Genomic DNA, 109768 nt, shown 5'->3' on the forward strand with positions numbered 1-109768 from the left:
CGTCGGCCTGGGAATCGCTCGCGGTCACCGGCAAGGCGCGGGCGGCGATCCGGCGCGCGACCCGTACCGCGGTGCGGGATCAATATGCAGGCCTCGGCCGCCGCATCGTCGACCGCCTGTTTGCCCGCGCCAAGATCGAGTATGCCGACGACAAGCTGAAGGGGGCCTTGCCCCGGCTGGCGCGCACCTCGATCGAGGACGTGATGGCGTCCGTCGGCCGCGGCGAACTGAAGGCCTCCGACGTCGCCCGCGCCATGTATCCCGACTACAAGGAAGAACGGCTGGTGCGCTACGGCGCCAAGAAGAGCCTCGCGAGCAAGCTGAAGCTGCAATCCGCGCCGCATCCGGCGCGCAGCGCCTCTGTCATCCCGGTGCGCGGCCTGAATTCCGATCTGCCGGTCAAGTTCGCGCCGAACGGCGGCGCGGTGCCGGGCGACCGCATCGTCGGCATCGTTTCGCCGGGTGAGGGGATCACGATCTACCCGATTCAGGCGCCGGCGCTGAAGGATTTCGAGGAAGAGCCGGAGCGCTGGCTCGACGTGCGCTGGGACATCGACGAAACCATGCCGCAGCGTTTTCCGGCGCGAATTCTGGTGCACAACGTCAACGAGCCCGGCAGCCTCGCCCAGGTCGCCACCGTGATCGCCGAGCACGACGGCAACATCGACAATATCAGCATGTCGCGCCGTTCGCCCGACTTCACCGAACTGACCATCGACCTCGAGGTCTATGACCTGAAGCATCTCAGCGCTATCATCGCCCAGTTGCGCGCCAAGGCCGTCGTCGCACGGGTCGAGCGCGTCAATGGTTGAATTCTCCCGCCAGGTTTCGTGAGTCCGTCATGCCGAAAGCTCCTCCGCTGCGCCTTGGAGTCAATGTCGACCACGTCGCTACCCTGCGCAATGCGCGGGGCGGCGAGCGTCCGGATCCGGTGCGCGCAGCCCTTGCCGCGATTGCGGCCGGCGCCGACGGCATCACCGCGCATCTGCGCGAGGACCGCCGCCACATCCGCGACAGCGACATGGCCCGCCTCAAGGCCGAAATTTCCAAGCCGCTGAATTTCGAAATGGCGGCGACCGACGACATGCTGCGGATATCGCTGGCGACCAAACCGCATGCGGTGTGCCTGGTGCCCGAGCGCCGCGAGGAACTCACCACCGAAGGCGGGCTCGACGTGGTCGGCCAGCACAATGCGCTGGCGCCCTTCATCGCGCGGCTCAACGATGCCGGCATCCGGGTATCGCTGTTCATCTCCGCCGATCCAGCCCAGATCGAAATGGCGGCGAAGTTGCGCGCGCCCGTGATCGAGATCCACACCGGCGGCTGGTGCGACGCCGTGGTCGACGGCCACGCCGCGAAGGCCGAAGCGGAATGGCAGCGCATCGTCAGGGGTGCCACGCTGGCGCGCGCCGAGGGGCTTGAGGTTCATGCCGGCCACGGCCTCGACTACGAGACCGCCGAGACGATTTCCGCGCTGCCCGAGATCGCCGAACTCAACATAGGCTACTTCATGATGGGGGAGGCCTTGTTCGTCGGCCTCGGCGAAACCGTCCGGGCGATGCGGGCCGCGATGAACCGCGGACGCGCCAAGATCGCGAGCGGGCGATGATCCTCGGCATCGGCTCCGACCTGATCGACATCACCCGCGTCGCCAAGGTGATCGAGCGCCACGGCGACCGCTTTCTCGATCGCATTTTCACCGATGCCGAACGGGCCCGGGCGACGCGGCGGGCCAAGAGCGAGAAAATGGTGGTGGCGACCTACGCCAAGCGGTTCGCCGCCAAGGAGGCCTGTTCCAAGGCGCTCGGCACCGGCATCCGGCAGGGCGTCTGGTGGAAGGACATGGGGGTGGTCAACCTGCCCGGGGGCCGGCCGACCATGAAACTGACAGGCGGGGCGCTGACCCGGCTGCAGGCGATGACCCCTGACGGGTTCGAGGCGCGGATCGATCTGTCCATTACCGACGACTGGCCGCTGGCGCAGGCCTTCGTCATAATTTCGGCGGTCGTTCCCGGCAAACCGTGAACGCTGCAGGCGTTCGCGCCGGGAGATCGCGTCAAAACTAAAAAGTCGTTGATTTATCAATGGATTGGCAAGTTTTTATCGGGCGCTTGATTGCGCCACCGCGAACAACCGTCTAAAACGCCGCTAGCTTCAATATCGAGCCAGGGCCGATTCAGGTTTTCGCCGGAAATGGCCTTCAACATCAGTATCGAGACCATTTTCTTGACGCGAACGGACCTGCGATTCGCGTGAGGAAAACGTTCTGCCACCGTGCGGGCAAAGGCCTGCGGGAATTGGGAAAGCGATGAGCGTGACATCCGGCACAAAAACTGAAAGCGGCTTGGGTGAAACCATCCGCGTCATCATCCATGCTCTCCTGATCGCGCTCGTGATCCGCACCTTCCTGTTCCAGCCGTTCAACATCCCCTCAGGCTCGATGAAGGCGACGCTCCTGGTCGGCGACTATCTGTTCGTGTCGAAATATTCCTACGGCTATAGCCACTATTCGATACCGCTGTCGCCGCCGCTGTTCTCGGGCCGCATCTTCGGCTCGGAGCCGAACCGCGGCGATATCGTCGTGTTCCGCCTGCCCAAGGACGACTCCACCGACTATATCAAGCGCGTGATCGGCCTGCCGGGCGACCGCATCCAGATGCGCGAGGGGCTGCTCCACATCAACGACGTCCCGGTCAAGCGCGAGCGCCTGTCGGACTTCATCGGCGAGGATCCCTGCGGCTCAGACGCCACCGCCCGGGTCAAGCGCTGGAAGGAAACGCTGCCGAACGGCGTGACCTATGAATCGCTCGATTGCGTCGACAATGGTTTCTACGACAACACCAATGTCTACACCGTGCCGGCCGGCCATTTCTTCATGATGGGAGACAACCGGGACAACTCGACCGACAGCCGGGTGCTGTCGGCGGTGGGCTACGTGCCGTTCGAGAACATCGTCGGCCGTGCCCAGATGATCTTCTTCTCGATTGCCGAGGGCGAACATGCCTGGATGTTCTGGCGCTGGCCGACCGCGGTGCGCTGGAATCGTATATTCTCAATCGTGCGATGAACGACGAAACATCAGTCATCCACGATTCCGGGAACGCAGGCGAGCCGAGCCCAAAGCCCGAAGCCGGCGGCGAAGCCGTGCTCAAGAAGAAGCGCGGCAAGGCCGGCGCCAAGGCGGCGGCCGCGGCGATCGAGGCGCGGATCGGCTACAAGTTCGCCGATAGCGCGCTGCTGACGACCGCCTTCACGCATGTTTCCGCGCTGAAGCCCGCGACCCGGCACCGTGCCGACAGCTATCAGCGCCTCGAATTCCTCGGCGACCACGTGCTCGGGCTGATCATCTCCGACATGCTGTATCGCGCCTATCCGCGGGCCGACGAGGGCGAATTGTCCAAACGCCTCGCCGATCTCGTGCGCAAGGAGAGCTGCGCCGACGTCGCCAAATCGCTGGGGCTGCTCGACGACATCAAGCTCGGCGCGGTCGGCGCCGGCGCCGGCGCGCGCTTAAGAAAATCCGTGCTCGGCGACATCTGCGAAGCCGTGATCGGCGCGATCTATCTCGACGGCGGTTATGCCGCGGCGGCGCAATTCGTCGAGCGCAACTGGCTGGAGCGGATGCGCAAGCCGCGCCGGCCGCTGCGCGATCCGAAGACGGTGCTGCAGGAGTGGGCCCAGAGCAAGGGACTGCCGACGCCGGTCTATCGCGAGATCGAGCGCACCGGGCCGCATCACGATCCGCAATTCCGCGTTGCCGTCGATCTGCCGGGCCTCGAGCCCGCCGAAGGTCTCGGCGGCTCCAAGCGCGCGGCCGAAAAGGTCGCGGCTTCCGTAATGATCGAACGCGAAGGCGTTAGTGGCGCAAGCAATGACAATTGAATCTTCAACCGATAGTGCGCCCGCCGCCGCCCGCTGCGGCTTTGTCGCGCTGATCGGTGCGCCGAATGTCGGCAAATCCACGCTGGTCAACGCGCTGGTCGGCTCCAAGGTCACGATCGTCTCGCGCAAGGTGCAGACCACGCGGGCGCTGATCCGCGGCATCGTGATCGAGGATAACGCCCAGATCATCCTGGTCGACACGCCCGGCATCTTCTCGCCCAAACGACGCCTCGACCGCGCCATGGTGTCGACGGCCTGGAGCGGGGCTCATGACGCCGACCTGGTCTGTGTGCTGCTCGATGCCAAGGCCGGCATCGACGAGGAGGCCGAGGCGATCCTGAGCAAGCTCGCCACGGTCCAGCATCCGAAGATCCTGGTCCTGAACAAGATCGATCTGATCCCGCGCGAGAAATTGCTGGCGCTGGCGCAGGCCGCCAACGATCGCATGAAATTCGAAAGCACCTTCATGATCTCGGCGCTGTCCGGCGACGGCGTCGACGATTTGCGCAAGACACTGGCGAAGATGGTGCCGCCGGGACCGTTTCACTATCCCGAAGACCAGATGTCGGACGCGCCGCTGCGGCATCTGGCGGCGGAAATCACCCGCGAAAAGATCTATCGCCACCTGCATCAGGAACTGCCGTATCAATCCACCGTCGAGACCGACAGCTGGACCGAACGCAAGGACAAGTCGGTCCGCATCGAGCAGACGATCTTTGTCGAGCGCGAGAGCCAGCGCAAGATCGTGCTCGGCAAGGGCGGTGCCACCATCAAGTCGATCGGCGCGGAGTCGCGGAAAGAGATCGCGGAGATAGTCGGCTTCCCCGTGCACCTGTTCCTGTTCGTCAAGGTACGCGAGAACTGGGGCGACGACCCCGACCGCTACAGGGAAATGGGCCTGGATTTCCCAAGGGAATGATTCGGGAATCATCTGGAAAAGAAAGAACAACCGGCGCCCCGATGAACGTACCGAGGAACGTGCTGTGGTTTGAGGTTCTGCTGTATCTGTCGCTGACGCTGGATGCGGTGTCGGTAGCGTTCCAGGACCGTACGCCGACATCAGCAATGACCGAACAGATGATCCATGTGGCGACCGTGATGGCGGCCGGCTTGATCCTGCTCTTGGTCTATTTCGTCCGACTCGCCGCGCAGCACCGCAGAAACTGGCCGCGCTGGGCGCTCGCCGCGGCATTGGTCCTGTCGGTGATCTCGCTGATCCAGGTGATCGGCGAGGCCGGCGTGCAACTCGACAGCGCCATCGAGGTCGTCTCCTGCGCACTGACGGCGGCAGGGCTGTATTTTTCGTTCACCGGCGATGCCAAGGGCTGGTTCAACGCGTGAAATTATCGTCGTCATTCCGGGGCGATGCGAAGCATCGAACTAGGATGTGCGGTTGCACATCCGAGAATCTCGAACTTCCGGGTCTGGTCCTTCGAACCATCCCGGAATGACAACTCAGCTATAGCTGCGCCCACCGCCGGAATCCTGTAAGCTTCCGCCCATGGAATGGACCGACGAAGGCATCGTGCTCGGGGTGCGCAGGCATGGCGAATCCTCCGCCATTGTCGAGCTTTTGACGCGCAGCCACGGCCGGCACCTTGGCCTCGTGCGCGGCGGTGCGGGCAAGCGGATGCGGCCGTTGCTGCAACCCGGCAACAGCGTCACCACGGTGTGGCGGGCGCGGCTCGACGAGCATCTCGGCTATTACGTCGTCGAAGGCACGCGCTTGCGCGCGGCGACGCTGCTGGCGTCGGCGCACGCGACCTATGGCATCACCCATCTGGCCTCGCTGGTGCGGTTGTTGCCGGAGCGCGATCCCCACGAGGACATCTACGAGATGCTCGAGCGGACGCTGGACGATTTCGACGACGTCGGCGAGGCCGCGGTGCATCTGGTCCGGTTTGAGCTCGCGATGCTCGCCGAGCTCGGCTTCGGACTCGATCTGGAAAATTGCGCCGCCACCGGCGCCACCGTTGACCTGGTCTATGTCTCGCCGAAATCCGGCGGCGCGGTGTCGCGGGGCGCCGGCGAGCCGTACCGTGAGCGTCTGCTGCGGCTGCCGCCATTCCTGCGCGAGGGGGAGGCCGGCTCGAACGGCTGGTCGGACCAGGACCTGCAGGATGGTTTCCGGCTGACCGGTATGTTTCTGCTCCGCCACGTGCTGGAACCGCGCGGGCAGGGCCACTCGGATGCCAGGGACGGGTTCATCAATGCGGTGACCCGGCACAGGTTGCGAATCAGTTCGGCGGGTTGACCCGGCTCTCCAAACTCGTGGTCTCAGCGCACGCAGGGATGCATACGCCGAGGCCCGTCAATGGGAGTCCTCGCGCCAGCCGTTTTTCGCCACAAACACCTGTGGTTATGGGGTTCCGCGAACGCAGGGACGGCGGATGCCCCGATTCGCGTCTTGCCCGATTCACCGCAAAAGTTTAACGCCTGCCCATGGGAAAACGACAGCTACCGCCGGAAGAGCCGGCGGAAATCCACGAGGTCATGTTGCGCGATGCGCTGGAAGAGCGCTATCTCGCTTATGCGCTCTCGACCATCATGCACCGCGCGCTGCCGGACGCCCGCGACGGGCTGAAGCCGGTTCACCGGCGCATCCTCTATGGCATGCGCCTGCTGCGGCTCGACCCCGGCACGCCGTTCAAGAAATCCGCAAAAATCGTCGGCGACGTGATGGGCTCGTTCCACCCGCATGGCGACCAGGCGATCTACGACGCCATGGTGCGGCTGGCACAGGATTTCGCCTCGCGTTATCCGCTGGTCGACGGCCAGGGCAATTTCGGCAATATCGACGGCGATAATCCCGCCGCCTACCGCTACACCGAAGCGCGCATGACCGAGGTCGCGCGGCTCCTGATCGACGGCATCGACGAGGACGGCGTCGAGTTCCGTCCCAATTACGACGGCCAGAGCAAAGAACCGGTCGTGATGCCCGGCGGTTTCCCGAACCTGCTCGCCAACGGCGCGCAGGGCATCGCGGTCGGCATGGCGACCTCGATCCCGCCGCATAACGTGGCGGAGCTGTGCGACGCCGCGCTGCATCTGATCGACAAGCCCGAGGCGAAGTCGAAGGCGCTGCTGAAATGGGTCAAGGGCCCGGATTTCCCGACCGGCGGCATCATCGTCGATTCCAAGGAAAGCATCGCCGAAGCCTATGTCACCGGGCGCGGCTCGTTCCGCACCCGCGCCAAATGGAACCAGGAAGAGGGCGCGCGCGGCACCTGGGTCGTGGTCATCACCGAGATTCCGTGGCTGGTACAGAAGTCGCGGCTGGTCGAGAAGATCGCCGAGCTGCTCAACGAGAAGAAATTGCCGCTGGTCGGCGACGTCCGTGACGAGTCCGCCGAAGACGTCCGCCTCGTGATCGAGCCGAAGTCTCGTGCCGTCGATCCTGCGCTGATGATGGAATCGCTGTTCCGGCTCACCGAGCTCGAGAGCAAGATTTCGCTGAACCTCAACGTGCTGGTGAAGGGCCGCATCCCGAAGGTGATCGGGCTGGCCGAGTGCCTGCGCGAATGGCTCGACCATCTGCGCGACGTGCTGCTGCGCCGCTCGAACTTCCGCAAGGCCCAGATCGAGAACCGGCTCGAAGTGCTCGGCGGCTATCTGATCGCCTATCTGAACATCGACAAGGTGATCAAGATCATCCGCACCGAGGATGAGCCGAAGCCGGCGCTGATCAAGGCGTTCAAGCTGACGGAAATCCAGGCCGACGCCATCCTCAACATGCGGCTGCGTAGCTTGCGCAAGCTCGAGGAATTCGAGATCCGCACCGAGGACAAGGACCTCCGCAACGAGTTGAAGGGCATCAAGTCGCTGCTCGGCTCCGAGGCCGAGCAATGGTCCAGGGTCGGCGACCAGGTCCGCAAGGTCCGCGACATTTTTGGGCCGAAGACGCCGCTCGGCAAGCGCCGCACGCAATTCGCCGACGCGCCCGAGCACGATCTGGCCGCGATCGAGGAGGCCTTTGTCGAACGCGAGCCGTGCACGGTGGTGATTTCCGAGAAGGGCTGGGTCCGCACCCTGAAGGGCCATGTCGCCGACCTGTCGTCGCTCGTCTTCAAGACCGACGACAAGCTCGACCATGCCTTCTTCGCCGAGACCACCTCGAAGCTTCTGGTGTTCGCCACCAACGGGCGGTTCTATTCGCTCGATGTGGCAAAACTGCCGGGCGGCCGCGGCCATGGCGAGCCGATCCGCATGTTCATCGACATGGAGCAGGACGCCGCGATCGTGTCGCTGTTCGTCAACACCGGCGGCCGCAAGTTCCTGATCGCAAGCCTCGAAGGGCAGGGCTTTGTGGTCAGCGAGGACGATTGCGTCGGCAACACCCGCAAGGGCAAGCAGGTGCTCAATGTCGAGATGCCGAACGAGGCCTGCGCGATTGCGACTGTCTCGGGCGACACGGTGGCTGTGATCGGCACCAACCACAAGATGGTGCTGTTCCCGCTCGACCAGGTGCCGGAAATGGCGCGCGGCCGCGGCGTGCGCTTGCAGAAATATTCCAGTGCAAAACTGTCCGACGTCGCGGTGTTCGAATCCAAAGCGGGATTGAGCTGGAAGGATTCCGCCGGGCGCGACCAGAACATGAGCTGGAAGGACCTGGCCGACTGGCGCGGCAACCGCGCCGACGCCGGCCGTCTCGCCCACGGCCTGCCGAAGTCGAACAAGTTCCTGCGCGGCGTAGAGTAGGGCGCCGGTCAAGCGCCCTTCGGCAGCGCGCCGGCGGCGGCGACCAGGCCGAGCGCGCCGCCCGGATTCATGCTGTCGACCATGCTGGTCGGGATCAGGATCGTGGCGCCGCGCTCCTTGGTGGTCTCATAGATGATGTTCATGGCGCGGAGCTGCAGCGCGGCCGGGCTGCGGGCATAGAGATCAGCGGCTTCCACGAATTTCTGCGCGATCTCCTGTTCGGCTTGGCCGAGCAGCACGCGGGCCAGTTTTTCGCGCTCTGCCTGCGCCTGCCGGCTCATGGCGTCCTGCAGAGCCGGCGGCACCCCGATGTCGCGGATCTCGACCGAGAGCACGGAGACGCCCCATTCGGCGGTCTTGCGGCCGATCTCCTCGCGCAATTGCTGGTCGCCGCTCTTGCGTTCCGATAGCAGCGTCGACAGCAAAGAGGAGCCAACGATCTCGCGCAGCGAGGTCTGGGCGACCTGGGTAATCGCCTGGCGGTAGTTGGTGATTTCGAGCGCAGCGCGTTCGGGATCGTGGATCTGCCAGAACACGACAGCATCAATGTTCACCGGCACCGTGTCCTTGCTCAACGCCTTCTCGGCATTGATTTCGGTGGTCTGGATGCGCTGGTCGAGCCAGGAGGCGACACTGTCGATGAATGGCAGAATCGCGAACACGCCCGGGCCGCGAATGGCCGTGAGCTTGCCAAGCCGCAGCACCACGGCGCGTTCCCATTGATCCGCGACCATGAGGGATTGCGGGATCAGCGCCGCGATGACGGCGAGGCCGCCGGCCATCCAGTAGTAGCTGCGCGTGCCCGTGCTTTCGCCGAACCACGCGCAGAGCGCCGCGGCGGCTGCGAACAAGGCAGCCAACACGATTGCAGGCTTGTTAGCTCCGTTAGCCATAAAATAGTTGTTCATGACGACTATTCCTTCTGCTTCGCGAGGGCCTTTATTCGGTCGGCCAGCGCAACGGGGTCGATCCCCATCGTGGCCGCTGTAGCGAGAACCTGCTTTGCCAGACCATCGGTTTGGGCCTGCTGGGCGCGCGCGCCCAGGGCTGGCGGGGGCTTGGCGACGAAGCTGCCGCGCCCGCGAACCAGCGTGATGGCGCCGATCCGCTCCAGTTCGTCGTAGGTGTGCCGCACCGTATTGAGGTCGATTTTCAGTGCGACCGCCACCTCGCGCATGGTCGGCATCTGGTCGCCGGCCGCCAGCACGCCGGCGCCAAGCTGCCGCAAAATCTGCTCCCTGAGCTGGACGTAGATCGGGACGCCCGAGCTTTCGAGCCGGAGGGTGTTCAGCAAGTCTGTATGCATTAACTAGTACACTAGACAATGCCAGCGTTATGGTCAATACTCTCGTGTAGGGTAGGCTGGAAGCAGGGAGGACAACATGATCCCTCGCACGCTGACGATCGGCCTTGCGGCTGTCTTGCTGGGCGCTTCTTGCGCATCCCACGCGCAAACCATCCCCGGCGCGCTTCCCGAATCTGTGAAGGCGCTCACGCAGGGCGAATGGCCGGCCTATACCGGAAGCTATGCGGCTTCGCGCTATTCGCCGCTGACACAGATCGATGCGAGCAACGCCAAGAACCTTCATGTCGCCTGGCGCTGGAAATCGGCTGACATGGCGGTCAGGCAGGCCGATCCGTCGATCGGACCAAGTTTCGCCAATGAATCGACGCCGCTGATGGTGGGCGGGGTGCTCTACACCCCGACCTCGCTGTCGCAGGTCGCCGCAATCGACGCGGCGACCGGCGAAACCAAATGGGTCTACGATCCCAAGATCTACCAAAACGGCCTCGGCTTGCCCGCCAACCTCGGCTGGCTGCACCGCGGCGTCGCCTATTGGCGCAATGGCGATGACGAGCGCATCGTCATGCTGACCGCATTCGCGCAGATGATCGTGCTCGACGCCAAAACCGGCAAGCCGGTGTCGTCATTCGGCAAGGACGGGCGGATCGATCTGACAGAGGGCCTGCGCCGTCCGGTCGACCGCAACTACTACACCATGACCTCGCCGCCGGTGATCGTGCGCGGCGTCATCGTGGTCGGCTCCTCAGTATTCGACTGGTGGGCGAAGCGGCCGTCGCCGCCCGGCGACGTCAGGGGCTTTGACGCCAACACCGGGCGCCTGCTCTGGACCTTCCATACGGTGGCGCAGGGCGAGGAGGCAGGTACCGAAACCTGGGAGAACGATTCCTGGAAGGAGATGGGCAACGCCAATGTCTGGGCGCCGATGAGCGCCGACGAAGAGCTCGGCTACGTCTATCTGCCGGTCAGCACGCCGACCAACGACTACTATGGCGGTCAGCGTCCTGGCGATGGACTGTTCGGCGAGAGCCTGGTGTGCCTTGACGTGACCACAGGCAAGAAGGTCTGGCACTACCAGCTTGTCCATCACGGCCTGTGGGATTACGACCCACCGGCGGCGCCGAACCTGGTCGACATCACGGTCGACGGCAAGCGCATCAAGGCGGTCGCACAGGTTACCAAGCAGGCCTACGTCTATGCCTTCGATCGTGTCACCGGCAAGCCGGTGTGGCCGATCGAGGAGCAGCCGGTACCGGCCTCCAGCGTTCCCGGCGAACGCGCATCGAAGACGCAGCCGGTCCCGACCAAGCCCGCGCCGTTTGACCTGCAGGGCGCGCGCGACGAGGATCTGATCGCGCTGACGCCGCAGATCCACCAGGAGGCGGTCGAGATCGCCTCGGCCTATGATCGCGGCGGGCTGTTCACGCCGCCATCGCAGCGCGGCACTATCCAGGTGCCCGGCAATGCCGGCGGCGCCAGCTGGTCCGGTGCTGCGATCGATCCGGAAACCGGTACGCTCTATGTCGGCACCTATCGCATCCCGACGCTCGTGAAGATCCAGAAGCCGGAGTCATGGCAGGGATCCTACGATTTCATCGGGCTGCCGAGTTATCCGGCCGGGCCGCGCGGGTTGCCGCTGCTCAAGCCGCCGTTCGGCAGCATCGTGGCCATCGACATGAATACCGGCGAGCACCGCTGGCGGATTCCGGTGGGGCGCAGCATGGCAATACCCCCGATCCTGGCGCTGGGTATTCGCGAACAACTGGGACTGCCGTTCCGGAATTGGGCGCTGGTGACCAAGACGGTCATGATTGTCGTGCAAATGGGCTACGTGAGCGCGCCGCGCTTCGTGCCGGGCCTCAATTTGCCGGTCAGGGATCTGCACAATCTCGATCCGCATCTATGGGTTTACGACAAGACCACCGGCGCGATGCTGGCCGAGATGGAACTGCCGGCGAACGCGACCGGCGCGCCGATGACCTACATGGCCGGCGGCAAGCAGTTCATCGTGTTTTCGGTCGGCGGCGGTCCGCTGGTGGAGGAGCTGATCGCGGTTTCGCTGTAATAGTATTCGAAATTCCGCGCGCTATAACGTCGCCGTCGAAAACATAGCGTTTTCGAGTGAAGTGGACACCGCTTCACGCAAAGAAAACGCGTCAAACAAAAAGCTAGAGCCTGGTTCTGGCTCAATCAGAACCGGGCTCAGGACGAGGCGGAATGGCGCACGATCACCACGCACATGGTCACTCCCACGGCCACGTCGAACACAGCCACGTGCCGGACAATTTTGGCGCCGCCTTTGCCATCGGCGCCGTGCTCAATACCGCGTTCGTCATCGCCGAGCTGATCTTTGGCTATGCCGCCAACTCGCTCGCTTTGATCTCGGACGCCGTTCACAATCTTTCCGACGTGGTGGCGCTGCTGCTGGCATGGGGTGCGGTGTGGCTGGCGCAAAGGAAGCCGACCGAGCGCCACACCTACGGTTATCGGCGGGCCTCGATCCTGGCGGCGCTGTTCAATGCCGGATTGTTGCTGGTCGCGGTCGGCGGCATCGTCGTCGAGGCGGTCAACCGCCTCTACGCGCCCGCGGCCGTGGCCGGCTGGACGGTTGTGGCCGTCGCAGCGCTTGGCGTCGCCATCAATGGCGGCACCGCCTTGCTGTTCATGCGCGGCCGCCACGGCGACCTCAATATTCGCGGCGCCTATCTGCACATGGCGGCCGATGCCGGCGTCTCGCTCGGGGTGGTGGTCGCAGCGCTTGTGATCATGTGGACGGGTTGGCTGTGGCTTGATCCCGCGACCAGCCTCGTCATCGCGGCCGTGGTGTTCTGGAGCGGATGGGCGCTGGCGCGCGACAGCGTCAACCTCGCGCTCGACGGCGTACCGCGCGGCATCGAGCTGGCGGAGGTCAGGATCTATCTCGGCGGGCTCGAAGGCGTCACGGAAGTGCACGATCTGCACGTCTGGGCCATGAGCACCAACGAGACCGCCTTGACCGCGCACCTGGTGCGGCCCGGCGGCCACGATGATTCATTCCTGCATCGCGTCTGCGAGGAACTCGCGCACCGCTTCAACATCCACCACGCCACGCTGCAGGTGGAGATCAGCGCCGAGGTCTGCCGGCTGGCGCCGGAACATGTGGTGTAACCCACCCTGCGATTCCCTTGGGATCATACGATTCCCAGCAACCGCAACGCCACGCCGGCCGCGCACGACCCCGCCAGCACCCAGAGCATGCCGATGTTGAGCCGGAAGATCGCGGTCGCCGCGGCCGCCGCCAGCACGAACGCCGCGATATCGAGGCTCGACCAGTCGGGCATGTCGAACGACAGCCCGAACGACCGAAACGGCGTCGTCTTCCGGAACAGCGTGTGCAGCGCGAACCAGATCGACAGATTGAGGATCACGCCGACCACGGCCGCGGTGATCGCGGTCAGTGCCCCCGCCAGCCCCTTGTTGCCGCGCAGCGTCTCGATGTAGGGCGCGCCGAGGAAGATCCAGAGGAAGCAGGGGATGAAGGTGACCCAGGTCGCCAGCAATCCGCCGAGCGTGGCGGCGAGCATCGGCGGCAGCGTGCCGGGATCGCGGAAGGCGGCCATGAAGCCCACGAACTGCAGCACCATGATCAGCGGGCCCGGCGTGGTCTCGGCCATGCCGAGGCCATCCAGCATCTCGCGCGGCCCGAGCCAGTGATAGTGCTCGACTGCCTGCTGGGCGACATAGGCCAGCACCGCATAGGCGCCGCCGAACGTCACCAGCGCCATCTTGCTGAAGAACAGCGCGATCTGGCTGAACACATGAGCCTGGCCCAGCCCGATCAAAAGGGCTGCCACCGGAACCACCCATAGCAGCAGCCAGATCGAACTGACCCTGAGCGCGCGCCCGACACTCGGGCGGACATGGTCGGGCAGTTCCTCGCCGAGCAGGCTGTCGACCACGGCCGTCTTTTTGCCGCCGCCGCCATGCTCGACCGCGGCGAATTCCGGCCGTCCGCTGCGCGCGCCGAAATAGCCGATCACGCCGGCCGCGACGATGATGATGGGGAAGGGGACGTCGAAGAAGAAGATCCCGACAAACGCGACCGCGGCGAGCGCGATCATCACCCGGTTGCGCAGCGCGCGCTTGCCGACGCGCACGACCGCCTGGACGACGATCGCTAGCACCGCGGCCTTCAGGCCGAAGAACAGCGCCTCGATGAAGCCGACATTGCCATAGGCCGCATAGATATAGCTCAGGCCCATGATGGCGATGATGCCGGGCAGGATGAACAGGCCGCCGGCCATGATGCCGCCGGCGGTGCGGTGCAGCAGCCAGCCGATATAGGTCGCGAGCTGCTGCGCCTCCGGCCCCGGCAGCAGCATGCAGTAGTTCAGCGCATGCAGGAACCGGCTCTCCGAGATCCAGTTCTTTTCCTCGACCAGGATGCGATGCATCACCGCGATCTGGCCAGCCGGGCCGCCGAAGCTCAATACGGCGACCCGCAGCCAGACCCCGAACGCTTCGCCGAAGCTGATGCCGTGACCGGCGTCAGCTTCGGCAGTGGTGTTCGTGGTCGCATTCATTACGATTTTGCCTTGTTGGTCGGCCAGTTATGCGTTTCGCCGGTGGCGTCGCGGCACCAACGGTAGAACGCATCGTACAGCATCATGCCGGCTTCGAGCTGCTCGAGATCGTCGTCGAACATCCTGGACAGGCCGAGCGATGCGGCCAGCAACCCCGGCGCTTCCGGCGACAGATCGAGCCGCCCGGTATCGGCAGCGCGAACCATCGTCGCCAGACGCAGCAGTGGCGGCGTCGCCAGACCGAATTCCTCGATCATGACGTCGAAGGTGCAGAGTTCGCCGCGGTGGCTCCAGAACACGTTCTCGATATCGAAGGGAACGGCGTTGAAGCGCTCGCCCACCGCCACCACTTCGGACGGCGCCACGAACAGGAACACCGCGTTGGGGTCGATGAACCTGCGGATCAGCCAGGGGCAGGCGATGCGGTCGATTTTTGGCCGCGCGCGCGTCACCCAGATCGTGCGCCCCTTGGCGTCGCGGGGCGGCAGCTTGGCGGCATCCACCAGTGGTAGTTTCGCCTCTTTCCAGCCTTCAAAGCCGCCTTCCAGCGTTTCGGCCGTGACGTCGGCGTTGCGCAGCCAGGCCGCGGTGCCCTGCGCCAGTTTCGCACCGCGCAGGCAGACCACGATGGCAGGATGACCGGAAAATTCCTCGCTCCAGTCGGCGGCGTCCTGATGGCTGCGCCGGACGGCGCCGGGAATAAGCCTGGGGTCTGCGGCGAAATCCTCTTCGGTGCGGACATCGATCAGAACAGGGGTCTTCGCCGTCCCGATCAGGCGGGAAAGCTTATCCAGGGATATAGAGGTATGGGATGACATAATTGCGCCCTCGTAAGAGATAACGGGACGCGATGCTTGGGCTTGTCGCCTCGTGGGGAGATCGCAAAGTCCCCATCCCCCGGAATTAGCCGATTGGCGTTCCGTCTGTCAACCGGTCGAAGTACATCGGCTCGCCGGCGAACACCGGACGTCGCGTGGAACCCTTGCGCGACGCGGTGTTCGGACTTAGCTTCCGATTATTCGGGGACAAAGCAGGCTCCCCGTCAGACGGCCCACCGTCCAAGCTCTGCGCACCACTCGACGTGTCGAGGATTGCGCATGGACAAAAAGCGGCCGGTGTTTTCCAGCTCTATCAGGCCACATCTCCGCGCCGCTCTCGTCGCGTGCACCCTCGCGTTCGCACCATCCGCGTCCGCGCAGACAGGAGCCGCCATGATTGCCATTGACCGCATGACGCCCGGGTCACCTCCGGCAGGATTTTCCTTTGCACGGACCGGCCGGGGCAAGGAGGGCGAATGGATCGTCACCGCCGACCGCACGGCCGGCGGTGGACAAGCGATCGAGCAGACCAGCACCGACCGCGCGGATTACCGGTTTCCGCTCGCGATCCACGACAGCCTGTCGGCTGCCAATGTCGACGTCGAAATCCGCTTCAAGGCCGTGGCCGGCAAGACCGATCAGGCCGCAGGCGTTGCGGTACGACTGATGGATGCCGACAATTATTACGTCGCCCGCGCCAATGCGCTGGAGGATAACGTCCGCTTCTATCGCGTCGTCGATGGGCGCCGGGAACAACTCGACGGCGTCAATCTCAAGGTCATCGCAAATGAGTGGCATCGGCTCGGCCTGCGCGCGGAAGGAAAACGCTTCACCGTCTCCTATGACGGCAAGCCATTGTTCACGACCGCGGATGCTACCTTCGCTGGTGCCGGCGGCGTGGCGCTGTGGACCAAGTCCGACAGCGTGACGCGCTTCGATCAGTTGACGATCACCGTTCTGCCTTAGGGGAATGCCTGGGATGACCGATCGCGTGACTGAATCCAGGACATCTTCGGCAAGCCCGCTGATCTCGCTGCTCTATGTCGCGCGGGGGCTGCGCGGATTTGGCGACGGCTTCGCCATCATCATCCTGCCGGCCTACATGACGGCGCTGGGGTACGATGCCGTGGCTGTCGGCATTGTCGCGACCGCATCGCTGCTCGGAACCGCGTTGTTGACGCTGATCGTGGGCTGGATCGCGCCACGCCATGATTTGCGCCCACTGCTGATGTTCGGCGCAGGCCTGATGGCGGCGACCGGGGTCGCCTTTCCCGGCGTCGAGCACTTCCTGTTGATCGCGCTGGTCGCGTTTGTCGGTACCATCAACCCCTCCGGCGGCGATCTCGGCGTTCTGGTGCCGCTGGAGCACGCGGTGCTGGCGCACAGCACCACGGATGCGCGGCGCACCCAGGTGTTTGCGCGCTACAGTCTGATTGGCGCGCTCTGTACCGCCGCCGGCTCGCTGGCGGCGGCATTGCCGGACGTGCTGACGGCAAACGGAAGCACCAAGCTCGGCGCATTCCGCCTGATGTTTTTTGCCTATGCGGCGCTCGGTGTCGTCTGCGCGGCGCTTTATCGTCATGTCCCGCACGAACGCGGCGAGCAAAAAGCCCCGCAGGCGCCGCTCGGGCCGTCGCGGGGCACCGTCTACAGACTGGCGGCGCTGTTCAGCATCGATGCCTTCGCCGGCGGCTTCGTCGCCCAGTCCCTGCTGGTGCTCTGGCTGTTCGAACGCTTTGACCTCTCGCTGTCCGCGGCCGGATTGTTTTTCTTCTGGTCGAGCACGCTGAGCGCGTTTTCCTATCCGGTCGCGGCGTGGATCGCCAAGCGCGTCGGCCTCGTCAACACCATGGTGTTCACGCATATTCCCTCCAGCCTGTTCCTGATCGCCGCCGCGTTTTCGCCCAACCTCTATCTGGCGCTCGGACTATTGCTGTTGCGCTCGGCGCTGTCGCAAATGGACGTGCCGACGCGCACCTCGTATGTCATGGCCGTCGTCACCCCGGCCGAACGTCCCGCCGCCGCCAGCATGACCGCCGTGCCGCGAAGCCTGGCCTCCGCGATCAGCCCGGCGATCTCGGGCGTGCTGTTGGTGACGGCGTTTTCCGGCCTGCCGCTGGTGGTCTGCGGCACGCTCAAGATCGCCTACGACGTCGCCCTGCTGTTCTCGTTCCGCCACATCAGGCCGCCCGAAGAGCAGGGCTGAACGCTTACGGGCGAGGTCGGAATTTTCGCCCTCGGGACCTATATTTGGGGTATGGAACGGCACGCAGTGTTCGGAGACTTGCCATGCATTCAGATTCGATCGACCGGTGGACCCACGATCACGTGTTCCTGGGTAGCCAGCATGACCGTAACGAGCGGCGTACCCGGTTCGTGGTCGTGTTGACGGCGGTGATGATGGTCGGGGAAATCACGGCGGGATGGGCATTCGGCTCGATGGCGCTGCTCGCCGACGGCTGGCACATGGGAACCCACGCGGCGGCGCTCGGGATCGCGGCGCTGGCCTATCTGTTCGCGCGGCGGCAGGCGGCCAATGCCAGCTTCACCTTCGGCACCGGCAAGTTCGGCGATCTCGCCGCCTTTTCCAGCGCGATCATCCTGGCGCTGATCGCCGCGCAGATCGCTTACGAAAGTGTGATCCGGCTGTTTCACCCGGTGCCGATCATCTATGGCGAGGCGATCGTGGTTGCGATGCTCGGCCTTTGCGTCAACCTGGTCAGCGCGTGGTTGCTGCGCGACGACCATGACCACCACCATGGCCATCATCACGATCACGCGCACGACCATTCGCACGGGCATCACCACGACAACAATCTTCGCGCGGCCTATGTGCATGTGCTCGCGGATGCCGCGACCTCGCTGCTGGCGATCGCGGCGCTGGTGCTCGCGATGGTCTCGAACTGGGTCTGGGCCGATCCGGCGGTTGGAATCGTCGGCAGTCTGGTGATCGCCAGTTGGGCCTATGGGCTGATCCGCTCCTCCGGCGCGGTGCTGCTCGACGTCAATGCCGACCGCGACCTCGAGGGGACCATACGCAGCCGGATCGAGACCAGGGGCGATCGTGTGACCGATCTGCATCTGTGGCAGGTCGGCCCCGGCCATCGTGCCGCGGTGATCTCCGTCGTGTCCGACCATCCGCTGCCGCCGACGACCTACAAGCGCCGCCTCGGCGGCCTGCGCGGCCTCAGCCACGTCACGGTCGAGGTGGAGACCTGTCCCGATCCGCATCCGCACTAGGTCATCAGCACGGCGCCCGAGATCAGCAGCAGCGCCAGGACGACTTTGCGGAAACCGGCCTCGTTGAGCCGGCCGAACAATTTCAGCCCGAGCCAGGTGCCGGCCAGCAGCGCCGGCAGCCCGACCAGGAACAGCTTGATCGTATCCGGGGCGATCGCGCCCTTCGCGCCGATCCACAGCGCGCTCATCAGGAAGATCGCGACCGCGACCGGCTGAAACACCGTGCGCTGCAGGTCCTTGGGCCAGCCGCGCAGCCCGCACCAGATCGTTACCAGGATTCCGGCCAGCCCGGTGATGCCGCCGAGCACGCCGTTGAGGAAGCCGACACCGGCATCGGCCACAGCGCCGCCGGCCTCTTGCGGCGCGATCGTGGGGCGCAGCAGCGCGTAGAGCGAGTAGAGAACCAGGAAGGCACCGACGCCACCGCGCAGATAAGCGAGGTTGGCCCAGCTCAAGATACTGACGCCGACAGGCACGCCCAACGCCGCGCCGAGCAGGAAAGGCCAGAGCTTGCGCCAGTCGAGCGCGCGGCGAAGCTTCCAGACCGCGTAGCCCTGCACGATCAGCCCGAACGCGATGATCAGCGTAGCGGTCTGCAGTGGCGTCAGAATATAGAGCCAGATCGAGGAGGCGACGAGGCCGAACGCGAAGCCGGAGAGCCCGGCGATCAGCGCGCCGGCAAAGGTCGCGAGGAGAAACAGCGAAAGTTCGAGTGCAGATCCATCCATGTGCCCGCTCCAAGGAAAAGCGAGCAGCGCTTGAATGGGATCGCCATTTCATGGGGAGGCTGCGATTTCCCCGCTGGCAGGCTAGGCCCGCGCGGGCGGGGGACGCAAGATGCAACATGAGCCATGCCCGATCATGCGCGCGATGGCCTAGACTGGCGCAAAGGCCAAAGGGGGTGTCATGCACAGTTTCGCAGCCGCGGGGGCCGGCTTTCTTCTCGCCGTGTTGTGGTTCGACCTGATGTTCGACGTACAGACGCGCAAGCACGCAGGCGATGTGCTGCCGCCGGAAATATTGACGTCGATCTCGAACTATTACCGGCGCGTTACCACGGACGCCTATCCGATGAACCGGCTGATCGCTCTGGTCATGCTGCTGACACTTGCCGCCATCTGCGCGGAGATCGTGCAAGGCGAATACGCATGGTGGGTCGGCTGGGGCTCGCTGCTGTTGGCGGGCTCCGGATTCGTGCCTACCATGACCCGCACGGTCCCGAACGCCCGCCGGTTGGGAAGCGCTCGGGACCCGGCCGAAGAGCAATCGCGGCTCGCGCGCGCGATCTGCCGTGATCACATGTTCAGCTTCGCGCGGATGAGCTGCGTTCTGGTACTGCAACTGATCGCGTGGTAGCTGCGCGGCGCGACGGGGGAGGCTACCTTGGGCGAGTGGGTTGGCGTCGCGATCGCCCTGGTCTCAAGTTGTCTCGGCGGCACGGCGGCGGCGATCACGCGTTATCTCGTCGGCAATGCCGATCCGATCACGCTGGCTATCCTGCGCTGGGGCATCGGCTTCATCTGCCTGTTGCCGGTGGCGTTGCTGCTGAAGATACGCTGGCCGCAGCTGACCGACTGGCCGGCGGTCGCGGCACTCGGTTTCTGCTTCTTCGGCATATTTTTCGTCTTCTACAATATCGCGATGACATTCACGACGGCGGCGCGGGCCAGTCTCGCGCTGGCGACATTGCCGCTGCACACCATGGTGGTCGGCGCCTTGCTCGGCATCGAGCCGTTGACGCCGAGGAAATCGATCGGCGTCGGCATCGCCGTGCTCGGCGTGTTCGCCGCGCTGGCATCGGGACTTTCCGCGGCGCCGCCGGGGGCGTGGCGGGGCGAACTGATCATGACCGGCGCCGTGCTCTGCATGGCGTTCTACAATGTCTGGTCCCGTCCGTTGATCCAGCGTTCCAGCGCGCTCGGATTCCTCACCGTCGGCATGGGAACCGGCGCCGCGGCGCTGATCCTCGTCGGATCATTCACCGGCAGCATCGCCGCGCTGAGCCAGTTCGGCACCGCGCAATGGATCGCCGGCCTTTATCTCGGCATTGCCGGCGGCGCTCTGGCGTTCATCCTGTGGGTCATGGCGCTGGCGCGCGCGTCACCGACGCGCGTAGCCAATACCATGACCGTAAACCCGCTCGCAGCGGGACTGCTCGCGACGCAGTTGGTCGGCGAACCGATCACGGCCAATCTCGTGTTGGGGTTGATCGCGGTATTTGCAGGCATCTGGATCGCGACATCGGAGATCAAAAAAGCGTAACCGGTGTTGGTTTCGGACGGCCATGGGGTAGGATTTCACGCGCCGGACCAAAGAGCCGGGCTTATCCATGCTGGAGGAAGCAACGTGAAGCGAAAAATCGGTCTTGCCGCAATCCTGTTGTCCGCCGCACTGTCCGTCGATGTCAGCCACGCGCAAACGGGCAAACCCGGCGTCGAGAGGCTGTACATCCTCAACTGCGGTGAAGGCGTCGCAGGCGATATCTCGCGCTGGTCCCCCGGTGTGAACGAAGGCAAGTCGATGAAGTTCGTCGACAGCTGCTATTTGATCAAGCACTCACAGGGCTGGTTCCTGTGGGACACGGGGATCACGGATGCGGTCGCCGCGATGCCGGATGGCCTTGCGCCTGCCGATCCCAAAGCGGTGTTCTGGCGCCGGCCAAAAACGCTGGTAGCTCAGCTTGACCAGCTCGGCGTGAAACCTGCCGACCTCAAGGGGATGGCGGTATCCCATACCCATCCCGATCACGTAGGCAATGTCGAGTTGTTTCCCGCCACCATGCTGTTCGTGCAGAAGGCCGAATATGACTGGCCCGGTCCCAACAATCAGCCCCGGTTCAAGCCCGAGCATCCCGTGACCAAGGTCGAAGGCGACCATGACGTCTTCGGCGACGGTAGCGTCACCATCCTGTCGACGCCCGGGCATACACCCGGTCATCAATCCCTATTGGTGAAGTTGCCGAAGACCGGCGCGGTCGTTCTTTCCGGCGATGCGGTTCACTTCAAGGGAAATTGGGACAATCGCGCCGTCCCCACCATAAATTTCAACAAGGACCAGACGCTGGCTTCGATGCAGAAAATTTCGGAGACGCTGACAAAGGAAAAAGCCCAGTTGTGGATCAATCACGACAAGGCCCAACGCGACGGTCTGAAGATGTCGCCTGAGTTCTACGACTGAGGAAGACTTTTTATTCCAATTGCGCGACGCCGACGCGCGTGGCCAATGCCATGACGTCTCTCCGGTGGCGGCGGGACTGCTCGCGACCTCGGAGGCCCGGAAGCCTTAACCTCGCGCCGCCGCGATCGCCTCGATCTCGATCATGAAGTCCGGGCCGTAGAGCTTCGACACCTCGACCAGCGTGACTGCGGGCGCCGCCGGCGGCGTTACCGAGTTAAAGAAGCGGTTTCGCGCCTCGCGATAGCGGGCGAGATTTTCGATATCGGTGAGAAATACCGTAAGCTTCACCAGATTGGCGGCCGTGCATCCGCTGGCGCGCAGGGCGATGGTGAGATTTTCAAACACCTGGCCGGCTTGCGCGGCGAAGTCGTTCTTGCCGATCAGATGGCCGTCGGCATCGAGTGCGGTCTGGCCGGCGATGAAGATCATGCGGCGGGCCGTCACCTCGACGATCTGCGAATAGCCGGGCGGCGTACCGAGTTCGGGCGGGTTGAGGCGGGTGATCGATGGCATCGTTTCGCCGGTCATGCTGCTCGCGCCCGGTTCACTTGTGCGGCACGGCAGCCGCCGGCGGCGTCAGGCCGACGGCGTTCTTCGGCTTCATGGTGCCGATATAGAAGGACGACACGAAGATCAGGATCAGGGCGCCAAGGTAGAGCGCATAGGATTGCGGCGGCGTGATCGCCCATTGCAGGAAGCTCTTGGCGTCGGCTGGTTTTTTGCTGTCGTTTTCCATGTCGTGGTTTTGCGCGAAACCTGCCGCGAAGGGAAGCGTAAAACGGGCACGCCCGCGTCACGTCCCGGAGCGGGGCGGGCTGGCGGGCACCAGGAACAGCGCCAGCAGCGCCAACAGGCTGAGCGTGGATGACACGATCAGAACGCGGCTCCCCATCGTGTCGATCAGGAGGCCGAACACCAGGGGAGCGGCCGCCTGCGCCATCCGTGCCGGCGCACCGATGATGCCGAGGCGATAGCCGTAATCCTTTGGCCCGAAGATCGCGAGGGGCAGCGTGCCGCGCGCGATGGTCAGGATGCCGTTGCCGGTGCCGTGAAAGATCGCAAACAGGCTGGCGGCGCCACCGCCGGCCAGCGCCAGGATGGCGGCGCCGATCGGATGCGTGATGCAGGCAAGCCGGGTCGAGACCAGCGGATGAAAACGGCTGAGAAAGCTCGCCTCGAAAATCCGCGCCGCGACTTGCGCCGGGCCGATCAGGGCGCCGGCGAACACCGCCTGGCCCGGGGTCGCGCCCGCGGCCTCCAGAATGCGCGGCAGATGCGCCGCCATGGCGCCGGTGACAGCCCAGGCCGCCGCAAACACGAACGCCAGCACGATCATGGTGCGATCGATCGCGATGTGCGGCTTGACGGCAGCGGCGACCGCCGCCTTGGCGCCGGTCACCGCCGGCAGCGTCAGCCAGTTAAGCGGCAGGCCGATCAGGATATGCGCGGCGGCCCAGGCAAAGCAGGTGTTGCGCCAGCCGATGGTTTCCAGCCCCCAGGCGGACAACGGCCATCCGATCGTCGAGGCAAAGCCCGCGATCAGGGTGATGCCGGTGATCGAGCGGCGCGCCACGTCGCCATAGATGCGCCCCAGCGCGGCAAACGCCGCGTCGTACAGGCCGGCGCCCATGCCGACGCCGAGCACCAGCCAGGCCGCGACGAGCATGGGGATCGACGTCGCGAATCCGAGCAGCACCAGTCCTGCCGCCAGCACCAGATTGGATATCGACAGCACCGACCGGCCGCCGACCAGATCGATCTGGCGTCCGATCCGCGGGCCGAGCAGGGCCGACAGCACCAGCGACGCCGAGAAGGCGGCGAATACCCAGTTCGAGGACACCCCGAGATCGCGCGCCATCGGATCGGCCAGGATCGCCGGCAGGTACATGCTCGAGGCCCAGGCCAGCGTCTGCGTGGTGCCGAGCGCCAGGATGATGGGAAGAGGGCGCGGGCTCATGGCCGGGATACCTGACTTCTGGACCAATAGAGCGCCAGCGGCCCAAGCAGGATGCCGGCCGCCAACACCGCGAAGGCCGCCGTCCAGGCCGATGCATTGAGCGGACCGCCGGTCGCATCCAGCGCCACGCCGATTGCCCAGGCGCCGAGCGCCGACAGGCTGAAGCCGACGGTCGAATGCATGGCCATGGTCGCGCCGCGGAAACTCGGATCCGCCGCCATCGACATGCCCGACGTCAACGCGCCGGAATCGGCAGGCACCGTGATGGCATAGGCCAGAATCAAGGGCAGCAGCAGCCAGGGCGATTGGTCGGCGAAGACGCCGATCATGAGCGCCACGGCGGCGGAACTCAGCATGACCGCGGTGATCGCGCGATGGCGGCCGAAGCGCAGTGCGAATTCATTGCCGAGAATACTGGCGGGCATGGCCAGCAGCGAGAACACCACGCTGACCACGATCGGCGTCAGCAGCGGGACGTTGGAATGGCGCATCGAGACGAAGGTCCAGAACGCGACGATCCAGGTCCGGATGCCGTAAAGCTCGAAGCAATGCGCGCCGTAGCCGAGTATAAATCCCATCGCCTTCCGGTTCTGGAACACCGGTGCAAAATCGAGCAGGCGGCCCGTCGCTGGCTTCGGCGCGACCGGCCGCAACAGCCAGCACGTCGTCAGCATCACCAGCGGGCCGGCGGCGGTGACAAAAAAGGCGGCGCGCCATCCCCAGCCTTCGGCGACCAGCTGCGATACCAGGAAGGAGAGGCCGACGCCGAAAGAGAAGCTCGACGTGTACAGCGTGATGGCGCGGGATGAATCCCCCGGCGCCAGCCGATCCGTCAGCGCTTTGAGGCCGGGCATATAGGCGCCCGCAAAGCCGATACCGGCAATCGCGTTGAAGAAGGCGCCGGACCAGAGGCCGCTCGCAAACAGACCAAACAACAGCGTGCCAAGGCTGCTTACCGCCGATCCCGCGATCAGGATTTTACGGGCATCGATGCGATCGGTCAGCGTTGCCAACACCGGTACCGTCAACATGTAGCCGGCGGCGCCCGAACCGGCGAGGAGGCCAGCTTGCGCGCCGGTCAGGTGCCATTCCGGAATCAGGAAACCAGCAAGAATCGACGGCACGACGACGTGGGGAAGCAGGCTGCCCAGCTGTCCCACGCACATCGCGATGATAACCGAACGACCCTCTAAGGTAATCTCGCTGTCCCCCCGCGCCTGGCGACGCGCTAACCGCAGCCGCATCCGCTCTCGCCTTGTTGTTTGGCATTTGCATCCGCGACGCAACAGGCGTCAACCGCCGACGGCGCCGGTCCACCGCAGCACTGACTTGCGCTGGGCGCAGCCGAACGACTGCAGACACCGGTTTCGGGCAACACCAGTTCGACGCGCGCGGCGGCCTCGCGGTCTCCGGCGATGTCGGCGGCGATGGAACGGACCTGCTCATAGCCCGTCAGCATCAGGAATGTCGGCGCGCGGCCGTATGATTTCATGCCGGCGAAGTAGAAACCCGGTTCGGGTTGCACCAGTTCGCGCGCGCCATGCGGCCGGACGGTGCCGCAGCTATGCTCGTTCGGATCGATCAGCGGCGCCAGCGCTACCGGGCACTCGATCGCAGGATCAATCTGGATGCGCAGTTCGCGGACGAAATCGAGATTGGGCCGGAAACCGGTCGCTACGACGAGTTCGTCGACCGCAACCTCACGACGGCTGCCGTTCGAGCCGGACCCGAGCAGCAAGCGCGGTCCGTCGGCAACGATATCGGAAACACGAAATTCGGCTTCGAGCCTGATACGGCCTTCAGCGACGAGGGCTGCGAAGGCGGAGCCGAGTTCACCGCGCGCGACAAGCTTGTCGTTGGCGCCACCACCGAAGGCCTTGGCGGGATCTTTGCCGCGCAGCAGCCAGATCGGCCTTGTCTCGGACGATTGTTCGGCAAGCCAAGCGAGGTCGATCAGGGTGCCGATCGCCGAATGTCCGGCGCCGAGCACCGCAACCCTCTTGCCGGCATAGCGCGAACGTTCCTTCCCGAACACGTCAGGCATGCCATATGCGATCCGCGCGGCGGCTTGCGGTTCACCGATCGCAGGCAGGCCATTGGCGCCTGCCGGATTCGGCGAATGCCAGGTACCGGATGCGTCGATGATGGCGTCGGCGCTGATAATTTTCGGCCCTTGTCCGTTCTGGTAGCGGATCTCGAACGGCGCCGTCTCGCGGCCTTTGCTCTTCAACTTGTCGAAGCTGGCGCGGCTGATACCGGTGACGCGACTGCGCGTTTGAATGTGGTGGGCGAGGGCCGTCTTGCTGGCCAGCGGCTCGAGGTAGCGCTCCACCAGTTCGGCGCCGGTCGGATACTGATGCGGATCAGGAGAATTCCAGCCGGTCGGCGACAGCAGTCGCTCGGCCGCGCGATCGATGTTGTATTCCCAGGGCGAGAACAGCTGAACGTGGCCCCACTCACGAACGGCGTGACCGACATTTTCGCCGGCCTCAAGCACGATCGGCCGCAGGCCTCGCTCCAGCACGTGCGCGGCGGCAGCAAGACCGACCGGGCCGGCGCCGATAATCGCAACCGTCTTTGCCTCACGCATGCTGTTGTCCTGTTAAACTAGAAATATCGAAATTATCGGCAACGCAACATCACGCCGCGGACTTCTCATCCTTGCTTTTGGAAACGCCGGCGCAGCATTCGGCGACCAGAAAGCCAACCAGATCCCGCATCACCTCGTAATTGGCGTGGCAGACCAGCGTGGTTGCCTCACGCACCTGGTTCACCAGGCCCACGATCACCAGCGCCTTGATGTGATGGGAGAGGGTGGAGGGTGCGATTTTCAGCTTGTCCTGCAAGCGCCCGACAGCCATCCCGGCGTCGCCGGCGCGGATCAGCATGCGGTAGATCTTGAGCCGAGTCGGGTTCCCCAGCGCTTCGAGATGGGCGGCGGCGTCATCGAGTTTCATGGCGATATCCAACCATGGGAATTTCGAGTCGTCAACCGTATTGCCAGTATTATCGAAATAATGAATTGGGCACGCCACGATGCCGTCGGCCAGCGCCCCGGCCATGGCTTGTTATGCACAGCAGGAGGCGGCGCCGGGTTCGCCCGAGCGCGCCGCCTGTATCGGCGGGCACGGCACCGAGCCGTAGGAGCAGAACACGCAGCAATCGCCCGCCTTCGGCTTCAGCTTTGTTCCGCAGCCGGTGCATATGTAAAAGAACTGGCAGGCATCGGTCGGCATCGTCTCGGATTTGGCGGTGGCGCAGATCGGACAGGTGATGGTCGATTGAAGAATCATCGGATCAGCTCTTGGGAGCGGAAGGATAACCGGCATTGGTCGTCGCCGAAGTCAGTCGGTTCACCTCGGTTTTGGTATCGTCATAAATGACCGTTGCCGTCTTGTCCTTGTAGGACACCCCAACTTTGGTAACACCCGGGACCGCCTCGAGGCTTCCTTTGACGATCGAAGGGCAGGCCGCGCAGTCCATATTCTTCACAGCCAGAGTGACGGTCTTTTCCGCAGCAATTGCAGCCGACGAAACGACGATGCCAACCGTGAATACGGCGCAGGCGAGAAGTCTGTTCATTTGGATTTTCCGATCATGGATTGAGGAGCAGGGGGGCGATGAAATCGAAGCCCAGAGCGATGAAGACGAGGATCGTTGCCAGGATGAGTCCGGTCTTGACGATCCGGTTTGACAGCGGTCGCGCGCAGGATTGGCCCTCGACACAGGCAACCCGCGTGGATCGATAGACCAGCCAGTAACCGTAGCCCAGCAACGCCATTGTCGCCGCGATGAACCACGGCTGATACGGTGCAAGCCGCGTGAAGTTGCCGATCCACGCGCCGCTGACGCCCAGGCTAAAGAGGATGAGCGGCAAGATGCAGCACGACGAGGCCGCGAGCGCGCCAAGCAGGCCGCCCGCCGCCGCGAGCCCCGGTCGATGCCGCATGTCGCCAATGTGATGGTCTTGATCGCGTGCCATGGGGTATAGGATGCATCCTGTAGCGACTACAGGATCAAGGACTGTTTCATGCGCGCCATCACGTCTTCGCGAGCCGAGAGTCTGCCGATCGGGGAACTGTCGAAGCGCTGTGGCGTGAAGATCGAGACCATCCGCTACTACGAGCGGGTGGCGATGCTTCCGGCGCCAACCCGAACGGCGAACGGCCGCCGGGTATATGGCGCAACAGACCTCCGAATCCTGACTTTCATCCGGCGTTCGCGCGAACTCGGGTTTTCACTCGAGGATATCCGCGCGTTGCTGCGGCTTGGCGGGCCTGAAAAAGCCTCGTGCCGCGACGTACGCGAGATCGCCGCGCATCATCTTGCGGACATCCGCGCCAAACTCGATGACTTGACCAGGATGGAACGACTACTGTCCCGGACCGTGGCGCTCTGTTCCGGCAGGACGGCACCGGATTGTCCGGTGCTGGACATTCTCGATATTCGGCGGCCTCAATCGAAACGAAGCTTGGAGCCGTAGCTGCGGCGCAGCTTGACGGGCGCTCCATATATCCATAAGTCTCGATATATGGAATCGGAAGCCGCCATTCTCGCGCTCGCCGCGCTCGCCCAATCCACCCGTCTGGATGTCTTCAGGCTGTTGGTGAAGCACGAGCCGGAGGGGCTGGCGGCCGGCGACATCGCCAAGGCGCTTGCCGTGCCGCAGAACACGATGTCGTCGCATCTTGCGGTGCTGTCGCGTGCGGGACTGGTGACGGCGCAACGCTTCAGCCGCTCGATCGTCTACCGCGCCGATCTCGCATGCTTTCAGCAAGTCATGCTGTTCATGCTCAGGGATTGTTGCGACGGGCGCCCGGAAGTTTGCGCGCCGGTCATCGAAAGCCTCACGCTGTGCTGTCCGCCTGCCAGGAAGAAACGCGCGCATGTCTGAATTCGATCTATCACGCCGCCTTGCGGCCGAAGCGCTCGGGACGGCGCTATTGGTGGCGACCGTGGTCGGCTCCGGCATCATGGCCGAAAGCCTGACCAAGGACGTGGCGCTGGCGCTGCTCGGCAATACGTTGCCGACCGGTGCGATCCTGGTGGTGCTCATCACCATTCTCGGTCCGATTTCGGGGGCGCATTTCAATCCGGTCGTGTCGCTGGTATTTGCGCTGAAGCGCGAATTGACGCCGCGCGACGCGCTGCTCTACGTCGCCGCGCAAGTCGCCGGCGGCATCGCGGGAACCATGATGGCGCACGCGATGTTCGCGCTGCCGCTGGTCGATGCTTCCCTAAAAATGCGAACCGGTGGGGGGCAATGGTTTGCGGAAGCCGTCGCCGCGTTCGGTCTGGTCGCGACCATCCTGGCCGGCATCCGGTTCAACCGGTCAGCCGTGCCGTGGCTGGTGGGCCTCTACATCACGGCGGCCTATTGGTTCACCGCGTCGACCTCGTTTGCCAATCCGGCCGTTGCCATCGCGCGATCGATGACCAATACGTTTTCCGGCATTCGGCCGGCGGATCTGCCCGGCTTCATCGCGGCCGAGACCTGCGGCGCCGTCGTCGCCCTGGTCTTCATGGGCTGGCTGCTGCATGGCGGTGGCGAGGCCATCACAAAGGAGGCTCACTCATGAGCGTCACGATCTATCACAACCCCGCCTGCGGCACCTCGCGCAATACGCTGGCGATGATCCGGCAGAGCGGCGAGGAGCCCGAGGTCATCGAATACCTGAAGAGCCCGCCGAGCCGCGCCCGGCTGGTCGAATTGATCAAGGCGATGGGCATCGCCGCCCGCGAGCTGTTGCGCGAGAAGGGCACGCCCTATGCGGAGCTCGGGCTTGCCGATCCGAAATGGAGCGACGACGAACTGATCGATTTCATGCTCGCGCATCCGATCCTGATCAACCGGCCCGTGGTCGTGACCGCGAAGGGCGTGCGGCTGTGCCGGCCGTCGGAACGGGTGCTCGATCTGCTCGACCGGCCCGTCGCCAGCTTCGTCAAGGAGGATGGCGAGGCCGTCACGCGCGCGAAGTCCTGAGTTTCGGCACAGCCTTTTACTCGTCGCGATTGCGCGGCATAATGGCGTATGGAACTCACTCCCCGCCTGCAATTGATGAACTGGCTGGTCAGCCAGGGCCTTGAAGGTCTGCCCGAAAACGATCTGATCCGTGGCTTTTGCGAACGCTGTCGCGCCGAGGGCCTCGAGCTGTCGCGCGCGCTTGTCTTCATCGACACGTTGCATCCGATCTTCGAAGGCCGCGGCTTCCGCTGGAACGACACCGCGACCAACGAGAGCGACGCGTTCGAATACGGACCGACCGATCAGGGCGACAGTGCGAAGAACTGGCGGCGGAGTGTGTTCTACCACATGCTCGAAAACGGCCATGGGGAACTGGCGCTCGATCTCGCCGAAGGTGCTGCGCAGAATTTCGGCATGATCGAGGATCTCGCCGCCAAGGGTCACAAGCATTTCGTGTCCTTTGTGCACCAGTTCGGCGAGGCCGGGACCATGGGGCAGATGGACTGCGTCTATTCCTACTGGACGACGCGGCGCGACGACGGTTTCGGCGAGCAGGGCATGGCGGCGCTGCGCGATCTGGTGCCGGTGCTGGGGCTGGCGATCAAATCGGCAGCGCAGGCCGACATCGCCAAGACGCTGGGCCGGGTCTATCTCGGACGCGACGCCTCCGAACAGGTGCTGCGCGGGAGGATCATGCGCGGCGTCACCGAGCGCATCAATGCGGTGTTGTGGTTCTCCGACCTGCGCGGCTCGACCGCGATCAGCGAGGGCATGGAGCCATCCGAGATCATCCCGTTCCTCAACGATTACGCGCAGGCCTCGATCGACGCCATCCACGAGGCCGGCGGCGAGGTGCTGAAGCTGATCGGCGACGGCGTACTCGGGATGTTCACCCATGAAAACCTCGCGGTCGCCAAACGCGCGGCGCTGCGCGCCGAATATCGCTTTCGCCGCAACATGCGTACGCTCAACGTCCGCCGCGCGGCCGACCAGCGGCCAGTGACGACAGCCCATGTCGGCCTGCATGTCGGCGAGGTGTTTTACGGCAATATCGGCAGCGAGGACCGGCTCGACTTCACCGTGGTCGGGCCCGCCGTCAACGAGGTCAGCCGCATCGCCTCGATGTGCCGCTCGGTGGAGCGGGAATTGCTGATGTCCTCGGCCTTCCGTAGCGGGCTGGATGCCGCGGGGCGCAACTATCTGGTATCGACCGGCCGCTTCGCGCTGCGCGGGATCGGCCGCGCGCAGGACCTCTACACGCTCGATCCGGATATTGCGGCAGACGAGGTCGTGGCCGGGAAATACGAGCGCTACCTCGCGGGCTAGACCCGGATCGTCATTTTCTGCGGCCCGTCGGCGAGCGGCTAGGTCAGGCCGGCGCGCCGAAAACCTTCGATATAATGCTCGCGTTCGGCGGCATGTTCGAACGGCATCTGGCTTGCAAGCCAGGTCAGTGAAATATTCGGCTGCGCGCGGCGAAGCTCCTGCAATGCGGCCTTGGCGACGTCGCGCTGGCCTGCCATTCCCGCCGCTGCGGTCAGCACCCGGTGGCCGCCGGAGAAATCGTTTCGTTGCCGCAGCCCTTCGCGCGCCAGGCGGATCGCTTCGTCGTAGTTGCGGCCGACAAACTGGCAATAGGCGGCGACGCCACAATAGATCGCGGCGAACGGATCGCGCGGGCTGAATCTCAGCGCCTCGCGCGCGGCGCGATCGCCATCCTCCCAGCGCCCGCGATAGGATAGCGCCACGCCGTAAAGGCCGCGGGCCGGCGAGAAATTGGGATTGAGCCGCAGCGCGAGTTCGAACTCGGCGATGCAATCGTCGAAGCGTCGCGTGAACAGATAGACGCTTGCCAGCGCATAATGCGCCCAGGCGTCCTCGCTGTCGGCGCGGATGGCCGCCAGCGCCGCGCGTTCCGCAATCGGGACCGCGTCCGGCATCTCTTCCCACCCCATATGGGCGGAGAACGTATGGCAGGACGCCAGCAGGCTGAGCGCCTGGCCGTAGCCGGGATCGACCGCGATGGCCTTTTCGAGCAGCGCCTGCGCCACCAGGTTGTCCTGCCGCGTCACGCGCCAGTAATGCGACAGTGCGCGCATCACCAGATCCCAGGCGTCCATGTTGTCGGGCGCCTTGCGGCGCGCGTGAAAGTCCTCGGCGGCATATAGTTGCGGTTCGATCGCCGCCACCACGGCCTGAGTGATTTCGTCCTGCACGGCGAAGACGTCGGCGAGGCCGCGGTCGTAGCGTTCCGCCCACAGGTGACTGCCGGTGGCGACGTCGACCAGCTGGGCGGTGATGCGCACATGGTCGCCGTCCTTGCGCACGCTGCCCTCCACGACGTAACCGACGCCGAGTTCTTCGCCGATCTGCCGGTGATGGACGGACTTGCCCTTGTAGATGAAGGACGAGTTGCGGGCGATGACATAGAACCAGCGCAGCTTCGACAGCGCCGTGATGATATCCTCGGAGATGCCTTCCGAAAAATATTCCTGCTCGGGCTCGCCGCTGATGTTGACGAAAGGCAGCACCGCAATGGCTGGCCGATCCAGCGCCGGGAGTTGATGGCGCGGCGGTTCGCTCGCCTGGTCGGGCGGCTGCAGCCGCTCGACGGAGACTTCCACGCTGCCCCGCTGCACCTGGACGTCGCCGACAAAGCGAAAGCCCTTGCGCGCGATGGTGCGGATCACGGCCTGATCCTTGCCGCTGTCACCGACCGCCTTGCGGGCGGCATTGATCCGGCTGGTCAATGTGGATTCGGAGACGATACGGCCGTCCCAGATCCGCTCGATCAGATCGTCCTTGCTGACGACCCGCTCGCGGTTTTCGACCAGATAGATCAGGAGGTCGAACACCTGCGGCTCGACCGGCACGCCTTCGCCGGCGCGGGTGAGTTCGCGGAGATCGACATCGAGCACGTGGTTGGAAAAGTGAAATTGCACGAATTGGGTCCCGAATCCTGTTTTGACCGGCTTTGGAAGCCGTAAATCGGCATTTACCCCGCCGGCACCGCCCCGCCAGTGCGAAATCTCACACAAAGCGGCATCTCAGTGAAAAATCACGGTGCCCTCAAGGCAAAATCAGCCCGCCGTCAGAGTCTTTAGGTCTGCGCAGGGTCATGTTCGGTTCACCGCGGTTGCCTCCGTAGCCGCCGGGCGATCTCGAAGGGAGACTCCAATGGCCGGCCCCGCATCCGCAGCAACGAACCCGACCCAATCCGCCACCCAAGCCGCCAGTCTTGCCCCCGATCTCGTCGCGCTCAAGACGCGACAACAGGTCGCGTGGTCCTCGGGCAACTACGCCATCGTCGGCTCGACCCTGCAGATCGTCGGCGAGCAGCTCTGCGAAGCACTCGATCTCAAGTCCGGCTCGAAGGTGCTCGACGTCGCCGCCGGCAACGGCATGATGAGTCTGGCCGCGGCGCGGCGCTGGTGCGACGTCACCTCGACCGACTACGTGCCGGCCTTGCTCGATCGCGGCCGCGCGCGTGCGAGCGCCGAAGGCATGACGATCGCCTTCGAGGAAGCCGATGCCGAGAACCTGCCGTTCGACGACAACAGCTTCGATACGGTGGTCTCCACCTTCGGCGTCATGTTCACGCCGAACCAGGACCGCGCCGCGGCCGAGCTGCTGCGGGTATGCCGGCCGAAGGGGCAGATTGGCCTCGCAAATTGGACGCCGGATGGCTTCATCGGCCAAGTCTTCAAGACGCTGGGCAAGTATTTGCCGCCGCCGGCCGGCACCAAATCGCCGGCGTTGTGGGGCACGCGCGTGCGCATGACCGAAATGTTCGACGCCGGCGCGCGCTCGATCAAGGCGGAATCACGGCTGTTCAATTTTCGCTATCGTTCCCCGGCGCACTTCCTCGACGTGTTCAAGACCTTCTATGGCCCGGTGTTGAAGGCGTTTGCCGCCCTCGAACCGGCAAAGCAGGAAGAACTGCACGACGATCTGCACGCGCTGATCGTGCGCATGAACCGCTCCGGCGACGCCACCATGGTGGTGCCGAGCGAATATCTCGAAGTCGTCATCACCAAACGTTGATCGCGGGAATAGCCACCGACGACTCCAGATCCGGACCGTGGTGCGGTCCGGGTCGGAGCGGCGTCGCGCCGCAAGCTCAAGTCAACCCAACTCTACGATCAGGAATAGTCCGATGACGTCAGTGATACATGCCTCATTTGCGAAGCCCGTCAAAAGCACCGTCGTGGCGCTGCATTGCTCGCTCGGTTCGGGGCGGCAATGGACCAGGCTTGCCGACGAACTCGGGCGCAGCCACCCATTCATCGCGCCGGATATTTCCGGTTACGGCGCCAGCACCTGCGCGCTGGACCTGCCGCTGACGCTGGCCGAAGAGGTCAAATGCGTCAGCGGTCACCTCAACGACGCGGCCGGGCCGATCCATCTCGTCGGCCACTCCTACGGCGGCGCCATCGCCTTCAAGATCGCCACCGACTCAGCCTTCGCGCACCGGGTGCGCAGCCTGACCCTGATCGAGCCTGTGCTGCCGACGCTGTTGTGCGAGAGCGATGCGGATCGGCGGCTTCACGCGCGCTTCGCGCAGTTTGGGCGGGACGTTTCCGAAGACCTCTGGAACGGATCGGTGCTGGAAGCGATCGACAAGTTCATCGAGTTCTGGAACGGATCCGGACCGCAGGACCCGTTGCCGGCGAGCACGCGCCTGCGCATGATCGAACGCGCCGACAAGCTGGCGTTCGATTTCACCGCCGCGCTGTCGGAAGAAAACGTCACCATCGCAGCCGCCTCGCTTCGCGTGCCGACGCTGCTGTTTTCAGGTGGGACGTCGCCTTATTTCACCCAGCGCATCGTCCGGCGTCTTGCCGCGATCGTGGAAGGAGCCGAGATACGGCATTTGCCCGACGCGGGCCACATGCTGGCGCTTTCGCATGCCGCCGCGATCAATCCGGAGATCGCAAGGCACATTGCGCGGGCCGATGAACTCGCCGGGCTGTCGCTCGGACTTAGCCAGATCGAGGATCTGAAGCCGCCGCTTCGGTTCGAGCGCCGTGCGCTGTCCGACCGGGTCGGGGAAGAAAAATCCTGACACGACTGATTGACGACAACGACGTTGCATGAATTTCGTAACAACCGAGAGGACCAACATGCCGACCAACAGCAAGCATCCGGAAACGCTCGTCCTGCACTCCGGCTATCGCAGCGATCCCACCACGACCGCGGTGGCGGTTCCGATCTACCAGACCACCAGCTTCGAATTCCGCGATACCGCGCACGCCTCCAACCTGTTCGCCCTGGCGGAGCTGGGCAACATCTACAGCCGGATCGGCAATCCCACCTGCGACGCGCTGGAGACTCGGCTGGCCGCGCTTGAGGGCGGCGTCGCCGGCCTGGCGCTCGGATCCGGACAGGCCGCTTCGCTGTTCGCGGTGCAAAACATCTGTCACGCCGGCGATAATTTCGTCGCGTCCACCGATCTCTATGGCGGCACCTGGAATCTGTTCGCCAATACGCTGAAGACGATGGGGATCGAGTGTCGCTTTGTCGATCCGTCTGACCCCGAGAATTTCCGCCGCGCGACCGACGCGCGCACGCGCTGCTACTATGCCGAGACGCTTCCGAACCCGAAGCTCACCGTATTTCCGATCGCCGAAGTGGCGAAGATCGGGCGCGAACTCGGCGTGCCCCTGATCATGGACAACACCGCTGCCCCGGTACTGTGCCGGCCGCTCGATCATGGCGCTGCGATCGTGGTGCACTCCACCACCAAATATATCGGCGGCCACGGAACCTCGATCGGCGGCATCATTATCGACGGCGGCAATTTCGACTGGGCCAAGCACAGGGATCGCTTCCCGATGCTCAATACGCCCGATCCGAGCTATCACGGCGTGGTATGGACCGAGGCCGTGAAGCCGCTGGGACCGATTGCCTACATCATCAAGGCCCGCGTCACCTTGCTGCGCGATGTCGGTGCGCCGATGTCGCCGTTCAACGCTTTCATGTTCATCCAGGGACTGGAGACGCTGCCGCTGCGGATGCGGGTTCATTGCGAGAATGCCAATGCCGTGGCGAAGCATCTCGCCAGGCATCCGGGGATCACCAAGGTGATCCATCCCTCGCTGATGACCGGGGAGGCGAGGCGGCGCGCGGACGCGGTGTTGTCGCGTGGCTATGGCGCGCTGCTCGGCTTCGAATTGAAGGGCGGCATGGAAGCCGGCCGCCGGTTCATCGACGGGCTGAAGATGTTCTATCACGTCGCCAATATCGGCGACGCCCGCAGCCTTGCGATCCACCCGGCTTCGACGACGCATTCCCAGCTCTCGCCCGAGGAGCAGGCCATGACCGGCGTCACGCCGGGTTATGTCAGGCTGTCGATCGGCATCGAGCATATCGACGACATCCTGGCCGACCTCGACCAGGCGCTGGCCGATGTAGAGGGGCTCTCAAAGGCCGCCTGATGATGCGGCAAACAGACGGCGCGGAATAAACGATAAACGCGAAGGGCCTGCCGCGAGGCAGGCCCTTTTGGTTGCCGGTGGGCGAGCGCTCAATCTGGCTGGTGCGGGTTGCTCAAGGAGCCATCGATCTGCGACCGGAACAGCCCGATATCCCGCAGTTGCCGGTCGCCGAAGCTGAGCAGCATCTTTCGCGCGGCCTCGCGCTCCTGACGGGCGATCCAGGCCGCCAGCCAGTGGTTGACGCGGTTGCCAAGATAGGCTGCGAACTTGCGGCCTATGGGAACGGTCGCGGCAGAGCTGGGAATGTTGTTAATCATGGTCATGGCTTGTCATCCTGATATGGACTCGCCGAAGCGAGGATGATGACAACATGGCGGTTTCACCGGCCGAAGACTTTCAGGAAGCTTTGATTTGTCGTCCACCCGGGTTTGAGATACCCGCGATAGGTTGCGGACTTGTAATTTTACTTCCCCCTGGCCGTGCGATGTACTGACGGCCGGATTGCGCCAGACATATTGACTGAGAATCACCTGCGGTCAGGCCGATGATCGATCGGGCCGGACGTAACCTCTCGACGAGGCGGCGATGAAAAGCCCAAGCGTTTCCGGTCTGGGGATCGTGCTCGCCACGATCATGCTGACGGCTTCGATTTGTGGCGCTGCCGCGCAAGAAAAATCTCAAGAAAAATCGGAACAGAAGCCTCAAGTCAGCGCGGAACCAGTCTGGCCGACCAAGGGATGGCAAACATCCTCGCCGGAAGAGCAGGGCATGGATTCGGCTGATCTGGCCAAGCTGGTCGCGTACGGGACCAGCCGCCGCTTTGACAGCCTGCTGATCGCGCGCCACGGCAAGATCGTGCTCGATGCGTATTATGCGCCTTACAGCGCCGACATTCCGCACATCATCAATTCGTCCACCAAGGCCGTCATCGGCACCCTGGCGGCGATGGCGTTGAAGGACGGGCTGCTCGACAGCACGGACCATCCGGTGCTCGACTTCTTTGCCGACCGCAGCATCGCCAATTTGGAAGACCGCAAGAAAGCCATCACGGTCCAGCACCTGCTGGACATGACTTCAGGAATCGACTGGCGCGAGCCGACCGACGGTCAGCCGGTGACGTTCTTCCAGATGGAGCGCAGCCCGGACTGGACCAAATTCGTGCTCGACCTTCCGATGTCGGACGCGCCCGGCGATATCTTCAATTACAACAGCGGCAATCCGCATCTTCTTTCGGCCATTCTCACCAGGCTGACGGGGATGAGTGCCGAGGATTATGCCAAGGCCCGGCTGTTCGGCCCGCTCGGGATCGACGAATGGCGTTGGCGGCGCGATCCGCAGGGCGTCTCGACCGGTGGCAATGGCCTCGCGCTAAAGCCGCGCGACATGGCGAAGATCGGCTATCTCTATCTCAGGCGTGGCGAGTGGGAAGGCAAAACGCTGGTTCCACCTGGCTGGACCGAAAAGGCGAGTCACGCGACGATCGACATGAACCTGAAGTTCGAACCGGATTTCCGGTATTCGAACTTCTTCTGGGCGCTACCCAAGCGAAACGTCTACATGGCGGTCGGATATCATTGCCAGGTGATCATGGTGTTTCCGGCGCTGGATATCGTGGCGGTGACGACGGCCAGGGATTTTTATTCGTTCGGCGCCGTGACTGACTTCATCTCCGCCGCGGTCAAATCCGAGACCGCTTTGGCGCCGTCGCCAGATGGTGCAGACCTGCTTGCCAGCGCCGTCCGCGAGGTTTCGACCGAGAAGCCGAGCGAGGTGGGCGTAGCGCCCGATACCGCAGCTGCGATCTCGGGAAAGGTCTTCACGTTTCGCGGCAACGCGCTGGGGCTGAAATCACTCTCGCTGACGCTGGCCGGTTCACAGCCGCGCGTCGATCTGGAATTCTACGACCGCGACCCAACGGCGCCATCGCGCAAGGTTGGCGGTCCGATCGGGCTCGATGGGCTATACCAAAAGGGCGATATGACCCCCGCCGGCGTTTCGGCGGCGAAGGGAAGCTGGTCGAACGACCATACCTTCGTGCTTCGCCGCCTGATCCTGGGCGCGGGCTTGTCCGAGCAAATGTATACGCTGTCTTTCGACGACGGGAAGCTGAACGTCCGCGGGCAGGACCGCAATGGCCGCGAGGTGTCGGTCGATGGCGGATCGTGGCAGAGGTTCTGACCGGCTCCCGTCGTTAGCCGGCCTTGGCCCGCAGCGCGTACAGGCCGAACGCGAGCAGCGAAAACACCGTCAGCACCACGCCGAGCGCAAACAGCGCCTGGTGCGAAATCGTCGCCGCCAGCCAGACGCCGATCGCGGCCGACATCATCTGGAAGAAGCCGACCAGCGCCGACGCCGCGCCGGCCCGGTCGCCGAACGGCGAGAGGGCCTGCGCGGTCCCGAGTGGATTGACGATACCCATGCCGAGCAGGAACACGCACATCGCACCGAGGAACGGCAGGAAGGAGGGCGAGTACAGCGCGACCAGCAGGATCGCGATGCCGCCGGCGGCGGCTGCCCACAGTCCGCCCCGGATCGAGCGGTCGAGCCCGTAGCGCGGCGCCAGTTTTGTGGCGAGCATGCCGGCCGCGAACACGATCATCACGGTGCCGGCAAAGAACAGACCCAACTGGATCGGCGTGAACTGCATCGCCTCGATCAGCACGCGCGGTGCGGCCGAGAACATCGCGAACAGCCCGCCCATGATCAGGCTGACGGTGGTGGCCGGCACCACAAAACGCCGGTCGGTGACCAGGCCAAAATAGTTTTTCGCAATCGCCAGCGGATCGAGCGGGGTCCGCGTCGCATGATGGGTCTCGCCGAACACCGCGCCGTAGGCGAGCGCACCGAGGCCGGCAAAGGCGGCGACCAGCGCAAATTCGGAACGCCAGCCGAAGTAATGATCGAGCGCGCCGCCGAGCAGCGGCGAGAAGCCGGGCGCTGCCGCCATCGCGATCATGATCAGCGCCATGGCGCGCGCCAGCGCCGCGCCGGAGAACATGTCACGCGCAATGGCGCGCGACAGCACCGAGGTGGCGCAGGCGCCGGCCGCCTGGATGACACGGCCGGTCAGGAGACCCGGCAGATCGGTGGCGAGGCCGCACCAGACGCTGCCGGCAAAGAACACGGCGAATCCGATCAACACCGGCCAGCGGCGGCCGTAGCGGTCCGAGATCGGCCCGACCACGAGCTGGCCGAGTGCGAACACCGCGAGGAAGATGGTGATGGCCGAGGTGACCGCGGCACTCGTGACATTCAGCGACGCCGCCATCTGCGGCAGCGACGGCAGCAGGATGTTGGTGGCGAGCGTGCCGGTGGCGGCAAGCCCTGCCAGCACCGCGATCTGCACGAAGGTGGAGGACGCCTCCGGACGAGGGGCGGCGTCGATTGCGATGCTCTGGTCGGCCATGGAGGGTTCCCGCTGTGCTGATATTTAGATGATGAATATCATATTAAGCGGGCAAGGGAAGCGGCAATGGCGGATTGAGGCCGTCATTCCGGGATGGTGCGTTAGCACCAGACCCGGAATCTCGAGATTCCCCGATGTGCAATTGCACATCTGAGGTTCGATGCTTCGCGTCGCCCCGGAATGACGACTTTTCGTCAACACGCCCGCAGCGCGGGTCCGTCCCCGACCATGTCAGGCTGCCGCGCCAGCGACACTGCCGGCGACAGCAGGATCACCAGCGCCTGGGCGCCGAAGATGGCCGCGGCCAGATAGAGGCAGGCCTCGGCGCCGTAAAGGCCGCCGACGATGGCGCCGAGCGCGGAACCGAGCGGCCTGGCGCCATAGCTCATGATGTTGATCGCGGACACCCGGCCCAGCAGCGACGGCGGCGTCACCGACTGGCGCAAGGTCGTGGTCGAGATCACCCACAGGATCGGGCCGACGCCGAGCAGGAAGAAGCTCAAGCCCGCCAGCAGCGGCGTCGGAACGATCGTGGTCAGCGCCATCACGCAGGCGGCGACGAAGCCGGTCACCGGGCCGAGCCCGACCACGGTGCCGAAGGCCAGACGTTTCATCACCCGCGTCGCCAGCAGCGCGCCGACCACCATGCCGACGCCGTACATTCCCAGCGTCACACCGACACCGGTTGCCGATAGTCCGAGACGCCGGATCGCGTAGGGCACGAACACGGCGAGCAGCAGGAACGAAGCCGTGTTGAAGATGAATTGCGTGATGAACACCGGCCGCAGCAGCGGGTGATGCAGCACGAACGCCGCTCCCTCCCTGATATCCTGCAGCGGCTGACGCCGCGGCGCGGGTTGCCGTGCCGGCTCGTAGATGCCGGAGAGCAGCACCACCGCGGCCAGTGACAGGATCGCGGCGCATCCGAAGGCGGGCGCCGCGCCCACCCATCCGACCAGCACGCCGCCGAGCGCGGGCCCGCTCGCAAACGCCACGGTGCGCGCGAGCTCGATCCGCGCATTCGCCGCCGGCAGTTGTGGCGGCGTCACCAGCGACGGCACCAATGCCGGCGCGGCGACGCTGTAGGCAACAGTGCCGCATACCGCGACGAAGCCGAGCAGCGCCAGCAGCGGCAGCGTCATCAGGCCGAGCCAGATCAGCAGCAGTGTCGCGGCCAGCGCCGCCGCGCGCAGCGCCTCGGCGCCCGCCATCAGGTAACGCCGCGAAATCCGGTCGGCGAGCAGGCCGGCGGGAATCGCGAACAGGATGAAGGGCAGCGTCAGCGCGGTCTGCAGCAGCCCGGTCCGGCCTTCGCCGACGCCGAGCAGCAGCACCGCGACGATCGGCGCCGCGGCCAGCGCGATCTGTTCGGCGGATTGGGCGGCGAGGTTGGACCAGGCCAGGCGGTTGAAGGTCGCGGGCAGGTGGGGCGTGTCGGCGGACATGGGCGTGATTCCCTGAAGCATTCGGTTGGCCGCCACTGTCCGGTCCGCGGCGCGCCAAACCCACCCGATTCCCGACAACAAGGGGACCGATAATTGGAAATTCCAGACCACACGCCCAACGCTTCCACGCGTGGTGAAAAAGTTGCGCGTCGGCGCAATGATCGGGGATGACTGCTTGTGGCATTTTTGCGAAGTGGCGGCCGCCGCCGAGTAAGTCTGTTTATCGGGGTACACCGGAACTCAGCGGCGCATCGTCAAAACGGCGCGTTTGACCCGCACCGGACATTCGATCTGCCTGCCGTTTACGCATAGGCGGTGGCTACGATTTTCGTCAAACGTACTCGCGGCCCGTCGATTTGAATTAGGTCAAACACGTCCCGCTCTCCGCGACACGAGCAAACAGAGTTGTCATGCACAGGAGTAGATGAACATGAAGGAGGATATTCCGCGTGCCAGCATCGACCGTCGCACCTTGCTCTCGACGTTGGCGTTGCTTCCAGCCATGTCCGCGCCGCTCTTGTCGATCTCCGCGTCGGCCCAGACCACTTCAAGCGGCACATTGCCCTCTTGGAATGAAGGACCTGCTAAACAAGCGATCCTCGACTTCGTGCGAGCCACCACTGAGCAGGCCAGCCCGAAATTCGTGCCTCCGGAGGACCGCATCGCCACTTTCGACCAGGACGGCACGCTATGGGTCGAGCATCCGATCTATTCGCAAGTTGTCTATTGCCTAGACCGCGTGCCCGCAGTGGTAGAGGCGGACCCGAAACTCAAGAACGTCGAGCCGTTCAAAACAGTCCTGTCGGGCAACCGCGAGGCAATCGCCAAGCTCCCACTACATGACCTCGAGAAAATCCTCATCGCGACACTGACCGGCATGCCGGTGGAAGACTTCGAAGCCGAAGCAAGCAAATGGCTGGAAACCGCCAAGGACCCACGCTGGAAACGGCCCTATACCGATCTGATCTATCAACCAATGCTCGAAGTCATGCAGTATCTGCGTGGGAACGGGTTCAAAACCTACATCGTGACCGGCGGTGGCCAGGATTTCGTGCGTACTTATAGCCAGCGGGTATATGGCATTCCACCCGAACAGGTAGTCGGGACCGCTGGCGGTACAAAGTTCGGCTACCATAAGGACGGCACGCCGTTCCTGACCAAAGAGCCGAAGCTACTCCTGAACGACGACAAGGCCGGCAAACCTGAGGGGATTCACCTGATGATCGGCCGTCGGCCGTACGCAGCGTTCGGCAATTCGGACGGAGACCGGGAAATGCTTGAATACACCGGGGTTGGCGCTGGTGCGCGGCTGATGATGCTGGTGCTACATGACGATGCGAAACGCGAATATGCCTACGGCCCAGCCCAAGGATTGCCGAACACCAAAGTCGGGACCTTTACGCAAGCGCTCTATAATGAGGCAAAAAAAGACGGTTGGACCGTGATCAGCATGAAGAACGACTGGAAGAAGATTTTTTCGTTCGAATAGCTTCGGTCTTGCAGGTCCGGTTATGGGCACTTTTCGGAACTGGCCAATCTGACGAGTGATGTCCGTTTTTGGGGGAAGATCCGAAAATGACCCCATATGACGCAACCCAGAGGCGCCGTTCTCGCTGTGTCGCGATTGAGCGTGATGGAAGGACTGTCGCACGAGGGCGCGAACTTCGGACCCCATGATTAAGAGCCGTCTGCTCAGACAACCGAGCTATGCAGCTAGCCAACCCGGCCTAGATGCAGTTGCAAATGAGTTGCAATAAGGCCGGAGTTCGGTCATCCTGTTGAAATGGATGCCCGAACCCCCGAATTGCGCCCTCAAACCGCGCCCGCGAGCGCCGCCGGATGGCGGGCTGATGCGGCGGCCGATGTCCAGCCCAGCCTGCCGGAGGTCAACGCGACTGTCGCGGTCCCGGTCTTCGGCGGCCACTGGGCGCGCCGGCTGCTGGCCTTCCTCGGCCCGGGCTATCTGGTCTCGGTCGGCTACATGGACCCCGGCAACTGGGCGACCGACCTCGCCGGCGGTTCGAAGTTTGGCTACACGCTGCTGTCGGTGATCCTGCTGTCGAACCTGATGGCGATCCTGCTGCAGGCGCTGGCGGCCCGGCTCGGCATCGCCACAGACCGCGACCTGGCGCAGGCCTGCCGCGCCAGTTTTTCGAAGCCGGTGAACCTGTTGCTCTGGTTCGTCTGCGAAGCCGCGATCATCGCCTGCGATCTGGCCGAGGTGATCGGCACGGCGATCGCGCTGAAGCTGCTGTTCGGCATTCCCCTGATCGGCGGCGCGCTGATTACCGCGCTCGACGCCTTCCTGCTGCTGCTGTTGATGAACAAGGGCTTCCGCTTTCTCGAAGCCTTCGTCATTGCGCTGCTGGTCGTGATCGCGGTCTGCTTTGCGATCCAGATCGCGGCGGCGGCGCCACCGGTGGCCGCGATGCTGCGCGGATTTGCACCGTCGCCGGAGATCGTCACCAATCCGGAGATGCTTTACATCGCGATCGGCATCATCGGCGCCACCGTGATGCCGCATAACCTCTACCTGCATTCCTCGATCGTGCAGACCCGCGCCTATGAGCGCACGGACGAAGGCCGCCGCGACGCTATCAAATGGGCGACGGCGGATTCCACCATCGCGCTGATGCTGGCGCTGTTCATCAACGCTGCGATCCTGATCGTCGCCGCCGCCACCTTCCACTCCAGCGGCCATTCCGACGTCGCCGAAATCGGCCAGGCGTTTGAGTTGCTGTCGCCGCTGCTCGGGCTCAGTATCGCCTCGACGCTGTTTGCGGTGGCGCTGCTGGCTTCCGGCCTCAACTCGACCGTGACGGCGACCCTGGCGGGCCAGATCGTCATGGAAGGTTTTCTGCACCTGCGTCTGCCGAACTGGGCACGGCGGCTTGTCACCCGCGGCATCGCCATCGTGCCGGTCGTGATCATTACCGCGCTCTACGGCGAGCGCGGAACCAGCCAGCTTCTGGTGTTCAGCCAGGTCGTGCTGTCGATGCAATTGCCGTTCGCGGTGATCCCGCTGGTGCGGTTCGTGTCCGACCCGAACAAGATGGGCCCGTTCGCGATCTCGCGCTCGGTCGCGATACTGGCCTGGATCGTCGCCGGCATTATCGTGGCGCTGAACGTGAAGCTGCTCTTCGATATGTTGTTTGGCTAGTCCTGCGGCTCCGACAGCGCTTCGCCGGTCGCCTCGACGCGGAGCCATCCTGACGGCGCCAGCCGCTGCTGCGGCAGGAAGCGGCCCTTGTAGTCCATCTTCTTGGAGCCTTCGATCCAGTAGCCGAGATAGACGTAAGGCAGACCAAGCCTGCGGGCGCGGGTGATGTGGTCGAGGATCATGAAGGTGCCGAGCGAGCGGCTCTGCTGCGACGGTTCGAAGAACGAATACACCATCGACAGCCCGTCGCTGAGCACGTCGGTCAGCGCTACGGCGATCAGCTCCTCGCCGCGGCCGGTGATGCCTGAATCGACGCCGCGCTTGCGGTATTCGATGATGCGGGTTTCGACATGGCTGTCTTCCACCATCATCGCGTAGTCGAGCACGGTCATGTCGGCCATGCCGCCGTGGCGGTGGCGCTTGTCGAGATAGGCGCGGAACACCGAATATTGCTCGGACGTTGGCACCGCACTGCGCTGTTCGCCGATGACGTCGGCATTGCGCGCCAGGATTTTGCGGAAATTGCGCGACGGGCGGAACTCGTTGGCGATGACCCGGATCGAGACGCAGGCGCGGCACTGGTCGCAGGCCGGGCGGTAGGCGATCGACTGGCTGCGGCGGAAGCCGCCATGGGTCAGGAGGTCGTTGAGGTCGCCGGCCTTGTCGCCGACCAGATGCGTGAACACCTTGCGCTCGTGCCGGCCCGGCAAATACGGGCAGGGCGAGGGCGCCGTCAGGTAGAATTGCGGGGTGTCGCGGGAGTGCTGGGTCACGTCAGGTCGTCAGGCCTCCGAAGCAGGTACCGAAGCAGTTAAACCACAGCTTCGCGCTCCGGAGGCTAACGGTCAATTGGTTTACCTCGTGCATGATCCGGAAAAGTGGTGATCGGTTTTCCGGCCATGCTCGACCTCAATAGCTGCGCGCCGCAGGTGCGACCTGGGTCCGTATCGAGCTGTTGATAACCACGGCTCCCAGGATGACGTCGTGCAGCAGCCGGCGGCGGGCGTTGAACAGGCCGACCAGCAGCGCCAGCGGCGACAGGAACGAGACCGAGACCCAGAACAGCACGGCGTGGGTGGCGCCGAGCACGAAATAGCCGGGCTCGCCGTACCAGGTGCGCAGCTCCAGATCCATCACGCGCATGCCCATGGTGGCCGAATGCGGCCCGCCGATCGAGGCGCCGTAATAGACGATGGCCCAGACCACGGTAGCCGGCCATGCCAGCCAGAACAGCGCCCAGCCGAGCCCGAGCGTGATCAGGCCGAACACGGCGATGAAGAGGTAGCCGAGGATGACCGGCACCGACAACACGACGAGGTCGATCAGGAACGCAAAAACCCGCCGGGTCAGCACGCCGCGGAACAGTTCCGGCTGCAAATAAGGATCGAACGCATGCGGCGGGGCGCCGCCAGCATGTGAGTCGCCGCCGTCGTACCCCGAACCGCTATAAGACATGGTCAGTCCTCCAGACCGCATATTCCCGCAACGTCACATGGGAACCGGTCGCGCGGCCACAAGGGCTGTCGAACATTAACACGCCGCAATATTCCGGCGAATTGGGGGCGCTCCTGTCATTCCGGGGCGCGTCGAAAGACGCGAACCCGGAATCTCGAGATTCCGGGTCTGGTCCTTCGGACCATCCCGGAATGGCGGAGAAAGACAAAGAAGGACAGTCCGAATGAGCGCTCAGGTGGAATTGCGTTGCCGCTGCGGTGAAGTCCGGGCACGGGTCACGGGCGCATCGCCACGGACGGTCAATCGGGTGGTCTGCTATTGCGACGACTGCCAGGCCTTTGCGCACCGGCTCGGCCGCGCCGATCTGCTCAATTCGCAAGGCGGCAGCGACATCGTTCAGGTCGCGCCGGCCTCACTGGCTTTCCTGCAGGGACAACATCGGATCGTCGGACTACGGCTGGCGCCGAAAGGCCTGTTCCGATGGTACGCAAGTTGCTGCAACACCCCGGTCGGCAACACGCTCACGCCGGCTATTCCCTTCGTTGGAATCGTTGCGCAGGCCTTCGACAATGCGGCGCAGCGGGCCGACGACGTGTTCGGGCCGCCAACCGGCGCGATCCTTGGGAAATACGCGATCGGCGAGCCGCCGGCGGGCTCGACCGGCCTCAACCTGTCGCTCATCCTGCGCGCCATCGGCAAGGTGCTCGGCTGGCGCCTGCGCGGAAAAGCGTGGCCGCACCCGTTCTTCGAGAAAGGCGAGGGCCAGGCAATCTATCCGCTCACCGTGTTGTCGCAGCAGGAGCGCGAGGCGCTTCGCCCGCTATGCGGTCCGCATCCCGCCGCAGAGGCGGCGCGTTGAGCCGCGCTACGACTCCGCCTTCAGCTTCTCCGCCGCCTTCGGCGCAAAATACGTCAGGATGCCGTCGGCGCCGGCGCGCTTGAAGCCGACCAGGCTTTCCATCATCGCGCGGTCGCCGTCGATCCAGCCGTTGTTGGCCGCACCGGCGATCATCGCGTATTCGCCGGACACCTGGTAGACGAAGGTCGGCACCGCGAACGTGTCCTTCACGCGGCGGACGATGTCGAGATAGGGCATGCCCGGCTTCACCATCACCATGTCGGCGCCCTCGGCGAGGTCGAGTTCGACCTCGCGCAGCGCCTCGTCGGAATTGGCGCTGTCCATCTGGTAGGTGCGCTTGTCGCCGGTCAGCGTTTTCGCCGAGCCGATGGCGTCGCGGAACGGCCCGTAAAAGGCCGAGGCGTATTTCGCGGCATAGGCCATGATCTGCACGTCGAGGAAGCCGGCCTCGTCCAGCGCCTCGCGGATGGCCCCGACGCGGCCGTCCATCATGTCTGATGGAGCGATGATGTCGCAGCCGGCTTCGGCCTGCACCAGCGCCTGCCGCACCAGCACCGCGACCGTCTCGTCGTTGAGGATCCTGCCGTCCTCGATCAGCCCGTCATGGCCGTGGCTGGTGAAGGGATCCAGCGCCACGTCGCAGAGCACGCCGATATCGGGAAATTCCTTCTTGATCGCGCGCACCGACTGGCAGACCAGGTTGTCCGCGTTGAGCGCCTCGGAACCGTGCTCGTCGCGCAGCGACGCTTCCGTATAGGGGAACAGTGCGATGCAGGGGATGTTCAGCTTCGCCGCGCGCTCGGCATCGCGCACCGTCTGGTCGACGGTGATGCGGTCGATGCCGGGCATGGAGGCGACCGGGGTGCGGGTATTGTGGCCGTCGACCACGAACAGCGGCCAGATCAGGTCGTCGGTGGTCAGCACGTTTTCGCGCACCAGCCGCCTGGCCCATTCGGCCTTGCGGTTGCGGCGGGGGCGCGTGACCAGGTCGAGCGGCTGCGAGGAGAGGGCGGTTGGCCGCCGGGGCGTGTCGCGCATTTCGATCGGACGCCCGAATTTGATCGCCATCTGAAGGGTACTCCCGCAAGGCTAATTTGGAGGCTGATTTGGACTTGTTCCAGTTCTAGCATCTTGCGCATGCCTCGTCACCGCGGCCTTGATCCCGATCATAAGCAATTGATTTTGCCGCCCCGGCGGGCCAAGACTCCCCGGATGACGACATTTTCGCTTCCCATCCGCCCCGATTCCGAGGCCAACTTCCGAATGAGCCGCCGGGTGAACCGTCATGTCTGACACGTCAGCGCGCGACAGCCTGCGCGACCAGGCCCGCGACAACGCCAGGGACCGCGACAACGCGATGTCGGTGGCGGCGATCTCGTCGGAGCGGATCGAGCCCGACGACAATGGCTGGACGCGCCGGCTGGTGCTGTTCCTGCGCGTGATGGCGATCATCTCGATCGTCAAGGGTCTCTACCACTGGGCCCAGGTCACCGGCTTCATCGGCGGCGAGGAAGAGGCGTTCGAAAACCAGTCGATGGCCTGGCAGACCGCGACGATCTATTTCGCGGTGATCGAACTCGTCGCCGCCGTCGGCCTCTGGCTGGCGACGCCGTGGGGTGCGGTGGTGTGGCTCACGACCGTGGTGTCGATGGCGGTGATCGAACTGATGTTCCCGGGCATCTACGGCGGCAGCCTGACGGTGGTGGCGTTCGAAGCCGTGATGCTCGCCGCTTATCTGGCGCTCGCCTGGATGGCCGCGCGCGAACGCCCGCCATAGACACATCCCAATCGGGATTCATTTCTGGATTTCGTCATGGCCGGGCAGCAGCGCGTCTTCGCGCAGATGTCCCGGTCATCTTTTTTCTTCGAGACCGCGACGTCGGTGCTCGAATTTATTGATACGTTTTTCGGTCGGACGGCCGAGCAGCGCGCGTGCCCCGAAACGCTACATTGTCCCGCGTGCGAAAATCGCGGCGCGATTCCGTACAATTTTCGATTATTTTGACGGTAACCTTTCAGTCACCGTAAAGGGTTCCGTCACACCTGTTACGCGGGCGTTTCGAATTCAGACGGACCTGTTTTGGAATGCGACAGGGCAGGCAGACGAAGCGTGAACAGCGGCCTTTCACCGTCAATGAAAAGTTGCGAAAAGCCCTTTATCCATGGGCTTAATGCACGATTCACTGTCTTAAATTCATGATCTCTTTATTGTCTTATTTAAGCGGATCTTCAAACGCTCCCCTTAAGTTGTGGCTATCAGGCGGGACACAAGTTTCGTCGAAATAAGTCGATAAAAACGACAACAGGGGAAGTGTCATGATCAAAGCCGTTGCAACGGCGGTGGAAACCGCTGAACGCTCTGCCGGTCAAGCTCCGGTGCAGCCGCTCTACCTCGAAGCATTGACTCTGGTGGAGCGGCTGCATCGCCGCCTGCTCGACGTCATCAAGGACGAGTTCGATCGCCGCGGTCGCGCCGACATCAATTCGGTGCAGGCGCTCCTGCTCTACAACATCGGCGACAAGGAACTGACCGCGGGCGAACTGCGCACGCGCGGTTACTACCTCGGCTCCAACGTCTCCTATAATCTCAAGAAGCTCGTCGAGCTCGGCTTCCTCGATCATCAGCGCAGCCGCGTTGATCGTCGCTCGGTCCGCATCCGCCTCACCCCGCAGGGCCAGGAAATCCGCAAGATCGTCGACGCGCTCTATCAGAAGCACGTCAAGACCGTGGAGCAGGTCGGCGGCATCTCGAACGACGAGTTCGCGACGTTGAACAAGTCGCTGCACCGGCTCGAGCGGTTCTGGACCGACCAGATCCTGTATCGGCTCTGAGTCAAAACAAAAAAATTCGACCACTTTGAAGGCCAAGCCGGCCGCTTAGAAGACCGGCGGCCCAACAAGCGGTCAACCCAACTGGCAAGGCAGCAAGTCCTGCCCAAGGCGCATCGGCTCCGGTTCTTCCGGGTCCGGTGCGTTTTTGTTTTTTGGGGATAGCGCTAATCCCTTCGGACTTGATCCGAGGGTGGGCACCGGTTCGCGTCAAGAAAACGCGTCAAACAAAAAGCTGGAGCGGGCGTGGTCTCGGCGGCCGGTTCGGCCGTTGTTTTTGAAGCCGAAAAGCCGATTTTTCCGAAATGGAACTTCTCGCCCGCCGGCGCATTATCAGCCTGTCACGGGAAGGCTGAGGGCATGCTGGTTGAGCGTGGATTGCAGGTCATGAATGTCGAAGTGGTTGGCGATGCCTATGCCATCGCCTCGAATTATCTCCGCAAGGCGGGCGCTATTCCGGACACGTTTGCCACCGAAGAGCGGCTGCTCGAAATCATCGTCAATCTGTTCCAGCGCGGCGAGTTCAACCGAATCCGGCTCGCCAACAAGGCGATCGCCAAATTCGAAGCCGAAGAATCCGAAGCCAGCAGACCCATCACCAGCCTGTCCGCCTGACCGCATCACCTCAGGAGAACGCCATGGAAGCCGCGATCGACCGCATCATGCAGACCTACGATCTGCTGCTGAACCGCAGCACCGCCGCCAGCGAGGAGGCGCGCGCCAAGGTGACGGACTATGTGAAGACACTGTTCGAGGCAGGCGAAAAGGACACGCACCGGCTGACCGTGTGCGGGCTGACCTATCTGCGCCAGCTCGACGGCAGCAATGATCCGGTCAAGGCCGGGTTTACCGGGCTGTAGGCACAGCCTGAGCCCGTGCGGCGCGGAAGTCGAGCTTTCACTCAATGACGCGGTCGGCGCGTTTCAGCAGTTCGGCCGGTAGGATCAAGCCGAGTTCGCGTGCGGTCTTGAGGTTGATCACGAGTTGGTGCTTCGAGAAGACTTCAATCGCCATTTCCGCAGGCTTGGCGCCCTTGAGAATCCTGTCGACATACACTGGAACGCGCGGATAGGTGGACGTGTAACTTGTACCGTAGGACATCAGGCCGCCCGCATCCCCCTGTCCACCCCACAACATCGTCGGTATGCGACGCGCAGTGGCCAATTCCGCAATGGTTTTTGGAATGGCGAAAACGGCGGGGACCTCCAGCACCACCAGCGACTCGGCGCCCTCGCTGAGCATGGCCTTGAACGCAGCATCGAAATCCGGCTTCGGGCCGCGCAATTTCAGCACTTGAGGTGTGAGGCCGGCCGCGCGGGCGGCGGCCGTGTTGGCGCGGTCGATGGGCGCCAAACCGCTGGCGTCGGCGCCCGGAATATCTGCGTCGCTGAATATCGCGACCCGCGCGAGTTTCGGAAACGCCTCCTTAAGAAGTGTCATCTGACGAATGGGAAGTTCGGGATCGTTGTTGGTGACCCCTGTGAGGTTTCCGCCGGGCCGATCGAGTGTAGCCGCTGCGCCAATGGCGACCGGATCGGCGACAAGGGCAAACACGATTGGGATCGTCGTGGTCGCCTTTCGTGCGGCGTTCGTCGGTGGACCACCGAAGCTGACAATGACATCTACGCCTTTGCTGACCAGTTCAGCAGCGAAGCCGGGCAAACGGTCGAGCTGTCCTTCAGCAGGACGCATCTCATAGATGACATTGGTCCCCTCAATATAGCCGAGTTGTGTCAAACCGGTGCGAAGTGCTTCGGTCTCCGGGCTGGGGCTTTTACGGTTCAGGAGCACGCCAATCCGGTAAATTTTGCCGACTTGCTGTGCGTGCGATGCGCCCCGGGTCAGCGCCAGCCCCGCGGCTGACGCTGCGGCCCCTGTTAAAACAGTGCGCCGGTCCATTGCATTTCCCTCCGACTATGGTCGTTGGGTTTCCAAGTCTGCTTGTACGCTATTTTACATCATTACGGGCACCAAATTTCTCGCTAGAACGCAGTACACCCCATTGGCCCATCGCCGGGTCGCTGACGGCAAACGCCCCGGGAACCAATTCACCCCATTACTTGATTGGCTGTCGCGAGTACTTCCGGTGGGACTGTCACGCCAATGGGCCCCGACCCGACAAGGGCATCGCAAGCAACTGTACGCCCGGGATACCGGCTGATATGCTTGCCTGATTGGGATAGCAGGTCGCCGGTCCGCTTAACCGTCACAGGGCTTCCCGGGACGATGCAGGTCGTTCACATCAAGTCCCGACCCGCATCGATCCGGATTTTTCGACGCAAGGCATTTTCAGGCAGCTGCATGGTCCCGCTGTTAACGCGATGGGAGGTGCGTCATGGCTGCATCCGACTGGCGTCTTGAAGGCGAATGGATCAAGAACTGCAATTGCGCATTCGGCTGTCCCTGCGATTTCAATGCCCTGCCGACTCACGGCTCCTGCAAGGGCATGGTCGCCATGAGAATCACCAAAGGGCACTTCGAAGGCACCAAACTCGATGGCCTCGTGTTCGCGGCCACCGTTGATTTTCCCGGAGCGCTGCACGAGGGCAATGGCCAGATGCAGCCGATCATCGACGAGCGCGCCACGCCGGAACAACGCCAGGCCCTTTTCGCGATCATGTCGGGCAAGAATTCGGCCGAAGGCACCCTGTTCCAGATCTTTAGCCTGATCGTGAGCAAGATCCATGATCCACTGTTCGTGCCGATCGAATTCTCGTTCGACAAGAACGGACGCGTCGCGCGGCTCGTCGCCAAGGGCGTGCTGGAGACCGATGTCGAGCCGATCAAGAACCCGGTGACGGGTACGGCGCATCGAATTCAGGTGGTGATGCCCGAGGGCTTCGAGCACCGGTCCGCCGAGGTTGCCTCCGCCAACATCCACTCGACCGGGGCGCTCAAATTCGACACCAAGGGCACGCACAGCTCGCTCGCCAACGTCGTCCAGACGCCCGACGGGGTTGCGGCGTGAGGCCGTGCAAGGAGCTGTGCTTGACGAGCAGTCCTTGACGCTGGAGTGAGGCCCGATGGCTGAGCTGTTGGCGCTGGAATACCTGCTGCGGCGCGACCGCCTGATCGTTGCCGCGGGGCTCGCCGTCGTGGTGGCGTTGGCCTGGGTCTATCTGGCCGCCGGGGCAGGCATGGACACCGACATGGCCGACATGGCGATGGACATGCCGATGCCGTGGTCGCCGTTCTACGCCGCGCTTGTGTTCGTCATGTGGTGGGTCATGATGATCGCGATGATGGTGCCGAGCGCCGCCCCGACGATCCTGCTGTTCGCGGCCATCCGGCGCAAGCAGGGGTCCGCGGATCATCCCTCCGCGCAAGCCTGGATCTTTTGCAGCGGCTATCTGCTGATGTGGGCGGGGTTCAGCCTTGTCGCGGTGCTGGCGCAGCGGGCGCTCGAACATGCCGGGCTGTTGTCGATGGCCATGGCCAGCACCAGCGCCGTGCTCGGCGGCCTCGTGCTGCTGGCCGCAGGACTTTACCAGTTCACGCCGCTCAAGACCGCCTGCCTGCGTTACTGCCAGAGCCCGGTGCTGTTCCTGAGCCAGTACTGGCAACCCGGTGCAGCGGGTGCGTTGCGCATGGGACTGCGGCATGGAGGCTACTGCCTCGGCTGTTGCTGGTTCCTGATGGCGCTGTTGTTCGTGGGCGGGGTCATGAACCTTGGCTGGATTGCCGGCATCGCGCTCTATGTCGGCGCCGAAAAGTTGCTGCCGATCGGCCGCACGCTCAGCCGCGCCGCCGGCGTCGCGTTGTGCGCAGCGGGCGCGTTCTTGCTGGTCCGGGCAATCGTTGCATAGCGTCTGATTTCTCTACGGCGCCAGCGGCCCGAGCCGCGCTGCTTCGTTGTCAACGCAAGCGGACTCTGCGGCAATAACTGCGACAAAGTAACCCGACGGGCAAATCACCTGAATTCGCGTCAAGCGCCGCCGGCAAAAATATTTCCTTTGCGCCGTCGGGCAAATCAGGAGTTCAACTTCGCCCGTCTACCGCGACAAGAGGGGCGATCGCGATCGTCACGACCGTGCGGTGGGATGCGATGGACGCGAAGGCTGCGACTGACGAGCGTGGTCACTAGCGTACGGTGAAGTCGTGTGGGCCTGACGCCCCGGTGCTGGCGTCAAGTCATGTGGAAGCGAAAGCCTCTCACTGATGATGGTGGCAAGAAAGCCGGTCACCAAGGCGAACTCGTATAAGCCGTAAAGCCATTGCGTGGGGGAGGCCGGGTGTTCTCCGCTGAACCTGTATGCTCGTGTGCAGCTTTGTTTTGCACAATCGCACGCGAGACCGCGGGTGCAGCGCGCACCCGGTCTTCCCCGCGCCCTCTGTTGAAGAGGGCGAGGTTTCCAGCAAAACTCCGGGCGCATCGCGCGGCGAGAATGCGGACTTGTATCTATCCTTCGTCATTCCGGGATGGTGCGTAGCACCAGACCTCAGGGGTGCAATTGCACATCTGAGGTTCGATGCTTCGCATCGCCCCGGAATGACAGCTCAACGTCATCGGCCTAAGGTCGATTTTCGCGTCCAACAACAACACCCCCGAGGAAACCCCCATGCTCACGCTTCACCATCTCAACGACTCCCGCTCGCAGCGGATTCTGTGGCTGCTCGAAGAACTGGGCACGCCCTATGAGATGAAGTGCTACCAGCGCGATGCGGTGACGCGGCTGGCGCCGCCGGAACTCGCGAAGGTTCATCCGCTCGGCAAGTCGCCCGTCATCACCGACGGCGATGTGCGGATCGCGGAATCGGCCGCGATCGTCGATTACATCATTCGCCGCTACGGCAAGGGGGCGATGATGCCGGCCGCCGGCAGCGCCGACCATGAGGCCTATAACGAGTGGCTGCATTACTCCGAAGGCTCGGCGATGCTGCCGCTGATGCTGAACCTCTATGTCGGCAGGTTGAAGGAAGCGGGCGCGCCGCTGCATCCGCGCATCGACAGCGAGATCGCCAACCATCTCGGCTATGTCGATAGCGCGCTGAAGGGCCGCGAGTTCTTCGTCGGCCCGTCGCTGACGGGCGCCGATATCCAGATGAGCTTCGTGGCTGAAATGGCCAAAGCGTTCGACAAGCTCGGACCGTATCCGAACCTCGCCGCCTGGCTGACCCGGATGCACGCGCGGCCGGCGTTCCAGCGCTCGGTCGAGAAGGGCGGGGCGTATAGGTTTGCGTAGGGGAAGTGGCTGTCATTCCGGGGCGCGAAGCGAACCTCAGATGTGCAATTGCACATTGGGGAATCTCGAGATTCCCCGGGGTGGAATTGCACCCCTGAGGTCTGGTCCTTCGGACCATCCCGGAATGACGGGCGCGCCCCCTTGGGCGACGGGACTTGGAACCCGTCCTATCCACCATATCTTGCATAAATATCAGGGGTATACCGCAAGTGCTTGGCCAATTCCGGGCGATGTGGTATCTCGCAAATGCTTCTTTCGACCGCCACACGTGACCGACCGCTTTGCCCCTAAGGGCTTGCGGCGGTGGAGATATTTGGCCCCATGACCTCCTCGTCCTCCAGCGCAAAAACCGCCTCCGCGCCCGACTCGTTCTTCTCGGCCACGCTGGCCGAGGCTGACCCGGAAATTGCCGCCGCCATCAAGGGCGAACTCGGCCGTCAGCGCCACGAGATCGAGCTGATCGCCTCCGAGAACATCGTCAGCCGCGCGGTGCTGGAAGCACAGGGCTCGGTGATGACGAACAAGTACGCGGAAGGCTATCCGGGCAACCGCTATTACGGCGGCTGCGAGTGGGTCGATGTCGCCGAGACGCTGGCGATCGAGCGCGCCAAGAAGCTGTTCGGGGCCGGCTTTGCCAACGTCCAGCCCAATTCGGGCAGCCAGATGAACCAGGCGGTGTTTCTGGCGCTGCTGCAGCCCGGCGATACCTTCATGGGTCTCGATCTCGCCGCCGGCGGCCATCTCACCCACGGTTCGCCTGTCAACATGTCCGGCAAGTGGTTCAAGGCCGCGCACTACACGGTGCGGCGCGAGGACCAGATCATCGACATGGATGAAGTGGCGAAACTGGCCGAGCAGGCGCGGCCGAAGCTGATCATCGCCGGCGGTTCGGCCTATTCGCGGGCCTGGGACTTCAAGCGCTTCCGCGAGATCGCCGACAGTGTCGGCGCCTACCTGCTGGTCGACATGGCGCATTTCGCCGGCCTCGTTGCCGGCGGCGTCCATGCCTCGCCGGTGCCCCATGCGCACGTCACCACGACAACCACGCACAAGTCGCTGCGCGGCCCGCGCGGCGGCCTGATCCTCTGTAACGACGAGGCGCTCGCCAAGAAGCTGAACTCGGCGATCTTCCCGGGTCTGCAGGGCGGCCCGCTGATGCATGTGATCGCCGCCAAGGCTGTCGCGTTCGGCGAAGCGCTGCGTCCGGACTTCAAGATCTACGCCAAGAACGTGGTCGAGAACGCCAAGGCGCTGGCGGAGACGCTGCGCGGCCACGGCCTCGATATCGTTTCCGGCGGCACCGACAACCATCTGATGCTGGTTGACCTCAGGCCGAAGGGCCTGAAGGGCAATGTTTCGGAAAAGGCGCTGGTGCGCGCCGCGATCACCTGCAACAAGAACGGCATTCCCTACGATCCGGAAAAGCCGTTCGTGACCTCGGGCCTGCGTCTCGGCACACCGGCCGCTACCACGCGCGGCTTCGGCGTCGCCGAGTTCAAACAGGTCGGCGGCATGATCGCCGAGGTGCTCAATGCGCTGGCGCAGTCGCCCGACGGCAAGGCGCCGCTGGTCGAAGCCGCCATCAAGGAACGCGTCAAGGCGCTCACCGACAAGTTTCCGATCTATCAATAAGGTCTCGCGGTAAAGGTCGTCCGGAATGCGCTGTCCGAGTTGCAACAGTCTCGATACCCAGGTGAAGGACTCGCGTCCGACCGAGGATTCGGCTGTGATCCGGCGGCGGCGGGTGTGCATCGCCTGCAATTTCCGCTTCACCACCTTCGAGCGGGTGCAGTTGCGCGAACTCACCGTGATCAAGCGCAACGGCCGAAGGGTGCCGTTCGACCGCGACAAGCTGGTGCGCTCGCTGCAGATCAGTCTGCGCAAGCGGCCGGTCGATCCCGAACGGGTCGAGAAGATGGTTTCGGCGATCGTGCGTGAACTCGAAAGCGGCGGCGAGGCGGAAGTATCATCCGAGGCCATCGGCGAGATCGTGATGGAGCATCTGCGCGGGCTCGACGACGTCGCCTATGTCCGCTTCGCCTCGGTCTATCGCAATTTCCGCGAAGCCAAGGACTTTGAAGCCGTGCTCGGCGAACTCTCCGCCGAAGACGACGCGCGGGTCGCCACGTTACGCAAATGATCTTCCGCATTCTGGAAGATCAGTACGCCCAGAAATCCAAGGAAGCGAAAGCCGCCGACCAGCGCTTCATGCAGCTTGCGCTGGCGCTCGGCCGGCGCGGGCAGGGCCGTACCTGGCCCAATCCTGCCGTCGGCGCCGTCGTCGTGAAGGATGGCGTCATCGTCGGCCGCGGCTGGACCCAACCGGGCGGACGGCCGCATGCCGAGCCCGAAGCCTTGAAGCGCGCCGGCGAGGCTGCGCGCGGCGCCACATTGTATGTGACGCTGGAGCCCTGTTCGCATTTCGGCAAATCGCCGCCCTGCGTCGATGCCGTGATCGCGTCAGGCATTGCGCGCGTGGTGTCGGCGATCGAGGATCCCAATCCGGAAGTAGCAGGACAGGGCCACGCCAAACTGCGCGCCGCCGGGATCGTCGTCGATGTCGGTCTCGGTGCGGCGGACGCCGCGCGCGATCACGCCGGCCACTTCAGGCGCATCCGTGACAAACGCCCGCATGTGATCCTGAAGCTCGCGGTCTCCGCCGACGACAAGATCGCCGCCGCCGGCCACAAGCCGGTGGCGATCACCGGCGAGGCGGCCAGAACCCGCGTGCACCTGCTGCGCGCGCAATGCGATGCCATCCTTGTCGGCATCGGTACCGTGCGGGCCGACGATCCCATGCTGACCTGCCGCCTGCCGGGAATGGAGGCGCGCTCGCCGGTCCGGGTGGTGCTGGATCGTGCGTTGCGGATCCCGGGGACCAGCAAGCTCGTTCATTCCGCGCGCCAGACGCCGCTGTGGGTGATGACTTCGGGCCTTGCCGAAGCCCCGGCTGCCGCCAAGCTCGGCGCGGCGGGGGCCCAGGTGATCCATGTCGCCGCCACGGCCAACCCGCGCGGGCTCGACCTGTCGGCCGTGCTGCATACGCTGTCGGAGAAGGGCATTTCGCGGCTGATGATCGAAGGCGGGGCGCGGGTGGCGTCATCCTTTGTTGCGGCAGGCCTCGTCGACGAAGTCTGGCTGCTGCGTGGTCCGGAAAATATCGGCGCGGACGGCATTCCCGCGCTGGACGCATTGCCGCTGTCGGCCATTACCGGGTCGCCCGCGTTCAAGACACGTGCTAGCGAAACGCTGGATAAAGACACTCTTACGATTTACGAGAGACCATGATCCGGAAAAGTGGGAACCGGTTTTCCGATAAGATCATGGTCCATTAAAGAGACTCTCATGTTCACCGGAATTGTCACCGACATTGGCGAGATCACTCGTCTCACGCCGACCGCGCAGGGCCAGTTGCACCGGATGCAGATCGCCTGCGTCTACGATCAGAAGACGATCGCCGACGGCGCCTCGATCGCCTGCAACGGCGTCTGCCTGACGGTGGTCGGCTCCGGCGTCGACGGCGGGAAGACCTGGTTCGAGGTCGATGCCGCCGCCGAGACGCTCGGCATGACTACAGCCAAGCATTGGGCCAAGGGGACAAAGCTCAATCTCGAGCGCGCCCTGAAGATCGGCGACGAACTCGGCGGCCACATCGTCGCCGGTCACGCCGATGGGATCGCTACCATCGTCAAGCGCGACGATCTGCCCGATATGGCCCGGTTCGAACTACGCACCACTAGGGAACTCGCGCGTTTCATCGCCACCAAGGGCTCGATCACGCTGGACGGCGTGTCGCTCACCGTGAATACGGTCGAAGACGTCGTGTTTTCGGTGCTGATCATCCCGCATACGCTCAGCGTCACCACGCTGGGTGGCTGGCACGCCGGCAGCGAGGTCAATATCGAAGTCGACCTGATGGCCCGCTATGCGGCGCGGCTGTCGGAAATGAAGTGACAGGGTCACATGCGGCGCTTAAAACGCCCGCTCAATCCTAATGGACGCCCCTCAATAAGAGGGCGCAGAGACGAAAGAACGTAATGGCAGACGCACGGCGCGCACCGCTGAAAGACCAGACCGACATCAAAGGCGCGCGCGCGCTGATCGTCGAGGCGCGGTTTTATGACGACATTCAGGATGCGCTGCTGGAAGGCGCCGTTACCGAGTTGAAGGCGGCCGGCGTCACTCATGACGTCATCACCGTTCCCGGTTCGCTGGAAATCCCGGCCGCGATCGCGATTGCGATCGACGCGGCTGAGGCGAACGGCAAGCCCTATGATGCGGCCATTGCACTCGGCTGCGTGGTGCGAGGCGATACCATCCACTTCGAGATCGTCTCGATGGAATCCTCGCGCGCGCTGATGGACCTTGCGGTCGCAAGGAAATTCCCGCTCGGCAACGGCATCATCACCGTCAATACCGAGGCGCAGGCCTGGGCGCGGGCGCGGGCCAGCGAACTCAACAAGGGCGGTGACGCGGCGCGCGCGGCGCTGGCGATGCTGCGGATCAAGCGACGGCTGGCAAAGGCCTGATGATGGCAGACAACAAAAAGCCGGCCAAGAATCCCGACAAGAAAGCCAACCGTCGCGGCGCGGCGCGGCTCGCCGCCGTGCAGGCGCTGTACCAGATGGACATTGGCGGCGCCGGCATCAACGACATCTTCGCCGAGTTCGAAAGCCACTGGCTCGGCAACGAGGTCGAGGGCGACAAATATCTGCCGGCGGAAGCCGCGTTCTTCCGCGACGTCGTGTCCGGCGTGGTGCGCGACCAGGCCAAGCTCGATCCTCTGATCGACGACGCCTTGTCGAAAGGCTGGCCCTTGAAGCGGATCGACGCGATTCTGCGCGCGGTGCTGCGGGCGGGCAGCTACGAACTGGAGCACCGCAAGGACGTGCCCGGCCGCGTGGTCGTGTCCGAATATGTCGACGTCGCGCACGCCTTTGTCGAACCCGAAGAGACCGGTATGGTCAACGCGGTGCTCGACCAGATCGCGCGGCAATTCCGCGCTGACGAGTTCGCGCGTGGCTAGCGGCAAGCCCGCGTCCGGCGAGGATTCGCTGATCGCGCGCTATTTCCGGCCGCTTGCGACCGACCCCGGCGCCTTCGGGCTCGACGACGACGCGGCTGCGTTGAAGGCCAATGGCGACGACATCGTGGTCACGACCGACGCCATCGTTGAAGGCGTGCATTTCCTGCCCGACGATCCGCCCGACACCATCGCGCGTAAGGCGCTGCGGGTGAACCTGTCCGATCTCGCGGCGAAGGGCGCCACGTCGGCCGGTTTCGTGCTGACGCTGGCGCTGCGCAGCGCCGACGAAGGCTGGTTGCAGCCCTTTGCCACCGCGCTCGGCGAGGATGCCACGCAATTCGGTTGTCCGCTGCTCGGCGGCGATACGGTCTCCACGCCGGGGCCGCTGATGATCTCGGTGACGGCGTTCGGTCGGGTGCCGGCGGGCAAAATGGTTCACCGCAGCGGCGCCAGGCTCGGCGAGCGCATCATGGTGACGGGCACCATCGGTGACGCCGTGCTAGGGCTTGCCGTGCTTAAAGGCGGCAAGGTCCACGCGGCTACGAGCGATGCAGCCGCGCGCGCGATGCTGGTCGGGCGCTATCGCATACCGCAGCCGCGCGTGGCGCTCGCCGAAATCGTCCGCGAGCATGCCAGTGCGGCGATGGATGTGTCGGACGGTCTCGCCGGCGATCTCGCAAAACTCTGCGGCGTGTCCGGTGTCTCCGCAGCAATCGATCTCGCGTCGATCCCGCTGTCCGACGCCGCGCGGGATCTGGTCGCGCGCGGCGTTGTCGGGGTGGAAACGCTGATCGCCGGTGGCGACGATTACGAAATCATGTGCACGATCCCCGAGGATCGCGTGATGGCGTTCGCGCAGGCCGTGCAGCGTGCCGGCGTCGCGGTGAGTTCGATCGGAACGGTGGTCGCGGGAACCTCAGCGCCCAGGTTCATCGACAAACAGGGCAGGGAACTCGCGCTGGAACGGCTGTCCTACAGCCATTTCTGACGGTTGGCGCATTAACCTCTCAGCCTTTATTTCCCGGCGGCCATTGTAATTTCCCGGGCAAACCTATACGTGTGGGCGCATTCGATTACCGCCGTGCCTTTTTGAACGCGCCTGTTAGGGCATCTTCCAGAGACATCGTCGTGAGATTGGATTTTGAATCCGTGCGATCGCCGTGCGGAATAAAAAGCCTATGTGCTTTGGAGAAGAGAAAATGGCTACGGGAACAGTGAAGTGGTTCAACGGTCAAAAGGGTTTCGGTTTCATTGAGCCGAGCGATGGCAGCAAGGATGTGTTCGTTCACATCTCCGCCGTCGAGCGCGCCGGTCTCGGCGGTCTGGCCGAAGGCCAGAAGGTTCAGTACGAACTGAAGACCGACAAGATGCGGGGCAAGGTCAGCGCGGAAAACCTGTCGCTGGCCTAAGGCCTCGAAGCGGTCGTTTCGCGGATGTACTGAAATGGCCAGTGAGCCCGCCCGTCCCGAGAAGGGGTTGGGCGGGTTTTTGCGTTTTGCCGCTACGGAAGCGGCCAGCCTCGGCCACGGCGGCAATTCGTCGGGGTTTTACCCCTGATTCCTTTCCAAAATCGACGTTTTTTGCGCCTCCCGGCGTTGCGCCGGGGAGACGATTTTGGCATGGTCCCGCCAAATTTGAGGCCGCCCTTTTGGGCAGGGTTGGCCTCCTTTTTATGCGCCTGCCGCGTCCCGCGGAGAAGGCGTGGGGGTCGTTCAAGAAAATCTGAGGCAAACGTCAATGACAGCATTATGGGTGATTGTGCTCTGCGGAGCGCTTTCGATCGTTTACGCCATTTGGGCGACGGCTTCCGTGTTGAAAGCGGACGCCGGCAATCCGCGCATGCAGGAGATCGCAGCCGCGGTCGCCGAAGGCGCGCAGGCCTATCTCAAGCGCCAGTACATGACGATCGGCATGGTCGGTATCGTGATCTTCGCGCTACTCGCCTACTTCCTCGGCATGCTCGTCGCGATCGGCTTCCTGATCGGCGCGATCCTGTCGGGTGCGGCCGGCTTCATCGGCATGAACGTCTCGGTTCGCGCCAACGTGCGCACCGCGCAGGCCGCGACGATCTCGCTGGCCGGCGGACTTGAGCTGGCCTTCAAGGCCGGCGCGATCACCGGCATGCTGGTGGCGGGTCTGGCGCTGCTCGGCGTCACCATCTATTTCGCCTATCTGACGCAGATGTTGGGCCTTGCTGCCAACAGCCGCACCGTGATCGACGCGATGGTCGCGCTCGGCTTTGGCGCCTCGTTGATCTCGATCTTCGCCCGTCTCGGCGGCGGTATCTTCACCAAGGGCGCTGACGTCGGCGGCGATCTCGTCGGCAAGGTCGAAGCCGGCATTCCCGAGGACGATCCGCGCAACCCGGCCACGATCGCCGACAACGTCGGTGACAACGTCGGCGATTGCGCCGGCATGGCCGCCGACCTGTTCGAGACCTATGCGGTGACCGCGGTCGCCACCATGGTGCTCGCCGCGATCTTCTTCGCGACCTCGCCGCTCTTGGTGAACATGATGACGCTGCCGCTGGCCATTGGCGGCGCCTGCATCATCACCTCGATCATCGGCACCTTCTTCGTCAAGCTCGGCGCCAGCCAGTCCATCATGGGCGCGCTGTACAAGGGCCTGATCGCGACCGGCATCCTGTCGCTGCTGGCCGTTGGCGGCGTCATCAACTGGCTGATCGGTTTCGGTCCGCTGGCGGGCGTGAAATATACCGGCATGGCGCTGTTCGAATGCGGCGTCGTCGGTCTCGTCGTTACCGGCCTGATCATCTGGATCACCGAATACTACACCGGCACCGACTATCGTCCGGTGAAGTCGATCGCGGCGTCGTCGGTCACCGGCCACGGCACCAACGTGATCCAGGGTCTGGCGATCTCGATGGAATCGACCGCCGGTCCGGCGCTCGTGATCATCGCCGGCATCCTCGTCACCTACAGCCTTGCCGGCCTGTTCGGCATCGCGATTGCGACCACGACGATGCTGGCACTGGCCGGCATGATCGTAGCGCTGGACGCCTTCGGCCCCGTCACCGACAACGCCGGCGGCATTGCCGAAATGGCCGGGCTGCCGAAGGAAGTGCGTAAAGCCACCGACGCGCTCGACGCGGTCGGCAACACCACCAAGGCGGTTACCAAGGGCTACGCGATCGGCTCGGCCGGTCTCGGCGCGCTGGTGCTGTTCGCGGCCTACAATGAAGATCTCAAGTTCTTCATCGCCAACGCCACGAAGTATCCGTACTTCCAGGGCGTGCTGCCCGACTTCTCGCTGAACAATCCCTACGTCGTGGTCGGCCTGCTGTTCGGCGGCCTGCTGCCGTATCTGTTCGGCGCGATGGGCATGACCGCGGTCGGCCGTGCGGCCGGCGCGATCGTCGAGGAAGTGCGGCGTCAGTTCCGTGAGAAGCCCGGCATCATGCAGGGGACCGACAAGCCCGATTACGGTCGGGCGGTCGACCTGCTGACCAAGGCGGCGATCAAGGAAATGATCATTCCGTCGCTGCTGCCGGTGCTGTCGCCGATCGTCGTCTACTTCCTGATCTATGCGATTGCGGGCGGTGGTCCGGCCGGCAAGTCGGCGGCGTTCTCGTCCGTCGGCGCCATGCTGCTCGGCGTGATCGTGACCGGTCTGTTCGTCGCGATCTCGATGACCTCGGGCGGCGGCGCCTGGGACAACGCCAAGAAGTACATCGAGGACGGCCACTACGGCGGCAAGGGCTCCGATGCCCACAAGGCGGCTGTGACCGGCGACACCGTCGGCGATCCCTACAAGGATACGGCCGGCCCCGCGGTCAACCCGATGATCAAGATCACCAACATCGTGGCATTGCTGCTGCTGGCGATCCTCGCGCACTAAGCCCGCGAGGACTGATCCAAACGAAAACCCCGCGGCGCGAGCCGCGGGGTTTTTGCTGCGTTGAATTCAAACGATATCCGCCGAGACTCACACGCTGACAACAAGGAGACCAACTGATGTCGCTCTCATCCGCCCGGAATTACGCACTCCGCGCCGCCAAGTCGCAGGATCAGAAAGAGGCCACCGAACTGCTGTCGAAGGCAATCCTGGAACTGGCGATGGCGATCGACGCCACCGACGCCAAGGTCAAGAAGATCAACAAGTCGTCGTAGCCATAGCGTTTTCGAGCGAAGTGGACGCCGGTTCGCGTCAAGAAAACGCGTCAAAACAAAAAGACTAGAGACCGGTTCTGATTCAATCAGAACCGAAAAGGCTCTAGTCGCGCAGACTCAGTTCACGTCCATCTGCAAGCCTTCGCGCTTGATGATCTCGGCGAACTTCACCGTCTCGGCCTGCACGAAATCAGAATACTGCTGCGGCGTACCCCAGTCGGTGCGCGCCCCCATGGCCGCGACGGTCTTCTTGACGTCCTCGCGCTCGAGCATCGTCTTGATTTCCTTGTTGAGGGCATCGACGACAGGGGCGGGTGCGGCCTTCGGCAGGAATACGCCGAACCACGAGGAGACATCGAATTTCGCCAACTCTGGCGCGCTCTCGCGCATGGTCGGAATGTTCGGCGCCACGGCACTGCGCTCGGGCGTGGTGACCGCGAGCGCGGTCAGCTTGCCTTCCTGTGTTTGCGGAAGCGACGGGAACAGGTTGTCGAACAGGATCTGGATGTCGCCGGCGAGGGCGGCCTGCAGCGCCGGGCCTGCGCCGCGGAACGGCACATGCACCATCTTCAGGCCGGTCAGTTGCAGGAACCAGGCGCCGGTGAGGTGAGGGCTCTGGCCCACGCCTGAGGAAGCGTAGTTCAGCTTGTCGGGGTTGACCTTGATGTAGGCGATCAGTTCGGCGATCGACTTGATGCCGGTCGATGGATGCGCCGATACGATATTCGGTGTCCGGATCAGGTTGGAAACGGCCTGCAACTGGTCCGCCTTGTAGTTCAGGTTGCGGAAGATGCTGTAGGCGATGGCGTTGGGGCCGGGATTGCCGATCAGGATGGTGTGACCGTCGCCCTTCTGGCGGATCACCTCGACGGTGCCGATGGTGCCGCCGCCACCGGAACGGTTTTCCACCACTGCGGACTGGCCCCAGGCGCTCTGCAGGTGCGCTGCCAGCAGCCGCCCCATCACGTCGGTGGTGCCGCCGGCCGCGGCCGGCACGATGATGCGGACGGTTTCCGTCGGCCGCCAGTCGGCGCCAACGCTCGCGCGCGGCAAAATAGCTGCGGCCGAAATGGCCGTGGCCGCGGTCAAGACGCGGCGGCGAGAAAAAGCTTTGCTGGTCACACGTTCGCTCCCTGCTGAAATGTTATTTCGCTGGGAGCGTAGGGACCCCGCGACAATGGGGCAAGCGGGCGACTTGGCGCAGGTCGAGCCGCGCGGGGTGTCGAATAGGCGGCGGTTGGGCGTCTAGTTGAAGCTGAGCAGCTTGAACAGCGGCGTCAGATAGCTGAGCTCCTGGCCGGAGGTCGGCGTGGTGCGGCTGATGAAGTCAAAGATTCTGCCGTCCTGCAGCCCGTAATTGGCGAGCCGCTGCACCTGGCGGTTCTTGTCGAAATAGATCGCGATCACCCGCTGGTCGACGACCTGCTGGTTCATGAAGGCGACTTTGCGCTCGGAGCGTTGCGAGATGTAGTAGAACACTTCGCCGTTGAGTGTGGCGACGGTGGAGGGCGTTCCCATCACGATCAGCACCTGATCCTGGCTGGCGCCGATCGGAATCTGCTCGAGCGCGCCGGGCGGCAGGATGTAGCCCTTCTGGAACTGTTCGCCGGTGCAGGCGCCGAGTGCTGCGCACATCAGGGCTATGGCGGCGACCGCGCGGAAACCGCGCCAGCGCGCGGTCAGGCGGCGCGGCGAGGGCGCGCATCGGCGTCTGTGGCTCGTTTCGGTCATATCAGGAACTAGCCCGTCCTCTTGCATCGCGCGAGGCGTTGACGTACCGGGCAGCACGCAGGATTGCAACATGCGCGAGCTCCCAACAAGGAAACCTTGGGGGTCCGCATCCGGGACCCACAATGCTTTGGCCGTTCAATCACTTCAGGAAACCCCGGTCGCCCCAGCGCGGCACCATTGAAGCCATCTATGGCATGATCGTGACGCAGACACGAGAACCGACGTTTTATCGGGCAATGGGGGTGCCTGATACGGTTAACGGCCGTTTTGACCTGCTGCTGCTGCATTTGTGGCTGGTTTTGCGGCGGTTGAAGTCGGCAAGCGGTGGCGCGGCGCTGTCGCAGGCCCTGTTCGACCATTTTTGCAACGATATGGACGATAATCTTCGCGAAATGGGGGTCGGCGACCTCACCGTGCCGAAGAAGATGCAGGCCTTTGGGGAGGCCTTTTACGGCCGGACCGCGGCCTACGATCTCGCGCTGACCGGGGGCCGCGAGGCGTTGGCGCAGGCGCTGTGCAAGAATATCCTGAACGGCGAACACATCGAAAAGGCCGGCCGGCTCGCAGCTTATGCCGAGGCGGCTATGGCCGCCCTGGACAGCCTCGACGACGCTACGCTGCTGGGTAGTTCGGCGAAGTTTCCCGTGCCTGACAACGTGGACCGAGAGCAATGAGCAACAGCGGCATGACAGAGAAGCGAGATCCGCTGAAGCCAGATCCTTGGCGCGTCCCCCTGGCGGTCGCGCAAATCCCGGACACGGGCCTGCATCGCGACCTCCAGGCCGACGAGGCCGTTCGCCATGCGATTGCCGATGTCGGCGATTTGCGCGAGGTGCTTTCGGCGCAGGCTTCGTTCGACGTCACGCCGAAGAGCGGCGGCCGCTACCATGTCGCGGGCCATGTCCGGGCGCGGATCGGACAGACCTGCGTGGTGACGCTCGAACCGATGGAAAGCGATATCGACGAGCCGGTCGATCTGACCTTCGTGCCACCGGACCAGATCCCGGAAATGGCCGCACTGGTCGATGACGCCGAGCAGAGCGACGGGGATACGCCGGACCCGCCGGAGCCGATCGAGAACGGCTTCATCGATCTCGGCAGGGTCGCCACCGACGCGCTGTATCTCGCGGTGAATCCCTATCCGCGCAAACCCGACGCGGTTTTCGAACCCCTGGTTGAGGCCGAGGATCCCGAGGATCACCCGTTTGCAGCCTTGAAGGCGCTCAAGGACGAGCCGAAAAAGCCCGGCAAAAAGAAACCCAAAGGAACGTGACTCGCCGTTTAAGGCGACGGTCGGGTCGCATTCCGGTTGAGGTGGTTGCCTTGTTTTGCGAGGAACTTGGTATAAACTGTTGAATTGTATGGCTTTATAAGCTAGTCTCGAATCCGGGTCACGCTGGTCCCGTTTGCCAAAAGACAGTGGTCAAGAGGTTGTGTCGGGACGGGGACACGCTATTGTCGCGGCCCGGCGGAGGCGCTGTACAGCGCTTTGCCGAGCTCCGCTGCGGCGGTGCCTTTTCCAGTGCGCGGCCGGGCTCGACGAGGGCCGCAAGAGATCAGGTTTCTGGGACGTTCATGCCTCAAAAGGTTCGAATCGCGCTTGACGCCATGGGTGGCGATGTCGGCGCATCGGTTGTCATTCCCGGCGCCGCGATCTCGTTGAGTCGGCATCCCGACGCCGAATTTCTGCTTTATGGCGACAGCAAGCTGATCGACGAGCAGCTCGCGAAATATCCGGCGCTCAAGGCAGCCTCGCGCGTGGTCCATACCGACGTGACCGTCGCCATGCACGACAAGCCGAGCCAGGCGCTGCGCCGCGGGCGCAAGAGTTCGTCGATGTGGCTTGCGATCGACGCCGTTAAGAAGGGCGAAGCCCATGTCGCGGTTTCCGCGGGCAATACCGGCGCGCTGATGGCGATGGCGCGCTTCCACCTGCACACAATGCCGGGGATCGATCGTCCGGCCATTGCCGGCGTGTGGCCTACGGCACGCGGCGAGTCGGTCGTGCTTGATCTCGGCGCCAGCATCGGCGGCGACCATCACCACCTGGTGGCGCTGGCTGTCATGGGCGGCGCGATGGCGAGCGTGCTGTTCGGCAAGCCGCGCCCAACCGTCGGCCTGCTCAATATCGGGGTCGAGGAGGTCAAGGGCGGCGAGGAGATTCGCAAGGCTTCCGAACAGTTGCGCGCGATGAACCTGCCGGAACTCGAATATATCGGCTTTGTCGAGGGCGACGGGATCGGCATGGGCGCCGCCGACGTGATCGTGTCGGAAGGTTTTAGCGGCAACATCGCGCTGAAGGCCGCGGAAGGGACTGCACGTCAGATGGCGGATTTCTTGCGTCAGGCCATGTCGGCCAGCCTGATGTCCCGGATCGGTTATCTGTTCGCCCGCAAGGCCTTCAAGGCGCTGCGCGACAAGCTCGACCCCAACAAGTCCAACGGTGGAGTGATGCTCGGGCTCAAGGGCGTGGTGGTCAAGAGCCATGGCGGAATCAACGCCGAAGGCTTTGCCTCTGCGGTCGATGTTGGCTATGAGATGGTCCGCTGCGATCTCCTCACCAAGATCAATCAGATGCTTAATCGCGACGGAAGTGCGCTGGCTCAGGCGCAGACCGCGCAGGAGGCTGTCTCGTGATTTCCAAACGTTCGGTCGTGCTGGGCTGCGGCTCTTACCTGCCGCAGAAAGTACTGACCAATGCCGAGCTGGCGGCTCGCATCGATACCTCCGACGACTGGATCGTACAGCGCACCGGGATCCGGGAGCGCCACATCGCCGCCGACGGCGAGTTCACCTCGCATCTGGCGATCAACGCGGCGCGCGCCGCGCTCGAGCATGCCGGTATCGATGCGCAGGCGATCGACCTGATCGTGCTGGCGACCTCGACGCCGGACAACACTTTTCCGGCGACCGCCGTCGCGGTGCAGCACGGACTCGGCATCAACCATGGCGCGGCCTTCGACCTGCAGGCGGTGTGCTCCGGCTTCGTGTTTGCGCTCGCTACCGCCGACAACTTCCTGCGCTCCGGCGCCTTCAAGCGTGCGCTGGTGATCGGCGCCGAGACATTTTCGCGCATCCTCGACTGGAGCGATCGCGGCACCTGCGTGCTGTTCGGCGACGGTGCCGGAGCGGTCGTGCTCGAGGCCCAGGAACAGCCGGGCCTATCCTCCGACCGCGGCATATTGACTACGCATCTGCGCTCCGACGGCCGGCACAAGGCGAAGTTGTTTGTCGATGGCGGTCCGTCCTCGACCCAGACCGTGGGTCACCTTCGGATGGAAGGCCGCGAGGTGTTCAAGCACGCGGTCGGCATGATCACCGACGTGATCGTGGATGCCTTCAACGCCACCGGCACCACGGCCGAGGACATCGACTGGTTCGTGCCGCACCAGGCCAACAAGCGAATCATCGATGCTTCAGCGCACAAGCTCCATATTGCGCCGCAGAAGGTGGTGCTGACGGTCGACTTGCACGGCAACACGTCGGCGGCCTCGATCCCGCTGGCGCTGGCGGTCGCCGTGAACGACGGACGCGTGAAGAAAGGCGATCTGGTGCTGTTCGAAGCGATGGGCGGAGGCTTCACCTGGGGTTCCGCGCTCCTGCGCTGGTGAGCGCGGCATAGAATATCGATCAAATTTGTTGCGTGTTTTCATGCGCATGCATGATGGTGGCTGTTGACCATTGCGTGCTAAGCTCATAATTTCAGGGAATAAATTGTTCGCCGAGAGTGCGGGGCAGGCGATGACCGGGACCGGAAAAACAGTCACACGCGTCGATTTGTGCGAGGCAGTCTACCAGAAGGTGGGCTTGTCGCGAACGGAATCCTCTGCGTTTGTCGAGCTTGTTTTGAAAGAGATCACTGATTGCCTCGAGAAGGGCGAGACGGTGAAGCTGTCGTCGTTCGGTTCCTTCATGGTGCGCAAGAAGGGTCAGCGTATCGGACGTAATCCGAAGACGGGTACTGAAGTGCCGATCTCGCCACGTCGCGTAATGGTGTTCAAGCCGTCGGCGATACTGAAGCAGCGGATCAATGGTCATGCGGTCGCCAATGGCGACGGCAAGGAAGACTAGAACCTTACCCTTGAATAGAGTGAGCTGAGAGGAGCGAGCATTTGGACAAGGCGCCGGATGCGTTCCGAACCATCAGCGAAGTCGCTGAAGAACTCGACATTCCCCAGCACGTGCTGCGGTTTTGGGAGACGCGGTTCGCCCAGATCAAGCCGATGAAGCGCAGCGGTGGCCGGCGCTATTACCGGCCCGACGATGTCGATCTGCTCAAGGGCATCCGTCGCCTGCTCTACGGCGAGGGCTATACGATCCGCGGCGTGCAGCGGATCCTGAAAGAGCATGGCATCAAATCGGTGCAGGGCCTCGCCGACCAGACCTCGGCCGTCTCATTCGGCGCGGTTGAGGAGGCGATCGGCCTCAGCCTGCAGGAGCCCGATGAAAGCGAGATCCCGATCGTCGGTGTCGATGACGACGACTACGAGACGGAAGAATCCAAAGAGATCGATTATCGCTTCGTCGAAACCGACGAGGACGGCATCGTGGTGCCGTCGTTCGTCAAGAGCAAGCCCGTCCCCGGGCCGGTTGAGGGCAGGGACCGCGAGCGCCTTGAACGCGTGCTGCAGGACCTGCTGGCCTGCCGGCAACTGCTCGACAACGCGCTGAAGGACGGCTGAGGGGCGGGCGTCCGGACCGCTTCGTGCCGCAGGTATTTGCTCGGGATATTGGTAGATAATGGTCGGAGCGAGAGGATTTGAACCTCCGACCCCTAGTCTCCCAGACTAGTGCGCTAACCGGGCTGCGCCACGCTCCGATGCCGTTCCATTAGCTTCGATCAGGCCGGGGCGCAAGCAGGCAAAGCGGAACCTTTCAGGCCTGACAAGCCGCCGCCGGGGCATGGGGCCCTGTGCCTTCCTACAGGTTGCAGAATTGCAAATGCCGGACGCTGTGCGCCGGTCGATCGGGCTTTTGAGTCCGAGACAGGTCATTTTGGGAAGCGAAAGCGGTTTCTCTTACAGATAGTGAAGTGACACACAGGTAGCTCAAGGGTTGCCATGATAAAATTTCAGCGGGGGCAAATGGTCGTGTCGTTTTTCTCAAGAGGAGAACTGAGATGCGAAAGTTAGTCTTCATTGTTGCCTTCGCCGCCTTCGGCTTCGTGGCGAGCGAGGCTTCGGCCGTTACCGTGCTCACCACCACGCAGGGTGACGTGAAGAAGCAGTGCGAAGGCAAAACCAAATGCAGCGGCGCTTGTGGCAGCACGCTATGCGACTACGTGTGCGAGGATCCGAAGAAGCAGTGTACCGTCAGCATATTCCTGAAAAAGCGACCTGGACGCGTCACAGGTTCCGCCACAGCCGGGGCCAAGGCTAGCGTTCAGTAGTAACGTTCAATAGCCGACGCTGCATCGAGGCCAGCGAAACCGCAATCATCATGCTGGCCCCGGTGTGGCGATGGTCGATCACTTCCGGCGCATGGCTTCGGTCGAACTCTGGGACGCCGTCAAGGGTCGCGCGCGCCGATGCCGGAGGCCTCGCCCGCGCAGCAGGCTGCGATCAGGAAGGCGCTGGAAGGGCTGGGTCTGTTGAGTGGAAAGCAGGTGCGGGCGGCGGAATAGGTTGGGCGCCGGATGCTGGACACGTGACCGCGACGGCGTCACGCTCGGTTCTCAGCGGCGTGAAGGGGGCTAGATTCCGAGAACCCAGATGCCGAGGATGACACCGAGTACCGCCAGTCCACTGATGGTCCAGCCGGCGGCGTAGGCCGGGCCGGCGGTCTCGGGTTGATCGACCATCGAGTCATGCCAGTGGGTCATTCCAACCTCCTGGAATCGAGTGCTCCTGTTGGTTAGGTCTCGGTCGCACCGATTAGGTTCAAACAACGGCGCGCGATGAAAGTTCCCCGGTTTCGGGCCAATCCCTGGCCGCGTTGAACTCCCTGAGGATCGATCGTAGATTGCCGACGTTCCCGCTCCGGGAATGGGGCCACGCTTGCGCCATTCGCTGCTCCCCAAAAATCTCAAGAAAATTGTCAGGAAACTCCATGAAGGATTTTGCCGGAAAATTCGCCGTTATCACCGGAGGCGGCACGGGCATGGGCCGCGAGCTGGCGCGCCAGCTTGTTGCCGAGGGCTGCAACGTCGCGATGTGTGACGTCTCCATGGAGGCGATGGCCGAGACCAAGCGGTTGTGCGAGGCGGAAAAGCTGCCGCAGGGGCTGCGCGTCACCACCCACGCCGCCGACGTCTCGATCGAGGACCATCTGACGCGGTTTCGCGACGAAATGATCGAGCAGCAGGCGACCGACAAGATCCATCTGCTGTTCAACAATGCCGGCATCGGCGGCGGCGGCAGCCTGTTCACCAACACCCGCGAGGCGTGGGAACGCACCTTCAACATCTGCTGGGGCGGTGTCTATCTTGGCGTCCGCACCTTCCTGCCGCTGATGATGAAGGCCGACGAGGGCCACATCGTCAACACGTCAAGCGTCAACGGTTTCTGGGCCTCCGTCGGCCCGGGCGTGTCGCACACGGCTTACGCCTCCGCCAAGTTTGCGGTGAAGGGATTCACCGAGGCGCTGATGAACGACCTGCGGCTCAACGCCCCGCACATCAAATGCTCGGTGGTGATGCCCGGCCATATCGGCACCTCGATCGTTTCCAACTCGCGCAAGATCATCAGCGGCACGGAGTCCGATCAATTGAGTCCGAACGAGGTCCTGTCGGCGCGCCAGCGGCTGAAGGGCATGGGCGTCGATACCGGTGCGATGTCGGACGACGATATCCAGAAGATCGCGCTCGATCGCGCCCGCAGTTTCCGCGACGAGGCGCCGACCACGGCGGCGGTCGCGGCAAAGATCATTCTCGACGGCGTCAAGGCCGAGCGATGGCGCATCCTGGTCGGCGACGACGCCCACACGCTCGACGAGCGCGTGCGCCAGACGCCGGAGAAGGCCTATACGCCGGAGTTCTACCAGAGCTTTGCCGAGGAGGTCGGCTGGCGGCTGGGCTAAACCTTCATGTTTTGACGCGTTTTCTTTACGCGAACCGGTGTCCACCCACGGATCAAGTCCGAGGGCATGCTTCGCTCGAAAACGCTATTGCCGGCGCGCGGGGATTATCCCCTCGCGACGCGCTGGCGTGAGCCGGAGCGGTAGGCGAGGCGGGTGTGCCCGGCGCAATAGGGCGCGCCTTCGAGTGGCGTGTTGCCGCAGAAGCAAAAGTCGTCGGCGCCGGGCGTGCTGATTGGCCAACGGCAGCGTTGCTCGCTGAGTTCCAACAGCGAGCAGCGGCGCTCGCTCACGACAGGCGCGGCGTAGACGGGTTCGCCGTCCTCGTAGACCGTTCGCAGCATCTGATACTGCAGCCGCGGAATCGATCTGGAGGCGCGCTCCTTTTTGGCCGGGCGCGCTTCGGTGCTGAACTCGCCGCGCGTCAGACCGAGGCGGGAAAGTTTGCCGATCACGGCGTTGCGGCTGACGCCGATACTGGCGGCGATCTCGCGGCAGGAGAGGCCGGCTTCAAAATGGCTTTTCAGGAGTTCGACGCGCTCGGTGGTCCAGGTAGGTCCAATGGCAAACATGTTGGCGGTTCCAAATTGCGTTGAACCGCCGCTTCCCAAATTCCCGTCAGGAAGGCCTGCCGTTGTCGCGGATCGCAAGCAGCCCGTCCTTGATGGCGAGCCGAATGCCTTCCTCGATCAGGGTCTTCGCGACGCCGGGAACGCTGGTACCGTGGGTGCCCTGTCTCACCAGTTTTTCGAGATAGGTGATGGTCGAGAGCGCCAACGTGACTGGAACGCGGTCGGTTTCGGCTTTTTCCGTAGCCATGAGGAACGCTAACTTTTAATCGCTGTACTGAAAAGTATCTATTTAGACTCTATTAAGTTATGGCCGGCGGAGTCAACCAGCCCGTGACTTTTCTTCTATCCCATTGGAAATATTTAAAAATCCAGTAGCAGGCCGAATGGCGCCGGTTTGAGGCAGGCCGAGGCCTGCACGCAAGCCCACGCGCGCACGCGGCCAAACGCGACAGCCAAGGCTCGATTTCCCGATTGCCTCGCGTCAGTTTGCAATGACGATAATGCCCTGACGACAAAGCCTTTGGGGGAAGGCGTGCAGGGTGTGATGAGGGCGCTACGCCTCAAGCTCGATCTTGACCGAAAACTTTTGCAGCAGCCGTTGCGCGGCGACCACCTTGTCTGGCGGCACCTTGAAGCGCAGGAACAGCCCGCGCGAGGGATCGGTGATCGCCTCGACACCGACGTCTTTCGCCAGGCCTTCCGCCGCCAGCAATTCGCGCGCGGCTTCGCCCGCCGCGATCTCGCGCAGCTTCGGCTTGAAGATCTTGCCGATCGGGGTGACCGGCATTTCAGGGATTACGGACACCGCGTGGCCGCGCCGGCGGTTCGAGAATTTTCTCCAGCACGAAGGCGGAAAGCGCTTGCGGATCGACATGGACGCCGGGCTGCGCCGAGACGAACAGCATCGGCACCTCGCCGGCATAGGCGTCGGGGCGTACGACGGCGGCGGCGAGGGCGACGCCGGGGAAGCCGAGGGCGGCGTCCTCGATCGCGCGCGGATCGATATTGTGTCCGCCGCGGATGATGACGTCCTTGGCGCGGCCCATGATGTAGACAAAGCCGCCGGCGTCGATGCGGCAGATGTCGCCGGCGCGCAGCCAGCCCTGATGGAAGGCGTCTTCGGTTTGCTTGCCGTCGACATAGCCCGGAAACACCTGCGGTCCCCGGGTCAGCAATTCGCCGACAAGGGTGCGCCCGGGCAGCACAAGGGTGGGCCTTACCCGTGCACGACGCTCTTTGCGATCATGCAGTGAATGCCCTTGGAGCCGTTGACGGTTTGCGTCACGCGCAAGTCGGCCGCGAGGCTGCAGAGCGTGTAGGCGTCCTCGCGCGACAGATTTCGCTTTTCCCCGAGCAGCACGATCATGTCGCGCAGCGCGCGCACCACGCATTGATCGAGATCGGGATCCATCGCCATCGTCAGGTAATGCGTTGGCGTCTCGGCACGGGGATAGTCCAGCCGCAGATCCTTGCGCAGCGTCAGCCGGAAGCGGCCCTGCAAGGCGGTTTCGATCGCGGTGACGCAGACTCCGCCGTCGCCTTGCACGCCGTGGCCGTCGCCGCAGGAAAATAGCGCGCCCGGCACGAACACCGGCAAATACAGTTTGGCGCCGGCGCCGAGCTCCTTGTTGTCGAGATTGCCGCCCATTGCGCGCGGGATCAGCGAGGTGATGCGGCCCCAAGCCGGTGGCGGCGACACGCCCATGACGCCGAAGAACGGGGCCAGCGGCAGATCGAGCCCCCATGGCATGCGGCCGACCATCCGCTCGCGATCGAGCGGAATGTTGAGCAGGCGGGTCTCGTGGAAATCGTCGGGCAGGGTACCGGCGAGCGGGCGGATCAAATTGTAGCCCCAGTCCTGCCGGAGCTGGACGTCGAGAATATCGACTTCCAGCACGTCGCCGGGCTCGGCGCCCTCGACCGCGATCGGGCCGGTCAGGATATGGCCCGGCACCATCCGCTCATTGCGGGCGTGAATATCGGCAAGTTCCGCAGGCACGTGAAATTTGCTGCGGTCCGGCACCACATCGGGGCCACCGGTCACGGTGTCGACGGTCACTTCGTCGCCGCTGGCGATGGTCATGACCGGCTTCAATTTCGCTTCGAAGAATCCCCAGTGGCAGGTTTCGGGACTGGAATGCAGGTGATGATGGGTCATGAGAAGGCTTTAGGTTGCGGCGATGACGTCGTATGACGCTGTACCAGACATTGTCAGAGGCTTCCCTTGTTTTTTGTACTCTCCAAGACGATCGGCTTCGTGCTGATGCCGACGAATTTCCTGATCGGCCTCGGTGTCGTCGGCGTTATTCTGCAGGCGACGCGCTTTGCGTCGCTCGGCCGCAAGTTGGTCATGACCGCGGTGCTGCTGCTTGTGATTTGCGGGCTGTCGCCGCTGGGAAACCTGCTGATTTATCCACTGGAATCGCGCTTTCCGCCGTGGGATCCGACGCGCGGGGCGCCTGACGGCATCATCGTGCTCGGGGCATCGATCGAGGCAGATATTTCCGCCGCACACGGCACGCCGGTGGTACGCAGCGCGCCTGACCGCATCATTGCCGCCGCGACGTTGGCGCGCCGCTATCCGAATGCACGCGTCGTATTCTCGGGCGGCAGCGCCAACTTGCTTTCGAACGATGCCAGGGAAGCTGATTTTGCCGGAGAAGTATTCGAGGGTCTTGGCATCGCCAAATCGCGCCTGATAATGGAGCGGCGTTCGCGCAACACGCTTGAAAATGCCGAGTTCTCCAAAGCACTGGTCGCGCCCAAGCCCGGCGAACGATGGCTGCTGGTGACGTCGGCGTTCCACATGCCGCGATCGGTTGGCTTGTTTCGAAAGGCGGGATTTCCGGTCGAGGCCTATCCGGTCGACTGGCGCGTCGCCGGGCGTGACGGCCTGTTCGCGTTTTCGAGCCGGACCCTCGAAGGATTCTGGCGAACGGACGCCGGAATGCGCGAATGGATGGGCCTGATCGCGTACCGGGCCACCGGCAAGACCGACGAGTTGCTTCCGGGGCCGGTCCCGAACTAAAAGCACTTGTATAGCCGCAACAAGCGCGCGTTCAGCGCCGATTTGGGAGTCTACGCCATGCAACAGCAATCGCCGCCGGAAGCGCTGGATTTGGCCGGCATGGTCGCCGATCTCAACAGCCTGCTGCGGCTGAAGACGACCGTGATCGGCATCAAGATGTTCGCCACCAAAGAGGAAATGACGGCGATTCCGAAGATCCGGCGGCCGTCGGCGGTGCACACCACCGATCAGATCGTCAGCATGGCCTCGCGGCTCGGCTGGACTGTCGGCATCACCGGCGAGGATCTGGTCGGCGCGCAGTGCCGCGCGGTCATCGGCCTGGCGCCGCAGGACGACAAATGGCTCGCCGGGGAAAATTATGTCGGCGTCTGGCACGGCACTGCCGAAGACGCACGCAAGCGCCAGGAAGCGCTCGATGTGGTGCCGTATGGCCAGTATCAGGCCATGGCGGTGAGCCCGCTCACCAGCGGTCGGCTCGATCCGCCGGATATCTGCCTGGTCTACGCCACGCCCGGCCAGATGATCATCCTGATCAACGGGCTGCAATATACCGGCTACAAGAAGTTCGAATGGGGCGTGGTCGGCGAGACCGCTTGCGCCGATTCATGGGGCAGGGCGCTGAAAACCGGCGAGCCCTCGCTCTCGCTGCCATGCTTCGCCGAACGCCGCTACGGCGGCGTGCCGGATGAGGAGATGCTGATGGCGCTGTCGCCTGCGCATCTCAACAAAGCCATCGTCGGCATGAAGCAGCTCGCCAAGAACGGCCTGCGCTATCCGATCGCGCCCTATGGTATTCAGGCCGACGTGCGCGCCGGCATGGGTGTGTCCTACGCGAAGAAATAGTTGCGATCGTCATTGCGAGCCAACGGGTCGGCGCGAAGCGCCGCCCGATGATAAACTCCGCGAAGCAATCCATCTCGCGGCATAAAGAAAGAATGGATTGCTTCGTCGCTTCGCTCCTCGCAATGACGGAGCATGATCTACTGGCCGCATAGGCGATACTCTGAGGAATCTTCCATATGTCTTCGTCGAAATTCGACATCATCGTCTACGGCGCCACCGGTTTCACCGGCCAGCTCGTCGCCGAATATCTGGCCGCGCATTACAAGGGCGACGCCAGTTTGAAATGGGCGATGGCCGGACGCAGCAAGGAAAAGCTCGCCGCCGTCCGCGATGCGATCGGCGCACCGGCAGACACGTCCCTGATCGTGGCTGACGCCAGCGATCCCGCTTCGCTGAAAGCCATGGTGGCGCAGACCAGGTCGGTGATTACAACGGTCGGGCCCTATCAGCTCTACGGCGCTGATTTGCTGGCCGCCTGCGTGGTATCGGGCACCGATTATCTCGATCTCTGCGGCGAACCGGTGTGGATGCGCCAGATGATCGATGCGCATGAGGCAACCGCCAGATCGACCGGCGCCCGAATCCTGTTTTCCTGCGGATATGATTCGTTGCCGTTCGAGCTCGGCGTGTTCTGCGCGCAGGAGGAGGCGAAGAAAGTATTCGGCGCCGCGGCGGCCAGGGTCAAAGGCCGCGTCCGCGCCATGACCGGCACGCTTTCGGGGGGCACCGCCGCCAGCATGAAGGCGATCTTCACCGCAGCCGCCAATGATCCAAGCCTGATCGCCCTGTTGAGGAATCCGTTTGTGCTGACGCCGGGCTTCGACGGGCCAAAACAGCCGCCGGGCAACCGGCCGGCGTTCGATCAGGATCTCGATTCCTGGACTGCGCCGTTCGTCATGGCCAACATCAACACCCGTAACGTGCACCGCTCCAACCTTCTGATGGGTTTTCCCTACGGCAAGGACTTCGTCTACGACGAGATGGTGCTCACGGGTCCAGGCGAACAGGGTGAAGCCAGGGCCAAGCGCATGACGGCTGCCAACACCTCGGAGAAGATGACCTCCAGCGGACCGAAGCCGGGTGAGGGACCGTCGAAGGAGGAGCGGGAAGCCGGCTCTTACGATCTGCTGTTCGTCGCGATCGCGCCTGACGGCCGCCAGGTGCATGCCGCGGTGACGGGCGATCGCGATCCCGGTTATGGCTCGACTTCCAAGATGATCTCGGAATGCGCCATCTGCCTGCTGCGCGACACCCCGGACGTTCCCGCAGGCATCTGGACGCCCGGTGCCGCGATGGGTCACAAGCTCATCAACCGGCTGGTCGACCATGCCGGCCTGACATTTGGGGTGGAGAAATAGGCCTCACCCCGCGCGACGTGACGGCGCTACGCTGCCGCACGGGGATCGTAGGCGTACATCCATTCCATTCCCTTGGCCGAGACCGGAAGCAGAAGTTTCAGCATCCGGTCGCGGATCCAGGCGCCGGTGGCGCTGAATTCGCGCTTGCTGTTGCCGTTGCGGCGGGCCAGCGCCACGATGCGTTCCGCGCGCGGTCGACGGTCGAGCTCGAAATTCTGGAAGGTCAGGGCGAGCTCCTGCCGGTCCTGCATCAACCGGCCGAGCCGCATGGCGTCTTCCAAAGCCAGCGACGCGCCCTGTCCGGCATGCGGGCTGGTGGCGTGCGCGGCGTCACCGATCAGCAGCGTGCGTTGGCGCGACCAGGTCGGCAGGGTCGCGACATCGAGCGTCGCCGTCACCACGATATTCTCGGCGGCCTCCAGAATCCGCGGGATCGGATCGTGCCAGCCGGCGTGGAAATCAAGCAGATGCCGCCGCATCGCATCCTGGCTCATGGCGCGATACGCCGTGGCGTCAATGCCGTGCGCCGGCTGCGTGCTCCACCACATTACGGCGTCGTTCGCATCGGAACTGCAAACGCCGTAGCCGAAGAACCCGCTTTGTCCGAACGTCGTTGCGACGCGCTGGCCGATCGGCGCGTCCGCGATCACCGATCGGGCGACAAAGCCGCCGAAGCCGATCAGGCCGGTGTCGAACGGTTTCGGTCCATCGGGGATCACATGCGAGCGCACGGCCGAATGAACGCCGTCGGCGCCGATCACGAAATCGCCCTCCGCGCTGGAGCCGTCGGCGAAATGCACGACCACCGGCTTGTCGGTGCGGTCCTCGATCGCAACCAGGCGCTTCTCGAACCGCAGCTCGACATTCTCGCACCAGGCCCTGTTGATCAGCGCCTCGTTCAGCGTGGCGCGGCACATGTTCACCGCGGGCTGGCCGAAACGCTCTTTCATGTTGTGATTGATCGAGCCGAGCCGGGCGCCGGACTGCGAATGGAAATCGAAGGATTCAGCGATCGATCCGTGCCGGATCATGTCGTCGGCCAGGCCGATCTCGGCCAGCACGTGCATGCCGTTCGGCGCGATCTGCAGGCCGCCGCCGATGCCGCAGGAGTAGGGCCAGGCCTCGAACACCTCGGCATCGATGCCGGCCTTTTTCAGGAAGATCGCGGTGACCGGACCGGCGATGCCGCCGCCGATGATCAGGGCCTTGGGTGGTCTGCTCATGCCTTGCTCCGTGCATCCGTGAAGTGATAGGAACGTATAGTTGCTAATCATCTTAGTAACTAAGATATATTCGAACTAAGATAAGAGGCGGGCTTTGTCAAGACCGAAAGCGCGGGCTGCGCTGATGCAGGAACTCGAACACGCGGTGCGGCGCTCGTCTGCGCTCGGCGTGATTTTCGGGCAGACGGTAGCGAACCGGGTCGGCATTTCCAGTTCCGACCTCGAATGCCTCGACTTCCTCAACATTGAAGGCCGCGTGACCGCAGGCCGCCTTGCGGAGCTGACGGGGCTGACGACGGGCGCCATCACCGGCGTGGTGGACCGACTGGAGAAGGCCGGCCTGGTGCGCCGCGAGCGCGACGACAACGATCGCCGCAAGGTCTTCATTGCGATCGTGCCGGAGAACGTCGCCAAGGTTGGACGGTTTTATGAGCACTTGCAGCGAGGCATGCTGGAGCTCTGGAGCTCCTATTCGGACGCCGAGTTGAAGCTGCTGCTGCGTTTCATGACGCAGGGCTACGAGACCATGCTGGCGGCGGTCGAGGAGCTCAAGACGATGGTGGATGGGTCCGATCCGCAGCCGAAAGCCGGACCCGGCAGGCCTAGGAAGCGATAGCCGGCGCCGTGGACGCGGGATCGCGGTTTGCCTTCCAGCGCTCGGCGGCGACGTACATGCCCCACATCGTGCCCAGCATCATCCAGAAATGCCGCCAGTGGTCGGTATCGATGATGAAGCTCTCGCCGACCGTGCCGAGATAGGCCGAGAAGATCGCGAGATAAGTCCGCTGCCATGGCGCGGCGGTGAAGATGTAGCGGAATCCCGTGAGCGCCGTGACGAACACCAGCGCCGGATAGCAGATGCCGGAGATCCAGCCACCCGACATGAAAGCATTCAGGTAGGAGTTGTGAGTGTCTTCCGGAAAGTACTTGTGGAACTGCAGCGGCCCGATGCCGAACGGCAGATCGAGCGCCATGTCGGCGCCGAGGATATGGCGGCCGAACCGGCCGAAGCGGCCCTCGTCATAGCTCTGGTCGAAGCTGGCGCGCTGCTTGAACATCTCGGCGATCGAATCGAACGACAGCAGGACCGCGACCAGCGCCGCCGCCAGGATAACGGCTACCAGCGCCATCACGATGACGCGCGAGCGCTGCGCCTGCGAGCGGCTGGTCAACACCATCAGCACCAGCATGAAGCCCGAGGTGAGGATCAGCCCGCCCCAGGCCGCGCGCGAAAACGCCAGCAGGATCGCCAGCGACATCATTCCGAACGCGATCGTGTTGCGGAATGATTTGCCTAACCTGTCCGAAACGACGCTCTGCAGGCAGAACAGCGCCGGCAGGATCAGGAACGCGCCCAGCACGTTGGGATCCTTGAAGGTACCGCGGGCGCGTTCATACAGCGTCAGCAGGTCATGGCCGCCGGGGACGAGGTTGAAGTAGCCGCCGAGCGCCGCGAGTGCTGCGATCATTGCGCCCACGACCAGGCCACGCCGCAGCATGTTGAGCCGGGCCTCGGTATCTTCGGAGATCACCATCGCGAAAAACATCACGGTGACGGCCATGTACCAGGACGTCGCGATCCAGTTCGCCACCTCGCTCTTGTCCAGGAACGGAATGGCGCCGATGGTGTAGCCGACATTGAGCAGGAACAAGGCCAGCAGCAGCGGCACGAACACGAGCCGCATCCGCAATCCCGTGGCAAAGAAGATCAGCGAGGCGGCGAGCGTAGAGAGTTCGTAAGGGCTCGGCTCGATGAAGACGATGGCGCCGCACGCGCCAACCAGCCACACCAGCGCACGCTGAAGCGCGAGCACGCCGGGTGCCGCCGTCATCGATGGAAGGGAGCCCCCGGCCGCCGCCGCATACGCCATCACATACTCACAAACACACGCAACTCAACGTCACAACATACTATTGCTGACGTCATTGCGAGGAGCAGTAGCGACGAAGCAATCCATTCTTTCTCAGCCGGCGAGATGGATTGCTTCGCGTCGCTCGCAATGACCGTCTTTCAATACGCATTCTCGTTCTTCGTCATCAGCGCCAACGGCGTCTTGAGCAGGATGAAGGCGTCGAACAGCACCGACCAGTTCTCGATGTAATAGAGGTCGAACTCGACGCGCTTCTGGATCTTCTCGTCGGTATCGACTTCACCGCGCCAGCCGTTGATCTGCGCCCAGCCGGTGATGCCGGGCTTGACGCGGTGGCGCGCGAAGTAGCCGTCGACGGCCTCGTCGAACAGCCGGCTCTGCAATTTGCCCTGCACGGCGTGCGGGCGCGGGCCGACCAGCGAGAGGTTGCTCTTGAACACGACGTTGAACAGTTGCGGCAATTCGTCGAGGCTGGTCTTGCGGATGAAGCGGCCGACGCGGGTGACGCGCGGATCGTCCTTGGTCACGACCTTGGCCGCGGTCGGATCGGCCTGATGGTGGTAGAGCGAGCGGAACTTGAAGACGTCGATGCGCTCGTTGTTGAAGCCGAACCGCTTCTGGCGGAACAGCACCGGGCCGGGGCTGTCGAGCTTGATCGCGAGCGCGACCAGCCCCATCACCGGCAGCGCCGCGAGCAGGATCAGGAAGCCGACCACGTGATCGAACAGCCACTTCATCACCAGGTCCCAGTCGGTGATCGGCGCCTCGAACACGTCGAGCGTCGGCACCTCGCCGAGATAGGAATAGGAACGCGGGCGGAAGCGCAGTTTGTTGGTGTGAGCCGAAAGCCGGATATCGACCGGTAGCACCCACAGCTTCTTCAGCATCTCCAGAATCCGCGTCTCCGCGGAGATCGGCAGCGCGAACAGCACGAGATCGACGCGGGTGCGGCGGGCGAATTCGATGATGTCATCGACCTTGCCGAGCTTCGGGCTGCCGCCGCAGGTGTCCATCGCGCGGTCATCGTTGCGGTCGTCGAAGACGCCGAGCATGCAGATGTCGGAATCTTCCTGAACCTTGAGTGCCTTGACGAGCGTCTCGCCGTTCTCGTCGGCGCCCACCACGATGGTGCGGCGATCGAGCCGGCCCTGGCGCGCCCAGTTGCGTACCAGCGAGCGCAGCGCCAGGCGCTCGGTCACGAGTGCGGCGAGGCCGACGAAGAAAAACGCCGTCAGCCAGAGCCGCGAAATCTCGCTGCCGAGCTTGACGAGGAAGGAAGCGCCGATGAAGAGCAGGAATACGAACGCCCAGGATGAAACCATTCGGGTCATCTGCCGGAGCTGACCGCGGAAGACGTCGACGTCGTAGATGTCGGCGGCCTGGAAGCAGATCACGGCGGTTGCCGTCATGGCGACGATCGCGGTGGCATATTCCCAGTGAAAACCGCCGAGGCGGACGACATAGCCGAAATAGAGTGCGATGCCGATCAGGCTCAGCATGACGAAATCGACGAGCCGCACCGCGCCTGCGATCACGATCGGCGAGTAGGCGCCTCCAACCTTTTGATTGGTGACGGCAAGGGCTGCCGGAGACAGCCTTCGGCGCCGTTCGACCGGTGCGCGATCGGCGGTGCCGTCCATCGCGGCCGTCGCGGCGGCATTCATCATCGAGCGAGCGCTGATCGGTTCCACTTGTCCACGTCCGTTCTTGTGCCGGCAGATAGGAATGCGCCCGCCGATGCGGAACTCCCCACATCACGGCATAAGGGACAAATCGGAAGAAACAGTTACGTTGGTAATGAGGAGTTAACGATTGGCAAACGCGTCGCGGTAGCCGGCCAAGACGCCCTCGACCATCGCCTTTTGCGAGAAGTGCACGAAGATCCGTTCGCGCAGCGACCTTGCGCGCTCCTGCGCGGCGTGCAGATCGTCGAGTGCGCTCTCGATGGCGTCAGCCATCGCGGAAGCGAGGCCGGGCGCAAACAGGGCCTCGGTATGGGAACCGAAGATCTCGGGGATGCCGCCGACATTGGCGGCAACCATCGGAATGCCCGCCGCCGCGGCCTCGATCACCACATAGGGCATGGAATCGCCGCGGGAGGGAACCACCAGCAGCGAGCCCTTGGAAAAGCCGTAGCGCGCCTTGACGTGACCGATGAACCGCACGGCCTCGCCGAGGCCGTGCTGCTGCACCTGCGCCTTCAGGTTCGCCGTTTCCTCGCCGTCGCCGGCAAGCGTCAGCGTTATCGGCCGGCCGTCGGCGCGCAGCCGCGCCACCGCGTCGATCAACAGGTCGGCGCCCTTGATGTGCCGGAACTCACCGACATAGACCACGTCGGTGGCGTCCTCCGCCTTGACGATCGGATCGAACTCATTGGCGGTGACGCCGTTGAACACGCAGCGTACCAGGCCTCTCGGCGTGCCGATGGTGCGCTGATAGGTGTCGCGTGCGAACGCACTTTCGAACAGGAACAGGTCGGTCCTGTCCATCAGCGCGCGTTCGACGCGGCCGTAAAGATTTCCCTTCAGCGTCGTCAGCGGAAAATGCAGCGAGCCGCCATGCGGCGTGTAGACCCTGATCGTGTGGTTCGAACCGGTCCTCAAGCGAATAAAGGCGCCGGCCTTGGCGCCGTGGCCATGCAGCACGTCTGGCTTCAATTGCCGGATCAGGCGGTGAAAGCGTGCCCATACCAGGACGTCGGTCGGGAGCGGCTCGCGGCGGATGGGGAGGCGGTGAACACCAAGCTTGAGGCGAGGGGCGATTTCCGCGAATGCCTGGTCGGCCCGTTCGCCGCCGGTCAGGCTGTCGGCGACAATGCCGACCTGATGGCCGCGATCGGCCTGGCCATTAGCCAGGTCGAGAATATGGCGAAAAATCCCTCCCACCGGGGCACGCGTCGCGTGCAGGATACGAAGCGGCTGGCCTTCTACGACAGCCATGATCAGAGCCAGCGTTCCATGCGGCCCGCGCAAGCGGGCGCAGCAACCGGGAATGGGTTTGGGGCGAGCGCGCCGCGCATCACGAGAATCCTGAAATACGATCTGCCCGATTAAGGGTGTCCATGGTTAACAAAACATGACCGGGCGTCCACGGCCAGCCCTTTCCGGCCCGGCAAACGGGCGGATTAACCCCGCAGCAACCTTAATGGAGTGTAATCGGCCCCGTTCAAGTGAGCAGTTGCGTTCGCGGGAGTGTGCGATGCGTTTAGCGTTCTGGCGTGCCGGCAAGGACGAGACGGTGGTGCAGCGGGTCGTCTCGAAGCCCGCACCGGCGGTCTCGAATCCGGTCGCGGCCTCCGAAACCGGCGATCTCGACCTGCATGTGCTCGGTCACGCGTTGGCGCGCAAGCGGGGCTGGATCATCGTCCCGACGGTGCTGGCGGCGATCCTGTCGATCGCGGCCGTCAATCTGATCACCCCCCGGTACAAATCGGAAGCCCGTATCCTGGTCGATGGGCGCGAGAACGTGTTCCTGCGTCCGAATGGCGAACGCAGCGAGGAACGCACCTCGCTGGATGCCGAAGCCGTGACGAGCCAGGTCCAGTTGCTGCAGTCGCGCGATCTGGCCCGCGAGATCATCAGGAAGAACAAGCTTGCCGAGCGCCCGGAATTCGATCCGGTGCTGCAGGGATTTTCGCCGCTGAAGTCGGTGCTGGCCCTGTTCGGCATCGGGCGCGATCCGTTCGCGTTGAGCCCGGAAGAGCGTGTGCTCGACGCCTATTACGAGCGCTTCACGGCCTACGCGGTCGACAAGTCTCGCGTCATCGTCGTCGAATTCCAGTCGCGCGATCCGGAGCTTGCCGCGCGTGTCGCCAATTCGATCGCCGAAGGCTACCTGGCGCTGCAGCAGAACGCGCGGCAGGAGCAGGCCAAGTCCGCCGGCCAATGGCTGTCGGGTGAAATCGAAAATCTGCGCAAGAAAGTGGCCGAGGCCGAATCGCGCGTTGAGGATTTTCGTTCGAAGTCGAGCCTGTTCGTCGGCACCAACAACACGACGCTCTCCAACCAGCAGATGGGCGAAATCAACACCCAGTTGAACAACGCCCGTGCTCTGAAGTCGGATGCCGAATCCAAGGCGCGGCTGATCAAGAACATGCTGCAGAGCGGCAAGCCGATCGAGGCTTCCGAGGTGCTCAATTCCGAACTGATCCGCCGTCTGTCCGAACAGCGGGTGACGCTGCGCGCGCAGCTCGCCGAACAGTCCTCGACGCTGCTCGACCAGCATCCGCGCATCAAGGAATTGAAGGCCCAGCTCGCCGATCTCGACAAGCAGTTGCGCGACGAAGCCGGCAAGGTCTCGCGCTCGCTGGAAAATGACTCGCTGATCGCCGATGGCCGGGTCAATGGCCTGATCAACAGTCTCGATCAGTTGAAGAAGCAGGCCTCCTCGAACAACGGCCAGGATGTCCAGCTCCGCGCGTTCGAACGCGAAGCCAAGGCCCAGCGCGATCTGCTCGAATCCTACCTCGCCAAATACCGCGAGGCGACCACGCGCGAAAACATCGAGGCGGCGCCTGCCGACGGCCGCATCATTTCCCGCGCTACCGTTTCCAACATCCCGGCCTATCCGAAGAAGCTGCCGATCGTGCTGATTGCGACGCTCGCGATCCTGCTGCTCACCAGTGGTGCGATCGTGACCGGCGAACTGCTGCGCATGACCGCGCCGCGGGCTTCCGCGGCATTCGCTGCCTGGCCGGCATCGATACGTGCACCTTCGATCGTTCCGGCTTCGCCGGTCGAAAGCAGCGAAATTCCTCCGCCGATGTCGATCGTTCCCCGTGCGGATGTCCCCCGCACGGATGCCGTAGCGGCAAGCGGCGAAATCGCGCAGCTGGCCGACGATCTCGCCGGCAACGCCGGGACGGCCCGAAAGCTCACGCTCCTCGGCACGGCGCCGGGCGAGAGCATCACGTTGACTGCACTGACGCTGGCGCGGTTGATGTCGCGGCAGGCGAAGATCGCGGTCGTCGATCTCGCCGGCGCGATGCCGACGGTTGCTGCGGCATCGGCCGATCCGGCCGCGCCCGGGCTCGCCGAGTTGATGCAGGGTCAGGCATCGTTCACGCAGATCATCACCAAAGACCGGCTGTCGCGGGTCCACCTGGTCAGCGCCGGGCGTCCGGGCTTCGACCGCGCACAGCTTCAGTCGCCGCGGCTCACCTTGACGATCGATGCGCTATTGCGGGTTTACGATCATGTGCTGCTGGATGTCGGCGCGGGCTCCGACTTGCCGGCGGAACTCCTGACGTCGCAGGCGCATGCGGTGGTGGTGCCCGACCCCGCGATGGCGGCGGATGCCCGCGCCGCCATGTGCGACCAGTACCGGGCGGTCGGCTTCGCCGCGGTGACGATGCTGAGCGGGCCGTACCAGCCCGCGGACGCCAGCGAACCCGGCCCGCACGTGGTGGCGGCGTAAGCCAACCTGCGATCTCACAGCTTCTGAGGGTGGGAAAAGCGCAAGCGTGCCCACCATTTGCGTCGACAGGAAAGATGGTGGGCACGGCGCTATTGCGCCTTTACCCACCCCGCAATCTTTTCAGATTTTTCTAGCTGAACGCGTTGCGCAGCTTTTGCGCCATCTCGAACAGCGCCGGATTGTGCTTCACCAGACGCTTGGTGCGGTTGAGCCCCGACATGACGCTGGCGGCGAGCCTGCCGCGCGGGCTGAGCGCAATGAAGCTGTCGAAGATCGGCTCGTCGTCCTTGCAGAACAGCCGCTTGTAGTCGTCCGATCCGATCCCGAGATCGAGGGCGCGATAATCCTGTCCGGCGTAATGGTCGATGATGTCGCGCATCAGGATCAGGCCCGGGCTGTATTTCGAGTTCGGCGACATCGTGTAGGTGTTGAACATCATCGAGAAGCGATGACCGTCGGCCACGCCGGCGAAAATCGCGATCACTTCCTCGTCGCATTCGAGCGCGTGAATGTCGATGACGTGGTTGCCGTTGGCGAGCGGCGTGGTGCAGGCCAGGCGAATGAAATCCTCGATGCCGGGATCGGCGAAGACATTGGGCAGTTTCTGTTCGGCCATCCGCTGCGGCTTGACGCGGAAGAACCAGTCGAGCAGCCGGGTGACGTCGGCCTCGGCTGACGCGACATGATAGCGGTAGCCGGGCAGGGCCTGCAGCTTGCGCTCCTTGCCCTTCAGGCGCCGCCGGAATGAATTGCTGACCAGCGCCGCGGGTGCCGCACCCGGCTCCATCTTCAGCAGCGGGCAGTCGTTGGCCGACGGCTGATACGGCAACAGCGCAAACGGATTGGGCAGATCGCGCCAGCGCAGCGGCTGCTGGTGCAGCGCGAACACGTCGGCTTCGGCGCGCTGCGCTATCGCCGATATCAGGCCTTCGAGATCGGTCCGCGTCGCGCTCGCGGCGAAATCCCGGTCCCACAGCGCCATGTTGAAGGTCGAATGCTTGCCGCCCATGAAGCCGGCGCAGCGCGCGCCGTAGGTATGCCGGAGCGCGAGCGGCAGCAGCAGCAGCGGACGGCGTTCGGCGTCGTAGGCAATGACGATGAAGGGAACGAAGCCTTCGCGTTCGCCGACCTGCCGCTGCCAGGCGGCAACGAAATCGAAGCGCTGATAGGGCGTGAAGGAGGCCTGCTCGTTTTCGAGGCCGCGCCAAATCGCTTCAGCGGAGGCGAGGTCGTGAACGATATCGATGCCGGCGATGCGGACGGCCTTCGACCATGCACTGCTATCCGCCGTACCGTTGTCAATCGCGGCAGCCATGGTCATCGCGGAACCCGTGTTATATGAAATTGTTTACAATTTGCGGCTTAGGCCGACCTTCGCAGGGAAATGTCAACAAAGAGTAATAACAATGCGGCCGCGGCGGGGGCACGCGCGGCCGTGAGTGAGGACGGACGTTGGCGTCGGACATCGGGATTCTGCAGCGGGCCCGGATGGAGCTCGCTTATTTCAGCGGCTACGCGCGATTGAAGCAGCGGCAGACCGGCGGCGCCGGCGTCATTCTGCGGTTCGAGCGCGTGCGCCCGCGCCGATCCCAGCGGTTTCAGCCGCATCTGGCTGGTGAAATCACACCGCAATTTCTCGACCGGACGATCCGGGCGCTGAAGCGCTGGAAATTCGATCTGGTGCCGATCGACGAGGTATGCCGGCGCGCGGTCACGCTGCCGAAGCCGAGGCCGTTTGTCTGCCTGACGTTCGACGGCGGCTACAAGGACGTCATCACGGCGGCCTATCCGGTGCTTGCCAGGCACGGCGTTCCCTTCGCCGTCTACCTGCCGACCGCCTTTCCCGACGGGGTTGGCGAAATGTGGTGGTTGGCGCTGGAAGGGCTGATCGCGCGCGAAGACCGCATCAGCCTGGTGATCGACCGCAAGGAACGGCGCTTCGCCACCCGTCATGTTTCGGAGAAGCATGACGCGTTCGAATTTCTGTCGAGCTGGATGCGGGCGCTGCCGCCATCAGACCTTTCATTCGCCATCAACGACCTCTGCAAACGCTATTCGGTCGACCTCGCAGCGCTGTCGCGCCATGCATCGATGGACTGGGACGATCTGGCAAGCCTCGCGGCCGATCCGCTGGTGACGATCGGCAGTGCGACGGTGAACTACCCCGTGCTGTCGAACCTTGGGGATGCCGATGCAAGGCGCGAAATCGCGATGGGCAAGGCGGTCACGGAGACCGCCTTTCGCCGCGACGTCAGGCATTTCGCCTATCCGTTCGGCGACCGCGAATCCTGGCGCCGGCAGCATCTGGAGATGGCGCAGGAGGCAGGGTTTGCCAGCGCGGTATCGGCGATTCCAGGTGTCGTCGAGGCGAAGGGATACACCAACCTCCACGCACTGCCACGCGTCGCCTGGGACGGGCGGCAGCGCTCGCTGCGCATGATGCGCGTCATCCTGTCCGGAATGATGTTCCCGCCTGTCAGGCCGGCCAGGGCTTAGAGAGCATGATCCGGAAAAGTGGACACCGGTTTTCCCTCGGGACAAACGCGAAGCGTTTGCCCCGAGATCATGCTCAACTAAGCTTGGCGATCCGGCCGCGACATCCAGCTGATAATCGGCATGGCCGGCAGTACCCATCCAAGGCCGGCCACGACGTAGAAGATCGCCTGCAGCAGGCCCGAATTGGCCAGCCACGGCGTCTGCGCGATCGTCATTCCCATCAGCGACCACACCACGACAAGCACCAGCAAGGCGATGGTTCCGAACAGTTTGCGGGTGCGTATCGTCATGGCGGATATGTGAAGCTCGCTGCGGTTTGCGCGGCTTGCGCGCGGGAAGGGCCGGACTATAAGGGGCGCGGCAATTCAATCAAGCGCGCTTCCAGACAGGTCCCAAAACAGGCTCCCAAAGACAGCTCTTATGACCAACGGTAATTCCGCACAGCAGGCGCCGAAGCTCGGCGCGGTCAGATGGTGGCTGGTTTCGGTCGCCGCCCTGATCGCGATCATGGTGCTGGTCGGCGGCGCCACGCGGCTGACGGAATCCGGATTGTCGATCGTGGAGTGGAAACCGGTGACCGGCACGCTCCCGCCGCTCAACGAGGTGCAATGGGCGCAGGCGTTCGAGGGCTACAAGGCGATCCCGCAATATCGCGAACTCAACGCCGGCATGAATCTCGCCGAGTTCAAGACCATCTTCTGGTGGGAATGGAGCCATCGGCTGCTCGGCCGCGTCATCGGTGCGGTCTACCTGCTGCCGTTCCTGTTCTTCCTCTGGCGCGGCGTTCTCGGTGGCGAGTTGAAGCGGCGGTTGTGGCTGATCTTCGGTCTCGGTGCGCTGCAGGGAGCCGTTGGCTGGTGGATGGTGGCCTCGGGGCTGTCGCAGCGGGTCGAGGTCTCCCAATATCGCCTGGCGACGCATCTGGTGCTGGCGCTGCTGATCTTTGCCGCTGTTATCTGGACGCTGCGGCGATTGACCGAGCGGCCGCGGCCCGTCGTGCCGTCGCGGCTGAAGATCACGGCCATGGCGCTGCTGGTGCTGACCTTCGTGCAGCTCTATTTCGGAGCGCTGGTCGCCGGCCTTCGCGCCGGCAGGGTATACAACACCTGGCCCGATATCGACGGCAGCTTCATTCCGTCGGCCGCGCGGCTGTGGTTCGAGCAGCCGTGGTGGCGCAACTTGTTCGACAATACGCTGACCGTGCAATTCGAGCATCGCATGACCGCCTATGCGCTGCTGGCGCTCGCGGTGCTGCACGCCATCGATGCCGTGAGGTCGCGGGCCGGTGCTGCCGCCATCGGCGGCGCCTGGTGGCTGGCCGCGGCGATCCTTCTGCAGGCCACGCTCGGCATCCTCACGCTGCTGCATCAGGTGCCGATCGATCTCGCTTTGATGCATCAGGCGATCGCGATCGTGGTGCTGACGCTGGCGGTTGTTCAGGCCGAACGGCTGGCCGCGCGCCGCGCCGTGAAGCGCAGCGAGAAGCTGGTTTTGCCGGTCGGCCAGCCCGGCTGAAACACGCGATACTACGCCGCCGCGTGGCGCGAATTCCCGGCTGAGCCGGCTTCCAGATAATCCAGCCCGATATCGAGCGCGGCGGAACTGTGCGTCAGCCAGCCCGCCGAAATGAGGTCGACGCCGGTGGCGGCGATCGCCTTGGCGGTGGCAGCCGTGATGCGGCCGGAGGCTTCCGTGATAGCACGGCCGTCGGTCATGGCGACCGCTTGCCGCAGCTCATCGGTGGTCATGTTGTCGAGCAGGACCGCGTCGACGCCGAGCGCCAGCACCTGTTCGAGTTGCGCGAGCGTGTCGACCTCGACCTCGATCTTGACGAGGTGGCCGGCATGGGCTTTGGCGCGCTCGATCGCGGTGCGGATGCCGCCGGCGAGCGCAATATGGTTGTCCTTGATCAGCATGGCGTCGTCGAGGCCGAAGCGGTGATTGCTGCCGCCGCCGGCGCGGACCGCGTATTTTTCCAGCGCGCGCAGTCCGGGCGTGGTCTTGCGGGTGCAGACGATGCGCGCCTTGGTGCCTTGCGCGGCCGATACCAGCGACGCCGTCGCGGTTGCGACGCCGCTCAGATGGCAGAGAAAATTCAGCGCCGTCCGTTCGCCGGTCAGGAGACCGCGTGCGGGCCCATCGATTTCGGCGATGACGTCTCCCGGTGCGACGACGCTGCCGTCCGGCCGCTCGGCGGTAAGCCGGATGTCGGGGGAAACGAGCTGAAACGCGGTACGCGCGATATCGAGCCCGGCCACGATGCCCGGTTGGCGCGCGCGCAGTACCAGTGAGGCCCGCCTGTCGGCCGGCGCGATCGCATCCGCGGTGATGTCACCGGCGCGGCCGAGATCTTCAAGCAGCGCGGTCCGAACCAGCGGTTCGTACATAACGGGCAGAAGAGGCGTAAGCGTCATGGCTGGGTACTCCCGACAGACAGGGATGTGGTTTCAACGATCTCGCGGGCGGCGGCGAACGCGTCCGCAAGCGTGAGGGATGACGGTACGGCCGAGGGCAGGGTGTCCGGAAAATCCGTTCGAAAATGCCCGCCGCGGCTTTCCTCGCGCCGGAACGCTGCCACCGCGATCATCAGTCCAACCCGTGCGGGATCGGATGCCGCGCCGCTGCCGCTGGCGATCGGATAGAGGCCGCGAATGGCGCGTTCGATGCCGTGCCGGTCGCGCAGCACGCCGAGGCCCTGCGACAGGATCGGCCGCACCGCCGAAGCGTCGGATGCGGGCGGAGGCGCCAGGGTCGTGCGCGCTTTCAATGCGTCGCGGCCGGCGCCCTTGACGCTTTGCGCAACCCAAGACGCGCACACGATGGCTTCCATCAGCGAATTGCTGGCGAGCCGGTTGGCGCCATGCAGGCCGGTGCGGCTGACTTCGCCGCAGGCCCAGAGACCATGCACCGTGCTGCGGCCTTCGGTATCCACGGCAATCCCGCCCATGTGGTAGTGCGCCGCCGGCCGCACCGGAATCGGATCGGTCGCGGGATCGATCCCGGCCATTTTGCAGAACGCCGAAATCACCGGATAGCGTTTTGCAAATTCCGCTCCCGGATGGGTTCGCGCGTCGAGGAAGACGCGATGTCCCTCGGCGCGGCGATGCCAGACCGCGCGCGCGACGATGTCGCGGGGCGCCAGTTCCGCGCCGGGCTGGTCCGCCATGAAACGCAATCCAGTGTCGTCGATCAGGATGGCGCCATCGCCGCGCACGGCCTCGGTCACCAGCGGCATCGGGCGCGACGGGCCGTCGAAGGCGGTCGGATGGAACTGGATGAATTCGAGATCGGAAAGCTGTGCGCCCGCACGCGCCGCCAGGGCGAGGCCCTGACCGAAACAGCCGGCCGGGTTGGTGCTGTCCAGAAACAGCCCGCCGATGCCGCCGGTCGCGAGCACGACGCGCCCGCTATCGATCACCAGCGGACCGTCCGCGTTCGCGGCGAGCACGCCCTGGATGGCGTTGTCCTCGACGATCAGGCTCCGTGCCTCGACGCCCTCCAGCAATGTGATCGACGGGCAACGACGGACCGCCGCGATCAACGCGCGCATGATCTCGCGGCCGGTGCCGTCGCCGGTGGCGTGCACGATCCGGTTGCGGCCGTGCGCGGCCTCGAGGCCGAGCCGCCAGCCGCCATCGGGCCGGCGGTCGAAGGCGACGCCAAGCCGGGCGAGGTGTTCGACGGCCGCGGGCGCCGCATCGACGATCCGCCGCGTGACGGCTTCATCGCAAAGCCCAGCGCCGGCCGCGATTGTGTCGGCCAGATGCAGGGCAGGGGCGTCGTCATCGCCCATCGCCGCCGCCAGGCCGCCTTGCGCCCAAAGGCTGGAGGCTTCCGCGCCGAGCGGCGCTTTCGAAAGCAGCAACACCGGCTCCGGGGCGAGCTGCAGCGCCGTCATCAATCCTGCGGCGCCGCCGCCGATGATCACCGGCCGGTTCTTCAGTGCTGAAATGTCGGTGCTCATAGCGCCAGCATCCTCTCGACGGCGCGCCGGGCGGGGGCTGCGATGGCGGGATCGATCGTCACCGCGTGCTGACCCGTTTCCAGCGCGTGCCGGATGTTCTTCAGCGTGATCCGCTTCATGTGCGGGCACAGATTGCAGGGCCGGATGAACTCGACATCGGGGTGCAGCACGGCGACGTTGTCGCTCATCGAGCACTCCGTCAGTAGCACGACGCGGGGCGGGCGCTGTTGGCCGACGAAATCAGACATCGCCGCCGTCGAGCCGGAGAAATCGGCCTCCGCCACCACCTCGGGCGGGCATTCCGGATGGGCGAGAATGGTGACGCCGGGATGGTTCTCGCGCAGTTGCCTGATATCGTCAGGCGTGAACAGCTCGTGCACTTCGCAATGGCCCTTCCACGCGATGATCTTCACGCCGGTCTGGGCGGCAATGTTCTGCGCCAGGTACTCATCCGGCAGCATGATGATGCGCTCGGCGCCGAACGACTCGACGACTTTGAGCGCGTTGCCTGACGTGCAGCAGATGTCGGATTCCGCCTTCACCGCGGCCGACGTGTTGACATAGGTGACAACAGGTACGCCGGGATAGCGCTGACGCATCAGCCGCACGTCCTGTGGGGTGATGGAGTCGGCGAGGGAACAGCCGGCGGCAAGGTCCGGCACCAGCACGGTCTTTTTCGGGTTCAGCAGCTTGGCCGTCTCGGCCATGAAGTGCACGCCGGCGAGCACGATGACGTCGGCATCGACCTTGGTGGCCTCGCGCGCCAGCAGCAGGCTGTCGCCGACGATATCGGCGACGCCGTGGAATATCTCCGGCGTCTGGTAGTTGTGGGCCAGGATGACGGCGTTGTGCTTTCGCTTCAGTTCGAGGATGGCGTCGACATCCCCCGCAAAGGTGGCCCATTCGGGCGGCGAGATCACCCGTTTGACCCGCTCATAGAGCTGATCGGTGCGGGCTAACGCGGCAGCGTGAAGATCGGCCATTTATACTCTCCATGAGCATATAATGGCTTATACTTATCCTGAGCATAATCGAAGTCAAGTGCGCGAAAGCGGAAGTTTCGTGCCGACGACGGCGCGTTCGGCCAATACGGCGTGGCGGAACCGGAACAGCTTGGCCGGCCGTCCGACGGTATCGGCGGCGATTGCGCCAGTTTCCTCAACGAGTTGCTGCTGCTCGATGAGACGGCGGAAGTTCTGCTTGTGCACCAGGCGACCTGCAAGCGCTTCAACACTGCGTTGCAGTTGCAGCAGGGTGAATTCCGCCGGCATCAGTTCGAACACGACGGGACGATATTTGATCTTGGCGCGCAGCCTTGCGATTCCGGTCGCGAGAATCCGACGATGATCGCCGGTCATCGCCCGGCCGGGGACAACCGTGGCCGCACTGCCGCCGTCGCGCACGGCCTCCGGGATCAGCGCGGCTTCGTAAAGCAACTCATAGCGCTGCAGCACCAGTTCCTCGTTCCATTCGCGGTCGTCGAGGCCGAAGGTGATGGCGGCGCGCTGCCAGCGGTCGCGCTGCAGGTTGGCGGAGGGCGCGGATTTCGCCCAGGCGCGCAGCCGCGGTGCCAGCAGTTTGGCGATCATCGCGGGGGCGCCCGCCCGGTGGTCCTCCCACGGGAAATAATCGTACCAGCCGGACCAATGGGCCTCAAAACCCGCGCCGACCTGGTCCTCGCGGGTCAGGCCGAGATAACTGATCGAGATCGTATGCGGCGAGCCGGCGTCGCCGTTCCGCCCGCGGTCGGCGAAGGTGTAGAGCTGTTCGACATAGCCGAGTGGATGGCCGGTCTGCGCCTCGACCCATGCCCGCAAACCCGATTGCAGCGAGCGGTGCGTGAATTCGAACGGACCGCTCGGCAGCGCGTCGGCCTTGGCGATCGTCATGATCTTCGGCTCGCCCTCGGTCACGGCGACGAGAACGGCGACCAGATCCGCGGTGATGACGTGCGCCGATCCCCTGGTTTTTCGCGGTGCCGCTGCCACGTCCGTCTCCGTTGTTGGCGGTTACGCGACTAGCAATATCCGAAGACGCCGCAGGCGTAAGGCAGGCGCGACCAATAAGGACCGTATTGCGGGCCGCCGTAATAGGCGCCGTCGTAGCTGTAGGAATGTCCCGTGCCGTAGTAGCCGGGCAGGGTTGCCGAGCCCGGCAGCACCGGCGTGCCGAAGACGCGCGGCGCGTAGGGCACGACGCCGACCGGCGTGAACAGCACGTCGGGATCCTCTTCCTCGACCACCACCAGTTGACGGCCGCGGCGCACGTACTGGGGCGCGGCTATGGTGGTCCGGTAGTTGTAATGGGCGCGGGGAAGTCCCGGCGGCAATTTGCTGGCGGCGCGAACCGCGGCGCGCTTGGTGGCGACGGGCGAGTTGGCCGGCTTGGTGGCGACGGGCACGTCAGCCGGCTTGGTGGCGACGGGCACGTCAGCCGGCTTGGTGGTGACAGGCTCGTCGGCGGCAGCGGTTCCGACCGCGAACACCGCGACGAGAAGTGGCATTGTCCAGCGCAGCATCATTCTTCTCCCGAATCATCCGGAGCCATTCAATGCCACTCTATGCCGGAATGACCGTTAACGAGAGGCTTGTGATGTCAGGCCAGATCGCCGCGACGGCAAAGCAGGCCGCGAAGACCGCGGACGCCGTGCTGGCCAACCCGCAGAAATATGGGTTTCCGGCGACGAGGGGGGAGCCTCTCATTCCGTCATTCCGGGGCGCGCGTTAGCGCGAACCCGGAATCTCGAGATTCTCAGATGTGCAATTGCACATCATAGTTCGATGCTTTGCATCGCCCCGGAATGACGGCGGTCGTTGGATCGAAACGTCAGGCCGTCAGCGCCTGCTCCAGATCCGCGATCAAATCTTCCTTGTCCTCGATGCCGATTGACAGGCGGACCACGTCGGGGGCCGCGCCCGACTTCACCTTGGCGGCGTCGTCGAGCTGGCTGTGGGTGGTGGACGCCGGGTGGATTACCAGCGAGCGGGTGTCGCCGACATTGGCCAGATGCGAGAACAGTTTGAGGTTCGACACCAGGCTGACGCCGGCGTCGTAGCCGCCCTTGAGGCTGAAGGTGAACACCGCGCCGGCGCCCTTCGGGGCGTATTTGCGCGCGAGGTTGTTGTACCTGTCGGTGGCGAGGCCCGAATAGTTCACCGCCGCCACCGCCGGGTGGCCGGCGAGAAACTCCGCGACCGCTTTGGCGTTCTCGCAATGCTTCTGCATCCGCAGCGGCAGCGTCTCGATGCCGGTCAGGATCATGAAGGCGTTGAACGGCGAGATCGCCGGTCCGAGGTCGCGCAGGCCGAGCACGCGGCAGGCGATGGCGAAGGCGAAATTGCCGAACGTCTCCTGAATCCGGATGCCGTGATATTCCGGGCGCGGCTCGCTCAGCATCGGATATTTGTTGTCCTTCGACCAGTCGAACGTGCCGGCATCGACGATGATGCCGCCGAGCGAGTTGCCGTGACCGCCAAGAAACTTCGTCAGCGAATGCACGACGATATCGGCGCCGTGATCGATCGGGCGGATCAGGTAGGGCGTCGCCAGCGTGTTGTCGACGATCAGCGGCACGCCGGCCTTGCGGGCGACTTCGGCGATCGCCTCGATATCGGTGATGCTGCCGGCAGGATTGGCGATCGACTCGATGAAGATCGCCTTGGTGTGCGGCGTAACCGCGCGCTCGAAGCTTGCAATGTCATCCGGATCAGCCCACGCCACGTTCCAGCCAAAACTCTTGAACGCATGGGTGAACTGGTTGATCGAGCCACCATAGAGCTTTCGCGCGGCGATGAATTCGTCGCCGGGCCGCAGCAACTGTTGCAGCACCACCACTTGGGCTGCGTGTCCGGAGGCCACCGCGAGCGCCGCCGTGCCGCCTTCCAGCGCCGCGACTCGCTCTTCCAGCACCGCGGTGGTCGGATTGCCGATGCGCGTATAGATGTTGCCGAACGCCTGCAGCCCGAACAGCGAGGCGGCATGGTCGGCGTCGTTGAACACGAACGAGGTGGTCTGATAGATCGGCGTCACCCGCGCGCCGGTAGTGGGATCGGGCTGCGCGCCGGCATGTACGGCGAGGGTCGAAAATCCCGGGAGACGATCGGTCATTCTTGGTATCCTGTTTTGGCCAGTTCGAAAACGCGCGGCATGCTGATCGCAGCCCGGTCCGCCGTCAAGGCGAGGAGGGCACATATCGCCGATTGGAAACGCGCCTGCTTCGTCATGCCGCGTTGTCGAAACGATTATGTCGCTCTCGCGTCAGGTCTGGTCATTCCTGTTCTTCGCGGCGCGGTCGGAGGCCGCGGTATCGCCGCCACCGACGCTCATCCGGTTCAGCGACAGCCGCATGCCCTGCGTCGGGACCGGCGCGCGCTTCGAGCTCAGCGTGCGCGAATTGACGCCCATCCACGAGATTTCCGACGACAGCCGGCCATATTCGATCTTCGGGCAGCGGTTCATCACGACCTTGATGCCGACAGCTTCGGCCTTTTCCGCCGCCGCATCGTCGCGCGCGCCGAGCTGCATCCAGATTACCTTCGGCAACGGCGACAGTTTCAGCGCTTCCTCGACCACCGGCATGATGTGGCTGGAGTTGCGGAAGATGTCGATCATGTCGATGGGGCGGCCGATATCCGCCAGCGAGGCGACGAACGGCTTGTCGAGCAGGTTCTTGCCGACATGGCCGGGATTGACCGGGATCATGTCGTAGCCGCGCTGCGCCAGATACTTGAAGGCGAAATAGCTCGGCCGCACGTTGACCGGCGACGCGCCGACCATCGCGATCGTCTTCACGCCGTTGAGGATGCCGCGAATGTAATTGTCGTCATAGGCGTCGTGGTTCATTTCAATTCCTTAGCTCCTCATGGTGAGGAGCGCGAAGCGCGTCTCGAACCATGAGGCCGCAGACGGGCCTCTATCCTTCGAGACGCGGCCAAGCGGCCGCTCCTCAGGATGAGGATTATTTATCCTGCCACTTCGGCTCGCGTTTCTCGATGAAGGCGCCGATGCCTTCCTCGGCGTCGCGCGCCATCATGTTTTCCGTCATCACCTCTGCCGCATAGCGATAGGCGTCGGCAAGGTTCATTTCGGCCTGACGGTAGAACGCCTCCTTGCCGAGCTTGACGGTATAGGCGGATTTCAGCGCGACCTTTTGCGCCAGCGTAATCGCGGCATCGCGTTCGGTGCCGGCTTTGACCACACGGTTGATGAGGCCGATGTCTTTCGCGGTGGCCGCCGGGATCGGTTCACCGGTCAGCAGCATCTCCATCGCCTGCTTGCGCGGGACGTTGCGCGACAGCGCCACCATCGGGGTCGAACAGAACAGGCCGATGTCGACGCCGGGCGTCGCGAAGCCGGCGGCCTCGGAGGCGACCGCCAGATCGCAGCTTGCCACCAACTGGCAGCCGGCGGCGGTCGCGATGCCCTGGACGGCGGCGACGACGGGCTTCGGCAGGTGCACGATGGCCTGCATCATCGCGCTGCAGGCGTTCATGATCTCGGCGAAGTAAGCGCGGCCACGGTCGGCATCGCTGCGGCGTGCGGTCAATTCCTTCATGTCGTGGCCGGCGGAAAACGCCGGCCCGTTGGCAGCGATCACCACCGCGCGGACGCTGGTGTCGTCGCGAATGTCGTTCAGCGCACCATGCAGCGCCGCGATCAGGCCTTCCGACAGGCTGTTGCGCGCCGCAGGCCGATTCAGGGTCAGTACGGCGATGCTGCCAATCTTTTCACGCAACAGGATCGACGGTTGTGGCGCAGGGGCGCGGGCGGTCTGGGCGGACATGATATTTTCCACTAGGGCTTCGGTGACAACTTAATGTAACAGGCAATCCTATTTAAGCGAGGGCAGGGGACGGCATGGCGGCAGCGAAAATGAGCGTGGCTGAACTGGAGAAGTTCCTCCGCGAGGAATTTCCCCAGGCCTTCAGCGACGGCGATATCACCATCGAGAGCGCCGACGGCGAGACCTGCCTGCTGCGCCGCCGCTTCGACGAGCGCATGCTGCGGCCGGGCGGTACGGTATCGGGGCCGACGCTGATGGCGATGGCCGATTTCGCGATGTATGTGGTGCTGCTTTCAGCAATCGGCCCCGTCGGCCTCGCGGTGACGACCAACCTCAACATCAATTTCCTGCGCAAGGGCCTGCCCGGCCAGGACGTGCTGGCGGCGGCGAAGCTGCTGAAGCTCGGCAAGCGGCTCGCGGTCGGTGAGGTCAATCTGCTGTCGGGGTCGTCGCCCGATCCGATCGCGCATGTGACGGCGACCTATTCCATTCCAACTAAATAGGCTTTTACACGGTAATATAATACCATATTTATAAGCTGTTGTGTTTGCTTACATAATTTATACGTTTTGCCATTGACGCGCGCCATCAGGTTCTCTAGAAACCCGCGCAGTTCGGCGCGCTTGGCGCCGATTTCCATTTTACGGATTCCCTCACATGAAAACCTTTTCGGCAAAGCCGGCCGAGGTGACGAAGAAGTGGGTGCTGATCGACGCCAAGGGTCTGGTCGTCGGTCGTCTCGCCACGCTCGTCGCGATGCGGCTGCGCGGCAAACACCTCCCGACCTACACGCCCCACGTCGATTGCGGCGACCACGTCGTCATCATCAACGCGGCGCATGTCGTGCTGACCGGTCGCAAGCGCGACAACAAGGTCTACTACAAGCACACCGGTTTCATCGGCGGCATCAAGGAACGCACTGCGAAGTCGATCCTCGAGGGTCGTTTCCCCGAGCGCGTGGTCGAGAAGGCCATCGAGCGCATGATCCCGCGCGGTCCGCTCGGCCGCGTGCAGATGGGCAATCTGCGCGTTTACCCCGGCGCCGAACATCCGCATGAAGCCCAGCAGCCCGAGACGGTTGATATCGCTTCGATGAATCGCAAGAACATGAGGGCCGCATAAGATGTCCGATACCATGCAGTCTCTCGATCAGCTCGGTTCGCTGAAGGTCGCAGCACCGGATGCGCCGAAGTACATCAAGAAGGTCGACAAGTACGGCCGCGCCTATGCCACCGGCAAGCGCAAGGACGCGGTTGCCCGCGTCTGGATCAAGCCGGGCGCCGGCAAGATCGTGGTCAACACCCGTGAAGTCGAAGTCTATTTCGCCCGTCCGGTGCTGCGGATGCTGATCCAGCAGCCGCTGGTCGCAGCCGCTCGTGCCGGCCAGTACGATGTCATCTGCACGGTCGCCGGCGGCGGTCTGTCGGGCCAGGCGGGTGCCGTGCGTCACGGCATCTCGAAGGCTTTGACGAACTTCGAGCCCGATCTGCGCGGCGTGTTGAAGAAGGGCGGCTTCCTGACCCGCGACTCCCGTACCGTGGAGCGCAAGAAGTACGGCCGTGCGAAAGCGCGCAAGTCGTTCCAGTTCTCGAAGCGCTAATCGCGTCGCTAAAATTTGCAGCGAATGCTGCATTCATGAGACGAAGAAAAGGGCGCCTTTTGGCGCCCTTTTTTGCTTTCGATTTACTTATCAATTACCGCAGTTTTCTCGAAAACTTGGTCGCCTGCACAAACCTGATTGGAACCCGGCGCCTTCTAGGGTCCGCGTGACGACGGCGCAAATCGCATTTTTTGGAGTGCGCCGACAAGTTGCATCACAAGCGTCCGGGAGAGCCCATGTCGTTCGATAACTCCACGCTTTATCTATTCTCCACGTTGGTCGCAGGCATGCTCGGGGCCATGCTGATGTTCTTCGGCAGGCAGGAGAACATCCCGGCATTGAAATGGTGGGGCACCGCCTATCTGCTCGGCGCAGGATCGGTGGCGATCTGGACCGTTGGCGGTTCGCGACTGGGCGAACCGCTGTCGATGGCGCTCAACGCCATTGGCCTCGTGGCCTGCGGCATGGTGTGGAACGCGGCGCGGGTGTTTCTCGGCCGCAAGCCCAATCTGCCCGGGCTGGTGTTCGGGGCGATCGCCTGGGTCGGTGCGGCCGTGATGTTGCCGTCGACGGATGCGGCGATGCGCCTCACCGTCGGAGCGGCGATCGTCGCGATTTATGCCGCGCTGACCGCTTCCGAATTGTGGAGCGAACGGCGACGGTCGATGCAGAAGCGCTGGCCGGCGATCGCGGTACCTGTCATGCATGGCGGCGTGCTGATGCTGCCCGTCCTGCTCGGCGACCTCTTGCGTCCCCACGATGAAACCTTTCTCAGCAGCGTCTGGGTGACGGCATTCTCCATCGAACTGGTGCTCTATGCGATCGGCACCGTGTTCGTCATCTTCATGCTGGTGTCGGATCGCGCCGTGACCGTGCACAAGACGGCGGCGTCGGTCGATCCCCTGAGCGGAATGTTCAACCGTCGCGGCTTTGCGGAAGCCTGTGCGCGGGTGATCGAACGTGAAGCCGCCGCGGGCCGGCCGGTGACGGTGATGATCTTCGACATCGACCATTTCAAGAGCATCAACGACCGCTTTGGCCATCCCGCCGGCGACGAGATCCTGAAACTGTTCTCCACAGTGGTCGTCAACAATCTGCGCATCAGCGATATGTCGGGACGCATCGGCGGCGAGGAGTTCGCGGCGCTGTTGCCGTGCTCGCTGGAAGAGGGCGTGCTGGTAGCCGAGCGCGTGCGCGAGGCGTTCGAGACATCGGGCATCGTCTGCGACGAAGGTCCGGTCGATACCACGGTCAGCATCGGTGTGGCCGGCGGACCGGCGGGCACCGAGCTCGAAGTGCTGCTGGCGGCGGCGGATACCGCGCTCTACCAGGCCAAGCGCAGCGGCCGCAATCGCGTCGAGGCTGCGGAGGAATTGCCGCTGTCGCTGGAGAACTGGCGGCGCAAGACCGCCGGGCTTTCGTCGCCGGTACGACAGGCGCCGGCAACCACATGATGGAAGCGCGGTAACTCCGCGTTTACCATTCCGTCCATATTATTCCGGTCATGGACTCACTTCGTACACGAAACCCGCAAGCTGCCTTGATGTCGCTCGAAGCGGCGGCCGTCACGGCCCGCGGCGGCTTCGCCTGCATGTTCTCGACCTCGGAAGAATACGAGATGGCGCTGATCACCGAGCGCCGTGCGCAGGGCCGTTACGATCAGCGCAGAACGCACTGGCCTGCCATCATGTTCGCCGGCTGTGCGATGATGATCGTCGGTACCGTGCTGCTGTTTCGCTGAGTTGCTGCCAAGCCGATGCCAGGGCGCCGCAAGGCGCCTTTTTCTTTTCGGCCGGCCGGGTTAGACACGCCCATTCTCCAAACAAGGCGTAACCCAGATGATCCTCGAAATCGCACAAATCGACGTCAAGCCCGGCACCGAAAAGGACTTTGAAGCCGCCGTCGCCAAGGCGCGCCCGCTATTCCTGCGCGCCAAGGGCGGCAAGGGGTTTGAACTGCACAAGTCGATCGAAAAGCCTTCGCGCTACCGGTTGATGGCGAAGTGGGAAACGCTGGAAAACCACACGGTGGACTTCCGCGGCTCGGAAGATTTCACCGCCTGGCGCGGCCTGGTCGGGCAGTATTTCGCGGCGCCGCCCGAGGTCGAGCACACCGAAATCGCGCTGACCAGCGCCGGCTAGATCACGCCGGCGTGGCCTCCGCCCGCAGCGTGGCGCCTTCCGCCTTGAAATGGTCGATCATGACCTTGGCGATCGCCATCAGGGGTAGGGCGAGCGCCAGCCCCCAGATGCCGAACACCACGCCGAGCAGGATCTGGAACGCAAACAGCGTGGCAGGCGGAATATCGAGCGCCTGCCGCTGGATGATCGGCGTCAGCACATAGCTTTCCATCGCGTGCACGCCAAGGAACAGGACGAAGGCGCTCAACGCGGCGACCCAGCCCGAGGCGAGGCTCGCGAGGACCACGATCAGCCCGGCGAGGATGGCGCCGACGGTCGGAATGAACGCGAGCAGTCCGGCCTGGATGCCCAGGATGAACGAGCTCTGGATGCCGATGACGGCAAGGCCGATCCAGGTCACCAGAAACACCGCGGCCATGGTGACGATCTGTGCGATCAGCCAGCGCTCGAGCGTCTCGCCGATGCGGTCGATGATGACCGTGGCGCGCGCGCGATGTTTGGCGGGCGCCATGAACAACAATCCCGCGCGATAGACGGCGGGCTGGGCCGCGAAGGCCAACCCCAGGAACAGTACGATAAAGAAGTTGCCGACCGCGCTGACGGTGCCGAGCAGCACCTTGAGGGTCTGGCTGACGATGGCGCCGCCAGAGGATGCGAGTGCGCCGGCGCTCGGTAGGTTATGGGTCGGCGCTGGCGGCGTCGTCGTTGGCGTTGTCGTCGTTGGCGTTGTCGTCGTCGAATCCGACGCCGGTGCGGCCGGCGCGCTGCCGAAATCGAGGTAACTGGTGTCGATGCCGTTCTTTTCGAGGAACGCCTTGACGGTCACCAGCTGCGATTTGATCGTATTGCTCAATACCGTCGCCTGCTGGGCGATGGTGGAGCCGCCGAGGAAGACGATGCCCGACAGCATCCCGGCAAGGACAAGGCAGACGATCGCGAGCCGCAGCGAATGCGCGAGCCGGACGACGCGCCCGAGCAGGTTGGTCATGGCGGTCAGCGCGACGCCGAGCAGCATGCCGGCAAAAATCAGGAACAGGGTCGCGGCGAAGGTCCAGGTGAACAGCAGCAATGCGGCGAACAACACGACGCCGATGCCGCCGACCGATATTGCCCACGCCAGATCGTTGCGGGCCTGAAGGCGATCGTCAGCCAGTCCTGTCACGTTGATTCCTTCGCAGAATGATCGGTCGGCCAGTCTTTCGCCAAAACGCCGCCGGGATCAAGCCGGGTGAGCACGCCGGTTTGACGCTGGCCGGTTCTCTGTGCCAAGCGTGCACCGATCTGATGCGGCGGGCCTCGAGGACGCGATGAATTTCAAATGGGTCGGGCCGGTTGTGCTGCTGGCAGCACTCTTCATCGGTGACCAGATCAGGATCAACCGTCCCGGGCACAAATATCGCCTGACCGTCGAGGTCGAGACCCCCCAGGGGCGCAAATCGGCATCCAGTGTGCTGGCGGTGCATCCCGACCGCGGCTACAGCCGCGGCGGGCATACGCGCACCGTGGGCGACGCCGTTTTCGTCGATCTCGGCGGCGGCAAGAACCTCGTCGCTTTGCTGGCGCATCTAGACGGGAAGCTCGATCTCGATGACATCAATTATCTGGCGCTCCGCGCCTATAACGCCGCCGGCGGCAAGCGTGTGTCGTTCAATGAGATGAACCGGCTGACCGGCTCTGTTCCGGTGAAGGGGGCGCTGATTCCGGTGCTGGTGAGCTTCGGCGACCCGGCCAATCCCGCCACCGCGCGGGTGGTTCTGCCCGATGATTTGGCGGCCGTGCTCGGAAACGGCTATCGGCTCGGGGAAATCACCGCCGAAGTGGTGCCGAACGGATTCTGGCCGGTCGACTTCGGCGGCGCGCTCGGCGAGCCGGTTACGCGCGCTATTGCCGCGAAACTGCCGTGGCTGAATGGACCGGACAATCCGGCCGCCACGGCGCTGCGCGCGGCGGGTTTGCCCGGCATCGAGGCGATTGACGCCAAAGAGGCGTTCACGCGCAAGTAGCCGGAACGGCCGCGGAGGGCCTACATTCTCGCGCAGCTGTGAAGCGCCGGTAGCGGTCATATCATGTTGATCCGGCACGATCTCGCAGGCATGATCGGCTGGAATCGTGGCCCAACCTAGAAGATCCTTGCACAGGACGATGACAGCGGAATTTTTGCGATGAGACGGCCCGTGGTCGGTGTGATCGGGAACGCCCATCGCGTCGAAAATCGTTTCGCGACGCAGATGGTCGGAGAACGCAACCTGCGTGCGGTGGCCGACGTGTCGGGCGCTTTGCCGCTGATGTTTGCCGGGTCGCCCGAAATTACCGACGTCGGTGCCTTGCTCGACGTGGTCGACGGGATCGTGCTGACCGGCGCCCGCGCCAACGTCCATCCGACGCGTTTCAAGACCGAACCGCACGAGAAGCACGAACCCTACGACGAACATCGTGACGATGTCGCGCTGGCGCTGGCGGAGGCCTGCGTCGCCCGCGGGGTGCCGATCTTCGGCATCTGCCGCGGCCTGCAGGAAATGAACGTTGCGTTCGGCGGCTCGCTGCATCCGGAGATTCGTGAAATTCCCGGACGCATGAACCATCGCATGCCCAGGCTCGAGAACGGCGAAATCCATCCCGATCCGACCGTGGTGTTCGCCGACCGGCACGACGTCAGACTGACGCCCGGTGGCGCCTTTGCCACGCTCCTCGGCTGCGAGACCATTCGGGTGAATTCGCTGCACGGGCAGGGCATCCTCGATCCCGGCGCGCGCGTCGTGATCGAAGGCGTCGCCGAAGACGGCACCATCGAAGCGATCCGGATCGCCGACGCGTCGGGCTTTGCGCTCGGCGTCCAGTGGCATGCGGAGTACGACCCGCAGCGCAATCCGATCAACCGTGCGCTGTTCGAGGCGTTCGGCGAGGCGCTTAAGGCGCACCGGCGGGCGAGCTAGGCGGCCGGAGAAACCGGTCGCGCCAATACGGGAGGATGCGATGCGAGACCGCAAATGGTCGAGACGCGACCTGCTCAGGGTATCCACGGCAGCAGCCGCCGGCGTGCTGTTCGCCGAACCGTCGAAGGCGGCGGCCCCGCCTGCCACGGTGGTGACGCCGGCCCTGATCGAGGCGGCGAAGAAGGAGGGCAAGCTGTCGTTCTACAGCGCCCTCGAACTCACCACCGCCGAACGTCTGGCACGGACTTTTGAAGCGAAACATCCCGGCATCGCCGTGCGCGTCGAGCGTTCCGGCGCGGAACGGATTTTCCAGCGCATCGCGCAGGAGCAGGGCAGCGGCATCAACGCCGTCGACGTCGCCAACTCGACCGACCCCGCGCACTATCTTGAATGGAAGAAGAACGACTGGCTCGCGCCTTATATCCCGGACGATGTCGCAATGCACTTTCCGGTCGATCAGGTCGATCCCGACGGCATGTATGCGACGTCCTGCGCCTGGCTGGAGACGATCGGCTACAACACCAATCTGGTGAAGCGCGAAGACGCGCCGAAGAGTTATGTCGATCTGCTCGATCCCAGATGGCACGGCAAGATCGTCAAGGCCCATCCCGGCTACAGCGGCGCCATCCTGACCGCGACCTTCGTGCTGGCGCGCGACCTCGGCTGGCCCTATCTGGAGAAGCTGGCGAAGCAGAAGATCATGCAGGTACAGTCGGCCGCCGATCCGCCGAAGAAGATCCTGCTCGGCGAGCGCGCGGTGATGGCTGACGGCAACGACTACAATCTGGTGCTGCTGAAGGACCAGGGCAAACCGGTCGAAGTGGTCTATCCGGCCGAGGGATCACCGCTGATCATCGTCCCCTCCGGCGTCTTCCGCGGTGCGCCCAATCCGAACGCCGCAAGGCTGTTCCAGAGCTTCTTCTTCAGCGCCGAGACCCAGCAGATGCTGGTTGACGGGTTTGCGCATCGCTCGTTCCACGCGCAGGTGAAGGAGAAGGGCGAGCACGTCCCGCTGGCCAACCTGAAACTGCTCAAGGCCGATCCGGCTGCGGTGCAGGCGCAGAGCGAGGCGATCAAGGCGCGCTACAGCAAGATCTTCGGCGTGTAGGCCGGCGGATCAAAAGTGCCGGCGGCCGGCTGGGAGCGCCTTGGTCCAAAGGGCGGCATGCCCTTTACGAAGAACAGTCGATCCTGCCTGGGATTGTCGGCCCAGTAGACATAGTCGAGAGTTCGAAGGGCTTCGACAAAACTGGTTCGCGCATCCGCCAGCGATCGGACCGCAATCAGGATGTCGACGATGGGCTTGGCCGAGAGCGCGGGAATAGCCGTGCTTCCGAAATGCTCAAGTCCCACGATCAGAGACGGATCGAGGACGGCCCGCAACCGTTCGGCCTCTTCGTCGAACAGGATCGGCCAGCGCTGATCGCAATCAACGATCTCGATCTCATCCATTTTTCTGGTTCCCCCGCCGTGCGCTTTCGAGCAACGTCATGCAGGCCTCGAGACAGGCGGCGGCGATCGCCCGGCCTTGGGAACTCTGCTTTTTGTTCAACAACCGATGCATCACCACACCGTGCAGCATCATCATGACGGGATAGGCGATGTGTGGGGCCCTGCTTTCATCGACACCGGCGCGCACGAGATGGGTGGTGTATCGTTCGATCTCGCTTCTCTGCGCATCCGCTGAGACACGCTCCATCCAGCCGCGCCCATAGAGCAATTCATAGTCGCGAGGGTGGCTGGTGCCGAACTCAAGATGTCGTGCGCAGGTGTCCTGGAAGTCGCGCGATTTTGCGAGGTAGGCCGAGAAGCGTTGAAAGGCCAGCGCGCGCAACGCCGTCAGCAGCGCCTCCCGGTCGGCGTAGTAGCTATAGACCGTCGGTGTCGTCGTGGCCGCTTCCGCTGCAACGCCGCGGATCGTCACGGCTTCCTCGCCGCCCGATTGCCACAGGGCGTCGGCCGCTTTCAAGATTCTGTGAGGCAGCTCCGGATCGGCTGTTCGCGGCATCGGCTCTATTGCTTTTACGCTGTATAAGTTATACGTCGTCTAAATAATAGCCTCATTCCCGGAGTAAGCAAATGGCCCTTTCCCCGAAGCTGGTCGGACCCGCGATTTCCTCGATCACCGGCCTGATCACCTCGACCGGCATGTCGTTCGTCGGTCTCGCCTTGAATTATGGCTTCCAGCCCGATTTCGCCATGCGGTGGCTGAAGGCGGCGGCAACCAGCTACGTCGTGATCGTGCCGGTATTGGTGATCGTCGTCCCGCGGATCCAGCGCTTCGTCATGCGCCAGGCTGGATTGCCGGCGCGCTGAGGTCAGGTCGCCGCACACAATGAAATGCCCGGCGTCAGCCGGGCCGCCAGTTCTTTTGAACATAACCGGAGGTCAGGAACATGACGACGAAACATAGATACGACAAACCGATCCTCGTGACAGGAGCAGCCGGCGCTGTGGGCGGCGTCGGCCGTAACCTCACCGAATTCCTGCTCGCAAGGGGACACAAGGTGCGCGCCCTGGTTCGGCGTGAGGACGAGCGCGCCGACGCCCTCCGGCGGCTCGGCGCAGAGGTCGTACAGGGCGATTTGACGGACCTCGCCTCGATGCACCGTGCCATCGAAGGCTGCGGGCGCATCTATTTCGGAATGTCTGTTTCGGCGGCATATCTGGAAGCCACGATCAACACCGCCGCAGTGGCGCGCCATCACGGCGTCGAGGTCTTCGTAAACATGTCGCAGATGACGGTCTCGCAGATGAGCATCAGCGAGACCACCGACAGCCCGCAGCACAAGCTGCACTGGCTGGCTGAGCAGGCTCTGTCCTGGTCGGGACTGCCGGTCGTCACGGTGCGGCCGACCGTCTTCCTCGAAGGCTTCTTTCTGATGCTCGCCGCCGCCGCCGTGCGGACCTCCGACGAGTTGGCGCTGCCGATGGGCGACGGCAAAACCTCGCCGATCTCGGCGGTCGATGTAGCGCGTGCGGTCGCTGTTATCCTCGATGACCCCGCACCGCATATCGGACAAATCTACGATCTGACGGGGCCGGAAACCGCCGATCTGAATCACTATGCGCGCGCTTTCTCCGAGGCACTCGGCAGGCCCATCCGGTATCGCGACGTCCCACTCGCGCCATGGAGCGAAGGCCTGCGGAAGGCGGGGTTTCCTGCGCATGTCGTCAGCCATCTCTCGGCTATGACCGAGTTGAACAGGCAGGGACGTTACGACCGCATGACGGACGCCATGTACAAGATCACCGGCGAGGCACCGACGAACATGCGAAACTTCGTAAAACTCCATGCCACTGAGTTCAATCCGCGCGAACGGGCGCCGTCCTGATGCGCTCGGCACATCGCGCCGGCAGAATCCGATCGCCAAGACCAGCGCTTTCCCGATGAGGTGATCGGTGAACCGTCAGCGTAGCGCGTGAACCAGGGCAGGCATTCGTAGTTCGAATTTACCCGACATAGCCGGAAACGCCGTCCCACAACAATTTTAACGCGGTCACGACCAGCAATCCGTAACAGGCACGATAAATCTGTTGCTGGTCCAGCCTTCCGTGAAGCCGCCAACCAAGCCATACCCCGGCGGGGATGGCGAGCAGGCAGGCTGCCATCACGATCCAGACGTTGCCCGCCGGTCTCACCAGCAGCAACCACGGCACCGCCTTGGTCGCATTGCCGACGGTGAAGAACAGACTCGTCGTTCCGGCATAGACTTCCTTGCTGAGGCCGAGCGGCAGCAGATACATCGCAAGCGGCGGCCCGCCGGAATGCGCCACCATGGTGGACACGCCCGAGGCGAGACCGGCAGCGACCGCCTTCGGGGACGACCGCGGAGCTATTTTTACCTCCGAACCTCCGGCAAGCCACAGGCCGACAAACATCAACGTGGTCAGCGCCATCACGATCGCGACGGCACGGTGGTCCAGCACGCGGAACAGCAGATAGCCGAACCCGATGCCGGTCACGAGCCCAGGCAACAGCAGCGCAAGGTCGGGCTTCGACCACGTCGACGGCTTCCAGTAGCGGAGCGCGTACAGATCCATCGCGATGAACAGTGGCGCGAGGAGGCCGCCGGCCGTCACCGGGTCCATCACGAACGACAACAAGGGAATGCCGACAATGGAGAACCCGCCGCCGAACGCACCCTTCATGAAGCAGATCAGGAACACGCCGGCGAAAGCGATCAGGACCGTGGCTACTGTCAGTTCCATGGCTCATCTCCATGATGGCCGCGGGTCCAGCGCGTCTGGGCGTGGGTTGATCG

The 109768-nt window shown here is 63.9% G+C and carries 123 protein-coding genes and 1 tRNA gene (1 of these 124 cut by a window edge); 74 read left to right on the forward strand and 50 right to left on the reverse strand.

Going from position 1 to position 109768, the window contains the following annotated elements; all coding sequences use genetic code 11:
• The 9 genes from FFI89_RS15230 to parC all read left to right on the forward strand — a co-directional run.
• A protein-coding gene (locus tag FFI89_RS15230; protein WP_138837830.1) for a bifunctional (p)ppGpp synthetase/guanosine-3',5'-bis(diphosphate) 3'-pyrophosphohydrolase crosses the window boundary here: on the forward strand, positions 1–812 show its 3' portion. 1480 nt of this gene lie to the left of the window's left edge; the window shows 812 of its 2292 coding nt (coding positions 1481–2292); its start codon lies beyond the left edge, outside the window; the stop codon is at positions 810–812.
• 29 nt (positions 813–841) lie between these two features.
• Positions 842–1609 (forward strand): pyridoxine 5'-phosphate synthase, encoded by a 768-nt coding sequence (locus FFI89_RS15235; RefSeq protein ID WP_138837832.1) that lies wholly within the window; start codon positions 842–844, stop codon positions 1607–1609.
• Complete coding sequence (gene acpS, locus FFI89_RS15240) at positions 1606–2025, forward strand: holo-ACP synthase (RefSeq protein ID WP_138837834.1); 420 nt, start codon at positions 1606–1608, stop codon at positions 2023–2025. Before FFI89_RS15235 ends, acpS begins: the two co-directional genes overlap by 4 nt.
• A gap of 283 nt (positions 2026–2308) precedes the next feature.
• On the forward strand, positions 2309–3067 hold the full coding sequence (gene lepB, locus FFI89_RS15245) for a signal peptidase I (RefSeq protein WP_138837836.1): 759 nt from the start codon (positions 2309–2311) through the stop codon (positions 3065–3067).
• On the forward strand, positions 3064–3882 hold the full coding sequence (gene rnc / locus FFI89_RS15250; RefSeq protein WP_138837838.1) for a ribonuclease III: 819 nt from the start codon (positions 3064–3066) through the stop codon (positions 3880–3882). The genes lepB and rnc overlap by 4 nt, the downstream gene beginning before the upstream one ends.
• Positions 3872–4801 (forward strand): GTPase Era, encoded by a 930-nt coding sequence (gene era, locus FFI89_RS15255; protein WP_138837840.1) that lies wholly within the window; start codon positions 3872–3874, stop codon positions 4799–4801. Before rnc ends, era begins: the two co-directional genes overlap by 11 nt.
• Before the next feature lie 41 nt (positions 4802–4842).
• Positions 4843–5223: a hypothetical protein gene (locus tag FFI89_RS15260; protein ID WP_138837842.1), complete on the forward strand. Its 381-nt coding sequence runs from the start codon at positions 4843–4845 to the stop codon at positions 5221–5223.
• 160 nt (positions 5224–5383) lie between these two features.
• A complete protein-coding gene (gene recO, locus FFI89_RS15270; protein WP_138837844.1) occupies positions 5384–6136 on the forward strand; it encodes a DNA repair protein RecO in 753 nt (250 codons plus the stop codon).
• 188 nt (positions 6137–6324) lie between these two features.
• Positions 6325–8580, forward strand: a complete 2256-nt coding sequence (gene parC, locus FFI89_RS15275; RefSeq protein ID WP_138837846.1) for a DNA topoisomerase IV subunit A — start codon at positions 6325–6327, stop codon at positions 8578–8580.
• A gap of 8 nt (positions 8581–8588) precedes the next feature.
• Here parC and FFI89_RS15280 read toward each other — a convergent pair whose 3' ends face one another.
• On the reverse strand, positions 8589–9488 hold the full coding sequence (locus FFI89_RS15280; protein WP_138837848.1) for a slipin family protein: 900 nt from the start codon (positions 9486–9488) through the stop codon (positions 8589–8591).
• Between the two features lie 5 nt (positions 9489–9493).
• Positions 9494–9874 carry a GntR family transcriptional regulator gene (locus FFI89_RS15285; RefSeq protein ID WP_168212897.1) on the reverse strand — a complete coding sequence of 127 codons (381 nt, stop codon included), beginning with the start codon at positions 9872–9874 and terminating at the stop codon, positions 9494–9496.
• An 88-nt stretch (positions 9875–9962) separates the two neighbouring features.
• Between FFI89_RS15285 and FFI89_RS15290 the strand changes: the two genes are divergently transcribed.
• Positions 9963–11948 carry a pyrroloquinoline quinone-dependent dehydrogenase gene (locus tag FFI89_RS15290; RefSeq protein WP_138837852.1) on the forward strand — a complete coding sequence of 662 codons (1986 nt, stop codon included), beginning with the start codon at positions 9963–9965 and terminating at the stop codon, positions 11946–11948.
• A 152-nt stretch (positions 11949–12100) separates the two neighbouring features.
• Complete coding sequence (locus FFI89_RS15295) at positions 12101–13030, forward strand: cation diffusion facilitator family transporter (protein WP_138837854.1); 930 nt, start codon at positions 12101–12103, stop codon at positions 13028–13030.
• Between the two features lie 23 nt (positions 13031–13053).
• Here the strand turns inward: FFI89_RS15295 and chrA are convergent, their stop codons facing one another.
• Positions 13054–14445 carry a chromate efflux transporter gene (chrA, locus tag FFI89_RS15300; RefSeq protein WP_138837856.1) on the reverse strand — a complete coding sequence of 464 codons (1392 nt, stop codon included), beginning with the start codon at positions 14443–14445 and terminating at the stop codon, positions 13054–13056.
• Complete coding sequence (locus tag FFI89_RS15305) at positions 14445–15263, reverse strand: chromate resistance protein ChrB domain-containing protein (RefSeq protein ID WP_138837858.1); 819 nt, start codon at positions 15261–15263, stop codon at positions 14445–14447. The genes chrA and FFI89_RS15305 overlap by 1 nt, the downstream gene beginning before the upstream one ends.
• Positions 15264–15656: 393 nt before the next feature.
• Here FFI89_RS15305 and FFI89_RS15310 point away from each other — a divergent pair, with 393 nt between their 5' ends.
• From FFI89_RS15310 to dmeF, 3 genes are all read left to right on the forward strand, one after another.
• Positions 15657–16229: a hypothetical protein gene (locus FFI89_RS15310; RefSeq protein WP_138837860.1), complete on the forward strand. Its 573-nt coding sequence runs from the start codon at positions 15657–15659 to the stop codon at positions 16227–16229.
• 13 nt (positions 16230–16242) lie between these two features.
• Positions 16243–17469 (forward strand): MFS transporter, encoded by a 1227-nt coding sequence (locus FFI89_RS15315; RefSeq protein WP_138837862.1) that lies wholly within the window; start codon positions 16243–16245, stop codon positions 17467–17469.
• An 83-nt stretch (positions 17470–17552) separates the two neighbouring features.
• Positions 17553–18503, forward strand: a complete 951-nt coding sequence (gene dmeF / locus FFI89_RS15320) for a CDF family Co(II)/Ni(II) efflux transporter DmeF (protein WP_138837864.1) — start codon at positions 17553–17555, stop codon at positions 18501–18503.
• On the opposite strand, the gene FFI89_RS15325 is transcribed toward dmeF, so the two are convergent.
• Positions 18500–19231, reverse strand: coding sequence for a sulfite exporter TauE/SafE family protein (locus FFI89_RS15325; RefSeq protein WP_138837868.1), 732 nt, complete (start codon positions 19229–19231; stop codon positions 18500–18502). The two genes, dmeF and FFI89_RS15325, sit on opposite strands and share 4 nt — an antisense overlap.
• Positions 19232–19409: 178 nt before the next feature.
• Here FFI89_RS15325 and FFI89_RS15330 point away from each other — a divergent pair, with 178 nt between their 5' ends.
• The 3 genes from FFI89_RS15330 to FFI89_RS15340 all read left to right on the forward strand — a co-directional run bounded on the left by FFI89_RS15330 (position 19410) and on the right by FFI89_RS15340 (position 21680).
• Positions 19410–19859, forward strand: a complete 450-nt coding sequence (locus FFI89_RS15330) for a hypothetical protein (RefSeq protein ID WP_138837870.1) — start codon at positions 19410–19412, stop codon at positions 19857–19859.
• A gap of 27 nt (positions 19860–19886) precedes the next feature.
• Positions 19887–20765, forward strand: a complete 879-nt coding sequence (locus FFI89_RS15335; protein ID WP_138837872.1) for a DMT family transporter — start codon at positions 19887–19889, stop codon at positions 20763–20765.
• A 96-nt stretch (positions 20766–20861) separates the two neighbouring features.
• On the forward strand, positions 20862–21680 hold the full coding sequence (locus FFI89_RS15340; RefSeq protein WP_246669504.1) for an N-acyl homoserine lactonase family protein: 819 nt from the start codon (positions 20862–20864) through the stop codon (positions 21678–21680).
• Between the two features lie 105 nt (positions 21681–21785).
• Here FFI89_RS15340 and FFI89_RS15345 read toward each other — a convergent pair whose 3' ends face one another.
• The 9 genes from FFI89_RS15345 to FFI89_RS15385 form a co-directional block, all read right to left on the reverse strand.
• Positions 21786–22208 carry a RidA family protein gene (locus FFI89_RS15345; RefSeq protein ID WP_210249120.1) on the reverse strand — a complete coding sequence of 141 codons (423 nt, stop codon included), beginning with the start codon at positions 22206–22208 and terminating at the stop codon, positions 21786–21788.
• Between the two features lie 16 nt (positions 22209–22224).
• On the reverse strand, positions 22225–22416 hold the full coding sequence (locus tag FFI89_RS15350; protein WP_138837875.1) for a hypothetical protein: 192 nt from the start codon (positions 22414–22416) through the stop codon (positions 22225–22227).
• Between the two features lie 57 nt (positions 22417–22473).
• Positions 22474–23637, reverse strand: a complete 1164-nt coding sequence (locus FFI89_RS15355) for an MFS transporter (protein ID WP_138837877.1) — start codon at positions 23635–23637, stop codon at positions 22474–22476.
• Positions 23634–24803, reverse strand: a complete 1170-nt coding sequence (locus tag FFI89_RS15360; protein ID WP_210249121.1) for an MFS transporter — start codon at positions 24801–24803, stop codon at positions 23634–23636. Before FFI89_RS15360 ends, FFI89_RS15355 begins: the two co-directional genes overlap by 4 nt.
• 62 nt (positions 24804–24865) lie before the next feature.
• Positions 24866–26227 (reverse strand): NAD(P)-binding domain-containing protein, encoded by a 1362-nt coding sequence (locus FFI89_RS15365; protein ID WP_138837879.1) that lies wholly within the window; start codon positions 26225–26227, stop codon positions 24866–24868.
• A gap of 49 nt (positions 26228–26276) precedes the next feature.
• Positions 26277–26594 (reverse strand): helix-turn-helix transcriptional regulator, encoded by a 318-nt coding sequence (locus tag FFI89_RS15370; RefSeq protein WP_138839299.1) that lies wholly within the window; start codon positions 26592–26594, stop codon positions 26277–26279.
• Between the two features lie 111 nt (positions 26595–26705).
• A complete protein-coding gene (locus tag FFI89_RS15375; RefSeq protein ID WP_138837881.1) occupies positions 26706–26930 on the reverse strand; it encodes a GDCCVxC domain-containing (seleno)protein in 225 nt (74 codons plus the stop codon).
• Between the two features lie 4 nt (positions 26931–26934).
• A complete protein-coding gene (gene merP / locus FFI89_RS15380) occupies positions 26935–27219 on the reverse strand; it encodes a mercury resistance system periplasmic binding protein MerP (protein WP_138837883.1) in 285 nt (94 codons plus the stop codon).
• A gap of 13 nt (positions 27220–27232) precedes the next feature.
• Positions 27233–27619 carry a mercuric transporter MerT family protein gene (locus FFI89_RS15385; protein WP_138837885.1) on the reverse strand — a complete coding sequence of 129 codons (387 nt, stop codon included), beginning with the start codon at positions 27617–27619 and terminating at the stop codon, positions 27233–27235.
• Positions 27620–27667: 48 nt separating this feature from the next.
• On the opposite strand from FFI89_RS15385, the gene FFI89_RS15390 reads away from it, so the two are divergent.
• The 5 genes from FFI89_RS15390 to FFI89_RS15410 are packed head-to-tail and all read left to right on the forward strand — an operon-like array spanning position 27668 to position 30928.
• Entirely contained in the window at positions 27668–28120 is a 453-nt protein-coding gene (locus tag FFI89_RS15390; RefSeq protein ID WP_138837886.1) for a helix-turn-helix domain-containing protein, read from the forward strand.
• A gap of 48 nt (positions 28121–28168) precedes the next feature.
• A complete protein-coding gene (locus FFI89_RS15395; RefSeq protein ID WP_138837888.1) occupies positions 28169–28531 on the forward strand; it encodes a helix-turn-helix transcriptional regulator in 363 nt (120 codons plus the stop codon).
• On the forward strand, positions 28524–29216 hold the full coding sequence (locus FFI89_RS15400; protein ID WP_138837890.1) for an MIP/aquaporin family protein: 693 nt from the start codon (positions 28524–28526) through the stop codon (positions 29214–29216). The genes FFI89_RS15395 and FFI89_RS15400 overlap by 8 nt, the downstream gene beginning before the upstream one ends.
• Positions 29213–29620, forward strand: coding sequence for an arsenate reductase (glutaredoxin) (gene arsC / locus FFI89_RS15405; protein ID WP_138837892.1), 408 nt, complete (start codon positions 29213–29215; stop codon positions 29618–29620). The genes FFI89_RS15400 and arsC overlap by 4 nt, the downstream gene beginning before the upstream one ends.
• A 48-nt stretch (positions 29621–29668) precedes the next feature.
• Positions 29669–30928 carry an adenylate/guanylate cyclase domain-containing protein gene (locus FFI89_RS15410; RefSeq protein ID WP_138837894.1) on the forward strand — a complete coding sequence of 420 codons (1260 nt, stop codon included), beginning with the start codon at positions 29669–29671 and terminating at the stop codon, positions 30926–30928.
• 38 nt (positions 30929–30966) lie between these two features.
• Here the strand turns inward: FFI89_RS15410 and FFI89_RS15415 are convergent, their stop codons facing one another.
• Entirely contained in the window at positions 30967–32544 is a 1578-nt protein-coding gene (locus FFI89_RS15415; RefSeq protein WP_138837896.1) for a winged helix-turn-helix domain-containing protein, read from the reverse strand.
• Between the two features lie 235 nt (positions 32545–32779).
• On the opposite strand from FFI89_RS15415, the gene FFI89_RS15420 reads away from it, so the two are divergent.
• From FFI89_RS15420 to FFI89_RS15430, 3 genes are all read left to right on the forward strand, one after another.
• Positions 32780–33646: a class I SAM-dependent methyltransferase gene (locus FFI89_RS15420; protein ID WP_138837898.1), complete on the forward strand. Its 867-nt coding sequence runs from the start codon at positions 32780–32782 to the stop codon at positions 33644–33646.
• A 112-nt stretch (positions 33647–33758) separates the two neighbouring features.
• Positions 33759–34667 carry an alpha/beta fold hydrolase gene (locus FFI89_RS15425; RefSeq protein ID WP_138837900.1) on the forward strand — a complete coding sequence of 303 codons (909 nt, stop codon included), beginning with the start codon at positions 33759–33761 and terminating at the stop codon, positions 34665–34667.
• A gap of 58 nt (positions 34668–34725) precedes the next feature.
• Positions 34726–36039 (forward strand): O-acetylhomoserine aminocarboxypropyltransferase/cysteine synthase family protein, encoded by a 1314-nt coding sequence (locus tag FFI89_RS15430; protein ID WP_138837902.1) that lies wholly within the window; start codon positions 34726–34728, stop codon positions 36037–36039.
• 89 nt (positions 36040–36128) lie between these two features.
• On the opposite strand, the gene FFI89_RS15435 is transcribed toward FFI89_RS15430, so the two are convergent.
• Positions 36129–36362, reverse strand: a complete 234-nt coding sequence (locus FFI89_RS15435) for a DUF1127 domain-containing protein (RefSeq protein WP_210249122.1) — start codon at positions 36360–36362, stop codon at positions 36129–36131.
• A 445-nt stretch (positions 36363–36807) separates the two neighbouring features.
• On the opposite strand from FFI89_RS15435, the gene FFI89_RS15440 reads away from it, so the two are divergent.
• Complete coding sequence (locus FFI89_RS15440; RefSeq protein ID WP_246669466.1) at positions 36808–38217, forward strand: serine hydrolase; 1410 nt, start codon at positions 36808–36810, stop codon at positions 38215–38217.
• Between the two features lie 13 nt (positions 38218–38230).
• Here the strand turns inward: FFI89_RS15440 and FFI89_RS15445 are convergent, their stop codons facing one another.
• Positions 38231–39445, reverse strand: a complete 1215-nt coding sequence (locus FFI89_RS15445) for a multidrug effflux MFS transporter (RefSeq protein ID WP_138837906.1) — start codon at positions 39443–39445, stop codon at positions 38231–38233.
• A 194-nt stretch (positions 39446–39639) separates the two neighbouring features.
• Positions 39640–40890 carry an MFS transporter gene (locus FFI89_RS15450; protein ID WP_138837908.1) on the reverse strand — a complete coding sequence of 417 codons (1251 nt, stop codon included), beginning with the start codon at positions 40888–40890 and terminating at the stop codon, positions 39640–39642.
• Positions 40891–41320: 430 nt separating this feature from the next.
• On the opposite strand from FFI89_RS15450, the gene FFI89_RS15455 reads away from it, so the two are divergent.
• Both FFI89_RS15455 and FFI89_RS15460 read left to right on the forward strand, forming a co-directional pair.
• Positions 41321–42379, forward strand: a complete 1059-nt coding sequence (locus FFI89_RS15455; protein ID WP_138837910.1) for an HAD family phosphatase — start codon at positions 41321–41323, stop codon at positions 42377–42379.
• 294 nt (positions 42380–42673) lie between these two features.
• Positions 42674–44050, forward strand: a complete 1377-nt coding sequence (locus FFI89_RS15460; RefSeq protein ID WP_138837912.1) for an Nramp family divalent metal transporter — start codon at positions 42674–42676, stop codon at positions 44048–44050.
• Here FFI89_RS15460 and FFI89_RS15465 read toward each other — a convergent pair.
• Positions 44047–44823 carry an arginyltransferase gene (locus FFI89_RS15465; protein ID WP_138837914.1) on the reverse strand — a complete coding sequence of 259 codons (777 nt, stop codon included), beginning with the start codon at positions 44821–44823 and terminating at the stop codon, positions 44047–44049. The two genes, FFI89_RS15460 and FFI89_RS15465, sit on opposite strands and share 4 nt — an antisense overlap.
• Positions 44824–44959: 136 nt before the next feature.
• Positions 44960–45505 carry an RDD family protein gene (locus FFI89_RS15470; protein ID WP_138837916.1) on the reverse strand — a complete coding sequence of 182 codons (546 nt, stop codon included), beginning with the start codon at positions 45503–45505 and terminating at the stop codon, positions 44960–44962.
• A gap of 223 nt (positions 45506–45728) precedes the next feature.
• Here FFI89_RS15470 and FFI89_RS15475 point away from each other — a divergent pair, with 223 nt between their 5' ends.
• Positions 45729–46364 carry a DUF6151 family protein gene (locus FFI89_RS15475; protein WP_138837918.1) on the forward strand — a complete coding sequence of 212 codons (636 nt, stop codon included), beginning with the start codon at positions 45729–45731 and terminating at the stop codon, positions 46362–46364.
• 6 nt (positions 46365–46370) lie between these two features.
• Here FFI89_RS15475 and hemB read toward each other — a convergent pair whose 3' ends face one another.
• Positions 46371–47432, reverse strand: coding sequence for a porphobilinogen synthase (gene hemB, locus FFI89_RS15480; protein ID WP_138837920.1), 1062 nt, complete (start codon positions 47430–47432; stop codon positions 46371–46373).
• 217 nt (positions 47433–47649) lie between these two features.
• Between hemB and FFI89_RS15485 the strand changes: the two genes are divergently transcribed.
• The 5 genes from FFI89_RS15485 (at position 47650) to FFI89_RS15505 (ending at position 50053) form a co-directional block, all read left to right on the forward strand.
• On the forward strand, positions 47650–48141 hold the full coding sequence (locus FFI89_RS15485; RefSeq protein ID WP_138837922.1) for a DUF6163 family protein: 492 nt from the start codon (positions 47650–47652) through the stop codon (positions 48139–48141).
• A 36-nt stretch (positions 48142–48177) separates the two neighbouring features.
• Positions 48178–48369, forward strand: coding sequence for a hypothetical protein (locus tag FFI89_RS15490; RefSeq protein WP_138837924.1), 192 nt, complete (start codon positions 48178–48180; stop codon positions 48367–48369).
• A 311-nt stretch (positions 48370–48680) separates the two neighbouring features.
• Positions 48681–49196 carry a transcriptional regulator LdtR gene (ldtR, locus tag FFI89_RS15495; RefSeq protein WP_138837926.1) on the forward strand — a complete coding sequence of 172 codons (516 nt, stop codon included), beginning with the start codon at positions 48681–48683 and terminating at the stop codon, positions 49194–49196.
• A 357-nt stretch (positions 49197–49553) separates the two neighbouring features.
• The gene (locus FFI89_RS15500) at positions 49554–49808 is read left to right on the forward strand and encodes a hypothetical protein (RefSeq protein WP_138837928.1); all 255 of its coding nucleotides are present in this window, start codon (positions 49554–49556) and stop codon (positions 49806–49808) included.
• A 23-nt stretch (positions 49809–49831) separates the two neighbouring features.
• The gene (locus FFI89_RS15505) at positions 49832–50053 is read left to right on the forward strand and encodes a hypothetical protein (RefSeq protein WP_138837930.1); all 222 of its coding nucleotides are present in this window, start codon (positions 49832–49834) and stop codon (positions 50051–50053) included.
• A gap of 37 nt (positions 50054–50090) precedes the next feature.
• Here FFI89_RS15505 and FFI89_RS15510 read toward each other — a convergent pair whose 3' ends face one another.
• Positions 50091–51092: an ABC transporter substrate-binding protein gene (locus FFI89_RS15510; protein WP_138837932.1), complete on the reverse strand. Its 1002-nt coding sequence runs from the start codon at positions 51090–51092 to the stop codon at positions 50091–50093.
• 436 nt (positions 51093–51528) lie between these two features.
• Here FFI89_RS15510 and FFI89_RS15515 point away from each other — a divergent pair, with 436 nt between their 5' ends.
• The 13 genes from FFI89_RS15515 to FFI89_RS34345 all read left to right on the forward strand — a co-directional run bounded on the left by FFI89_RS15515 (position 51529) and on the right by FFI89_RS34345 (position 63532).
• Positions 51529–52161: a DUF1326 domain-containing protein gene (locus tag FFI89_RS15515; RefSeq protein WP_138837934.1), complete on the forward strand. Its 633-nt coding sequence runs from the start codon at positions 51529–51531 to the stop codon at positions 52159–52161.
• Positions 52162–52216: 55 nt separating this feature from the next.
• Positions 52217–52999: a DUF2182 domain-containing protein gene (locus FFI89_RS15520; protein WP_138837936.1), complete on the forward strand. Its 783-nt coding sequence runs from the start codon at positions 52217–52219 to the stop codon at positions 52997–52999.
• Positions 53000–53752: 753 nt separating this feature from the next.
• Positions 53753–54376 carry a glutathione S-transferase family protein gene (locus FFI89_RS15530; RefSeq protein WP_138837938.1) on the forward strand — a complete coding sequence of 208 codons (624 nt, stop codon included), beginning with the start codon at positions 53753–53755 and terminating at the stop codon, positions 54374–54376.
• Between the two features lie 321 nt (positions 54377–54697).
• Positions 54698–56008, forward strand: a complete 1311-nt coding sequence (gene glyA, locus FFI89_RS15535; RefSeq protein WP_138837940.1) for a serine hydroxymethyltransferase — start codon at positions 54698–54700, stop codon at positions 56006–56008.
• Between the two features lie 25 nt (positions 56009–56033).
• Complete coding sequence (nrdR, locus tag FFI89_RS15540; protein ID WP_027537173.1) at positions 56034–56516, forward strand: transcriptional regulator NrdR; 483 nt, start codon at positions 56034–56036, stop codon at positions 56514–56516.
• Positions 56513–57664, forward strand: coding sequence for a bifunctional diaminohydroxyphosphoribosylaminopyrimidine deaminase/5-amino-6-(5-phosphoribosylamino)uracil reductase RibD (ribD, locus tag FFI89_RS15545; RefSeq protein ID WP_138837942.1), 1152 nt, complete (start codon positions 56513–56515; stop codon positions 57662–57664). Before nrdR ends, ribD begins: the two co-directional genes overlap by 4 nt.
• 57 nt (positions 57665–57721) lie before the next feature.
• Positions 57722–58330, forward strand: a complete 609-nt coding sequence (locus tag FFI89_RS15550) for a riboflavin synthase (protein ID WP_138837944.1) — start codon at positions 57722–57724, stop codon at positions 58328–58330.
• Positions 58331–58413: 83 nt separating this feature from the next.
• On the forward strand, positions 58414–58905 hold the full coding sequence (gene ribH / locus FFI89_RS15555; RefSeq protein ID WP_138837946.1) for a 6,7-dimethyl-8-ribityllumazine synthase: 492 nt from the start codon (positions 58414–58416) through the stop codon (positions 58903–58905).
• 2 nt (positions 58906–58907) lie between these two features.
• A complete protein-coding gene (gene nusB / locus FFI89_RS15560; protein ID WP_138839305.1) occupies positions 58908–59402 on the forward strand; it encodes a transcription antitermination factor NusB in 495 nt (164 codons plus the stop codon).
• Complete coding sequence (thiL, locus tag FFI89_RS15565; protein WP_246669467.1) at positions 59395–60390, forward strand: thiamine-phosphate kinase; 996 nt, start codon at positions 59395–59397, stop codon at positions 60388–60390. Before nusB ends, thiL begins: the two co-directional genes overlap by 8 nt.
• A 211-nt stretch (positions 60391–60601) precedes the next feature.
• Positions 60602–60811 carry a cold-shock protein gene (locus tag FFI89_RS15570; RefSeq protein WP_138837951.1) on the forward strand — a complete coding sequence of 70 codons (210 nt, stop codon included), beginning with the start codon at positions 60602–60604 and terminating at the stop codon, positions 60809–60811.
• Between the two features lie 328 nt (positions 60812–61139).
• Complete coding sequence (locus tag FFI89_RS15575) at positions 61140–63260, forward strand: sodium-translocating pyrophosphatase (protein ID WP_138837953.1); 2121 nt, start codon at positions 61140–61142, stop codon at positions 63258–63260.
• A 116-nt stretch (positions 63261–63376) separates the two neighbouring features.
• Positions 63377–63532, forward strand: a complete 156-nt coding sequence (locus tag FFI89_RS34345) for a hypothetical protein (RefSeq protein ID WP_168212898.1) — start codon at positions 63377–63379, stop codon at positions 63530–63532.
• A 117-nt stretch (positions 63533–63649) separates the two neighbouring features.
• Here FFI89_RS34345 and FFI89_RS15580 read toward each other — a convergent pair whose 3' ends face one another.
• Together FFI89_RS15580 and FFI89_RS15585 are read right to left on the reverse strand one after the other, a co-directional pair.
• Positions 63650–64654 (reverse strand): tripartite tricarboxylate transporter substrate binding protein, encoded by a 1005-nt coding sequence (locus FFI89_RS15580; protein ID WP_138837955.1) that lies wholly within the window; start codon positions 64652–64654, stop codon positions 63650–63652.
• 123 nt (positions 64655–64777) lie between these two features.
• Positions 64778–65263, reverse strand: a complete 486-nt coding sequence (locus FFI89_RS15585; RefSeq protein ID WP_168212899.1) for an outer membrane protein assembly factor BamE — start codon at positions 65261–65263, stop codon at positions 64778–64780.
• 122 nt (positions 65264–65385) lie between these two features.
• On the opposite strand from FFI89_RS15585, the gene FFI89_RS15590 reads away from it, so the two are divergent.
• From FFI89_RS15590 to FFI89_RS15615, 6 genes are all read left to right on the forward strand, one after another.
• The gene (locus FFI89_RS15590) at positions 65386–65937 is read left to right on the forward strand and encodes a ubiquinol-cytochrome C chaperone family protein (RefSeq protein ID WP_138837959.1); all 552 of its coding nucleotides are present in this window, start codon (positions 65386–65388) and stop codon (positions 65935–65937) included.
• A gap of 11 nt (positions 65938–65948) precedes the next feature.
• Positions 65949–66536, forward strand: a complete 588-nt coding sequence (locus FFI89_RS15595) for a DUF177 domain-containing protein (RefSeq protein WP_138837961.1) — start codon at positions 65949–65951, stop codon at positions 66534–66536.
• Between the two features lie 302 nt (positions 66537–66838).
• Positions 66839–67900: a phosphate acyltransferase PlsX gene (gene plsX, locus FFI89_RS15600; RefSeq protein ID WP_138837963.1), complete on the forward strand. Its 1062-nt coding sequence runs from the start codon at positions 66839–66841 to the stop codon at positions 67898–67900.
• Positions 67897–68874, forward strand: a complete 978-nt coding sequence (locus tag FFI89_RS15605; RefSeq protein WP_138837965.1) for a beta-ketoacyl-ACP synthase III — start codon at positions 67897–67899, stop codon at positions 68872–68874. The genes plsX and FFI89_RS15605 overlap by 4 nt, the downstream gene beginning before the upstream one ends.
• 130 nt (positions 68875–69004) lie before the next feature.
• Positions 69005–69334, forward strand: a complete 330-nt coding sequence (locus tag FFI89_RS15610; RefSeq protein WP_138839307.1) for an integration host factor subunit alpha — start codon at positions 69005–69007, stop codon at positions 69332–69334.
• A 41-nt stretch (positions 69335–69375) separates the two neighbouring features.
• On the forward strand, positions 69376–69945 hold the full coding sequence (locus tag FFI89_RS15615) for a MerR family transcriptional regulator (protein WP_138837967.1): 570 nt from the start codon (positions 69376–69378) through the stop codon (positions 69943–69945).
• Between the two features lie 59 nt (positions 69946–70004).
• Here the strand turns inward: FFI89_RS15615 and FFI89_RS15620 are convergent.
• Positions 70005–70082: transfer RNA gene (locus FFI89_RS15620), tRNA-Pro, on the reverse strand.
• A gap of 300 nt (positions 70083–70382) precedes the next feature.
• Between FFI89_RS15620 and FFI89_RS15625 the strand changes: the two genes are divergently transcribed.
• Positions 70383–70652, forward strand: coding sequence for a hypothetical protein (locus tag FFI89_RS15625; RefSeq protein WP_138837969.1), 270 nt, complete (start codon positions 70383–70385; stop codon positions 70650–70652).
• Positions 70653–70955: 303 nt separating this feature from the next.
• On the opposite strand, the gene FFI89_RS35205 is transcribed toward FFI89_RS15625, so the two are convergent.
• Entirely contained in the window at positions 70956–71084 is a 129-nt protein-coding gene (locus FFI89_RS35205; RefSeq protein WP_256379189.1) for a hypothetical protein, read from the reverse strand.
• A 227-nt stretch (positions 71085–71311) separates the two neighbouring features.
• Between FFI89_RS35205 and FFI89_RS15635 the strand changes: the two genes are divergently transcribed.
• Positions 71312–72280: an SDR family oxidoreductase gene (locus FFI89_RS15635; protein ID WP_138837971.1), complete on the forward strand. Its 969-nt coding sequence runs from the start codon at positions 71312–71314 to the stop codon at positions 72278–72280.
• A gap of 104 nt (positions 72281–72384) precedes the next feature.
• Here FFI89_RS15635 and FFI89_RS15640 read toward each other — a convergent pair whose 3' ends face one another.
• The 5 genes from FFI89_RS15640 to FFI89_RS15655 all read right to left on the reverse strand — a co-directional run bounded on the left by FFI89_RS15640 (position 72385) and on the right by FFI89_RS15655 (position 75007).
• Positions 72385–72849, reverse strand: a complete 465-nt coding sequence (locus tag FFI89_RS15640; protein WP_138837973.1) for a GcrA family cell cycle regulator — start codon at positions 72847–72849, stop codon at positions 72385–72387.
• A 46-nt stretch (positions 72850–72895) separates the two neighbouring features.
• Positions 72896–73096 carry a hypothetical protein gene (locus FFI89_RS15645; protein WP_027537191.1) on the reverse strand — a complete coding sequence of 67 codons (201 nt, stop codon included), beginning with the start codon at positions 73094–73096 and terminating at the stop codon, positions 72896–72898.
• A gap of 306 nt (positions 73097–73402) precedes the next feature.
• Positions 73403–73636, reverse strand: a complete 234-nt coding sequence (locus tag FFI89_RS34705; protein WP_210249123.1) for a hypothetical protein — start codon at positions 73634–73636, stop codon at positions 73403–73405.
• A gap of 1 nt (position 73637) precedes the next feature.
• Positions 73638–74054, reverse strand: a complete 417-nt coding sequence (locus FFI89_RS34710) for an AMP-binding protein (RefSeq protein WP_210249124.1) — start codon at positions 74052–74054, stop codon at positions 73638–73640.
• Between the two features lie 11 nt (positions 74055–74065).
• The gene (locus tag FFI89_RS15655; protein ID WP_138837975.1) at positions 74066–75007 is read right to left on the reverse strand and encodes an acetamidase/formamidase family protein; all 942 of its coding nucleotides are present in this window, start codon (positions 75005–75007) and stop codon (positions 74066–74068) included.
• Between the two features lie 66 nt (positions 75008–75073).
• Here FFI89_RS15655 and FFI89_RS15660 point away from each other — a divergent pair, with 66 nt between their 5' ends.
• The 3 genes from FFI89_RS15660 (at position 75074) to FFI89_RS15670 (ending at position 78078) form a co-directional block, all read left to right on the forward strand.
• Complete coding sequence (locus tag FFI89_RS15660) at positions 75074–75877, forward strand: YdcF family protein (RefSeq protein ID WP_138837977.1); 804 nt, start codon at positions 75074–75076, stop codon at positions 75875–75877.
• A 57-nt stretch (positions 75878–75934) separates the two neighbouring features.
• Positions 75935–76720, forward strand: coding sequence for a DUF169 domain-containing protein (locus tag FFI89_RS15665; protein WP_138837979.1), 786 nt, complete (start codon positions 75935–75937; stop codon positions 76718–76720).
• Positions 76721–76896: 176 nt separating this feature from the next.
• Positions 76897–78078 carry a trans-acting enoyl reductase family protein gene (locus tag FFI89_RS15670; protein ID WP_138837981.1) on the forward strand — a complete coding sequence of 394 codons (1182 nt, stop codon included), beginning with the start codon at positions 76897–76899 and terminating at the stop codon, positions 78076–78078.
• 26 nt (positions 78079–78104) lie between these two features.
• Here the strand turns inward: FFI89_RS15670 and FFI89_RS15675 are convergent, their stop codons facing one another.
• Positions 78105–79301, reverse strand: a complete 1197-nt coding sequence (locus FFI89_RS15675; protein ID WP_138837983.1) for an NAD(P)/FAD-dependent oxidoreductase — start codon at positions 79299–79301, stop codon at positions 78105–78107.
• Positions 79302–79425: 124 nt separating this feature from the next.
• On the opposite strand from FFI89_RS15675, the gene FFI89_RS15680 reads away from it, so the two are divergent.
• Positions 79426–79917 carry a MarR family winged helix-turn-helix transcriptional regulator gene (locus tag FFI89_RS15680; protein ID WP_138839309.1) on the forward strand — a complete coding sequence of 164 codons (492 nt, stop codon included), beginning with the start codon at positions 79426–79428 and terminating at the stop codon, positions 79915–79917.
• Here the strand turns inward: FFI89_RS15680 and FFI89_RS15685 are convergent.
• From FFI89_RS15685 to FFI89_RS15695, 3 genes are all read right to left on the reverse strand, one after another.
• The gene (locus FFI89_RS15685; RefSeq protein WP_168212901.1) at positions 79904–81172 is read right to left on the reverse strand and encodes an O-antigen ligase; all 1269 of its coding nucleotides are present in this window, start codon (positions 81170–81172) and stop codon (positions 79904–79906) included. The genes FFI89_RS15680 and FFI89_RS15685 overlap by 14 nt on opposite strands.
• Positions 81173–81312: 140 nt before the next feature.
• Positions 81313–82863 (reverse strand): undecaprenyl-phosphate glucose phosphotransferase, encoded by a 1551-nt coding sequence (locus FFI89_RS15690; RefSeq protein WP_246669468.1) that lies wholly within the window; start codon positions 82861–82863, stop codon positions 81313–81315.
• Positions 82864–82977: 114 nt separating this feature from the next.
• Positions 82978–84111 (reverse strand): glycosyltransferase family 4 protein, encoded by a 1134-nt coding sequence (locus tag FFI89_RS15695; RefSeq protein ID WP_138837987.1) that lies wholly within the window; start codon positions 84109–84111, stop codon positions 82978–82980.
• 259 nt (positions 84112–84370) lie between these two features.
• On the opposite strand from FFI89_RS15695, the gene FFI89_RS15700 reads away from it, so the two are divergent.
• Positions 84371–86587 (forward strand): exopolysaccharide transport family protein, encoded by a 2217-nt coding sequence (locus FFI89_RS15700; RefSeq protein ID WP_138837989.1) that lies wholly within the window; start codon positions 84371–84373, stop codon positions 86585–86587.
• Positions 86588–86717: 130 nt separating this feature from the next.
• Here the strand turns inward: FFI89_RS15700 and FFI89_RS15705 are convergent, their stop codons facing one another.
• The gene (locus FFI89_RS15705; RefSeq protein ID WP_138837991.1) at positions 86718–87908 is read right to left on the reverse strand and encodes a GNAT family N-acetyltransferase; all 1191 of its coding nucleotides are present in this window, start codon (positions 87906–87908) and stop codon (positions 86718–86720) included.
• Positions 87909–88039: 131 nt separating this feature from the next.
• On the opposite strand from FFI89_RS15705, the gene FFI89_RS15710 reads away from it, so the two are divergent.
• Entirely contained in the window at positions 88040–89083 is a 1044-nt protein-coding gene (locus FFI89_RS15710; RefSeq protein WP_210249125.1) for a polysaccharide deacetylase family protein, read from the forward strand.
• Positions 89084–89160: 77 nt separating this feature from the next.
• Here the strand turns inward: FFI89_RS15710 and FFI89_RS15715 are convergent, their stop codons facing one another.
• Positions 89161–89373 (reverse strand): DUF2842 domain-containing protein, encoded by a 213-nt coding sequence (locus tag FFI89_RS15715; RefSeq protein ID WP_138837993.1) that lies wholly within the window; start codon positions 89371–89373, stop codon positions 89161–89163.
• Positions 89374–89503: 130 nt separating this feature from the next.
• Between FFI89_RS15715 and FFI89_RS15720 the strand changes: the two genes are divergently transcribed.
• Positions 89504–90598 carry a COX15/CtaA family protein gene (locus FFI89_RS15720; RefSeq protein ID WP_138837996.1) on the forward strand — a complete coding sequence of 365 codons (1095 nt, stop codon included), beginning with the start codon at positions 89504–89506 and terminating at the stop codon, positions 90596–90598.
• Positions 90599–90609: 11 nt separating this feature from the next.
• Here the strand turns inward: FFI89_RS15720 and nadC are convergent, their stop codons facing one another.
• The 5 genes from nadC to FFI89_RS15745 are packed head-to-tail and all read right to left on the reverse strand — an operon-like array spanning position 90610 to position 95565.
• Positions 90610–91497: a carboxylating nicotinate-nucleotide diphosphorylase gene (nadC, locus tag FFI89_RS15725; protein ID WP_138837998.1), complete on the reverse strand. Its 888-nt coding sequence runs from the start codon at positions 91495–91497 to the stop codon at positions 90610–90612.
• Entirely contained in the window at positions 91494–93047 is a 1554-nt protein-coding gene (locus FFI89_RS15730) for an L-aspartate oxidase (protein WP_138838000.1), read from the reverse strand. The genes nadC and FFI89_RS15730 overlap by 4 nt, the downstream gene beginning before the upstream one ends.
• A complete protein-coding gene (gene nadA / locus FFI89_RS15735; protein ID WP_138838002.1) occupies positions 93044–94030 on the reverse strand; it encodes a quinolinate synthase NadA in 987 nt (328 codons plus the stop codon). Before nadA ends, FFI89_RS15730 begins: the two co-directional genes overlap by 4 nt.
• 54 nt (positions 94031–94084) lie before the next feature.
• The gene (locus FFI89_RS15740) at positions 94085–95035 is read right to left on the reverse strand and encodes a hypothetical protein (RefSeq protein ID WP_138838004.1); all 951 of its coding nucleotides are present in this window, start codon (positions 95033–95035) and stop codon (positions 94085–94087) included.
• 29 nt (positions 95036–95064) lie between these two features.
• Positions 95065–95565, reverse strand: a complete 501-nt coding sequence (locus FFI89_RS15745) for a hypothetical protein (protein ID WP_138838006.1) — start codon at positions 95563–95565, stop codon at positions 95065–95067.
• Between the two features lie 32 nt (positions 95566–95597).
• Between FFI89_RS15745 and FFI89_RS34350 the strand changes: the two genes are divergently transcribed.
• Complete coding sequence (locus tag FFI89_RS34350; RefSeq protein ID WP_168212902.1) at positions 95598–95774, forward strand: hypothetical protein; 177 nt, start codon at positions 95598–95600, stop codon at positions 95772–95774.
• A 99-nt stretch (positions 95775–95873) separates the two neighbouring features.
• Here the strand turns inward: FFI89_RS34350 and FFI89_RS15750 are convergent, their stop codons facing one another.
• From FFI89_RS15750 to FFI89_RS15760, 3 genes are all read right to left on the reverse strand, one after another.
• Positions 95874–97154 (reverse strand): O-acetylhomoserine aminocarboxypropyltransferase, encoded by a 1281-nt coding sequence (locus tag FFI89_RS15750; RefSeq protein ID WP_138838007.1) that lies wholly within the window; start codon positions 97152–97154, stop codon positions 95874–95876.
• Positions 97155–97304: 150 nt separating this feature from the next.
• Positions 97305–97889 carry a CoA-binding protein gene (locus tag FFI89_RS15755; protein WP_138838009.1) on the reverse strand — a complete coding sequence of 195 codons (585 nt, stop codon included), beginning with the start codon at positions 97887–97889 and terminating at the stop codon, positions 97305–97307.
• A 115-nt stretch (positions 97890–98004) separates the two neighbouring features.
• Positions 98005–98829, reverse strand: coding sequence for an enoyl-CoA hydratase (locus FFI89_RS15760; protein WP_138838011.1), 825 nt, complete (start codon positions 98827–98829; stop codon positions 98005–98007).
• Between the two features lie 74 nt (positions 98830–98903).
• Between FFI89_RS15760 and FFI89_RS15765 the strand changes: the two genes are divergently transcribed.
• Positions 98904–99332, forward strand: a complete 429-nt coding sequence (locus tag FFI89_RS15765; protein ID WP_138838013.1) for a PaaI family thioesterase — start codon at positions 98904–98906, stop codon at positions 99330–99332.
• Here FFI89_RS15765 and FFI89_RS34355 read toward each other — a convergent pair.
• Positions 99311–99469, reverse strand: coding sequence for a hypothetical protein (locus FFI89_RS34355; protein ID WP_168212903.1), 159 nt, complete (start codon positions 99467–99469; stop codon positions 99311–99313). The two genes, FFI89_RS15765 and FFI89_RS34355, sit on opposite strands and share 22 nt — an antisense overlap.
• Positions 99470–99486: 17 nt before the next feature.
• On the opposite strand from FFI89_RS34355, the gene rplM reads away from it, so the two are divergent.
• The 5 genes from rplM (at position 99487) to FFI89_RS15790 (ending at position 102570) form a co-directional block, all read left to right on the forward strand.
• Positions 99487–99951, forward strand: a complete 465-nt coding sequence (rplM, locus tag FFI89_RS15770; RefSeq protein ID WP_027537213.1) for a 50S ribosomal protein L13 — start codon at positions 99487–99489, stop codon at positions 99949–99951.
• 1 nt (position 99952) lies between these two features.
• On the forward strand, positions 99953–100429 hold the full coding sequence (rpsI, locus tag FFI89_RS15775) for a 30S ribosomal protein S9 (protein WP_043197415.1): 477 nt from the start codon (positions 99953–99955) through the stop codon (positions 100427–100429).
• 236 nt (positions 100430–100665) lie between these two features.
• A complete protein-coding gene (locus tag FFI89_RS15780) occupies positions 100666–101883 on the forward strand; it encodes a GGDEF domain-containing protein (protein WP_138838015.1) in 1218 nt (405 codons plus the stop codon).
• A 50-nt stretch (positions 101884–101933) separates the two neighbouring features.
• On the forward strand, positions 101934–102170 hold the full coding sequence (locus tag FFI89_RS15785) for a hypothetical protein (protein WP_138838017.1): 237 nt from the start codon (positions 101934–101936) through the stop codon (positions 102168–102170).
• A gap of 97 nt (positions 102171–102267) precedes the next feature.
• Positions 102268–102570 (forward strand): antibiotic biosynthesis monooxygenase, encoded by a 303-nt coding sequence (locus tag FFI89_RS15790; RefSeq protein WP_074832528.1) that lies wholly within the window; start codon positions 102268–102270, stop codon positions 102568–102570.
• A gap of 1 nt (position 102571) precedes the next feature.
• Here the strand turns inward: FFI89_RS15790 and FFI89_RS15795 are convergent, their stop codons facing one another.
• Positions 102572–103732 (reverse strand): AI-2E family transporter, encoded by a 1161-nt coding sequence (locus FFI89_RS15795; protein WP_138838018.1) that lies wholly within the window; start codon positions 103730–103732, stop codon positions 102572–102574.
• A gap of 172 nt (positions 103733–103904) precedes the next feature.
• Here FFI89_RS15795 and FFI89_RS15800 point away from each other — a divergent pair, with 172 nt between their 5' ends.
• From FFI89_RS15800 to FFI89_RS15810, 3 genes are all read left to right on the forward strand, one after another.
• The gene (locus tag FFI89_RS15800) at positions 103905–104573 is read left to right on the forward strand and encodes a hypothetical protein (protein WP_246669469.1); all 669 of its coding nucleotides are present in this window, start codon (positions 103905–103907) and stop codon (positions 104571–104573) included.
• Between the two features lie 159 nt (positions 104574–104732).
• Positions 104733–105503 (forward strand): gamma-glutamyl-gamma-aminobutyrate hydrolase family protein, encoded by a 771-nt coding sequence (locus FFI89_RS15805; protein WP_138838022.1) that lies wholly within the window; start codon positions 104733–104735, stop codon positions 105501–105503.
• Positions 105504–105543: 40 nt separating this feature from the next.
• Positions 105544–106611, forward strand: coding sequence for an extracellular solute-binding protein (locus tag FFI89_RS15810; protein ID WP_138838024.1), 1068 nt, complete (start codon positions 105544–105546; stop codon positions 106609–106611).
• On the opposite strand, the gene FFI89_RS15815 is transcribed toward FFI89_RS15810, so the two are convergent.
• Together FFI89_RS15815 and FFI89_RS15820 are read right to left on the reverse strand one after the other, a co-directional pair.
• Complete coding sequence (locus FFI89_RS15815) at positions 106587–106955, reverse strand: GrpB family protein (protein ID WP_138838026.1); 369 nt, start codon at positions 106953–106955, stop codon at positions 106587–106589. The two genes, FFI89_RS15810 and FFI89_RS15815, sit on opposite strands and share 25 nt — an antisense overlap.
• Entirely contained in the window at positions 106948–107472 is a 525-nt protein-coding gene (locus tag FFI89_RS15820) for a TetR family transcriptional regulator (RefSeq protein ID WP_168212904.1), read from the reverse strand. The genes FFI89_RS15815 and FFI89_RS15820 overlap by 8 nt, the downstream gene beginning before the upstream one ends.
• 110 nt (positions 107473–107582) lie before the next feature.
• On the opposite strand from FFI89_RS15820, the gene FFI89_RS15825 reads away from it, so the two are divergent.
• Together FFI89_RS15825 and FFI89_RS15830 are read left to right on the forward strand one after the other, a co-directional pair.
• Positions 107583–107819, forward strand: coding sequence for a DUF2798 domain-containing protein (locus FFI89_RS15825; RefSeq protein WP_138838030.1), 237 nt, complete (start codon positions 107583–107585; stop codon positions 107817–107819).
• A gap of 80 nt (positions 107820–107899) precedes the next feature.
• A complete protein-coding gene (locus FFI89_RS15830; RefSeq protein ID WP_138838032.1) occupies positions 107900–108838 on the forward strand; it encodes an NAD(P)H-binding protein in 939 nt (312 codons plus the stop codon).
• Between the two features lie 118 nt (positions 108839–108956).
• Here FFI89_RS15830 and FFI89_RS15835 read toward each other — a convergent pair whose 3' ends face one another.
• On the reverse strand, positions 108957–109715 hold the full coding sequence (locus tag FFI89_RS15835) for a sulfite exporter TauE/SafE family protein (RefSeq protein ID WP_138838034.1): 759 nt from the start codon (positions 109713–109715) through the stop codon (positions 108957–108959).
• Positions 109716–109768: the final 53 nt, after the last annotated feature.

This window comes from Bradyrhizobium sp. KBS0727 (assembly GCF_005937885.2).
Classification (GTDB): domain Bacteria; phylum Pseudomonadota; class Alphaproteobacteria; order Rhizobiales; family Xanthobacteraceae; genus Bradyrhizobium.

Coding starts and splice junctions, on each gene's coding strand:
- FFI89_RS15445 (WP_138837906.1), bottom strand. CDS start 39,445: ATGGCCGACCAGAGCATCGCAATCGACGCCGCCCCTCGTCCGGAGGCG.
- FFI89_RS15750 (WP_138838007.1), bottom strand. CDS start 97,154: ATGACCGATCGTCTCCCGGGATTTTCGACCCTCGCCGTACATGCCGGC.
- FFI89_RS15765 (WP_138838013.1), top strand. CDS start 98,904: ATGGCGGCAGCGAAAATGAGCGTGGCTGAACTGGAGAAGTTCCTCCGC.
- FFI89_RS15695 (WP_138837987.1), bottom strand. CDS start 84,111: ATGGCTGTCGTAGAAGGCCAGCCGCTTCGTATCCTGCACGCGACGCGT.
- FFI89_RS15315 (WP_138837862.1), top strand. CDS start 16,243: ATGACCGATCGCGTGACTGAATCCAGGACATCTTCGGCAAGCCCGCTG.
- FFI89_RS15410 (WP_138837894.1), top strand. CDS start 29,669: ATGGAACTCACTCCCCGCCTGCAATTGATGAACTGGCTGGTCAGCCAG.
- ldtR (WP_138837926.1), top strand. CDS start 48,681: ATGATCAAAGCCGTTGCAACGGCGGTGGAAACCGCTGAACGCTCTGCC.
- FFI89_RS15760 (WP_138838011.1), bottom strand. CDS start 98,829: ATGTCCGCCCAGACCGCCCGCGCCCCTGCGCCACAACCGTCGATCCTG.
- FFI89_RS15355 (WP_138837877.1), bottom strand. CDS start 23,637: ATGAGCCCGCGCCCTCTTCCCATCATCCTGGCGCTCGGCACCACGCAG.
- FFI89_RS15530 (WP_138837938.1), top strand. CDS start 53,753: ATGCTCACGCTTCACCATCTCAACGACTCCCGCTCGCAGCGGATTCTG.
- glyA (WP_138837940.1), top strand. CDS start 54,698: ATGACCTCCTCGTCCTCCAGCGCAAAAACCGCCTCCGCGCCCGACTCG.
- FFI89_RS15365 (WP_138837879.1), bottom strand. CDS start 26,227: ATGCGTGAGGCAAAGACGGTTGCGATTATCGGCGCCGGCCCGGTCGGT.
- acpS (WP_138837834.1), top strand. CDS start 1,606: ATGATCCTCGGCATCGGCTCCGACCTGATCGACATCACCCGCGTCGCC.
- FFI89_RS15810 (WP_138838024.1), top strand. CDS start 105,544: ATGCGAGACCGCAAATGGTCGAGACGCGACCTGCTCAGGGTATCCACG.
- FFI89_RS15360 (WP_210249121.1), bottom strand. CDS start 24,803: ATGTGCGTGGGACAGCTGGGCAGCCTGCTTCCCCACGTCGTCGTGCCG.
- FFI89_RS15570 (WP_138837951.1), top strand. CDS start 60,602: ATGGCTACGGGAACAGTGAAGTGGTTCAACGGTCAAAAGGGTTTCGGT.
- era (WP_138837840.1), top strand. CDS start 3,872: ATGACAATTGAATCTTCAACCGATAGTGCGCCCGCCGCCGCCCGCTGC.
- FFI89_RS15705 (WP_138837991.1), bottom strand. CDS start 87,908: ATGACCATGGCTGCCGCGATTGACAACGGTACGGCGGATAGCAGTGCA.
- FFI89_RS15550 (WP_138837944.1), top strand. CDS start 57,722: ATGTTCACCGGAATTGTCACCGACATTGGCGAGATCACTCGTCTCACG.
- FFI89_RS15510 (WP_138837932.1), bottom strand. CDS start 51,092: ATGGACCGGCGCACTGTTTTAACAGGGGCCGCAGCGTCAGCCGCGGGG.
- FFI89_RS15830 (WP_138838032.1), top strand. CDS start 107,900: ATGACGACGAAACATAGATACGACAAACCGATCCTCGTGACAGGAGCA.
- FFI89_RS15290 (WP_138837852.1), top strand. CDS start 9,963: ATGATCCCTCGCACGCTGACGATCGGCCTTGCGGCTGTCTTGCTGGGC.
- FFI89_RS15720 (WP_138837996.1), top strand. CDS start 89,504: ATGACCAACGGTAATTCCGCACAGCAGGCGCCGAAGCTCGGCGCGGTC.
- rplM (WP_027537213.1), top strand. CDS start 99,487: ATGAAAACCTTTTCGGCAAAGCCGGCCGAGGTGACGAAGAAGTGGGTG.
- FFI89_RS34355 (WP_168212903.1), bottom strand. CDS start 99,469: ATGGAAATCGGCGCCAAGCGCGCCGAACTGCGCGGGTTTCTAGAGAAC.
- FFI89_RS15505 (WP_138837930.1), top strand. CDS start 49,832: ATGGAAGCCGCGATCGACCGCATCATGCAGACCTACGATCTGCTGCTG.
- lepB (WP_138837836.1), top strand. CDS start 2,309: ATGAGCGTGACATCCGGCACAAAAACTGAAAGCGGCTTGGGTGAAACC.
- FFI89_RS15700 (WP_138837989.1), top strand. CDS start 84,371: ATGCGTTTAGCGTTCTGGCGTGCCGGCAAGGACGAGACGGTGGTGCAG.
- FFI89_RS15835 (WP_138838034.1), bottom strand. CDS start 109,715: ATGGAACTGACAGTAGCCACGGTCCTGATCGCTTTCGCCGGCGTGTTC.
- FFI89_RS15295 (WP_138837854.1), top strand. CDS start 12,101: ATGGCGCACGATCACCACGCACATGGTCACTCCCACGGCCACGTCGAA.
- hemB (WP_138837920.1), bottom strand. CDS start 47,432: ATGGCGATCAAATTCGGGCGTCCGATCGAAATGCGCGACACGCCCCGG.
- FFI89_RS15815 (WP_138838026.1), bottom strand. CDS start 106,955: ATGGATGAGATCGAGATCGTTGATTGCGATCAGCGCTGGCCGATCCTG.
- rpsI (WP_043197415.1), top strand. CDS start 99,953: ATGTCCGATACCATGCAGTCTCTCGATCAGCTCGGTTCGCTGAAGGTC.
- dmeF (WP_138837864.1), top strand. CDS start 17,553: ATGCATTCAGATTCGATCGACCGGTGGACCCACGATCACGTGTTCCTG.
- plsX (WP_138837963.1), top strand. CDS start 66,839: ATGCCTCAAAAGGTTCGAATCGCGCTTGACGCCATGGGTGGCGATGTC.
- FFI89_RS15590 (WP_138837959.1), top strand. CDS start 65,386: ATGCTTTGGCCGTTCAATCACTTCAGGAAACCCCGGTCGCCCCAGCGC.
- ribD (WP_138837942.1), top strand. CDS start 56,513: ATGATCTTCCGCATTCTGGAAGATCAGTACGCCCAGAAATCCAAGGAA.
- FFI89_RS15350 (WP_138837875.1), bottom strand. CDS start 22,416: ATGGAAAACGACAGCAAAAAACCAGCCGACGCCAAGAGCTTCCTGCAA.
- FFI89_RS15755 (WP_138838009.1), bottom strand. CDS start 97,889: ATGAACCACGACGCCTATGACGACAATTACATTCGCGGCATCCTCAAC.
- FFI89_RS15475 (WP_138837918.1), top strand. CDS start 45,729: ATGAGCGCTCAGGTGGAATTGCGTTGCCGCTGCGGTGAAGTCCGGGCA.
- nrdR (WP_027537173.1), top strand. CDS start 56,034: ATGCGCTGTCCGAGTTGCAACAGTCTCGATACCCAGGTGAAGGACTCG.
- FFI89_RS15420 (WP_138837898.1), top strand. CDS start 32,780: ATGGCCGGCCCCGCATCCGCAGCAACGAACCCGACCCAATCCGCCACC.
- FFI89_RS15665 (WP_138837979.1), top strand. CDS start 75,935: ATGCAACAGCAATCGCCGCCGGAAGCGCTGGATTTGGCCGGCATGGTC.
- FFI89_RS15640 (WP_138837973.1), bottom strand. CDS start 72,849: ATGTTTGCCATTGGACCTACCTGGACCACCGAGCGCGTCGAACTCCTG.
- FFI89_RS15370 (WP_138839299.1), bottom strand. CDS start 26,594: ATGAAACTCGATGACGCCGCCGCCCATCTCGAAGCGCTGGGGAACCCG.
- FFI89_RS15455 (WP_138837910.1), top strand. CDS start 41,321: ATGAAGGAGGATATTCCGCGTGCCAGCATCGACCGTCGCACCTTGCTC.
- FFI89_RS15395 (WP_138837888.1), top strand. CDS start 28,169: ATGGAATCGGAAGCCGCCATTCTCGCGCTCGCCGCGCTCGCCCAATCC.
- FFI89_RS15375 (WP_138837881.1), bottom strand. CDS start 26,930: ATGATTCTTCAATCGACCATCACCTGTCCGATCTGCGCCACCGCCAAA.
- FFI89_RS34345 (WP_168212898.1), top strand. CDS start 63,377: ATGTCGCTCTCATCCGCCCGGAATTACGCACTCCGCGCCGCCAAGTCG.
- rnc (WP_138837838.1), top strand. CDS start 3,064: ATGAACGACGAAACATCAGTCATCCACGATTCCGGGAACGCAGGCGAG.
- FFI89_RS15470 (WP_138837916.1), bottom strand. CDS start 45,505: ATGTCTTATAGCGGTTCGGGGTACGACGGCGGCGACTCACATGCTGGC.
- FFI89_RS15345 (WP_210249120.1), bottom strand. CDS start 22,208: ATGACCGGCGAAACGATGCCATCGATCACCCGCCTCAACCCGCCCGAA.
- FFI89_RS15730 (WP_138838000.1), bottom strand. CDS start 93,047: ATGAGCACCGACATTTCAGCACTGAAGAACCGGCCGGTGATCATCGGC.
- FFI89_RS15500 (WP_138837928.1), top strand. CDS start 49,554: ATGCTGGTTGAGCGTGGATTGCAGGTCATGAATGTCGAAGTGGTTGGC.
- FFI89_RS15440 (WP_246669466.1), top strand. CDS start 36,808: ATGGATTCGGCTGATCTGGCCAAGCTGGTCGCGTACGGGACCAGCCGC.
- FFI89_RS15825 (WP_138838030.1), top strand. CDS start 107,583: ATGGCCCTTTCCCCGAAGCTGGTCGGACCCGCGATTTCCTCGATCACC.
- FFI89_RS15625 (WP_138837969.1), top strand. CDS start 70,383: ATGCGAAAGTTAGTCTTCATTGTTGCCTTCGCCGCCTTCGGCTTCGTG.
- FFI89_RS15390 (WP_138837886.1), top strand. CDS start 27,668: ATGCGCGCCATCACGTCTTCGCGAGCCGAGAGTCTGCCGATCGGGGAA.
- FFI89_RS15325 (WP_138837868.1), bottom strand. CDS start 19,231: ATGGATGGATCTGCACTCGAACTTTCGCTGTTTCTCCTCGCGACCTTT.
- FFI89_RS15585 (WP_168212899.1), bottom strand. CDS start 65,263: ATGACCGAAACGAGCCACAGACGCCGATGCGCGCCCTCGCCGCGCCGC.
- nadA (WP_138838002.1), bottom strand. CDS start 94,030: ATGGCCGATCTTCACGCTGCCGCGTTAGCCCGCACCGATCAGCTCTAT.
- FFI89_RS15520 (WP_138837936.1), top strand. CDS start 52,217: ATGGCTGAGCTGTTGGCGCTGGAATACCTGCTGCGGCGCGACCGCCTG.
- FFI89_RS34705 (WP_210249123.1), bottom strand. CDS start 73,636: ATGCCGGTCACCCCGATCGGCAAGATCTTCAAGCCGAAGCTGCGCGAG.
- FFI89_RS15280 (WP_138837848.1), bottom strand. CDS start 9,488: ATGAACAACTATTTTATGGCTAACGGAGCTAACAAGCCTGCAATCGTG.
- FFI89_RS15385 (WP_138837885.1), bottom strand. CDS start 27,619: ATGGCACGCGATCAAGACCATCACATTGGCGACATGCGGCATCGACCG.
- FFI89_RS15685 (WP_168212901.1), bottom strand. CDS start 81,172: ATGGCGTATGCGGCGGCGGCCGGGGGCTCCCTTCCATCGATGACGGCG.
- FFI89_RS15635 (WP_138837971.1), top strand. CDS start 71,312: ATGAAGGATTTTGCCGGAAAATTCGCCGTTATCACCGGAGGCGGCACG.
- FFI89_RS15715 (WP_138837993.1), bottom strand. CDS start 89,373: ATGACGATACGCACCCGCAAACTGTTCGGAACCATCGCCTTGCTGGTG.
- FFI89_RS15460 (WP_138837912.1), top strand. CDS start 42,674: ATGGATGCCCGAACCCCCGAATTGCGCCCTCAAACCGCGCCCGCGAGC.
- FFI89_RS15780 (WP_138838015.1), top strand. CDS start 100,666: ATGTCGTTCGATAACTCCACGCTTTATCTATTCTCCACGTTGGTCGCA.
- FFI89_RS15305 (WP_138837858.1), bottom strand. CDS start 15,263: ATGTCATCCCATACCTCTATATCCCTGGATAAGCTTTCCCGCCTGATC.
- nadC (WP_138837998.1), bottom strand. CDS start 91,497: ATGACGCTTACGCCTCTTCTGCCCGTTATGTACGAACCGCTGGTTCGG.
- FFI89_RS15400 (WP_138837890.1), top strand. CDS start 28,524: ATGTCTGAATTCGATCTATCACGCCGCCTTGCGGCCGAAGCGCTCGGG.
- chrA (WP_138837856.1), bottom strand. CDS start 14,445: ATGAATGCGACCACGAACACCACTGCCGAAGCTGACGCCGGTCACGGC.
- parC (WP_138837846.1), top strand. CDS start 6,325: ATGGGAAAACGACAGCTACCGCCGGAAGAGCCGGCGGAAATCCACGAG.
- FFI89_RS34350 (WP_168212902.1), top strand. CDS start 95,598: ATGCCACTCTATGCCGGAATGACCGTTAACGAGAGGCTTGTGATGTCA.
- ribH (WP_138837946.1), top strand. CDS start 58,414: ATGGCAGACGCACGGCGCGCACCGCTGAAAGACCAGACCGACATCAAA.
- FFI89_RS15670 (WP_138837981.1), top strand. CDS start 76,897: ATGTCTTCGTCGAAATTCGACATCATCGTCTACGGCGCCACCGGTTTC.
- FFI89_RS15430 (WP_138837902.1), top strand. CDS start 34,726: ATGCCGACCAACAGCAAGCATCCGGAAACGCTCGTCCTGCACTCCGGC.
- FFI89_RS15785 (WP_138838017.1), top strand. CDS start 101,934: ATGGACTCACTTCGTACACGAAACCCGCAAGCTGCCTTGATGTCGCTC.
- FFI89_RS15680 (WP_138839309.1), top strand. CDS start 79,426: ATGCAGGAACTCGAACACGCGGTGCGGCGCTCGTCTGCGCTCGGCGTG.
- FFI89_RS15485 (WP_138837922.1), top strand. CDS start 47,650: ATGTCTGACACGTCAGCGCGCGACAGCCTGCGCGACCAGGCCCGCGAC.
- FFI89_RS15575 (WP_138837953.1), top strand. CDS start 61,140: ATGACAGCATTATGGGTGATTGTGCTCTGCGGAGCGCTTTCGATCGTT.
- FFI89_RS15425 (WP_138837900.1), top strand. CDS start 33,759: ATGACGTCAGTGATACATGCCTCATTTGCGAAGCCCGTCAAAAGCACC.
- FFI89_RS15610 (WP_138839307.1), top strand. CDS start 69,005: ATGACCGGGACCGGAAAAACAGTCACACGCGTCGATTTGTGCGAGGCA.
- merP (WP_138837883.1), bottom strand. CDS start 27,219: ATGAACAGACTTCTCGCCTGCGCCGTATTCACGGTTGGCATCGTCGTT.
- nusB (WP_138839305.1), top strand. CDS start 58,908: ATGGCAGACAACAAAAAGCCGGCCAAGAATCCCGACAAGAAAGCCAAC.
- FFI89_RS15595 (WP_138837961.1), top strand. CDS start 65,949: ATGACAGAGAAGCGAGATCCGCTGAAGCCAGATCCTTGGCGCGTCCCC.
- FFI89_RS35205 (WP_256379189.1), bottom strand. CDS start 71,084: ATGACCCACTGGCATGACTCGATGGTCGATCAACCCGAGACCGCCGGC.
- FFI89_RS15675 (WP_138837983.1), bottom strand. CDS start 79,301: ATGAGCAGACCACCCAAGGCCCTGATCATCGGCGGCGGCATCGCCGGT.
- FFI89_RS15515 (WP_138837934.1), top strand. CDS start 51,529: ATGGCTGCATCCGACTGGCGTCTTGAAGGCGAATGGATCAAGAACTGC.
- FFI89_RS15310 (WP_138837860.1), top strand. CDS start 15,657: ATGATTGCCATTGACCGCATGACGCCCGGGTCACCTCCGGCAGGATTT.
- FFI89_RS15745 (WP_138838006.1), bottom strand. CDS start 95,565: ATGCTGCGCTGGACAATGCCACTTCTCGTCGCGGTGTTCGCGGTCGGA.
- FFI89_RS15260 (WP_138837842.1), top strand. CDS start 4,843: ATGAACGTACCGAGGAACGTGCTGTGGTTTGAGGTTCTGCTGTATCTG.
- FFI89_RS15450 (WP_138837908.1), bottom strand. CDS start 40,890: ATGTCCGCCGACACGCCCCACCTGCCCGCGACCTTCAACCGCCTGGCC.
- FFI89_RS15790 (WP_074832528.1), top strand. CDS start 102,268: ATGATCCTCGAAATCGCACAAATCGACGTCAAGCCCGGCACCGAAAAG.
- FFI89_RS15330 (WP_138837870.1), top strand. CDS start 19,410: ATGCACAGTTTCGCAGCCGCGGGGGCCGGCTTTCTTCTCGCCGTGTTG.
- FFI89_RS15655 (WP_138837975.1), bottom strand. CDS start 75,007: ATGACCCATCATCACCTGCATTCCAGTCCCGAAACCTGCCACTGGGGA.
- FFI89_RS15235 (WP_138837832.1), top strand. CDS start 842: ATGCCGAAAGCTCCTCCGCTGCGCCTTGGAGTCAATGTCGACCACGTC.
- FFI89_RS15805 (WP_138838022.1), top strand. CDS start 104,733: ATGAGACGGCCCGTGGTCGGTGTGATCGGGAACGCCCATCGCGTCGAA.
- FFI89_RS15645 (WP_027537191.1), bottom strand. CDS start 73,096: ATGGCTACGGAAAAAGCCGAAACCGACCGCGTTCCAGTCACGTTGGCG.
- FFI89_RS15435 (WP_210249122.1), bottom strand. CDS start 36,362: ATGACCATGATTAACAACATTCCCAGCTCTGCCGCGACCGTTCCCATA.
- recO (WP_138837844.1), top strand. CDS start 5,384: ATGGAATGGACCGACGAAGGCATCGTGCTCGGGGTGCGCAGGCATGGC.
- arsC (WP_138837892.1), top strand. CDS start 29,213: ATGAGCGTCACGATCTATCACAACCCCGCCTGCGGCACCTCGCGCAAT.
- FFI89_RS15490 (WP_138837924.1), top strand. CDS start 48,178: ATGGCCGGGCAGCAGCGCGTCTTCGCGCAGATGTCCCGGTCATCTTTT.